The 113,808-nt window shown below is 65.2% G+C and carries 92 protein-coding genes and 34 pseudogenes (2 of these 126 only partly in view); 65 read left to right on the top strand and 61 right to left on the bottom strand.

The window, feature by feature from the left end:
• Window positions 1–967: pseudogene (locus AC3IYI_RS40865) on the bottom strand (IS701 family transposase) (it extends 397 nt beyond the left edge of the window).
• On the opposite strand from AC3IYI_RS40865, the gene AC3IYI_RS40860 reads away from it, so the two are divergent.
• Window positions 901–2,115, top strand: a complete 1,215-nt coding sequence (locus AC3IYI_RS40860) for an IS110 family RNA-guided transposase (protein ID WP_489412110.1) — start codon at window positions 901–903, stop codon at window positions 2,113–2,115. The pseudogene AC3IYI_RS40865 and the gene AC3IYI_RS40860 sit on opposite strands and share 67 nt — an antisense overlap.
• Window positions 2,116–2,561: 446 nt before the next feature.
• Here AC3IYI_RS40860 and AC3IYI_RS40855 read toward each other — a convergent pair whose 3' ends face one another.
• Complete coding sequence (locus tag AC3IYI_RS40855) at window positions 2,562–2,960, bottom strand: subtilase-type protease inhibitor (RefSeq protein ID WP_489412109.1); 399 nt, start codon at window positions 2,958–2,960, stop codon at window positions 2,562–2,564.
• A 552-nt stretch (window positions 2,961–3,512) separates the two neighbouring features.
• Between AC3IYI_RS40855 and AC3IYI_RS40850 the strand changes: the two genes are divergently transcribed.
• Window positions 3,513–3,842 (top strand): STAS domain-containing protein, encoded by a 330-nt coding sequence (locus AC3IYI_RS40850; RefSeq protein WP_489412108.1) that lies wholly within the window; start codon window positions 3,513–3,515, stop codon window positions 3,840–3,842.
• Between the two features lie 114 nt (window positions 3,843–3,956).
• Here AC3IYI_RS40850 and AC3IYI_RS40845 read toward each other — a convergent pair whose 3' ends face one another.
• On the bottom strand, window positions 3,957–5,228 hold the full coding sequence (locus tag AC3IYI_RS40845; RefSeq protein WP_489411967.1) for an IS256 family transposase: 1,272 nt from the start codon (window positions 5,226–5,228) through the stop codon (window positions 3,957–3,959).
• A gap of 147 nt (window positions 5,229–5,375) precedes the next feature.
• On the opposite strand from AC3IYI_RS40845, the pseudogene AC3IYI_RS40840 reads away from it, so the two are divergent.
• A pseudogene (locus tag AC3IYI_RS40840) lies at window positions 5,376–6,437 on the top strand (transposase); the annotation flags it as partial.
• A 174-nt stretch (window positions 6,438–6,611) separates the two neighbouring features.
• Here AC3IYI_RS40840 and AC3IYI_RS40835 read toward each other — a convergent pair.
• The 3 genes and pseudogenes from AC3IYI_RS40835 to AC3IYI_RS40825 all read right to left on the bottom strand — a co-directional run bounded on the left by AC3IYI_RS40835 (window position 6,612) and on the right by AC3IYI_RS40825 (window position 7,962).
• Entirely contained in the window at window positions 6,612–7,166 is a 555-nt protein-coding gene (locus AC3IYI_RS40835; RefSeq protein ID WP_489412107.1) for a transposase, read from the bottom strand.
• Window positions 7,167–7,264: 98 nt separating this feature from the next.
• Window positions 7,265–7,489 (bottom strand): annotated as a pseudogene (locus AC3IYI_RS40830) (IS3 family transposase); the annotation flags it as partial.
• Window positions 7,490–7,560: 71 nt separating this feature from the next.
• A complete protein-coding gene (locus tag AC3IYI_RS40825; RefSeq protein WP_489412106.1) occupies window positions 7,561–7,962 on the bottom strand; it encodes a transposase in 402 nt (133 codons plus the stop codon).
• Here AC3IYI_RS40825 and AC3IYI_RS40820 point away from each other — a divergent pair.
• Window positions 7,952–8,305: a transposase gene (locus AC3IYI_RS40820; protein ID WP_489412105.1), complete on the top strand. Its 354-nt coding sequence runs from the start codon at window positions 7,952–7,954 to the stop codon at window positions 8,303–8,305. The genes AC3IYI_RS40825 and AC3IYI_RS40820 overlap by 11 nt on opposite strands.
• Here AC3IYI_RS40820 and AC3IYI_RS40815 read toward each other — a convergent pair.
• Window positions 8,280–8,756 carry a hypothetical protein gene (locus AC3IYI_RS40815; RefSeq protein WP_489412252.1) on the bottom strand — a complete coding sequence of 159 codons (477 nt, stop codon included), beginning with the start codon at window positions 8,754–8,756 and terminating at the stop codon, window positions 8,280–8,282. The two genes, AC3IYI_RS40820 and AC3IYI_RS40815, sit on opposite strands and share 26 nt — an antisense overlap.
• A 271-nt stretch (window positions 8,757–9,027) precedes the next feature.
• Here AC3IYI_RS40815 and AC3IYI_RS40810 point away from each other — a divergent pair, with 271 nt between their 5' ends.
• A complete protein-coding gene (locus AC3IYI_RS40810; RefSeq protein ID WP_489412104.1) occupies window positions 9,028–9,231 on the top strand; it encodes a helix-turn-helix domain-containing protein in 204 nt (67 codons plus the stop codon).
• Window positions 9,232–9,309: 78 nt separating this feature from the next.
• Entirely contained in the window at window positions 9,310–9,606 is a 297-nt protein-coding gene (locus tag AC3IYI_RS40805) for a hypothetical protein (protein WP_489412103.1), read from the top strand.
• A 40-nt stretch (window positions 9,607–9,646) separates the two neighbouring features.
• On the opposite strand, the gene AC3IYI_RS40800 is transcribed toward AC3IYI_RS40805, so the two are convergent.
• Both AC3IYI_RS40800 and AC3IYI_RS40795 read right to left on the bottom strand, forming a co-directional pair.
• Entirely contained in the window at window positions 9,647–10,204 is a 558-nt protein-coding gene (locus AC3IYI_RS40800) for a hypothetical protein (protein ID WP_489412102.1), read from the bottom strand.
• A gap of 279 nt (window positions 10,205–10,483) precedes the next feature.
• The gene (locus AC3IYI_RS40795; protein WP_489412101.1) at window positions 10,484–10,933 is read right to left on the bottom strand and encodes a DUF6233 domain-containing protein; all 450 of its coding nucleotides are present in this window, start codon (window positions 10,931–10,933) and stop codon (window positions 10,484–10,486) included.
• A gap of 58 nt (window positions 10,934–10,991) precedes the next feature.
• On the opposite strand from AC3IYI_RS40795, the gene AC3IYI_RS40790 reads away from it, so the two are divergent.
• Entirely contained in the window at window positions 10,992–12,344 is a 1,353-nt protein-coding gene (locus tag AC3IYI_RS40790) for an endonuclease domain-containing protein (protein WP_489412100.1), read from the top strand.
• Window positions 12,345–12,552: 208 nt separating this feature from the next.
• Here the strand turns inward: AC3IYI_RS40790 and AC3IYI_RS40785 are convergent.
• From AC3IYI_RS40785 to AC3IYI_RS40765, 5 genes and pseudogenes are all read right to left on the bottom strand, one after another.
• Window positions 12,553–12,690 (bottom strand): annotated as a pseudogene (locus AC3IYI_RS40785) (IS3 family transposase); the annotation flags it as partial.
• A gap of 75 nt (window positions 12,691–12,765) precedes the next feature.
• Window positions 12,766–14,126: pseudogene (locus tag AC3IYI_RS40780) on the bottom strand (IS30 family transposase).
• A 4-nt stretch (window positions 14,127–14,130) separates the two neighbouring features.
• A pseudogene (locus AC3IYI_RS40775) lies at window positions 14,131–14,718 on the bottom strand (IS3 family transposase); the annotation flags it as partial.
• Between the two features lie 19 nt (window positions 14,719–14,737).
• Complete coding sequence (locus tag AC3IYI_RS40770; protein WP_489412099.1) at window positions 14,738–15,067, bottom strand: transposase; 330 nt, start codon at window positions 15,065–15,067, stop codon at window positions 14,738–14,740.
• Window positions 15,068–15,076: 9 nt separating this feature from the next.
• The gene (locus AC3IYI_RS40765; RefSeq protein ID WP_489412098.1) at window positions 15,077–15,826 is read right to left on the bottom strand and encodes a transposase; all 750 of its coding nucleotides are present in this window, start codon (window positions 15,824–15,826) and stop codon (window positions 15,077–15,079) included.
• 132 nt (window positions 15,827–15,958) lie between these two features.
• Between AC3IYI_RS40765 and AC3IYI_RS40760 the strand changes: the two are divergent.
• Both AC3IYI_RS40760 and AC3IYI_RS40755 read left to right on the top strand, forming a co-directional pair.
• A pseudogene (locus tag AC3IYI_RS40760) lies at window positions 15,959–16,210 on the top strand (IS701 family transposase); the annotation flags it as partial.
• A 168-nt stretch (window positions 16,211–16,378) separates the two neighbouring features.
• Entirely contained in the window at window positions 16,379–17,908 is a 1,530-nt protein-coding gene (locus AC3IYI_RS40755) for a multicopper oxidase family protein (protein ID WP_489412097.1), read from the top strand.
• A 161-nt stretch (window positions 17,909–18,069) separates the two neighbouring features.
• On the opposite strand, the pseudogene AC3IYI_RS40750 reads toward AC3IYI_RS40755, so the two are convergent.
• Window positions 18,070–19,136: pseudogene (locus tag AC3IYI_RS40750) on the bottom strand (transposase).
• 238 nt (window positions 19,137–19,374) lie between these two features.
• Between AC3IYI_RS40750 and AC3IYI_RS40745 the strand changes: the two are divergent.
• The 6 genes and pseudogenes from AC3IYI_RS40745 to AC3IYI_RS40720 all read left to right on the top strand — a co-directional run.
• Window positions 19,375–19,707, top strand: a pseudogene (locus AC3IYI_RS40745) (DUF4158 domain-containing protein); the annotation flags it as partial.
• A pseudogene (locus tag AC3IYI_RS40740) lies at window positions 19,611–19,928 on the top strand (DUF4158 domain-containing protein); the annotation flags it as partial. The pseudogenes AC3IYI_RS40745 and AC3IYI_RS40740, both read left to right, overlap by 97 nt.
• Window positions 19,929–20,158: 230 nt before the next feature.
• Window positions 20,159–21,031: a hypothetical protein gene (locus AC3IYI_RS40735; RefSeq protein WP_489412096.1), complete on the top strand. Its 873-nt coding sequence runs from the start codon at window positions 20,159–20,161 to the stop codon at window positions 21,029–21,031.
• On the top strand, window positions 20,995–22,539 hold the full coding sequence (locus AC3IYI_RS40730) for a transposase (RefSeq protein WP_489412095.1): 1,545 nt from the start codon (window positions 20,995–20,997) through the stop codon (window positions 22,537–22,539). The genes AC3IYI_RS40735 and AC3IYI_RS40730 overlap by 37 nt, the downstream gene beginning before the upstream one ends.
• A gap of 1,429 nt (window positions 22,540–23,968) precedes the next feature.
• Window positions 23,969–24,982 carry an adenosine deaminase gene (locus AC3IYI_RS40725; RefSeq protein WP_489412094.1) on the top strand — a complete coding sequence of 338 codons (1,014 nt, stop codon included), beginning with the start codon at window positions 23,969–23,971 and terminating at the stop codon, window positions 24,980–24,982.
• Between the two features lie 523 nt (window positions 24,983–25,505).
• Window positions 25,506–26,945, top strand: coding sequence for an amino acid permease (locus tag AC3IYI_RS40720; protein WP_489412093.1), 1,440 nt, complete (start codon window positions 25,506–25,508; stop codon window positions 26,943–26,945).
• A gap of 9 nt (window positions 26,946–26,954) precedes the next feature.
• On the opposite strand, the gene AC3IYI_RS40715 is transcribed toward AC3IYI_RS40720, so the two are convergent.
• A protein-coding gene (locus AC3IYI_RS40715; RefSeq protein WP_489412092.1) for an IS5 family transposase occupies window positions 26,955–27,763 on the bottom strand; the annotation gives its coding sequence in 2 pieces (ribosomal slippage) (window positions 26,955–27,415 and window positions 27,415–27,763; 810 coding nt in all).
• A 131-nt stretch (window positions 27,764–27,894) separates the two neighbouring features.
• Window positions 27,895–28,047, bottom strand: a pseudogene (locus AC3IYI_RS40710) (IS630 family transposase); the annotation flags it as partial.
• A gap of 140 nt (window positions 28,048–28,187) precedes the next feature.
• Between AC3IYI_RS40710 and AC3IYI_RS40705 the strand changes: the two are divergent.
• The 4 genes and pseudogenes from AC3IYI_RS40705 to AC3IYI_RS40690 all read left to right on the top strand — a co-directional run.
• Complete coding sequence (locus AC3IYI_RS40705; protein ID WP_489412091.1) at window positions 28,188–29,624, top strand: amino acid permease; 1,437 nt, start codon at window positions 28,188–28,190, stop codon at window positions 29,622–29,624.
• A 206-nt stretch (window positions 29,625–29,830) separates the two neighbouring features.
• Entirely contained in the window at window positions 29,831–30,580 is a 750-nt protein-coding gene (locus AC3IYI_RS40700) for a transposase (protein ID WP_489412090.1), read from the top strand.
• Between the two features lie 227 nt (window positions 30,581–30,807).
• Window positions 30,808–30,903, top strand: a pseudogene (locus AC3IYI_RS40695) (MarR family winged helix-turn-helix transcriptional regulator); the annotation flags it as partial.
• Between the two features lie 207 nt (window positions 30,904–31,110).
• Window positions 31,111–31,339, top strand: a pseudogene (locus AC3IYI_RS40690) (IS701 family transposase); the annotation flags it as partial.
• A gap of 94 nt (window positions 31,340–31,433) precedes the next feature.
• Here AC3IYI_RS40690 and AC3IYI_RS40685 read toward each other — a convergent pair.
• Window positions 31,434–32,306, bottom strand: a complete 873-nt coding sequence (locus AC3IYI_RS40685; protein ID WP_489412021.1) for an IS3 family transposase — start codon at window positions 32,304–32,306, stop codon at window positions 31,434–31,436.
• Complete coding sequence (locus tag AC3IYI_RS40680; RefSeq protein ID WP_489412022.1) at window positions 32,303–32,602, bottom strand: transposase; 300 nt, start codon at window positions 32,600–32,602, stop codon at window positions 32,303–32,305. The genes AC3IYI_RS40685 and AC3IYI_RS40680 overlap by 4 nt, the downstream gene beginning before the upstream one ends.
• On the opposite strand from AC3IYI_RS40680, the gene AC3IYI_RS40675 reads away from it, so the two are divergent.
• Complete coding sequence (locus tag AC3IYI_RS40675; RefSeq protein ID WP_489412089.1) at window positions 32,601–33,335, top strand: IS3 family transposase; 735 nt, start codon at window positions 32,601–32,603, stop codon at window positions 33,333–33,335. The two genes, AC3IYI_RS40680 and AC3IYI_RS40675, sit on opposite strands and share 2 nt — an antisense overlap.
• 21 nt (window positions 33,336–33,356) lie before the next feature.
• Here AC3IYI_RS40675 and AC3IYI_RS40670 read toward each other — a convergent pair whose 3' ends face one another.
• From AC3IYI_RS40670 to AC3IYI_RS40660, 3 genes are all read right to left on the bottom strand, one after another.
• The gene (locus AC3IYI_RS40670) at window positions 33,357–33,524 is read right to left on the bottom strand and encodes a hypothetical protein (protein ID WP_489412282.1); all 168 of its coding nucleotides are present in this window, start codon (window positions 33,522–33,524) and stop codon (window positions 33,357–33,359) included.
• A 408-nt stretch (window positions 33,525–33,932) separates the two neighbouring features.
• Window positions 33,933–35,138, bottom strand: a complete 1,206-nt coding sequence (glyA, locus tag AC3IYI_RS40665) for a serine hydroxymethyltransferase (RefSeq protein WP_489412088.1) — start codon at window positions 35,136–35,138, stop codon at window positions 33,933–33,935.
• Window positions 35,139–35,205: 67 nt separating this feature from the next.
• Window positions 35,206–35,955: a transposase gene (locus AC3IYI_RS40660; RefSeq protein WP_489412087.1), complete on the bottom strand. Its 750-nt coding sequence runs from the start codon at window positions 35,953–35,955 to the stop codon at window positions 35,206–35,208.
• A gap of 432 nt (window positions 35,956–36,387) precedes the next feature.
• Here AC3IYI_RS40660 and AC3IYI_RS40655 point away from each other — a divergent pair, with 432 nt between their 5' ends.
• Window positions 36,388–37,167, top strand: a complete 780-nt coding sequence (locus AC3IYI_RS40655; protein WP_489412086.1) for a transposase family protein — start codon at window positions 36,388–36,390, stop codon at window positions 37,165–37,167.
• Window positions 37,168–37,703: 536 nt separating this feature from the next.
• Here AC3IYI_RS40655 and AC3IYI_RS40650 read toward each other — a convergent pair.
• Complete coding sequence (locus AC3IYI_RS40650) at window positions 37,704–38,042, bottom strand: deaminase (RefSeq protein WP_489412085.1); 339 nt, start codon at window positions 38,040–38,042, stop codon at window positions 37,704–37,706.
• A 1,208-nt stretch (window positions 38,043–39,250) separates the two neighbouring features.
• On the opposite strand from AC3IYI_RS40650, the pseudogene AC3IYI_RS40645 reads away from it, so the two are divergent.
• Window positions 39,251–40,015 (top strand): annotated as a pseudogene (locus tag AC3IYI_RS40645) (IS701 family transposase); the annotation flags it as partial.
• A gap of 243 nt (window positions 40,016–40,258) precedes the next feature.
• Window positions 40,259–40,348: pseudogene (locus tag AC3IYI_RS40640) on the top strand (IS5/IS1182 family transposase); the annotation flags it as partial.
• A 138-nt stretch (window positions 40,349–40,486) separates the two neighbouring features.
• On the opposite strand, the pseudogene AC3IYI_RS40635 reads toward AC3IYI_RS40640, so the two are convergent.
• Window positions 40,487–40,723, bottom strand: a pseudogene (locus tag AC3IYI_RS40635) (transposase); the annotation flags it as partial.
• 62 nt (window positions 40,724–40,785) lie between these two features.
• On the opposite strand from AC3IYI_RS40635, the pseudogene AC3IYI_RS40630 reads away from it, so the two are divergent.
• Window positions 40,786–41,040, top strand: a pseudogene (locus AC3IYI_RS40630) (transposase); the annotation flags it as partial.
• Window positions 41,041–41,143: 103 nt separating this feature from the next.
• Window positions 41,144–41,479, top strand: coding sequence for an IS3 family transposase (locus AC3IYI_RS40625; protein WP_489412084.1), 336 nt, complete (start codon window positions 41,144–41,146; stop codon window positions 41,477–41,479).
• Here the strand turns inward: AC3IYI_RS40625 and AC3IYI_RS40620 are convergent.
• Complete coding sequence (locus tag AC3IYI_RS40620; protein WP_489412083.1) at window positions 41,458–41,775, bottom strand: hypothetical protein; 318 nt, start codon at window positions 41,773–41,775, stop codon at window positions 41,458–41,460. The genes AC3IYI_RS40625 and AC3IYI_RS40620 overlap by 22 nt on opposite strands.
• Complete coding sequence (locus AC3IYI_RS40615; RefSeq protein WP_489412082.1) at window positions 41,775–42,866, bottom strand: IS701 family transposase; 1,092 nt, start codon at window positions 42,864–42,866, stop codon at window positions 41,775–41,777. The genes AC3IYI_RS40620 and AC3IYI_RS40615 overlap by 1 nt, the downstream gene beginning before the upstream one ends.
• Before the next feature lie 55 nt (window positions 42,867–42,921).
• On the opposite strand from AC3IYI_RS40615, the pseudogene AC3IYI_RS40610 reads away from it, so the two are divergent.
• Both AC3IYI_RS40610 and AC3IYI_RS40605 read left to right on the top strand, forming a co-directional pair.
• Window positions 42,922–43,191 (top strand): annotated as a pseudogene (locus tag AC3IYI_RS40610) (transposase); the annotation flags it as partial.
• Window positions 43,192–43,199: 8 nt separating this feature from the next.
• Window positions 43,200–43,400: an integrase core domain-containing protein gene (locus AC3IYI_RS40605; protein WP_489412081.1), complete on the top strand. Its 201-nt coding sequence runs from the start codon at window positions 43,200–43,202 to the stop codon at window positions 43,398–43,400.
• Between the two features lie 617 nt (window positions 43,401–44,017).
• On the opposite strand, the pseudogene AC3IYI_RS40600 reads toward AC3IYI_RS40605, so the two are convergent.
• From AC3IYI_RS40600 to AC3IYI_RS40580, 5 genes and pseudogenes are all read right to left on the bottom strand, one after another.
• A pseudogene (locus AC3IYI_RS40600) lies at window positions 44,018–44,378 on the bottom strand (family 65 glycosyl hydrolase); the annotation flags it as partial.
• Window positions 44,375–45,057, bottom strand: a pseudogene (locus AC3IYI_RS40595) (HAD family hydrolase). The pseudogenes AC3IYI_RS40595 and AC3IYI_RS40600, both read right to left, overlap by 4 nt.
• A gap of 4 nt (window positions 45,058–45,061) precedes the next feature.
• Window positions 45,062–46,558 (bottom strand): glucose-6-phosphate dehydrogenase, encoded by a 1,497-nt coding sequence (gene zwf, locus AC3IYI_RS40590; protein ID WP_489412080.1) that lies wholly within the window; start codon window positions 46,556–46,558, stop codon window positions 45,062–45,064.
• An 11-nt stretch (window positions 46,559–46,569) separates the two neighbouring features.
• Window positions 46,570–47,595, bottom strand: coding sequence for a phosphogluconate dehydrogenase (NAD(+)-dependent, decarboxylating) (gene gnd, locus AC3IYI_RS40585; RefSeq protein WP_489412262.1), 1,026 nt, complete (start codon window positions 47,593–47,595; stop codon window positions 46,570–46,572).
• A gap of 109 nt (window positions 47,596–47,704) precedes the next feature.
• Window positions 47,705–47,825 (bottom strand): annotated as a pseudogene (locus tag AC3IYI_RS40580) (DDE-type integrase/transposase/recombinase); the annotation flags it as partial.
• Between AC3IYI_RS40580 and AC3IYI_RS40575 the strand changes: the two are divergent.
• Window positions 47,776–48,277: pseudogene (locus AC3IYI_RS40575) on the top strand (IS110 family transposase); the annotation flags it as partial. The pseudogenes AC3IYI_RS40580 and AC3IYI_RS40575 overlap by 50 nt on opposite strands.
• A gap of 149 nt (window positions 48,278–48,426) precedes the next feature.
• Here AC3IYI_RS40575 and AC3IYI_RS40570 read toward each other — a convergent pair.
• Window positions 48,427–48,798: a hypothetical protein gene (locus tag AC3IYI_RS40570; protein ID WP_489412079.1), complete on the bottom strand. Its 372-nt coding sequence runs from the start codon at window positions 48,796–48,798 to the stop codon at window positions 48,427–48,429.
• 861 nt (window positions 48,799–49,659) lie between these two features.
• Here AC3IYI_RS40570 and AC3IYI_RS40565 point away from each other — a divergent pair.
• The 3 genes from AC3IYI_RS40565 to AC3IYI_RS40555 all read left to right on the top strand — a co-directional run bounded on the left by AC3IYI_RS40565 (window position 49,660) and on the right by AC3IYI_RS40555 (window position 52,786).
• Window positions 49,660–50,412, top strand: coding sequence for a transposase family protein (locus tag AC3IYI_RS40565; RefSeq protein WP_489412078.1), 753 nt, complete (start codon window positions 49,660–49,662; stop codon window positions 50,410–50,412).
• Between the two features lie 239 nt (window positions 50,413–50,651).
• Window positions 50,652–51,341: a recombinase family protein gene (locus AC3IYI_RS40560; protein WP_489412077.1), complete on the top strand. Its 690-nt coding sequence runs from the start codon at window positions 50,652–50,654 to the stop codon at window positions 51,339–51,341.
• Window positions 51,342–51,388: 47 nt separating this feature from the next.
• Entirely contained in the window at window positions 51,389–52,786 is a 1,398-nt protein-coding gene (locus AC3IYI_RS40555; protein WP_489412076.1) for a Tn3 family transposase, read from the top strand.
• A gap of 179 nt (window positions 52,787–52,965) precedes the next feature.
• Here the strand turns inward: AC3IYI_RS40555 and AC3IYI_RS40550 are convergent, their stop codons facing one another.
• The gene (locus AC3IYI_RS40550) at window positions 52,966–53,988 is read right to left on the bottom strand and encodes a SpaA isopeptide-forming pilin-related protein (RefSeq protein ID WP_489412075.1); all 1,023 of its coding nucleotides are present in this window, start codon (window positions 53,986–53,988) and stop codon (window positions 52,966–52,968) included.
• Window positions 53,989–54,439: 451 nt separating this feature from the next.
• On the opposite strand from AC3IYI_RS40550, the gene AC3IYI_RS40545 reads away from it, so the two are divergent.
• Window positions 54,440–54,889, top strand: coding sequence for a transposase (locus tag AC3IYI_RS40545; protein ID WP_489412074.1), 450 nt, complete (start codon window positions 54,440–54,442; stop codon window positions 54,887–54,889).
• 54 nt (window positions 54,890–54,943) lie between these two features.
• Window positions 54,944–55,513: a histidine phosphatase family protein gene (locus AC3IYI_RS40540; protein WP_489406380.1), complete on the top strand. Its 570-nt coding sequence runs from the start codon at window positions 54,944–54,946 to the stop codon at window positions 55,511–55,513.
• Between the two features lie 54 nt (window positions 55,514–55,567).
• On the opposite strand, the pseudogene AC3IYI_RS40535 reads toward AC3IYI_RS40540, so the two are convergent.
• Both AC3IYI_RS40535 and AC3IYI_RS40530 read right to left on the bottom strand, forming a co-directional pair.
• A pseudogene (locus AC3IYI_RS40535) lies at window positions 55,568–56,698 on the bottom strand (IS630 family transposase); the annotation flags it as partial.
• Between the two features lie 376 nt (window positions 56,699–57,074).
• A complete protein-coding gene (locus tag AC3IYI_RS40530; RefSeq protein ID WP_489412073.1) occupies window positions 57,075–57,854 on the bottom strand; it encodes a transposase family protein in 780 nt (259 codons plus the stop codon).
• Between the two features lie 323 nt (window positions 57,855–58,177).
• Between AC3IYI_RS40530 and AC3IYI_RS40525 the strand changes: the two genes are divergently transcribed.
• Both AC3IYI_RS40525 and AC3IYI_RS40520 read left to right on the top strand, forming a co-directional pair.
• A complete protein-coding gene (locus AC3IYI_RS40525) occupies window positions 58,178–59,179 on the top strand; it encodes a recombinase family protein (protein ID WP_489412072.1) in 1,002 nt (333 codons plus the stop codon).
• A 125-nt stretch (window positions 59,180–59,304) separates the two neighbouring features.
• Window positions 59,305–59,508, top strand: a complete 204-nt coding sequence (locus AC3IYI_RS40520; protein ID WP_489412071.1) for a helix-turn-helix domain-containing protein — start codon at window positions 59,305–59,307, stop codon at window positions 59,506–59,508.
• Between the two features lie 141 nt (window positions 59,509–59,649).
• On the opposite strand, the pseudogene AC3IYI_RS40515 reads toward AC3IYI_RS40520, so the two are convergent.
• Both AC3IYI_RS40515 and AC3IYI_RS40510 read right to left on the bottom strand, forming a co-directional pair.
• Window positions 59,650–60,015, bottom strand: a pseudogene (locus AC3IYI_RS40515) (helix-turn-helix domain-containing protein); the annotation flags it as partial.
• A 2,273-nt stretch (window positions 60,016–62,288) separates the two neighbouring features.
• Window positions 62,289–63,566, bottom strand: a complete 1,278-nt coding sequence (locus tag AC3IYI_RS40510; protein WP_489412070.1) for an ISAs1 family transposase — start codon at window positions 63,564–63,566, stop codon at window positions 62,289–62,291.
• Window positions 63,567–63,979: 413 nt separating this feature from the next.
• Between AC3IYI_RS40510 and AC3IYI_RS40505 the strand changes: the two genes are divergently transcribed.
• The 7 genes and pseudogenes from AC3IYI_RS40505 (at window position 63,980) to AC3IYI_RS40475 (ending at window position 69,676) form a co-directional block, all read left to right on the top strand.
• Window positions 63,980–64,237 carry a transposase gene (locus tag AC3IYI_RS40505; protein ID WP_489412261.1) on the top strand — a complete coding sequence of 86 codons (258 nt, stop codon included), beginning with the start codon at window positions 63,980–63,982 and terminating at the stop codon, window positions 64,235–64,237.
• 336 nt (window positions 64,238–64,573) lie between these two features.
• Window positions 64,574–65,934, top strand: a pseudogene (locus tag AC3IYI_RS40500) (IS30 family transposase).
• A complete protein-coding gene (locus AC3IYI_RS40495; protein ID WP_489412069.1) occupies window positions 65,915–66,271 on the top strand; it encodes a transposase in 357 nt (118 codons plus the stop codon). The pseudogene AC3IYI_RS40500 and the gene AC3IYI_RS40495 overlap by 20 nt, the downstream one beginning before the upstream one ends.
• Before the next feature lie 122 nt (window positions 66,272–66,393).
• The gene (locus tag AC3IYI_RS40490) at window positions 66,394–67,368 is read left to right on the top strand and encodes an ETX/MTX2 family pore-forming toxin (RefSeq protein WP_489412068.1); all 975 of its coding nucleotides are present in this window, start codon (window positions 66,394–66,396) and stop codon (window positions 67,366–67,368) included.
• An 80-nt stretch (window positions 67,369–67,448) separates the two neighbouring features.
• Window positions 67,449–68,132 (top strand): transposase, encoded by a 684-nt coding sequence (locus AC3IYI_RS40485; RefSeq protein ID WP_489412067.1) that lies wholly within the window; start codon window positions 67,449–67,451, stop codon window positions 68,130–68,132.
• 78 nt (window positions 68,133–68,210) lie between these two features.
• A complete protein-coding gene (locus tag AC3IYI_RS40480) occupies window positions 68,211–68,675 on the top strand; it encodes a transposase family protein (protein ID WP_489412066.1) in 465 nt (154 codons plus the stop codon).
• 206 nt (window positions 68,676–68,881) lie between these two features.
• Window positions 68,882–69,676, top strand: coding sequence for a transposase (locus AC3IYI_RS40475; RefSeq protein WP_489412065.1), 795 nt, complete (start codon window positions 68,882–68,884; stop codon window positions 69,674–69,676).
• On the opposite strand, the gene AC3IYI_RS40470 is transcribed toward AC3IYI_RS40475, so the two are convergent.
• Window positions 69,660–70,897 (bottom strand): IS3 family transposase gene (locus AC3IYI_RS40470; RefSeq protein WP_489412064.1). Its coding sequence is split into 2 segments (ribosomal slippage): window positions 69,660–70,567 and window positions 70,567–70,897, totalling 1,239 coding nucleotides; the frame shifts between segments, so codons are not numbered across the junction. The two genes, AC3IYI_RS40475 and AC3IYI_RS40470, sit on opposite strands and share 17 nt — an antisense overlap.
• Before the next feature lie 87 nt (window positions 70,898–70,984).
• Here AC3IYI_RS40470 and AC3IYI_RS40465 point away from each other — a divergent pair.
• Window positions 70,985–71,140, top strand: a pseudogene (locus AC3IYI_RS40465) (IS5/IS1182 family transposase); the annotation flags it as partial.
• A 136-nt stretch (window positions 71,141–71,276) separates the two neighbouring features.
• On the opposite strand, the pseudogene AC3IYI_RS40460 reads toward AC3IYI_RS40465, so the two are convergent.
• The 6 genes and pseudogenes from AC3IYI_RS40460 to istA form a co-directional block, all read right to left on the bottom strand.
• Window positions 71,277–71,639 (bottom strand): annotated as a pseudogene (locus AC3IYI_RS40460) (ATP-binding protein); the annotation flags it as partial.
• A gap of 77 nt (window positions 71,640–71,716) precedes the next feature.
• Window positions 71,717–72,166 (bottom strand): DUF6262 family protein, encoded by a 450-nt coding sequence (locus AC3IYI_RS40455; protein ID WP_489412063.1) that lies wholly within the window; start codon window positions 72,164–72,166, stop codon window positions 71,717–71,719.
• Window positions 72,163–74,319 carry a tyrosine-type recombinase/integrase gene (locus tag AC3IYI_RS40450; RefSeq protein WP_489412062.1) on the bottom strand — a complete coding sequence of 719 codons (2,157 nt, stop codon included), beginning with the start codon at window positions 74,317–74,319 and terminating at the stop codon, window positions 72,163–72,165. Before AC3IYI_RS40450 ends, AC3IYI_RS40455 begins: the two co-directional genes overlap by 4 nt.
• A complete protein-coding gene (locus AC3IYI_RS40445; protein WP_489412061.1) occupies window positions 74,309–75,490 on the bottom strand; it encodes a tyrosine-type recombinase/integrase in 1,182 nt (393 codons plus the stop codon). The genes AC3IYI_RS40450 and AC3IYI_RS40445 overlap by 11 nt, the downstream gene beginning before the upstream one ends.
• Before the next feature lie 119 nt (window positions 75,491–75,609).
• Window positions 75,610–75,969: pseudogene (locus AC3IYI_RS40440) on the bottom strand (ATP-binding protein); the annotation flags it as partial.
• A pseudogene (gene istA / locus AC3IYI_RS40435) lies at window positions 75,969–77,506 on the bottom strand (IS21 family transposase). The pseudogenes istA and AC3IYI_RS40440, both read right to left, overlap by 1 nt.
• On the opposite strand from istA, the gene AC3IYI_RS40430 reads away from it, so the two are divergent.
• The 7 genes from AC3IYI_RS40430 (at window position 77,484) to AC3IYI_RS40400 (ending at window position 82,576) form a co-directional block, all read left to right on the top strand.
• Window positions 77,484–77,975, top strand: coding sequence for a hypothetical protein (locus AC3IYI_RS40430; RefSeq protein WP_489412060.1), 492 nt, complete (start codon window positions 77,484–77,486; stop codon window positions 77,973–77,975). The pseudogene istA and the gene AC3IYI_RS40430 sit on opposite strands and share 23 nt — an antisense overlap.
• 124 nt (window positions 77,976–78,099) lie before the next feature.
• Window positions 78,100–79,248, top strand: a complete 1,149-nt coding sequence (locus AC3IYI_RS40425; RefSeq protein ID WP_489412059.1) for a DUF4158 domain-containing protein — start codon at window positions 78,100–78,102, stop codon at window positions 79,246–79,248.
• Window positions 79,249–79,984: 736 nt separating this feature from the next.
• The gene (locus AC3IYI_RS40420) at window positions 79,985–80,791 is read left to right on the top strand and encodes a 3'-5' exonuclease (protein WP_489412058.1); all 807 of its coding nucleotides are present in this window, start codon (window positions 79,985–79,987) and stop codon (window positions 80,789–80,791) included.
• A gap of 191 nt (window positions 80,792–80,982) precedes the next feature.
• Window positions 80,983–81,234, top strand: coding sequence for a helix-turn-helix domain-containing protein (locus tag AC3IYI_RS40415; RefSeq protein ID WP_489412057.1), 252 nt, complete (start codon window positions 80,983–80,985; stop codon window positions 81,232–81,234).
• Entirely contained in the window at window positions 81,140–81,415 is a 276-nt protein-coding gene (locus tag AC3IYI_RS40410) for a hypothetical protein (protein ID WP_489412281.1), read from the top strand. The genes AC3IYI_RS40415 and AC3IYI_RS40410 overlap by 95 nt, the downstream gene beginning before the upstream one ends.
• 371 nt (window positions 81,416–81,786) lie before the next feature.
• Window positions 81,787–82,413, top strand: coding sequence for a recombinase family protein (locus tag AC3IYI_RS40405; protein ID WP_489412056.1), 627 nt, complete (start codon window positions 81,787–81,789; stop codon window positions 82,411–82,413).
• 4 nt (window positions 82,414–82,417) lie between these two features.
• Complete coding sequence (locus AC3IYI_RS40400; RefSeq protein WP_489412055.1) at window positions 82,418–82,576, top strand: DUF3024 domain-containing protein; 159 nt, start codon at window positions 82,418–82,420, stop codon at window positions 82,574–82,576.
• Window positions 82,577–82,906: 330 nt separating this feature from the next.
• On the opposite strand, the pseudogene AC3IYI_RS40395 reads toward AC3IYI_RS40400, so the two are convergent.
• Together AC3IYI_RS40395 and AC3IYI_RS40390 are read right to left on the bottom strand one after the other, a co-directional pair.
• Window positions 82,907–82,999, bottom strand: a pseudogene (locus tag AC3IYI_RS40395) (single-stranded DNA-binding protein); the annotation flags it as partial.
• A gap of 298 nt (window positions 83,000–83,297) precedes the next feature.
• Window positions 83,298–84,452, bottom strand: a complete 1,155-nt coding sequence (locus AC3IYI_RS40390) for a hypothetical protein (protein WP_489412054.1) — start codon at window positions 84,450–84,452, stop codon at window positions 83,298–83,300.
• 159 nt (window positions 84,453–84,611) lie between these two features.
• On the opposite strand from AC3IYI_RS40390, the gene AC3IYI_RS40385 reads away from it, so the two are divergent.
• Window positions 84,612–84,902, top strand: a complete 291-nt coding sequence (locus AC3IYI_RS40385; protein ID WP_489412053.1) for a recombinase family protein — start codon at window positions 84,612–84,614, stop codon at window positions 84,900–84,902.
• A gap of 279 nt (window positions 84,903–85,181) precedes the next feature.
• Here AC3IYI_RS40385 and AC3IYI_RS40380 read toward each other — a convergent pair whose 3' ends face one another.
• Window positions 85,182–85,418, bottom strand: coding sequence for a transposase family protein (locus AC3IYI_RS40380; RefSeq protein ID WP_489412052.1), 237 nt, complete (start codon window positions 85,416–85,418; stop codon window positions 85,182–85,184).
• 330 nt (window positions 85,419–85,748) lie between these two features.
• Here AC3IYI_RS40380 and AC3IYI_RS40375 point away from each other — a divergent pair, with 330 nt between their 5' ends.
• A complete protein-coding gene (locus AC3IYI_RS40375) occupies window positions 85,749–86,420 on the top strand; it encodes a YoaK family protein (RefSeq protein WP_489412051.1) in 672 nt (223 codons plus the stop codon).
• Between the two features lie 433 nt (window positions 86,421–86,853).
• Here the strand turns inward: AC3IYI_RS40375 and AC3IYI_RS40370 are convergent, their stop codons facing one another.
• Complete coding sequence (locus tag AC3IYI_RS40370) at window positions 86,854–87,822, bottom strand: IS4 family transposase (protein ID WP_489412260.1); 969 nt, start codon at window positions 87,820–87,822, stop codon at window positions 86,854–86,856.
• 184 nt (window positions 87,823–88,006) lie between these two features.
• Here AC3IYI_RS40370 and AC3IYI_RS40365 point away from each other — a divergent pair, with 184 nt between their 5' ends.
• Together AC3IYI_RS40365 and AC3IYI_RS40360 are read left to right on the top strand one after the other, a co-directional pair.
• Window positions 88,007–88,516 (top strand): ATP-binding protein, encoded by a 510-nt coding sequence (locus AC3IYI_RS40365; protein WP_489412050.1) that lies wholly within the window; start codon window positions 88,007–88,009, stop codon window positions 88,514–88,516.
• A gap of 870 nt (window positions 88,517–89,386) precedes the next feature.
• Entirely contained in the window at window positions 89,387–90,166 is a 780-nt protein-coding gene (locus AC3IYI_RS40360) for a transposase family protein (RefSeq protein WP_489412049.1), read from the top strand.
• Between the two features lie 69 nt (window positions 90,167–90,235).
• Here AC3IYI_RS40360 and AC3IYI_RS40355 read toward each other — a convergent pair whose 3' ends face one another.
• The 4 genes and pseudogenes from AC3IYI_RS40355 to AC3IYI_RS40340 all read right to left on the bottom strand — a co-directional run bounded on the left by AC3IYI_RS40355 (window position 90,236) and on the right by AC3IYI_RS40340 (window position 96,978).
• A complete protein-coding gene (locus tag AC3IYI_RS40355) occupies window positions 90,236–90,628 on the bottom strand; it encodes an SsgA family sporulation/cell division regulator (protein WP_489412048.1) in 393 nt (130 codons plus the stop codon).
• Between the two features lie 1,154 nt (window positions 90,629–91,782).
• Window positions 91,783–94,068, bottom strand: coding sequence for a phosphodiester glycosidase family protein (locus AC3IYI_RS40350; protein ID WP_489412259.1), 2,286 nt, complete (start codon window positions 94,066–94,068; stop codon window positions 91,783–91,785).
• Window positions 94,069–94,998: 930 nt separating this feature from the next.
• Window positions 94,999–95,870 (bottom strand): annotated as a pseudogene (locus tag AC3IYI_RS40345) (IS5 family transposase).
• Window positions 95,768–96,978 (bottom strand): IS3 family transposase gene (locus tag AC3IYI_RS40340; protein ID WP_489412258.1). Its coding sequence is split into 2 segments (ribosomal slippage): window positions 95,768–96,684 and window positions 96,684–96,978, totalling 1,212 coding nucleotides; the frame shifts between segments, so codons are not numbered across the junction. The pseudogene AC3IYI_RS40345 and the gene AC3IYI_RS40340 overlap by 103 nt, the downstream one beginning before the upstream one ends.
• 89 nt (window positions 96,979–97,067) lie before the next feature.
• On the opposite strand from AC3IYI_RS40340, the gene AC3IYI_RS40335 reads away from it, so the two are divergent.
• Window positions 97,068–97,676, top strand: coding sequence for an IS3 family transposase (locus tag AC3IYI_RS40335; RefSeq protein WP_489412047.1), 609 nt, complete (start codon window positions 97,068–97,070; stop codon window positions 97,674–97,676).
• 328 nt (window positions 97,677–98,004) lie between these two features.
• A pseudogene (locus AC3IYI_RS40330) lies at window positions 98,005–98,487 on the top strand (transposase family protein); the annotation flags it as partial.
• A gap of 111 nt (window positions 98,488–98,598) precedes the next feature.
• Here AC3IYI_RS40330 and AC3IYI_RS40325 read toward each other — a convergent pair.
• The 4 genes from AC3IYI_RS40325 to AC3IYI_RS40310 form a co-directional block, all read right to left on the bottom strand.
• On the bottom strand, window positions 98,599–99,372 hold the full coding sequence (locus AC3IYI_RS40325) for an ExeA family protein (protein ID WP_489412046.1): 774 nt from the start codon (window positions 99,370–99,372) through the stop codon (window positions 98,599–98,601).
• A 35-nt stretch (window positions 99,373–99,407) separates the two neighbouring features.
• Window positions 99,408–99,653 (bottom strand): hypothetical protein, encoded by a 246-nt coding sequence (locus AC3IYI_RS40320; protein WP_489412045.1) that lies wholly within the window; start codon window positions 99,651–99,653, stop codon window positions 99,408–99,410.
• Window positions 99,650–101,014 carry a DDE-type integrase/transposase/recombinase gene (locus tag AC3IYI_RS40315; RefSeq protein ID WP_489412044.1) on the bottom strand — a complete coding sequence of 455 codons (1,365 nt, stop codon included), beginning with the start codon at window positions 101,012–101,014 and terminating at the stop codon, window positions 99,650–99,652. The genes AC3IYI_RS40320 and AC3IYI_RS40315 overlap by 4 nt, the downstream gene beginning before the upstream one ends.
• A 93-nt stretch (window positions 101,015–101,107) precedes the next feature.
• Window positions 101,108–101,518: a helix-turn-helix domain-containing protein gene (locus AC3IYI_RS40310; protein ID WP_489412043.1), complete on the bottom strand. Its 411-nt coding sequence runs from the start codon at window positions 101,516–101,518 to the stop codon at window positions 101,108–101,110.
• A gap of 383 nt (window positions 101,519–101,901) precedes the next feature.
• Here AC3IYI_RS40310 and AC3IYI_RS40305 point away from each other — a divergent pair.
• Window positions 101,902–102,210: pseudogene (locus AC3IYI_RS40305) on the top strand (transposase family protein); the annotation flags it as partial.
• 228 nt (window positions 102,211–102,438) lie between these two features.
• Here AC3IYI_RS40305 and AC3IYI_RS40300 read toward each other — a convergent pair.
• From AC3IYI_RS40300 to AC3IYI_RS40290, 3 genes are all read right to left on the bottom strand, one after another.
• Window positions 102,439–103,734, bottom strand: a complete 1,296-nt coding sequence (locus AC3IYI_RS40300) for an MFS transporter (RefSeq protein WP_489412042.1) — start codon at window positions 103,732–103,734, stop codon at window positions 102,439–102,441.
• A gap of 109 nt (window positions 103,735–103,843) precedes the next feature.
• Window positions 103,844–105,853, bottom strand: a complete 2,010-nt coding sequence (locus AC3IYI_RS40295) for a PEP/pyruvate-binding domain-containing protein (protein WP_489412041.1) — start codon at window positions 105,851–105,853, stop codon at window positions 103,844–103,846.
• 50 nt (window positions 105,854–105,903) lie between these two features.
• The gene (locus tag AC3IYI_RS40290; RefSeq protein ID WP_489412040.1) at window positions 105,904–107,139 is read right to left on the bottom strand and encodes an ATP-grasp domain-containing protein; all 1,236 of its coding nucleotides are present in this window, start codon (window positions 107,137–107,139) and stop codon (window positions 105,904–105,906) included.
• 578 nt (window positions 107,140–107,717) lie between these two features.
• On the opposite strand from AC3IYI_RS40290, the gene AC3IYI_RS40285 reads away from it, so the two are divergent.
• Window positions 107,718–108,467, top strand: a complete 750-nt coding sequence (locus AC3IYI_RS40285; protein WP_489412039.1) for a transposase — start codon at window positions 107,718–107,720, stop codon at window positions 108,465–108,467.
• A 119-nt stretch (window positions 108,468–108,586) separates the two neighbouring features.
• Here the strand turns inward: AC3IYI_RS40285 and AC3IYI_RS40280 are convergent, their stop codons facing one another.
• The gene (locus AC3IYI_RS40280; protein ID WP_489412038.1) at window positions 108,587–109,225 is read right to left on the bottom strand and encodes a response regulator; all 639 of its coding nucleotides are present in this window, start codon (window positions 109,223–109,225) and stop codon (window positions 108,587–108,589) included.
• A 287-nt stretch (window positions 109,226–109,512) separates the two neighbouring features.
• Here AC3IYI_RS40280 and AC3IYI_RS40275 point away from each other — a divergent pair.
• The 7 genes and pseudogenes from AC3IYI_RS40275 to AC3IYI_RS40245 form a co-directional block, all read left to right on the top strand.
• Window positions 109,513–109,699, top strand: a pseudogene (locus AC3IYI_RS40275) (transposase); the annotation flags it as partial.
• 91 nt (window positions 109,700–109,790) lie between these two features.
• Window positions 109,791–110,156 (top strand): transposase, encoded by a 366-nt coding sequence (locus AC3IYI_RS40270; RefSeq protein WP_489412037.1) that lies wholly within the window; start codon window positions 109,791–109,793, stop codon window positions 110,154–110,156.
• Between the two features lie 39 nt (window positions 110,157–110,195).
• Complete coding sequence (locus AC3IYI_RS40265; protein ID WP_489412036.1) at window positions 110,196–111,320, top strand: IS30 family transposase; 1,125 nt, start codon at window positions 110,196–110,198, stop codon at window positions 111,318–111,320.
• 108 nt (window positions 111,321–111,428) lie between these two features.
• A complete protein-coding gene (locus AC3IYI_RS40260; RefSeq protein ID WP_489412035.1) occupies window positions 111,429–111,743 on the top strand; it encodes a hypothetical protein in 315 nt (104 codons plus the stop codon).
• Between the two features lie 65 nt (window positions 111,744–111,808).
• Window positions 111,809–112,980, top strand: a protein-coding gene (locus AC3IYI_RS40255; RefSeq protein ID WP_489412034.1) for an IS3 family transposase whose coding sequence is annotated in 2 segments (ribosomal slippage) — window positions 111,809–112,061 and window positions 112,061–112,980 — 1,173 coding nt in all. Because the reading frame shifts where the segments join, the coding sequence is not laid out codon by codon here.
• A 43-nt stretch (window positions 112,981–113,023) separates the two neighbouring features.
• A complete protein-coding gene (locus tag AC3IYI_RS40250; protein WP_489412033.1) occupies window positions 113,024–113,230 on the top strand; it encodes a hypothetical protein in 207 nt (68 codons plus the stop codon).
• 184 nt (window positions 113,231–113,414) lie between these two features.
• On the top strand, window positions 113,415–113,561 hold the full coding sequence (locus AC3IYI_RS40245; RefSeq protein ID WP_489412032.1) for a hypothetical protein: 147 nt from the start codon (window positions 113,415–113,417) through the stop codon (window positions 113,559–113,561).
• Between the two features lie 72 nt (window positions 113,562–113,633).
• On the opposite strand, the gene AC3IYI_RS40240 is transcribed toward AC3IYI_RS40245, so the two are convergent.
• Window positions 113,634–113,808 carry the end of an ATP-binding protein gene (locus AC3IYI_RS40240; RefSeq protein ID WP_489412031.1) on the bottom strand. The gene runs 251 nt beyond the window's last position, so only the last 175 of its 426 coding nucleotides appear in the window; its start codon lies off the right edge, out of view; its stop codon occupies window positions 113,634–113,636.

The raw sequence follows: 113,808 nt of genomic DNA, 5'->3' as shown, positions 1-113,808 counted from the left end.
AGCGGAAATAGGACACCTCACCGGTGTAGCGATGCCGGCGCGCGACCAGCACACTCGCCCCGGCCGCGTTCTCGTTCTCGTTCTCGTTCTCGTTCTCGTCGGGAGTGTCGTCGGGGCGGACGTCGGGCCAGGCCCAGTCGTACTCGCGGGTGCCCTTGGTGCCGTGTCCGGTCTGCCGGCGCATCCACTGCCCGGGCCGCACTCTGTTGATCAGTTTGCGGGCCTCCCGGCGGTGGCCCGCCCCGTCGGTGACCTGGTACGAAGCCGGGACGGCGACCGCATAGCCGAGCCCCAGCGAGCGTATGCCCCGACGCAGTTCACGGCCGCAGTACACCTCGTCGCCCGCGAACCAGCGGGCTGCGATCCCCGTGGCGAGCGTGTTGGCGACCATGGCCAGCGCCTGCTGCGGTTTCGTCGCGAAGACGATCCGCTCCGGCACCCCGGCGGCCTCGCGGCGTTCCTCGTCTGCGGCCCAGTCCGCCGGGAGGTACAGGACCCGGTCAATGATCACCTTCGTGGTCGCGGTGACCGCCGCCAGGTGCACCGCCACCTGGCACAGACCCACACCACCGATCGCCCCCGAGTACTGCCTGCCGGCTCCCACACAGTCCGTGGACGATTTCGCATCCCCCGTCTCGTCCACCACCAACACCACTTCCTGCCCGGCAAGTTCATCGACGACCAGACCGACAATCTCCCTCCGGGCCAGGCCGTGATCGAACCGGGCCCGAGACAACAGGTGCTGCAACCGGTGAGGTCCCGGATGCCCCAGCGCCTGCCCGAGAGTCCAGCAATTGCGCGTATCCAGCTCCAGCAACAGCCCCGTGATCAGCTCCGCCGCCGTCGCACGTGCCTCACACCGTGCGAAACAGCCCGCGACCGCCTTCATCGCCCTTCCGAATGCCTCGCCCCACACCCGCTCGGTTACCATGGCCTCCATGGCCACCGCGTCTTGATACGTCGTCACAAACGTTCATGATCACGGTGGCCGCCCTCACACCCGAACCCACCCCGGCAAGCCCCCGAACAGCGAAAACAACGGAACTACAGCTGCCGTGGAAGCTCGGCACCGTGCTGGTGATCGTGGACCAGCCCGCATCGATCGGCGCCCTGCCGCTGACCGTCGCCCGTGACGCAGGCTGCGAGGTCGCCTACCTGCCCGGACTCGCGATGCGGCGGATCGCCGACCTCTACCCGGGAGAGGCGAAAACCGACGCGAAGGACGCCGCGGTGATCGCGGACGCCGCCCGCACCATGCCGCACGTCCTGCGGTCTTTGGAGCTGACCGACGAGATCACCGCCGAGCTCACGGTACTGACCGGCTTCGACCAGGACCTCGCAGCCGAAGCCACCCGCACCAGCAACCGGATACGCGGACTGCTCACCCAGTTCCACCCGTCGCTGGAGCGCGTGCTCGGGCCCCGGCTGGACCACCCGGCCGTCACCTGGCTCCTCGAACGCTACGGATCCCCGGCCACACTGCGGAAAGCCGGCCGTCGCAGACTCGTCGAACTCATCCGTCCGAAAGCCCCGCGGATGGCCGCCCGGCTGATCGACGAGGTCTTCGACGCTCTCGACGAACAGACCGTCGTGGTCCCGGGAACCGGGACCCTCGACATCGTGATCCCGTCCCTGGCCGCCTCCCTCGCGGCAGTTCACGACCAGCGCCGGGCCCTGGAAGCGCAGATCAGCACCCTGCTGGAGGCCCACCCTCTTCACCCGGTCCTGACCTCGATGCCGGGAGTCGGCGTCAGGACCGCCGCCGTCCTGCTGATCACCGTCGGCGACGGCACCAGCTTTCCCAGCGCCGCCCACCTCGCCTCCTACGCCGGCCTCGCCCCCACAACAAGATCCTCGGGGACCTCGATCCACGGCGAACACGCACCACGAGGCGGAAACCGGCAGCTCAAACGCGCCATGTTCCTCTCCGCCTTCGCCTGCATGAACGCCGACCCCGCCTCCCGCACCTACTACAACCGGCAAAGAGCCCGCGGCAAAACCCACACCCAGGCACTCCTGCGACTCGCCCGCCAACGCATCAGCGTCCTGTTCGCCATGCTCCGAGACGGCACCTTCTACGAGTCCAAAACCCCCACCATCACCCTCACCACATGACCACCCCAAACAGCCCCATACCCAGCACCACGTTCTTGACGAAAGACATAGAGACACCCCCCCCGGAATCTCCGCCAGCTCCACCCCACGCAACGACACCGAACCCCACCCCTGAACACAACGACGGCCTGCACAACCCCAGCGGAGTCGTACAGGCCGACGTCACGCAGACCCTCACCGATTTACCAGCAGGGTCCGACACCGGGCGGGGCCTCACACATGACGTGGCATCAGCGGCGCGCAGGCCCGGTGACGCACCGTCCCGGCTCGCGCCGCCGCACTCCGCCAGAACGGGTCAGGCCATGAGCCGGCGAAACGGCAGGCCTGCCCGCGCCCCGCCAGGCTGCCCGGCACCGGCGCCGGGGCAGCCCCCGGGCGCCGTGGACTGCTTCGTGGAGCTGCAAGGCCGGGAACAGGCGGTGCCGCCCGGGTGAGGGATACGGCCGTCAGAAGGAGAAGACGGCGCCGGCCGTGGAAGCCCGCATCTGGCAGGCGTTGGTGAACGTGTGCTGCCAGGAGACCCTCCTGCCCTCCCACACCCCGTCCGCGGTCACCGTGACAGGCGTCCACTCCACCGAGCACTGCTCCTGCGCGCCCGGCAGGACGAGCTGGTCGAACGCGGCTCCCGTGGCGCGCAGCTGGGAGCACGCCGCCCGCACGGCAGGATGCGTCCCTGCCGGCCGGGGCGCACACGAGAGGGTCACCGCACGGTCCACCACCGTCGTCGCGGCATCTTCCCCGGCGCCCACCGACAGGACCAGAGCAGACGGCGCGTACAGGCCGGCGGGCTGCGCCTGGGCGGTGGCACCCGCCCCGGCGATAAAGCACACAGCAGCAGCTGCCACGGCAGCAGTCAACACGACGGAACCCTTGACGGAACGGCGCACAGCAGAACTCTCCTTCACCAGCAGAGGACGGGGCGACTTGCGCCAGGAAACATTCCACAGACCCGCCCCGCCCGCACCAGCCGGGCACAACAACGAGACACCCAGGCGACCGAACGGTCATCTGGCCAGGCCAGAAGGCATCCTGCTCCGCCCCGCCACATACACCAGCCACATTGGCCTAGGCCAAAGCATGCCGCCCGCCAGCAAGAACACACCCGCCCCACACGCGCACCGGCAGACTTTCGGCCGGAAATGCAGGCCCCTCAGGCGCTGCCCGCAAAAAACTCCCGCCAGCCCACCCGTCTGCCGGAAGACTTGCGTCGCAGTACTGCCGCGAAGCGGTCCGCAGCGCTACGGTGACCGCCGTGCCGAGCCGTCACCCCCTGCACAACCGCGACACCCTCACGCCCCCTCCACCCCCAGCGCACCACCAGCCCGCCGGCCCTCCCGGACCAGCCAGACCCTGCCCACCCCCCGCGGACAGCCCGCGCCACAGACGCGGAGACCAGGATGAACGCGACCGTCCAACCGCTGCCAGACGAGAACGGCAGACGCATCATCCTGTGCTCCGGCGAATTCGACACCGATACCATCCCCGCCCTGCGAGCGGAACTCCACGCCGCAAAAACCCATCAGGCCACCCGGGTAATCATCGACGTCAGCCAGATCACCTTCGCCGACTCCACCTTCCTCAGCACCCTCATCACCGGCCACCGCACCCTCAGCCTCATCCTCGCCGGCCCCATCCCCCCACACCTCAAGAAAATCCTGGCCATCACCCGCCTCGACAGCATCCTCACCATCACACCCACCCTGCAGACAGCAGCCGACCACCCATAAGCTTGATCTTTAACCTCGCCCGTCATCCGACCTGCTGATGTCTGCCGTTTCCGGGAGCGCGCGACGCGGCCGCCCTCCAGGGTGTGTCAGCGATCTTGTGTAAGTCGTCTGGTGTTATTGGATGCTGAGCCGGTCCTCGAAGAAGAGTGAGAACTGGTTCAGTGCCTCTTTCCAGTGTGCGGCGACGTGGTTCGCGTCGCGCGCTTTCGGGTTGATCTGCTCGCGGACCGCGAGGTAGAGGACCTTTAACGCGGCCTGCTCCGAGGGGAAATGGCCTCGATTTCGAGTGGCCTTGCGGAGCCGGGCGTTCATGGATTCGACCATGTTCGTGGAGTAGACCACGGTCCTTATGGCCGGCGGGAACGCCAGGTAGGGCGTGAACTCCGGCCAGGCCGACCGCCAGGTCCGGACGATCGCGGGATAGCGTTCTCCCAGCTGAGAGGCCTCGAAAGCATCGAGGGCCTGCTCGGCCGCGGTCTCGGTCGGGGCTGTGTAGATGGCCTTCAGGGCCGGGACCAGCTTGGGGTGGTCCCGCGACGACGAAAGCCTGAGCGAGGCTCTCGTCAGGTGGATCACGCAGGTCTGGACGGTGGCTTTGGGCCAGGTCGCGGTGACCGCGTCGGGCAGGCCCTTCAACCCGTCACAGACCACGATGCAGACGTCCTCGATGCCCCGATTTCGTAGCTCGGAGAGGACCGCCATCCAGGTGGTGGCGCCTTCACCCTCGGAGCCGACCCACAAGCCCAGGACGTCTTTGCGGCCGTCCATGTCGACGCCGACGGCCAGATAGACCGGCTTCGAGGTCACCGAGCCAGAGCGGATCTTCACCCACAACGCGTCGATGTAGATGATCGGCCAGACCGCGTCCAAGGGCCGGTTCTGCCAGGTCACGAGCTCGTCGATCACGGCGTCGGTGACCTTGCTGATCAGGTCCGGGCTGACCTCGACCCCGTAGATCTGGGCGAGGTGGGAGCGGATGTCGCGCACGCTCATGCCGCGGGCGTAGAGGGAGAGGATCCGGTCGTTGAACCCCGCCAGGCGGCGGGCGTTCTTCGGTACCAGCCTCGGTTCGAAGTCGCCGTTGCGATCCCGCGGCACCGCCAAAGTGACCGCGCCGGCGTCCGTCAGCACCGTCTTGGACGAGGTCCCGTTGCGGGAGTTCCCCGACCCGTGACCTGCCAAATCTCCGCGTTCGTAGCCGAGGTGTTCGCTCATCTCGGCTTCCAGGGCCCGCTCCAGAACGGCCTTGGTGATCTCCGTCAGCAGCCCGCCCTCACCGAGCAGAGCCGCCCCCGAGGAGTCAGCCTTGTCGAGCAGCCGCTCGACCACCTCGTCAACCGTCTTGTCGTCGGCCACGGACGCGGCCGCTCCGTTTTTGTCTGCCATGACTCGTCCGATCCGCCTGGCCCACAGGCCCGAGGCCGAGCCCCGGGCCAGGCTTCCACATCACGGACTTACACGAACTTTCAGACACGCTCGCCCTCCACGCTTCGAGATGTCGAGTAACGAAGTGTCGAGGAACGGCCGCTGAGGATGAGTTTCCCTGTCGATGTTCCCGCCGTCGAGGCGTTGGGTGTCCTGTCCCGCTTTCGTGTTGGGTTCTACGAGTGCCTGTATGCCCGTGCGGATGCGCTCTTCGAGCTCACCGACGCGGTGCTGTGCACGGAGGGGCCAGTCAGGTCGCTGGTCGAGCTGACGCTGACGGCCGAGCACCGGCGCGGGCATGGTGCGATGTACGACGCGGTCAACCACGGCTGGCTGGAGCCGCGCCGCCTGCGCAGACTGCTGGCCTCGACGCTGCTGCCGAGGGCGGCCGACGGGCGGATCGTCCTCGCAGTCGACGTGAGCAACTGGCTGCGGCCCGACTCGCCCACCAGCCCGGACCTGCTGTTCTGCCACGTATACGGGCGAGGGCGCAGTGCTGACCAGATGATCCCCGGCTGGCCCTATTCCTTCGTCGCCGCCCTGGAAACAGGACGCACCTCATGGACCGCCGTGCTCGACGCGATCCGCCTGGGCCCGGCCGACGACGCCACCGCGGTAACCGCCGGCCAGCTCCGCGAGGTCGTCGGCCGGCTCCTGCGGGCTGGCCAGTGGAAGCCCGGCGACCCGGACATTCTCATCGTCGTGGACTCCGGCTACGACGTCACCCGCCTCGCCTACGTACTGGCGGACCTGCCCGTCGAGCTGGTCGGCCGACTGCGCTCGGACCGGGTCATGCTCCGCGACGCAGGCCCGCGACGTTCCACCTCGCGCGGTGGGCAGCCCCGCAAGCACGGCGGCGTGCTCACCTTCTCGAAGCCGGACTCCTGGCACACCCCCGACCAGGCCGCGACCTGCGACACCACCCGCTACGGCCGAGCCGAAGCCCTCGCCTGGGACCGCATGCACCCACGCCTGCAAGCCCGCGGCCCCTGGCTCGACCACTGCGGTGAACTCCCGCTGATCCACGGCACATTGATACGACTGAAGGTCGAGCGCCTGCCCGGCGACCGCGCCCCGAAACCGGTCTGGCTGTGGTCCTCCAAGACCGGGATGACCGGCGGGGACGTCGACCTGCGCTGGCAGGCGTTCCTCCGGCGTTTCGATCTCGAGCCAATGCCGTTAGGTTAAGGGCCGGGTGGGGGTGGTATGAGCGTGGGGTTGCGGGGTGGAGTGGGTGCCTGCCGGTCGTCAGGCTTCTTGATGAGGTATCGGGAGATGATGCGTTTGATGACACGAGGACTCGTCCGCGGTCGCCTGGGTGGGTTCACGTTGGCGAGGAGTTCATCAAGCATCAGGTGGGCAGGGCTGAGGTGATGAGGGGGAAAAGTCCGCCGGAGGCATCAAGGCGATGCGACGGGCGGCTCGCAGGCAGGTGGTGAAGGACAGCCGGTCGGGGTCGAGGGCATCGGCGTTGGCGCGGGCTGCTTCGAACATGTGCACGCGCAGTGCGTAGTGCACGAGCAGGTGGCCCCAGATCTGTTGGAGGATTCCGTCCACGGTCTTGCTGGCCAGGACCGTGCCCGCTCCGATCTGCTGGGTCTTGAGTTCTTTGAAGGTCGTCTCCACTTCCCACCGCTCGGTGTAGAGGGCGGCCAACTCCGCTCCGGGGTAATACTCATGGTCGAGCAGCGTGGTCAGCAGCGTGTAGGTTTCCTGACCCTCGTCGAGTTGGTAGCGCAGCGCGCGGACCTGGATACCGTGCTCCCGTCGACGGTCCTGGTACCCGTAGATCGTGGTGATCCAGGACCCGTCGGGCAGCAGCCGGTCAGGCTCGAGTTTGTAGCGTTGGCCGGCCAGCCGCAGGAGAAGATCGGCACCGGAGGCCTGCCAGGCGCGCATTTCCGACCCGGTCCGGTGGCGGTGAAGTTCCGCTGGAACAGATCAGGAACCGGTGAGGCTGAGGGGTCTGGGACGGTGGTGCGGACGCGTCTGCGCAGGCGGATGCCGGTGATGGAGAACGTCCGCATGACGCGGGCGACCCGCTTCTCGTTGACCTGCCGCCCTTTCTCCCGGAGCTCGGCGGTCACTCGCGGGGAGCCGTAGGCGCCGCCAGACTCGCCGTGGATCCTACGGATCTCCTCGGCCAGGAATCGGTCCTCCCGCTGTCGGGTGACCCGGGCCTCGGCACCGGCGAGCCACTTGTAGTAACTGGACCGGTTCACGTCCAGGACTTGGCAGAGCCGCTTCACCTCGTAGGTGTTCCGGTGGTCGTCAACGAACTGGAAGCGGCTCCTCACCAGTTCGTCTCTCCGGCGAAATACTTGGCCGCCTTGCGGAGTATGTCCCGCTCAGTGGCGAGCTTGCACTCACTTGCCTCAAGCTCGGCCACCCGGGCCTCCAGCTGCCGGACCCGCTCGTCCGGATCAGCGGACGGCACCGCCGCCTGAGGCCGGGCGTCCGGCTTCGCGACCGCGGCGGTGACCCCACGGCGTTCGCGGTCCCGCAGCACCCACTCACGCAGGGTCGCCCGGTTGACACCCAGGTCAGCGGCGATGCTCTTGTACGTCGCCCCAGGTGTGGACTCGTACAGGGCCACGGCATCGGCCTTGAACTCGTCCGAATAGTCCTTCATCGCCATCGGCGGTCTTCTCGCTTCCTCCGGATCAAGCAGATCCAGTATCAGCGTGTCCACCACTCAGGGGGAGCCCCCCCGTGCCCGCTACCGGAAGATCAGCCTGGTCTGGGCCGACGGCGGCTACACCGGCCGCCTGGTCGACTGGGCGAAGGAGACACTCCGGCTCACGCTGGAGATCGTCAAACGCAGTGACGACATGAGCGGGTTCGTGGTGCTTCCGCGCAGGTGGGTGGTGGAGAGGACGCTGAGCTGGCTGATGCGCTCGCGGCGCCTGGGCCGGGACTACGAGACCCGGCCCGAAAGCAGCGAAGCCGCCGCCCTGTGGTCGATGACCATGCTCATGGGGCGCCGCCTCGCCCGCCACCGGAGCCGAAACGTCACCCGGCCACCCGCCGCGGCGTGAACACCCCAGGACGCTCCTCGGCCAGCCAGCCCCGCTCCACCAGCCGCTTAACCTTCGACCGCACCCCCTCAACCTTCGCCGGCACCCCCTCCAGACCCAGCCGCCCGGCCAACTCCCGTGCCCGCAGCCCGGACCCGCCCGCCTCCGCCTCCAGCACGCCCACCAGCCGCTGGTAGTCCGGCGCGAGCGCCTCCACCGCCAGGCCCTCCCGCCAGTGCGGCACCACCGACCCCGCCACCGGCGCCTTCGCCACAGCCGCCTCCGCCTCCGGCGGCTGTTCGGCCTCCGGCTCCGGCGCGGCCAGGGCCTCGGCCAGCTCCACGCGGGCGATGGCCCGCCGCTCCAGCACCGCCTCCGCCTCCGCAAGCTCGGCCAGCACCCGCTCCACCTCCTCGCGAAGCTCTTCGACCCGAACCTGCGCAGCCGTCTCGCGTGCTTCCAACAAGCCCATGACCGAAGCCATCGACGACCTCCGTGTCATCCCGACAAACGTGACGGTGAGCTTGTTCCGCTTTGACGGGCACCTTTGGTGTGGTGGTCAGGCCGCGAGAGCGGTCTCGTATTCAGCGGGACTGCGGTAGCCGAGCCCAGGGGTGAACAAACCGTGAGCCAGCGGGGCGTATGAAGGTTTGTTCACCCCTGAACGAACCGGTGGTGAACCGCGTCGCGGAAGGTTTGTTCAGGGGTGCTCGGACCGTTCTCCGGGAGGGTAGGGGGTAGGTATGAGCGAGACCTCGTACGGCTTCGACGCTGCCCGGTTCCGTGCCGCCCGGACGGCCGCCGGCGCTTCGGTGGCCCGGATCGCGAGGGCGGCCAAGGTGAGTGAGCGCGCGGTGAGTCTCTGCCTGGCCGGTTCCCGTACGCCACGCCTGGCGGTGCTGGCGCTGCTGGCGAAGGCGGTACGGGTCGAGCCGGCGGAGTTGTGAGCGGTGGCGGGGGAGACTCTGGCGCACCTGCGGGTGTTCACGGGAAGTAGCCGGGCGGAGATGGGCCGGGAGCTCGGTATGGCCGAAGCGACGTACCGGGAGCCGGAGACCACCGGGCGCAGGGGCCGTCTCGCCTGCGGCCGCTACAGCTACGAAGAAGGGTGGTGGGTGGCCTGGCAGGAGTGGGCGCCGCCGAAGCAGGAGTGGGCGCCGCCGAAGTTCGGCGTCACGGCCGAGCGGCTTGCGTCCGCCGAACAGCGCACCCGTGAGGAGTACGAGGCCGAGCGGGAGCGGCGGTGGCAGCGCCTGCGCGAGGCCGACCCGGCCTCCGCCGCCAGGATCGAGGAGCTGGGGCGGGCCCTGCGGGGACGGTGACCAGGGTCCTTGCCTCTGCGCCCCCTCCGGGCAGACTCCTTCACGACGTGCCTTCGTCGCGGCGGCGGCGTGCGTCGAGGGATTGCTGGCGACGGTGGGCTTCTTGGACCGCGCGCCTGTGCTTGTCCACGGTGTCGGTGGGGTGGCCCGCGCGTGCGCGGAGGTCGGCGGCGAGGAGCTTGTTGAAGGCGCTGCTGTTGTGGCTTTCGGCGTACTCGAGCATGTGCGGGAGCGCGGTGAGCTCTCCTTCCCTCAGGTGCAGGTGGGTGAGGGGGTTGGAGGCTGCGGAGGCCACGGCTTCGTGTACGCGGTTCTCGTAGGCCAGCTTGTGGGCGTTGTCGAAGCGGACCTGGGGCTTCTTGTACAGGTAGGCGGCGGTCCCGGTGGGGAGGTAGAGCGCCATGCGCTCCAGCAGGGCGGGGAAGTCCTGGCCCTGTTGCCGGTAGTACGGCTGCTCGCTGCTGCCGGCTTCGGCGGGGTCGAGACGGAAGGAGTCGACGAATGCCGCGACCCTTCGGGGCTCGGGCAGTAGGCCGGCGCCGAGCCACCGGCGCCGGACAGGTAGTCCTCCTGGTTGGTGACGGCGTAGAAGCACCATCCCGAGGTGCCCGCCCAGTGAAGTCCGTAGTCGCCCCCGCTGTACTGGTCCTGGAATACAGCGGTGAACGAAATGCTGGCCTCGACGTCGAGGAACTCGCCGTCCGCGTCGCGCCATGGCCCGCAGCTGTGGATCCCGGTCACGGGCAGGCCGGCCTCCAGGAGGTGCTCGGCGACAGCGACGGCGTATTGGCCGGCGTATGCCACCAGCTCGGCCGACATCTTCGGAGTGGTCGGGGGAGTCAGGGGAGTTCCCTTTCGGTGTCGTGGTGCAGGTGGTTCAGCCGGCTGATGGTAGTGAGGTGGCGGCTTTGCATTGGTGGCAGGGGACGGTGCGGGGTTGCTGGAGGGCGTCGAGGGCTTGGTCGAGATCGATGGGAACGCCGGGCTGGCAGCCGATGATGTGGATGAGGCGGGCTCCGGGGTGGCCGGGGCGGTGGGGCAGGTTCTGTATCGTCCACGCCTGACGGGCAACTCCGCGTCCTGCAGCGGCTGGTGGGCGGGTCGGTACGGTGCTGTAGTCGCCGCCTTCGATGGGGCGGACGTGGCTGGCGTCCAGCCATACGGCGTGTTCCACGGGTTCTGGGCGGCCGTTGCTTGCGGCTTGCCAGAGGGTGATGGCGACGCGGTACTGCCAGCCGTCGGGTGCGCGCCGCCGTTCATACAGGGTGGCGCGAAGTTCCTGGCCGTCGGGCAGGACCACGATCACACGGGCATTGGCTGCGGGCATCGGCTCCTCCTCACCCCTGGCCTGCATTCTATTCGGGGCCGGCCGTTAGCCTGTTGGTATGTCGGAGCTTGCCATCGACGGCCGCACGGGCGGCCTGATCACTCTGGGCGCCGCAGACGCTCTGTGGGCTGACTTGACGACTGGCAGCGCCGTGCCGACGGCCCCTGCAGCGTTCACCGCTTTCCCTGCCGATGTCCGGGTGGGGTATGTCCTGCTCGGTGGCTGTGTAGTGGCGACGGTGGAGACCGACGGCCGGTGGGGTGTTCCGGAGATCGAGGTGCGCCGGGCGGGGGCAGAACTGAACGCGGTGGAGATGGACCGCCAGGACCTGGTTCGCATCGGCCCGTTCCGGCCCGTGCCGCGCCAGGAACAGAACGAGGGAACACCGCTGCGTTGGCGCCGGCGCATCACCCAAGAACTGCAGGGGCTGGGCGATCTTGAGCGGGCGGCACGGCGCGACGGGGGCCGGCCGTGTCATCTGGCGGGGATCGACTGGCGGCGGATCCTCGTGGAGCAGGCCCGCGACCGCACTGTGCGGACGTGGTGGCTGCCGCGTGCCGTGGTCAGGCTGCTCGACGGAGCCGAGCACAGCGAAAGGTGGTGGCTGCAAGCCCAAGCCGCGCAGGCCCGCCGGGCAAGCGAAGCCGTCCCCGAGCCGGCCTCCCCCCGCCGGCAGGCACGGGCCACCGACAACCGGCGGACGACGGGCCCCGACTGCCCGCCTGCCCCACTGCGTCCGTACACCGGGGAGTTGGAAGGGCACCTGTACTCGGTGCTCAGCAGGAAGCCCGGCATCTCCGGCAAGGTGGCCGCGTGGACGTGTGCTGTCTGCGGCACCGTGCCCGCCGCTGTACTCGACCACTGCCACGAACACGGCTACGTCCGCGCCCCGGTATGCCAGTCCTGCAACACCCAAGAACGCCCCGACCACCTGTACAGCAACGACATCCGCGTCGCTGACCGCTACACACGCCTCCTCGACACTGACACCGTCGACTGGCTGCACCACTGGCACCGCTGCCCCGGCTGCCGCGCCCGCACCACCCTGCCACTGCCCCACCTCGCCGCATGGACCGCACACACCGCCTGCCGACCACTGCGCCCCACCCACCACACCCACGGCTCCCGAGGGCGCACACCCTGCGGCGTGCTGCGCGTGTCCTGGACGGGCAGCCAGAACACTCCCCGTTCCTGCCTGCTCACCGTTACCGTCGACTTCTGCCCCTCCGGCGAGCACCGTGTCCTGGCACAAGTCCCCTACCGCGAAGCCGTCGAGCGGTTTGGTACTTGGCTGGCTGAGACCGCCCCTGCCGTGGCCGCCGCGGCCGGTCCCGACCGCCTCGACGGCCTGCCCGCCCGGTCCCGGCCAGTGATCGCGGACACCAGCGGCGAGGGCCTGGCGCTGTTCTGAGTGGGATTTCCCGGTCTCATGAATGTGGCGGGATTTGTCCGGGTCTGGGATAGGTGAGCCTTCCACAGTGGGTCGGGAGTGTCCATCCGCCGGTCGGGGCCCGGGCTCGTGAAGCGCTCGCGCCGTTTCCGGCTGGCGCTGGCCGGTGTCCTTGTCATGGGGGCGGTGCTGGTTCTGAAGTTTCCCCGTGATCGTGGACACTCGGTGTCTACGCTGCGAGGGTGTGCTGGTGTCGCTGCTTGGTCTCGGCCGGGGTGAGGTAGCCGAGGGTCTTGTGTTTGCGCAGGCGGCGGCGGTTGTAGAAGGTCTCGATGAAGTTGAAGACGTCGGCGCGGGCTCTGGCCCGGTCGGGCCAGATGCGGGTGCCGATCTCTTCTCGACTATCTTGTTGCGGAGTTCGGCTGATGTGTATTCGGCGAGTTCAACCGATCGATGCAACACCAGGTTTTTGAAGTGAGCGTAGTTGCTCTTCGAAGACTTCGGCGGGTGTCTTCCACCCGAGGATCTTGCGGGGCCGGCTATTGAGTGCGTATGCGACGGCTTCGAGGTCTTCGGCGGACCACCGAGACAGGTCCGTGCCTTTCGGGAAGTACTGTCGCAGGAGCCCGTTGGTATTCTCGTTCGTCGGTCGCTGCCAGGGCGAGTGGGGGTCAGCAAAGAACACCCGCGTCCCGCTCTCCATGGCGAACTGGGCGTGACCGGAGAGCTCCTTCCCGCGGTCCCAGGTGAGGGTCTTGCGTAGCTGCTCGGGCAACTTGGTCATCGACTCCGTCAGTGCCGCGTTCATCGCGACGGCCCCGTATCCGCCGAGCGATGGCCCGTTCTTCACATACGGTTCCTCGCCCCAGCCATCCAGCCGTGGCAAATGGACCAAGAGCGTGGACCTGCTGCTGCGCTCGACGAGCGTGCCGATCGCGGACCTACCCGTCCCAATGATCAGGTCGCCCTCCCAATGGCCAGGGACAGCACGATCGTCGGCCTCGGCCGGGCGCTCACTCAAAACGACATCAGCGGTGACGTGGCCCTGCCGCTTGTTTCGGGACCGCGTCCTTGGCTCCCGCAGCGCACGGCCCGTGCGCAGACACGTGACCAGCTCGCGCTTGAGCGCGCCCCGGCCCTCGATGAACAGCGACTGGTAGATCGCCTCGTGGCTGATGCGCATGGACTCATCATCAGGGAAGTCGACCCGCAGCCGGCGCGCGATCTGCTCCGGGCTCCATGCCGTCGACCACCGCCTGTCCTGGCGGCGGGGCTTGTTCAGTCCCTTCCACGGTGCCGTCGCAGGACCTGAAACGATCGTGCCGTCGGGCCGACGGATGTCACCGGCGAGCCGGTCCTGCACATACTCACGCAAACGGTCGTTGTCCACGAGCTTCGCCGTCTTTGGGCGCTTCGCGGCCTGCTGCGCCTTCCACTGGGCTACCACAGCGCGGTAGACCGGCTTGCCGCTCCTGGTCGCGGCGTTGCGACGCAGTTCGCGAGAGATCGTTCCCGGAGCTCGCCCGATCGTGCGGGCGATCTCACGCACGCTCTTGTCCTGAGCTTTGAGCACTGCAATCTCCTCACGCTCGGCGAACGACAGGTACCGGCCCGAGGGCTCGTCCAGACTCAGCGGCGCCATCCCGCCAGCGTGTCGGAACCATCGGATCCCGACCGTGCCGACACCCCGACCTCCTCGGCAGCCTGGACAGAAGTGATCCCCGAGGCGATCAGGCGCCAGAAGTCTCGTTGCACAGCGCGCGATGGCTCAGGCCGGCCCGGTGAGCGCATCGGCGGCCGCATCGCCCTATCCGCAGCCCAATGCCGACGCAGACCTGCTGGCGGCTGCGACCCTTGCTTCCTCGGCAGACCCATTACACACCTCCATGATCACGAGGTGTTGCGACGACCAGTTGAATCCACCTTCGCTGCCGCGGTCGCTGTGTATGACGCATCCGGGGCGGAGTCCGGCGCGGCCGTGGGCCATCTTCAGGGCGTCGGTGACGAGGGAGGCCCGGTGGTGGTCGGCCATGGCGTAGCCGACGATCTCGCGGGTGGCCAGGTCCAGCCAGCAGGCGAGGTAGAGCCAGCCCTCGGTGGTGGGGAGGTAGGTGATGTCGCCGACCAGCTTGGTGCCGGGGATCTCGGCGTGGAAGTCGCGGCCGATCAGGTCCGGGGCCGGCCGGGCCTTCTTGTCCGCTCGGGTCAGCGAGCGCCGCTTGCGGCGGGTGACGCCCTGGGTGCCGGCCTGGCGCATGATCCGGGCGACGCGCTTGTGGTTCACCCGCCGGCCCCCACGCCGCAGCTCGGCGTGGATCCGCGGGACACCGTAGGTCTTGCGGGACGCGATGTGGAGCACGGTGATCTCGTGCGCGAGCGCCTCGTCGGCCGCCTGGCGGGCCTGGCGGGCGGCTTCACCTTCGCACCAGGCGTAGTAGGAGGAGCGAGCGACCTTTCACCGCCCGGCACAGCAGGGTCACCGGATAGCAGGCCTTCTCCGCGTGGATGAACCGGTACAACTCGCTCACCGGTCGCTCTCCTTCACGAAGAAGGCCGTCGCTTTTTTCAGGATCTCGATCGTCTGCTGCTGCTCTCGGGTTCTGCCTGCGCAGGCGCTTGAGTTCCTCGCGTTGGGCACTGGTCAGCTCGCCCGGGGCCCCCTCGCCACGGTCGGCCTGCTCGCGCCGGACCCAGTTGCGCAGACTCTCCGGACTGACCCCGAGCTCCCGGGCGACCTCCGGCACTGAACCTTTTCAGCGGTGCCCCTCCAGGGTGAGGATGGCTTTGGTGATTGACGTGAGTTTGTTCGGGCTGGTTCGGGTTTTGCGGAGGATGCGCCAGGTCTTGATCCGGGCGATGGCTCTCTCGACGGGCCACCGGAGTCGGGAGTGTGCCCGGTTGACGGACTTCTGTTTGACGGTGAGGTCTTTGCCGGGTCGCCGGCGGTGTGGGACGGCGACGATGTCGCCGGCTCCCTGGTAGGCCTTGTCCGCCAGGACGGGGATGCCGAGGCGGATGCATGTGGCGATGATCCGGTGCCGACGGGCCGCGGTGAGATCGTGGATCCGGCCCGCGAGAGCGGGTGAGATCCAGACCAGGGCTCCGTCTGGCACGGTGATGACCTGCATGTTTACCCCGTGGCGGCGGTGTTTGCCCGAGTAGTCGGCGCGGCCGTCACCAACCCGGTCGCACTCGGCGAGGGTCCCGTCCAGCAGGACATACCGGGCGTCCGCCGTTCTCAAAGCCGCGGTCAGGCCCGGCGCCCGGCCTGCCAGGAGCGCCACAACGCCGTGAACGTAGGCGTGGGTGGTACCCACGCTGATCCCGAAACCCGCCGCGATCTGAGTCAGGGTGTCGTTCTTCTTCAGGTACACCAGTGCGGCCAGGGCCCGCTCGGAGGGCGGCAGCTTGCACCGGCGGTCACCCTCCCGGGTGACGATCAGCATCGTCACCCACTCCACGAGGGCATGCGGAACATCGAGTACGGCACGACAGGGAACCAACAGAGCCCCCAGGCTGAAGAGTTGAGCATCGATACCTTGCTCAACAGCCCGGGGGCTCTGCCCGTTTCACCACCACCTCGTCACCCGATCAGTGGCCAAGTTGAAAATGCTCAGTGGCCAAGTTGAAAATGCTCACTGTTCTCCCTGATCGCCGCCGCCGTCCTCGCCCTCACGGCCGCAGCCGTCCATGAAGACTCCGAGCCGCAGCCTGGACTTGTCCCGCTGACCTGTCCCGAGCTCATCCGTCTCCTGCGGGCCCTCGTGCTACCCCCGCCAGCCCGCGACCGTGACCACGTCCTGCACTGGATCGCTTTCAGACGCCATCACCAGGCCGTCGCAACCGCCTGCCACCAGCAACGACACCACCGTCACGACCAGCCATGATCACGAACTACAGCTGCCGTGTCAGCGCCTTCTCGTCTCTCCACCCTGCCCCCGCCCTCCTGGTCCAAAAAATCATCTTGAAACCTGGTGGCGCCTTTCTGTGCTCCCGCTAAATTCTGAAAGAATTGAACTTCGTGCCCCCTGGAAGAGAATGCGATGGAGCAGCCCGTGACCATTAACAGAAGATCCTTTATGGCCGCCGGAATCAGCGTCGCCGGCGTCACTTTTTTGGGTGGATGTCAGGCAGAAAATAAGAGTGTAGAGAAATCAGCTTCAACTCCTCCCGGGGTTGAACTGGTAAACCCCGATGGGCCTCAGGTCAACGAGGTCGACAAGAAGCGCAGACGGAATGGCCAAATCTACGAGTTCCCAATCTCAGCCACGGTCGGCCCGGTCGACTTGGGCGGACTGATCGTTTCCGCATGGAGCTACGAAGGGAAAGTCCCCGGACGAGAAATGCGGCTGAAGACAGGTGATACGGTTCGCGCTCGAATCGCAAATAACCTTCCGCAGCCGACCACAATCCACTGGCATGGTCTCGCAATTCGGAACAATATGGATGGAGTGCCGGATGTAACTCAGAAGGCCATCCCGGCTGGCAGTTCTTTCTCTTATGATTACGTGACTGAGGTGCCGGGGACTTACTACTACCACCCTCATGTGGGTCTGCAGTTTGCGCATGGACTATATGGCCCTCTCGTCGTTGAGGATCCGCAAGAGCCGCTGTCGTACGACGACGAATGGGTCGTGGTTCTGGACGACTGGCTTGAAGGTGTGCAAGGACTTACCCTCGAGAAAGTATTCTCGGCGCTTAAGAATGGGGATCGCAGCGACCCCTCAGGCTCACCCGTTGAGCAGGTAATCATGCCAAAGGGGGCGGCGAGTCGCCTTCTGGGAGGGGACCCTGGAGATGTCAAATATCCCTATTACCTAATTAACGGAAGGATTCCTTCAAGCCCAGCAACTTTCACATCCAAGCCTGGCATCAAGGTTAGGCTAAGGATCATTAACGCTGGCGCCGACACTGCCTTTCGTGTCGCGCTGGGTGGCCACAGGATGACTGTTACACATACCGATGGAAACCCTATTGAGCACGTCGAAACAGATTCGGTACTGATGGGCATGGGGGAGCGGTATGACGCACTTGTCACTCTGAAGGACGGCGTATTTCCACTCGTTGCGATTGCAGAAGGAAAGAATGCCTCTGCCTTTGCTCTCATCCGTACAGGGGGTGGATCCTCGCCCTCACCGTCTGTGCGCCCGGCAGAACTCTCCGGAGAGGTTGTGGGCGGTTCGCGAACGAATATTCTGCGGGCAGCAGGCAATATCAGCCTCGAATCTCGGAAAATTGATCAAGACATCCCGATCTCTCTAACAGGAGCGATGGGTACATACACCTGGGGACTTGATGGAAAGATTTACGACCCCAGTGTTCCGCTATCAGTGATGACCGAGGGCCAGCGGGTGAGGATTTCCTACACCAATAAGACCATGATGTGGCATCCTATGCATTTCCATGGTCATTCCTTTTCGGTAGGAGGTCCCGGTGGCCCCCTGAAGGATACGGTTATGGTTCTCCCGGGGCAGACGGTGAAATGTGAATTCGATACCGACAACCCTGGACGGTGGGTGACTCACTGCCACAATGCGTATCATGAGGATGCGGGAATGATTGGTGTCCTCGCTTATCGCGCTTAGCCTCGATCTTTCGTGACGGTCCGTCGGTTCTCCCGGCGGGCCGTTTCCGTATCGAATGATGGTTGCGGGCAGGCTGGTGGCCCGGCTGTCGCGTCGGGTGGGCGCCGGGTTCCACGGCTCCGGTCGGGGTGGTGATGCTCGCAGGGGCGGGAACGCGCTGGTCAGCCGGGGTTCGGGAGGGCTTCGAGCCTTGCCAGGGCATCGGTGATCACGTCGGTCCAGGGCCAGTGGCGTGCGAACCGCAGGTGCCGGCGGCGGGCGGTCGTGACGATCTGGGCTGCGGCGGAGAACAGCCGGAGCCGGAGGCGACGGGGCTCCCACCTGCGGGTTTTGCCGGTGAGAGCGAGCATGGGCATCCAGGCCAGCAGGTCGAGGGCGGTCTGGACGATCTCCAACCAGATCTGGTTCTGCGCGGTGTCGTGCAGTGGCAGGTTGCGCAGGCCGGTCGCGCGGGCGTTTCGGATGCGGTCCTCGGCGCGTGCCCGCTGGCGGTGCCGCAGTTCGAGTGCGGCGATCGGAACGCCAGTGGTGTTGGTGACGAACGAATCAGCGTCTGGCGTCCACGCCGGTACTTCTTCGGCAGCTGGGCCAGGGCGAGTTGGGTCGTGGTGATGTGGTCGGCAGCGGTGTTGCTGCCCGCGTTGCCCGGCCTGAGCAGGCCGGCCACCGGCTCCCCGCTCCCACCGCTTCCGTGATCGACGAAGGCCATCAGAGGATGGTGTCCGAAGGTCTTCTTCCAGGTCGCGGTGGCGTCCTGCTTCTCGGAGTGCGCCAGCACGAGCACCCCGTCCAGGTCCACGATCACCTGCCCTGAGGCATCCGGGGCCGCGTTCTTGGCCACGTTCCAGACGCGTTCGCGCGCTTCGGCCCGCGCGGCCCGTATCGCGTGAAGGGCCTTCGGCCCAGCCGTGGCGGGGGTGTTGATGAGGCGGGAGACCGTCGGGTCGGAGGCCACCGGCCCGAACACGCCGGGCTCGGCCCGCAGCATCCCGACATCCGCGAGGCAGTCCCCGCCCAGCGCGACCGCGAGAGCCACGTCCAGCAGGATCTTGCCCGGATCGTGCACCGCCCGCAGACGTCGCCACGGCGCAAGCGCCGTCGATACCGACTGGTCCAGCCCGGCCTTCCGGACGGTCTCGACCAGCAGCACCGCCCCAGCCTGGGACACCACCCCGTGGCCACCGCCCTCGATGCGGACGCGTGGATAGGACCCGATACGCTTCTTCACCTGGGAAGTGCCTCCGACGGCGGCAGGAACAAGGACCTCGACAATCCTCATTCTTGCTGGTCAGAGGCACTTTTCGCTTACCTGACCACCCGCCGGACAGCCCGCTTCATGAAAGCGCGAGGCTAGGCCACGCCTTGGTCGACCGCGAGCTCTACCTGGGGGCTGGAGGAGATACGTACGAGACCCGCCACTTGTTAACTGAGGGTTACGGGCAATCACGGTTCGTGCCGGGTGTGCTGTGGCGGTCCGTAATGATGGAGATGTCGCGTTGCGGGTAGTGTGTGTTGCTGATCATGTGATTGGCGGTGTGGTTGTGGCGTCGGTTGAGCGGACGGCGTATCCGAGGTTCAAGCGGATCATCTCCGAACGTGAACTGGCGCAGTTCTTCACTCCGGATGAGGCCGAGGTGGCTTGGGCGAGGGGGCGCACGCATGAGCGTCCGGAGCGCATGCTCATGCTCCTCGTGTTGCTGAAGTGCTGTGCGCGGCTGGGCTATTTCCCCGGCCTGACGGATATTCCGGGGACTGTTGTCGACAGGGTCCGCGAGACGGTCGAGGTCCCGCCGGTACGTCTGTGGGCTTCCCGGCGGGCAGGTCGGCCGAGCGCTATCGCTCCTGGATCCGGGAGTACCTGGGGCTGGCGCATGATCCGGTCCGGGCTCGGGAGATCGCCATGGCCGCGATGGAGGAGGCCGCGCCGGTTCGCGCTTCGGGGGTGGACCTGGTCAACGTCGCGTTGGAGGAGCTGGTCCGCGCGGGGCTGGAGCTGCCGGGGTTCTCCACCCTGGACCGGATGGCGGGCTCGGTCCGGACACGGGTGGAGAGCGAGATCTGTGCCCGTATTGCTCAGCGGGTGGGCCCTGCCCGGTCCCGGCTGGCGGGGTTGTTGGTGGTGCAGGACGGTGAGCGTCGCAGCCCCTTCGATGTGGTCAAGGAGCCGGGCGGCGGGCGACGTGGTCGAGGTTCCGGCAGCACGGTGAGCGCGTTGACCTGGTCGACGGTTTCGGTGATGCCGGGGGCTGGGTGGAGGATGTCGTTGCTGCCAAGGTCAGTGCGTTCGCGGAGCAGGCCCGGGTGCTGTCGGTCGGCGAGATGCTGGATGTGGCCGAGCCGCGCAGGACCGCGCTGCTCGCGTGCGTGGTGGCGAAGGCCAGGGCTCGGGTGCGTGATGAGTTCGTGGTGATGCTGTCGAAGCGGATGGCGCGGCATGCCAAGCGGGCTCAGGAGGAGCTGGCAGACCTGGAGCAGCGTCACAAAGCGTCCACCGAGCAGCTGCTGGTCGCCTACAAAGACGTGCTGACGGTACTGAAGGAACATGCTCCCGGCGAGCGCGCCGGACAGAACGGGCAGGGGAGCCTGGACGAGGCACTCGCTGTGAAGCGTGTCCGTGAGGTGGTGGAGGGCAGCGGCGGGTTCGATGCCCAGCTCGCGGAGATCGAGGCCCTATCCGCCTACCGGGGCGGGAACTGGACGCCGCTGGTGGAACGGTTCTTCCGTCCGGACCGGCCGACGATGTTCAAACTCGCCCAGAGCCTGACCTTCGTGCCCACCTCCCGGGACCGCAGTGTGCTGGACGCCGTGGAGCACGCGGTTGCCCACCGGCACCTGACCCGTGACCTCATCCCCGACACACCCCTGGCCCCCACGGCGGAGACAGACGACGGGGATCCCGCGCCGCAGCAGGTCCTGGACCTGTCGTTCGCCTCGCAGCAGTGGCGCACGACGGTGTATGCGAAGGACCGGCGGGGGATGCTGGTGCGCCGGCATTTCGAGGCCATGGTCTTCACCTACCTCGTCGAGGAACTGCGCTGCGGTGACATCGCAGTGGCCGGGGCCGAGGACTCGGCGACTGGACCACGATGCTGCTGCCCTGGGACCAGGTGGAGCCCCGGGTAGCGGAGTTCTGCGAGCAGACAGGCATCCCGAGTACCGCCGACGGGTTCGTGGACAATCTCAAGCAGCGGCTCACACAGGTCGCCGAGGAGGTGGACGCCGGCTACCCAGACAACGCCGACCTGACGATCGACCCAGCAACGGGGGTGCCCTCTCTCAAGCAGCGCACCGGCCGCGAGCGCACCGCCTCCGCGGCCGCGCTGGAGGCCGAACTGGACCAGCGGCTGCCGGTACGCGGCATCCTGGACCACCTGGCCCGGGCGGCGCACTGGACCGGCTGGTGGCACCGCCTCGGACCCCTCTCCGGGTCGGACCCTAAACTGAAGAATCCGCTGGCCCGCTACGTGGTCACCGCGTTCACCTACGGCTCCGGCCTCGGCGCCACCCAGGCCGCCCGGCATATGAACACGGTCACCGCGCACGAGCTGGCCGCGATCGCCAAACGCCACTGCAGCGCCAAGGGCCTGGCCCGGGCGGGCGCCGACATCGTCGATGCCCACCTCGACCTGGACCTGGTACGGGCATGGGGCGACGGCTCGGTGGCGGCCGTGGACGGCACGATGATGGACGCCGCGGTCGACAACCTCCTCGCCGAGACCTCGATCCGCTACGGCGGATACGGAGGAATCGCCCACCATCTGGTCGCCGACACCTACGTCGCGCTCTTCTCCAGATTCGTGCCCTGCGGCGTCTGGGAAGCTGTCTACCTTATCGACTCCCTCCTGCAGACCCCCTCGGCGGCCAAGCCGGAGCAGGTCCACGCCGATACGCAAGGCCAGTCGTTCCCGGTCTTCGGACTCGCACATTTGCTGGGAATCGATCTTCTGCCCAGGATCCGCAACTTCCAGGACCTCACGTTCCACCGCCCCGACCCCACCGTCCGTTACCGCCACATCGACCAGTTGTTCTCCACCGACCCCCGAACCGCCATCGACTGGGACCTCATACACCGTCACTGGCCCGACCTCATGCAGGTCGCGCTCTCCGTCAAACGGGGCACCGTCTCCTCCGTGACGCTCCTGCGACGTCTGAACAACCGGTCGAGGAAGAACCAGATCTACCAGGCCTTCCGCGAGGTCGGCCGCGCCGTCCGCACGATGGTGCTGCTGCGCTACCTGTCCGACCCGGCACTGCGGGAGCAGATCCAGAAGGCGACGAACAAGGCCGAGGCCTACAACGGCTTCACCAAGTGGCTCCACTTCGGCAACGCCGGCTGGCTGACCAGCCGCGACCCGGAACTGCAGGACAAGGCGGTCAAGTTCCTCGACCTCCTCGCCTCCAGCGTCATCTTCTCCACCACCATCGACATGACCAGCGCCCTCAGCCAGATGGCCCACGAAGGCTGGACCCTGAAGACGGGCGACCTCGCGGTGCTCAGCCCCTACAGGCGCGAGAACGTCCTGCGCTTCGGCGACTACACAACCGACCAGCTCCACATACCCCCGCACACCTACAACCCGGCTCTCCCCGCCGCCCTCGTGACAGAGACGACGGGAGACACCCGAGTTTGAGAGACCCACACATCAAGACGCTCTGCAGAGGATCACAACCTTGAGATACACCTTGCGCGAGTACAGCCCCGCTGACGAACCCTCCTGGCTGCGGTGCCGGGTGATGTCGTTCCTGGGCACCGCCTACTTCGACGACGTTGCCCGCTCCAAACCCGCCGTCGCACCACCAGGGCTGGAACTGGTTGCTGTCGACAGGACCGACACTGTCGTCGGGATCATCGACGTAAGCGTCGAGAACGGCCTGGGGACCGCGTTCTCCGTCCGCAGTCGGACCAGCTCCTACCCTCCGCGCATACTGCTGCCGCGGCCCTCGGACACGGCCTGCGTCTCGTGCCTGCGACCCACGTCCGCAGCGACTCCGAGGCGATACCGAGATCGGCGGTCACCGCCCGGTAGGTCCGCTTCCCGGCTGCGCCGCGGTGGAGCGCGACCACGTCCTTCCCACACTCCTCCGGATACGCAGACTTGCCTCCCACCTGGACACCCCTCCCTGGACCATCAAGATCCTTTGTCAGGGTGTCCACTTCAAAGGATCAGCCTCACAGGCCAGCCCCCTCCTGCGTTTGCCGAGGTAGGGAGATCAGAGGTGTTGTAGGAATTCTATAAATGTAGGGATTTCAGTTGCGCCTGGACCAACCGCTCTTGCGGTTATTCCTCAAGGGGTTCATCTTGGCTATATAGCCAAGCAATTGGAGTCAAGCTCACTGATCACAAAATATACCATGGCTAAGGATGACATATCAGGACTCCGAGGTGCCAGCTCAGAGCCTGCGGGCAGAAAGGCGGAATGCGGATTCACTGAATCGATATATAATCGCTAGTCTATAATCGTCGATGACATCGCTCCGATAACACCCGAGCTTATAACCAACATGTTTCGCCGCGGGCCCCGGCGCATGCCGTATGCGGAAGCGACAGCGTTCTGCACCAATTTTCGTTGCGTGGTCGATACCCGGATCAGCATCAGCCCATCGCGCGTGGCCGAGGCGAAGGTAGGCGAGCATAGCCAGCGGCGATCGATCCTGTTGCTTTGACGTCCACGCCCGCTGCCCGTCTCCACGATGCCAGTGCGGCACGCTGCCACTCGTGCCGCAACGCTCCGACCTTGGAGGCGAGTTCAGCAAAGTCAGACCCGCGATCCGATGGCTTTGGATGATCACTACTCGTACACGGTTCTCCACCACCAGGTCCTGATAACGATCACGTCCGACGTTCCACAGCTACCCACGCACGAGCTCGGTGAGGTCATGACAAAGCCGCATGCCTCGGAGCCAGGTGGGTCACCCGCAGTTGCATGGTGCGCAACTGGGCTACCTAATCGCTAAAACTTGAAGTTCACTCCTGCCCCAAGGTTGCGAGGTCGACCGTCGCCACCCAGTCACCATCTGCCTTTCTCGGTAGCTTATTCTCCAAGGACACGGATCTCAGTATGTTTGATTTCATCGCGGAGCTGCCGAAGGCCGAACTGCACGTTCACCACGTCGGCTCGGCCTCGCCCCGCGTCGTGGCCGAACTCGCCTCCCGGCACCCCGACTCCAAGGTCCCCACGGACCCCGAGGCCCTCGCCGACTACTTCACCTTCACCGACTTCGCGCACTTCATCGAGGTCTACCTCTCGGTCGTCGACCTGGTCCGCACCCCCGACGACGTGCGCGACCTCACCTTCGAGATCGCCCGCGACATGGCCCGGCAGAACATCCGCTACGCCGAGCTCACCATCACCCCGTACTCCTCCACCCGCCGCGGGATCGACGAGAAGGCCTTCATGGAGGCCATCGAGGACGCCCGCAAGGCCGCCGAGGCCGAGCTCGGCGTGATCCTGCGCTGGTGCTTCGACATCCCCGGTGAGGCCGGCGAGGAAGCCGCCTCGGAGACCGCCCGCCTCGCCCTGGACCTGCGCCCCGAGGGCCTGGTCTCCTTCGGCCTCGGCGGCCCGGAGGTCGGGGTGCCGCGCCCGCAGTTCAAGCCGTACTTCGACGCCGCCCGCGCCGCCGGACTGCACAGCGTGCCGCACGCCGGCGAGACCACCGGTCCCGAGACCATCTGGGACGCGATCCGCGAGCTGGGCGCCGAGCGCATCGGCCACGGCACCAGCGCCACCCGGGACCCGGAGCTGCTCGCCTACCTCGCCGAGCACCGCATCGCGCTGGAGGTCTGCCCCACCTCCAACATCGCCACCCGCGCCGTCGCCACCCTCGACGAGCACCCCCTCAAGGAGATGGTGGCGGCCGGCGTGCTCGTCACCATCAACAGCGACGACCCGCCGATGTTCGGCTCCGACCTCAACAACGAGTACGCGGTGGCCGCGCGGCTGCTCGACCTCGACGAGCGCGGACTCGCCCGGCTCGCGAAGAACGCCGTCGAGGCCTCCTTCCTCGACCCGGCCGGCAAGGCGAAGCTCACCGCCGAGATCGGCACGTACACCTCCGCCTGGCTCGCATGAGCGTCAACTGGCCGAGGGCGACCAAGCCGTGGGATCCGCGAGCTGGAGGAAGACGTGACATTCTCCGCAGGGCGGCCCGGCCTTTCGCCATGGAGACGGACTGGTGAACCTCTGCTAGTTCGCTGACGATCCTCAGCGCCAGTTCGGCGTCACGCGGTTGTGCTCGCTGCTGGGTATCGCCTGGTTGCCTTCGCCCCCGAAGCAACCCACCACCTGACCACAGGGGTGCCCGGGATTGGCCGAGAGCAGGATCGTCAGGTTCGGACCTCCTCATTGATCCGTGACCGCAAGATCTCCATGCTCATGACCAAGGTGTTCGCTCACCTCTGCTTCCAGAGCCCGTCCAGCACGGCCTGGCTCTGTCAGCAGTCCACAGTCACCGGCCGGGGCCGCCCCGGGCATCGACGCTGTCGAGCAGTCGCTCGGCTCGTGGCCGTTGTTCTTGAGCCAGTCCATCGTCCGGGACTTTGAGCCCTTGCCGAGGCTCGAAACCCAAGCGCCCCGACAACCTAAGGATCCGTTCATGAGCTCCACGACGACCCTTCAGAAGGAAGGCAGCCCCACCGGCAACCCCGGTGACGGCCAGCCCTCCGACGGCCTGAAGGCCGGTCTCAAGAACCGCCACCTGTCCATGATCGCCATCGGCGGTGTCATCGGCGCCGGGCTCTTCGTCGGCTCCGGCGGCGGTATCGCCAAGGCCGGTCCCGCCATCCTGATCTCCTACGCGCTGGTCGGCGCGATGGTCGTCTTCGTCATGCGGATGCTGGGCGAGATGGCCGCCGCCAGCCCGAACTCCGGCTCCTTCTCGGCCTACGCCGACCGGGCGCTCGGCCGCTGGGCCGGTTTCTCCATCGGCTGGCTGTACTGGTTCTTCTGGGTCGTCGTGCTCGCGGTGGAGGCCACCGCCGGCGCGGTGATCCTCGAAGGCTGGGTGCCGGCCGTCCCGCAGTGGGCCTGGGCGCTGATCGTGATGGCGGTGCTGACGGTCACCAACCTCGGCTCGGTCGCCTCGTACGGCGAGTTCGAGTTCTGGTTCGCCGGCATCAAGGTGGTCGCCATCGGCGGCTTCGTGATCGTCGGCATGCTGGCCGTCTTCGGCGTGCTGCCGGGCTCGGACAACCCGGGTGCGGGCTTCGCCCACCTCACCGATACGGGCGGCTTCATGCCGAACGGCTGGGGCTCGGTCCTCACTGGTGTGCTGATGGTCGTCTTCTCCTTCATGGGCAGCGAGATCGTCACGCTGGCCGCCGGCGAGTCCGAGGACCCGCGGCGCGCGGTCACCAAGGCCACCAACTCGGTGATCTGGCGGATCGGCGTCTTCTACTTGGGCTCGATCTTCATCGTGCTGACCCTGCTGCCGTGGAACGACGCGTCGATCGTGGAGAAGGGCTCGTACGTCGCCGCCCTGGACTCGATCGGCATCGCGCACGCCGGCCAGATCATGAACGTGATCGTCCTGACGGCCGTGCTGTCCTGCCTGAACTCGGGCCTGTACACCGCCTCCCGCATGGCCTTCTCGCTGGGCGAGCGCGGTGACGCGCCCAAGGCCCTCGCCAAGGTGAACAAGAGGGGCGTGCCGATGGCCGCCATCCTCGGCTCGGTCGTCTTCGGCTTCGCCGCCGTCTACTTCAACTACGCCTTCAAGGACACGGTCTTCAGCTTCCTGCTGAACGCCTCGGGTGCGATCGCGCTGTTCGTGTGGCTGGTCATCTGCCTGACCCAGCTGCGGATGCGCGGGATCCTCATGCGCGAGGCCCCGGAGAAGGTGACGGTGAAGATGTGGTTCTTCCCGTACCTGACCTGGGCCACCGCCGCGATGATCACCTTCGTCCTCGGTTACATGGTCTACGACAAGGACAACCGCGAGACCGTGCTGCTCTCGCTGCTGGTCGCAGCCGTGGTGCTGGCGATCGGCGTGGTCCGCGACATGCGCCGCAAGGCCGCCGCACGCGTCTCCGCATAAGACGTCATCTCATTTGGCCAGTCGGCGGTAGCAGATGAGGGTGCAGGCAAGGCTGGTGAAGGCGAGGAAGTGCTCGGCCTTGCGTTCGTAGCGGCGGTGGAGTCGTCGGCAGCCGGCGAGCCAGGACATGGTCCTTTCGATGACCCATCGGTGGCGGCCGAGCCGTTGTGAGGACTCGATGCCTCTGCGGGCGATGCGGTGTTTGATGCCGCGTCCGCGTAACCATCGTCGCAGGTGGGCGTAGTCGTAGCCCTTGTCCGCGTGGAGCTTGCCGGGCTTGCGTCGTCGGCGTCCGCGGCGTGAGCGGATGGGCGGTATGCCGCGGACGAGGGGCTCGAGGGCCTGGCTGTCGTGCAGGTTGGCGCCCGAGATTGCGACGGACAGGGGCAGACCGGTCCGCTCGGTGATCAAGTGGATCTTCGAGCCATACTTGCCCCGATCGACAGGATTCGGACCTGTCAGATCCCCCTTTTCAAGGCCCTCATGTTCACCGAGTCGATCGCGCAGCGGGACCAGTCGAGCTCGCCGCGGGCGCCGAGTTCGTCGAGGACCAGGCGGTGGAGCTTAGCCCACACGCGGGCCTTGCTCCACTCGGAGAACCGTCGGTGGGCTGTCGCCCCCGAAGGGCCGAACGATGCCGTGGGCAGCTGCTGCCAGGTGCAACCCGACGTCGCGACGAACACGATCGCGGCCAGTACTTCACGGTCACCGTGCCGGCGCCGTCCACCGCCTTGGGGCCGCGACGGCGCCTCCGGCACCACCCGCTGGAACAGCACCCACAACTCGTCCGGCACCAGCCGCTCAACGATCCCCACCATGAACGAGAGCCTACCCCGCGAGGACCAAATGAGATGGCTTCTAAGTGAGGTTCCCCTCCGGAAATCTCAGAGTTAAGTCTGTGGTTGGTTGTTGGTGTCGGGTGGGGTGATTTCGGTGAGGGACTTGAGGTCTCGTCAGCGGTCTTCGTCCAGGTGAAGGGTCTCGGGTTTTCGTTCCAGGCCCGGATGTCGTCTTCGAGGGCCTGGACGGAGGTGTGGACGCCGCGGCGGATGAGCTTATCGGTCAGCAGGCCGAACCACCGCTCGACCTGGTTGATCCCCGAGATGCTCTCCACCAGGTACCTGTGACCCCGATACGACGGTGGTACGGACGACTACACGAGCGCGCCCCCTCCCACACGGGCGACTAAAGTTCATCCCACCCGGACCGATAGAGGTCCACCCCACGAAGGCGAAGTCGTACATGACCGACCGCACCCTGACCGAGGCTCCGGCTGAGCCGTCCCCCCGTCACGTCGACGCCGGTGACGAGGGCTACAGCAAGGACCTCAAGTCACGCCACATCAACATGATCGCGATCGGCGGTGCGATAGGAACCGGCCTGTTCCTCGGGGCGGGCGGCCGCCTCGCCGGGGCAGGCCCCTCCCTCGCGATCGCGTACGCGGTGTGCGGTGTCTTCGCCTTCTTCGTCGTGCGGGCCCTGGGCGAGCTCGTGCTCTACCGCCCGTCCTCCGGGGCCTTCGTCTCCTACGCTCGCGAGTTCATGGGGGAGAAGGGGGCCTACACGGCCGGCTGGCTCTACTTCCTCAACTGGTCGACGACCACCGTCGCTGACATCACCGCCGCCGCGACCTACGTCCACTTCTGGTCGCTGTTCACCGACGTCCCCCAGTGGCTCCTCGCCTTCATCGCCCTCGCCGTCGTCCTCACCGCGAACCTGATCTCGGTGAAGTACTTCGGCGAGATGGAGTTCTGGTTCTCCCTAGTCAAGGTCGCCGCCCTGGTGATCTTCCTGATCGTCGGTATCTGGCTCGTCGCCACCAGCCACGAGATCGGTGGCCGCACCCCGGGCCTCTCCACGATCACCGAAAACGGCGGGATCTTCCCCGCCGGCGTGCTCCCGATGCTCCTGGTCATCCAGGGCGTGGTCTTCGCGTACGCCTCCGTCGAGCTGTGCGGAGTCGCCGCCGGCGAGACCGATAACCCCGAGAAGATCATGCCGAAGGCCATCAACTCGATTATGTGGCGCGTGGGCCTCTTCTACGTCGGCTCCGTGGTCCTGCTCGCGCTGCTGCTCCCGTACACGGAGTACTCCTCAGACCAGAGCCCCTTCGTCACCGTCTTCGACAAGCTCGGAGTCCCCGGCGCCGCCGGCATCATGAACCTGGTCGTCCTGACCGCCGCCCTCTCCTCGCTGAACTCCGGCCTCTACTCCACCGGCCGCATCCTGCGCTCGATGTCCCTGGCCGGCTCCGCCCCGAAGTTCACCGGCGTCATGAATAAGGGCAAGGTCCCCTACGGCGGCGTCCTCTTCACCGCCGCCTTCGGCATCGCGGGCGTCGGCCTGAACTACTTCATGGCGGAGGACGCCTTCGAGATCGTCCTCAACTTCGCCTCCCTCGGCATCCTCGGCACCTGGGCCGTGGTCATGCTCTGCTCCCTCCACTTCTGGCGCCGGGCACAGCAGGGCCGCGTCGAACGCCCCGCCTACCGGCTGCCCTGGGCCCCCTACACCCAGCTCCTCACGCTGGCCTTCCTCGTCACGGTCCTGATCCTGATGTGGTGCGACGGAGGCGTGGGCCGCACCACCGTCCTCTTCGTCCCCGTCATCGCCGCAGCCCTGGTCGGCGGCTGGTACTTGGTCCGCCGCAGGGTCGCCGAAGTCGCCGCGGCCCGGTGACGGGCCTGGTAAGAGGACTTCTGGTTCATGTAGTTCGTGGAGATTGTGAAGCGTTCCGACTTTCCTGCCGGTGGTTTGCTGGCCTGTGATCAGTGAGCATTTTCAACTTGGCCACTGCTCGGGTGACGAGGTGGTGGTGAAACGGGCAGAGCCCCCGGGCTGTTGAGCAAGGTATCGATGCTCAACTCTTCAGCCTGGGGGCTCTGTTGGTTCCCTATCGTGCCGTACTCGATGTTCCGCATGCCCTCGTGGAGTGGGTGACGATGCTGATCGTCACCCGGGAGGGTGACCGCCGGTGCAAGCTGCCGCCCTCCGAGCGGGCCCTGGCCGCACTGGTGTACCTGAAGAAGAACGACACCCTGACTCAGATCGCGGCGGGTTTCGGGATCAGCGTGGGTACCACCCACGCCTACGTTCACGGCGTTGTGGCGCTCCTGGCAGGCCGGGCGCCGGGCCTGACCGCGGCTTTGAGAACGGCGGACGCCCGGTATGTCCTGCTGGACGGGACCCTCGCCGAGTGCGACCGGGTTGGTGACGGCCGCGCCGACTACTCGGGCAAACACCGCCGCCACGGGGTAAACATGCAGGTCATCACCGCGCCGGACGGAGCCCTGGTCTGGATCTCACCCGCTCTCGCGGGCCGGATCCACGATCTCACCGCGGCCCGTCGGCACCGGATCATCGCCACATGCATCCGCCTCGGCATCCCCGTCCTGGCGGACAAGGCCTACCAGGGAGCCGGCGACATCGTCGCCGTCCCACACCGCCGGCGACCCGGCAAAGACCTCACCGTCAAACAGAAGTCCGTCAACCGGGCACACTCCCGACTCCGGTGGCCCGTCGAGAGAGCCATCGCCCGGATCAAGACCTGGCGCATCCTCCGCAAAGCCCGAACCAGCCCGAACAAACTCACGTCAATCACCAAAGCCATCCTCACCCTGGAGGGGCACCGCTGAAAAGGTTCAGTGAGCTTCTTCGAGTTGGCCACCGGATCGGATGATGGCACGGGCGGACGTTTTGGACGCTCTGGAGAAGGCCTCCGCCGGGGCGGAGGCGGCCCGTCAGAAGGGGGCGGGACAGCGGAACAGGACGGGCACAGCGACGTCGGTGATCCCGGCCGGGCCGAACGGCGGCGCGTCCATCGACGGCGCAAGCTCCGCTTGAGAGCAGCTCTTCTCGGGCGCTCACGAGGCGGACAGACCAGCAAGGCACCGTGATGACCTACCTGATCGACGAGCTCGTGGCGGCCGGGCTGGTCGAGCGCCGGCTCGACCCCGCCGACCGGCGCCGACGCAAGATCGTCGCGACCAGTCACGGCATCGACACCGTCCGGGAGCTGCAACGACGGGTACGAGAGGCGGAGGGCGGTCTCCTCTCCGCGATCGACGAGGACGACCGTGAGCTGTTCCGGGCCCTGCTACGACGAGTCGCTCGCAGCCTCGGCGACCCCGAGCCCTGCGACGCCGACACCGACCGCTGCGACGACGCCGTCCTCGCCCTCACGGCCGCAGCCGTCCATGAAGACTCCGAGCCGCAGCCTGGACTTGTCCCGCTGACCTGTCCCGAGCTCATCCGTCTCCTGCGGGCCCTCGTGCTACCCCCGCCAGCCCGCGACCGTGACCACGTCCTGCACTGGATCGCTTTCAGACGCCATCACCAGGCCGTCGCAACCGGCCTGCCACCAGCAACGACACCACCGTCACGACCAGCCATGATCACGAACTACAGCTGCCGTGTCAGATGTCCGTCAAAGCGGATCAAGCCCACAGTGAGCTTGTTCCGCTTTGACGGGCACCTTTGGTGTGGTGGTCAGGCCGCGAGAGCGGTCTCGTATTCAGCGGGACTGCGGTAGCCGAGGCTGCTGTGAAGCCGGTGCAAGTTGTACCAGCTCTCGATCCACTCGAATATCGCCGTGCGGGCAGCAGCCCGGCTCGGCCAGGGGTCGGTGTCGCCCAGCTCGTTCTTCAGGGTCGAGAAGAACGATTCCGCGAGCGCGTTGTCCCAGCATTGCCCAGTCCGTCCGACCGACAGGCGGATGCCGAACTCATCTGCCAGGACGGCGAGTTCACGGCTGGTGTATTGACAGCCTCGGTCGGAGTGGAAGATCACCGGACCGGATGGACGGCGAGTTCGGCAGGCGGTCCGCAGCGCGTCGGCGACGAGCTCGGTTCGCAGATGGTCGGCTGTCGCCCAGCCGACGACGCGGCGTGAGGCGATGTCGATCACGGTGGCCAGATAGAGCCAGCCCTCGCTCGTGGCGATATAGGTGATGTCCCCGCACCAGCGGGTGTCGAGGGCCGACAAATCGGGCTGGAAGTCACGAAGTACCAGGTCAGGCCGGGTGGACGCGTGTGGGTCGGGAATGGTGGTGCGGTGCCGGCGTCGTCGGTGCCTGCCGGTCAGACCGGCCTGTCGCATCAGGCGGGCCACCCGGCGGCGCCCGCAGCCGGCGCCTTCACGCTTCAGGACGGCGTGAACGCGCGGGGCCCCGTAGGTGCCGCGGGAACGCTGGTGAACAGCGGTGATCTGTTCGGTCAGCTCGGCGTCCCGCACCGCACGCGGGCCACGGGAGGCAATGCGTCGGGCGTAATAGGCGGTCCGGGAGACCTTGAGGAGTTCACACGTCCTTTTGACGTTGTGACCTGCGGTTTTCTCCGCCTCGATGAACGGGTGCACGTTCACCGGGTCTCCGTCGCGAAGAAAGCCGTCGCACGCTTGAGGATGTCGACGTCCTCGCGCAGCCGGCGGTTCTCCCGCCGCAGCGCGGCCAGTTCCTCACGTTCGCCGCTGGTCAGGCCGTCCCGTTCGCCGGCGTCGACCTCGGCCTGCCTCACCCAGCTCCGCACCGCGGTCTCGGTCAGCTCGAAATCCCTGGCGACCTGACCAACCGAGCGCGCGCCCCGCCGGCACAGCTCGACGATCTCCGCCTTGAACTCCGGCGTGAACGAGCGGCGAGGGCGCGGCTTCCTCTTCCCCATGCTCTCCATGATGAACATCATCCTTCCGGGGCCCAAGCCCCTGATCTCAGATGTCCGTCAAAGCGGATCAAGCCCACAGGTCAACGAGAAGCGGGTCGCCCGCGTCATGCGGACGTTCTCCATCACCGGCATCCGCCTGCGCAGACGCGTCCGCACCACCGTCCCAGACCCCTCAGCCTCACCGGTTCCTGATCTGTTCCAGCGGAACTTCACCGCCACCGGACCGGGTCGGAAATACATGGGCGACATCACCTATCTGCCGCTCGCGGGCGGGCAGTTCCTCTACCTCGCCACCGTGCTGGACTGCTTCAGCCGCAAAGTCGTCGGCTGGTCCATCGCCGGCCACATGCGCACCAGCCTGGTCACCGACGCACTGCAGATGGCCGCCTCGACCCGCGGCGGCCTGGATGGCGCCGTGTTCCACTCCGACCACGGGGCCCAATACGGTTCCCGGGCCTTCGCCGACCTCTGCGAACAGCTCGGGGTCACCCAATCCATGGGCGCGGTCGGCACCAGCGCCGACAGCGCGGCCTGCGAGAGCTTCCACGCGTCCCTGAAACGCGAGACCCTCCAAGACACCCGCGACTACGGCAACGCCGACGCCTGCCGCAGAACCGTCTTCGCCTGGCTGACCCGCTACAACACCCGCCGCCGGCACTCCGCCAACGGCTACCTCAGCCCCAACGAATACGAACGCCGACACCACGCCGCTAAACTCACGCTCGCCGCGTGATCAATAACCGCGTGCCCACCATCACGGGGGAAGGCCCACCGTCCGGGCGAGGTCGTGTTCGCGGCGGACGACCTCGTAGCCGCCTTCGTCCAGGACCGTGATCGAGGTGAACCAGGCCGGGTCGTCCTCGTCGGGCTGGATGACGGCGAGGTTTGTCCGAGTCGTTGTCGGCGTCGCGTCGATCCTCATCGCCCTGAAGACCGCAGGGCTGAAGATCGCGGCACGAACCTTGCGGCCTGGTGCGCCCCGGCAGTGGGCGTGAGCGGCCCCGCGGTCCGGACCGTGAGCGACGCCCTAGTTGAGGACGCCGTCCGCCAGCTGGCCTTCGCCACCAACGCCGCCGGGAAGCGTGTGCTGGCTTCCGAACGGTTCACTATGGCCGACGCAAGATGCTGGCCCTCCGCCACACCCGCGTTCCCGAGGCCGGGTCGGGGCCGTCGACCCACACCGAGGCCCTGTTTTACCTCTGGGTCGTCTCGCTCGAGTGCCACCAGAGCTTGGCGGCTTCCCAGATGTCGCACTATCGGTCGAGGTTCCAAACTGAGCCACAACATGGAATCCGCTCAGCTGCGGTCCCTCCTCTGGGATGCAGCACGGTCAAGCAGGATGACTTAGCAGGGCAGCAGTTACTTCCGCAGCCGCCTCGGCAGTAATACGCCGCGAGATGACATCGCAGATTAGATCGCCAATTTCTCGGAATTTATCGCCACCGAACCCCAATGCTGTAAGAAATGAAACACCCATGCGAATCCCGGAAGATTCGGTAATTTCGTATGGAATTCGGCAGCTGTCAAGGACAATTGCAGCCTCACTGCACCTGCTGCGGACCTGGGCGCCGGTAAGACCGAGAGGAGCTGTGTCCACAACCAGTTGATGCGTGTCCGTTCCTCCCGTGAAAACCTGGAGCCCTCTGCTTGAAATCGCTTCTGCAAGAATACTGCTATTTTCTACCAATTTATGCGCATAAATGGAAAAATCGCTAGAGGCCGCCTGCGAGAATGCGTAGGCTTTGGCCGCCACACTGTTCATGTGAGGTCCGCCCTGAATGAAAGGATAAACCGCCTGGTCGATACTTTGGGAGAGCCAACCCTTCGCGAGAATCAGGCCGCCACGTGGTCCGCGAAGACTTTTATGGGTGACGGCGCAAACAATATCCGCATAATATACAGGGTTTTCGGCTGCCTTTCCAGCAACAAGTCCGATAGTTTGGGATGCATCGACGACGAGATGCGATCCGACCTCATCGCAAATCTCACGAAAAACTCTGTAGTCGATCGATCTAGGATACGTTGTAGACCCACATACGATTGCTTGGGGCCTGTGTTTGTGTGCGAGATCGCGGACATTATCATAATCAATCATTCCTGTGCTGCGATCCACACCGTAATGGAAGAACTCGAAATAGCGCCCAGAGACGTTACCTGGATAACCGTGCGAGAAATGACCTCCGGCCGATAGAGACATAGCCAGTACAGTGTCTCCCGGATTTAGCAGGGAGGAATAAGATGCTAGCATTGCAGTCGTTCCCGAGTATGGTTGGACATTCGCATATTCGGCACCGAACAATTCCTTTGCGCGCAGGATAGCTAGTTCCTCAATTTGGTCGACGTATTCGCAGCCGTTGTGCATGCGCGCGCCGGGATAACCCTCTGCGTACTTGTTAACAAGCTGGCTGCCCAGCAGCTCTAGCACCCCCGGGTAGGTAAGGCTCTCCCCAGCCATAAGCTGGACCTTTTCTCGTTGGCGGACTTCCTCTGCCTGAACCAAAGGCCACAACTCAGTGTCTTGCGAAAGAATGGTCATGTCGTAAGTTTACCTCGTAGAGGGCGGCCGCGTCCGTCTACACGCTCATTAAAAACATTGAACCTTTTCAGCGGTGCCCCTCCAGGGTGAGGATGGCTTTGGTGATTGACGTGAGTTTGTTCGGGCTGGTTCGGGTTTTGCGGAGGATGCGCCAGGTCTTGATCCGGGCGATGGCTCTCTCGACGGGCCACCGGAGTCGGGAGTGTGCCCGGTTGACGGACTTCTGTTTGACGGTGAGGTCTTTGCCGGGTCGCCGGCGGTGTGGGACGGCGACGATGTCGCCGGCTCCCTGGTAGGCCTTGTCCGCCAGGACGGGGATGCCGAGGCGGATGCATGTGGCGATGATCCGGTGCCGACGGGCCGCGGTGAGATCGTGGATCCGGCCCGCGAGAGCGGGTGAGATCCAGACCAGGGCTCCGTCCGGCCTGGTGATGACCTGCATGTTTACCCCGTGGCGGCGGTGTTTGCCCGAGTAGTCGGCGCGGCCGTCACCAACCCGGTCGCACTCGGCGAGGGTCCCGTCCAGCAGGACATACCGGGCGTCCGCCGTTCTCAAAGCCGCGGTCAGGCCCGGCGCCCGGCCTGCCAGGAGCGCCACAACGCCGTGAACGTAGGCGTGGGTGGTACCCACGCTGATCCCGAAACCCGCCGCGATCTGAGTCAGGGTGTCGTTCTTCTTCAGGTACACCAGTGCGGCCAGGGCCCGCTCGGAGGGCGGCAGCTTGCACCGGCGGTCACCCTCCCGGGTGACGATCAGCATCGTCACCCACTCCACGAGGGCATGCGGAACATCGAGTACGGCACGATAGGGAACCAACAGAGCCCCCAGGCTGAAGAGTTGAGCGTCGATACCTTGCTCAACAGCCCGGGGGCTCTGCCCGTTTCACCACCACCTCGTCACCCGATCAGTGGCCAAGTTGAAAATGCTCAATCGAACGATAGTGCACGCGCGACTCATCCGTGGCGTGACGGCGTGCCCTGACCAGCCTCAGCGTCCATCTTTGCAGCGCATGGAGACGGAGATATCACTATGCGTAGACCGGTTCCTACTCTGGTAGAGCTACTTCTCGTTTCGGTGGACGTCGCCCGAACGTCGACGACGGGTAGCCCGGCCTGCTCGAACGTTGCCCGCCGTACCCCTGGAGGCTTATTCACGGGGGTTCGTAGCCCGATTTCCTTGATCGTGAAGAGTGCCTGCTCCGTAGCCTGATGTTTGCGAAGACGTCAGATCATTACCGGGGCAGGGCCGTTGAGCTGGGACGTTACGACAGGGCTGGACAAGGATCAACTGGGCGGGCTGGTGGAACAGGTCCACCGGGCGTTGGTGGAGGATCCGGACCGGACGGTGACGCCGGGGCGGATGTGGGTGCTGGGGCTGTACAAGTCGGTGGTACTGGTGCTGTTCCTGCTGCGGCAGAACCCCGTCCAGGAGGCGGCCGCGGAGCTGTTCGGGATCTCCCAGGCCACTGTCTCCAGGCGGTGGACGACGCTACTGCCGGTGGTGGAGAAGGTCCTGGCCGGACACGTCCCGGACCCCACGGAGATCTCAGCCGGCCGCATCGTCCTGATCGACGGCACCCTGGTGACCACCTGGGACGGGGCAAGCGAGGGCACAACAATGTTCTCCGGCAAGCACAGGGACACCGGCTTCAACCTGCAGGTCGCGGCCACTTTGTCAGGGGATCTGCTCGCGGTCCCGGCGCCCGTCCCGGGCTCACGGCACGGCATGCATGCCTGGCGGCAGTCCCACTTTCCCGGGACGTTCGCCAACCGGGAGGACATCGGTGACCTGGGCTACCTCGGCTCCGGGATGCTGACCGCGAGACGCAAGCCCCCAGGCCGGGAACGGCCCGCCGGAGACAAGGTCTACAACCAGAGCATCGGCAAACTCCGCGCCGCGGTCGAGCGGGCGATCGCGCACCTGAAGGACTGGAAGATCCTCGCCACCCGCTACCGCGGCGCCCTCCAAACCTTCCCCCTCATCACCAGGACCATCACCGCCCTCGCCTTCTACAAGAAGGGCTGGTGAACCCCGTGAATAGGCCTCCTGTTACCTGCGGTCCACGTGCCGAGGGTTGACGACGAGGGGCAGAGACATCGGAGATCCGAGGCTTCGCTCCCAGAAAAACGATGTTCATCATGGGAACATCGGGGGAGAAGTGGACGTCCTCGCCGCTCGCTTAAGGCAGAACTCAAGAGCCGACCATCACGTTAAGTCCGGCGCGCTGACTCTGCGGCAGGTGGTCGAGGACTTCGACCTGACGCGATTTCGGCGAGGGACTGCGTGAAGGGGGCAAATCAATGCCGTCGAACAAGGAGGATTGACCAACGGCGAACGCGATGAACTAGCCGTGCTCCCAACGGGAATTGTAGGCGAAGGGAGAACGTGAAGGTCCTCAAGCGCGAGAAGACTTCCTTGGAGGTGGATATCTCAGTGAGCGTGCACTCGCTCTTCGAGAAACCGTAGTTCCAAACATTGAAGCCCCACTCAAGTCGTCGACCCGCAGACTCGTACGCCGGGCACAAGAGGCACGGTGCCACAGCGTTCCTGAGCAGGTTTCAAGCTCATAGCGTCATAGAGCATACGGTCATATATTCACCTGTGTAGAACACTTTCCGGATCCCTCTCGCAAGAAGGAGACTATGGCATCGTGGGCAAGGCTTAGCCAGAGCCGGCTGACCCGTGGAGTAGACGCGCGCGACATAAATATCGGCCTTCGGTGAAACTCTAGCCCTTCGGAGTACAACTTCCTCAGCATGGAAAGTTGCATGGGATGGGGCGACGAAGGGAGAATTCCTTCGTACGTTTGAGGCAATAGCCTGAATGCGACTGCCGCTGATAAGAACCGCCCCGACCCGCGTACGGCAATCAGACCGAAGAGCTTGTCGGATAGCCAGGTTCATGATGGAATTTACGCGGTGTGGAAGATTTGTGGCACGGCAAACGAGATCCATAATTCTTCATCACTTTCGGTCTTGAGATGGGTTAGCGAAGAAAGTTCAGGCGAACGTCACAGAGACTGGGTAAATTAACCGCTTGCGAGGTCTGCGGAGTCCTGCAAATGAACTTAGCTGCAAGTATCGACGGTTTACTCCACCGCCCAGAAAGCCACACCAGCTCACTCTGTGTCCATCCACAACGCCTCACGCGTGCGATTATCGTTGCTCAATCTAACGCTCTGGAATTTCCTGCGCAAAAGCGAACATAAAATGTCGAGGTGTCGGAATTAAGAACCGTCAATAGCAATGCCTGTTGTGACTTAAAAAGTCACATGCTGAGAAGTGGGCCCACGCCTGTGGAAAATCACACTAAAGAACCCGAACACGAAGTGCCGAAATCTATTGCCACATTTGCTGAAACTCCTATCTTTGCCTCACTGGCGGCAAAATGGGCAGTGTCCGGGAAATGCGTTCCGGGGCGATGTGACGCCGAGTGGAGCAGGTTGGTCAGGATTCCTGCAAGATGGTTCGACTAGCTGACCTTAATGTTCCCTGCCCTTACCGTGAAGACTTTGCTTTGGCTGGGGTGAGGCGTGCATGCAGCAGTGGATGCTGCTGAATGGCATGCCCATGGCAGCGTTTGCACCTAGAGGAAAGACAGGTTTCAGAAGCATGCCCTGCGCACACCGTGACGATACAATAGCGTCAAGTCAACACGTGCTTGCCGTAGATTACCGTGCGCAATCCTCGAGTGCGACTGGAATCCCGCCAGAAGCAACTTACTTTCTCCAGATCCAAAGCGCCCCTGCGCACAAGGCTTTCCGATTGCAACGAGGAGCCGTCTTCTTCGCAGGTGTATCCGCCACTGACGGCCCACCGCCCGACTGATCACACCCGCTTCTCTATATAAGACCTGAGGGGATGAGTCGTTTGTAGCAGCGGGGGCGGCGGTGAGGCCGAGGAATGCCAGGTCGTTGCGGGGGTGGCGTTCGTCACGGCAGCTGTAGTTCGTGAGGCATTGGACGTCGTCGCTGGTCAGCGTGGCGGGTGGGTGCCTGCGGGCAGAGGTGCGGCCACCTGCATCGTGATCGTTTGTGAAGACGAATCAAGAGGCGGTGGCCGCGCAGGCCACGGTAGTACACGCCCTGTGGGGCGAGTCCTTCGAGGCCTTGATGGGCCGGGTCGCGGGCTGTTTCCCACGCCGGGAGACGCGGCTGACCTGCCGGAACATGGTTCAGGGGCTACTGATGGTCAAGGACTCGGCGAACTGCTGGTCGCTGGCCGAGGCCATCGGCCACACCGGTCCGCACGTTCTGCAGCATTTCCTCTCCCGTGCCCGCTTCGACACCGAGGCGATACGTCGGTCGGCCGCGGCATGGACGGTGGAGCAACTCGGCTCCATGGACGTGATGCTTGTGGTGGACGAGACGGGCGACGAGAAGTCCTCCTCCGACGCGGTCGGTGCGGCCCGGCAGTACTCCGGCGCGCTGGGAGGGATCGGGTTGTGTCAGGTCGCGGTGCATCTGTCCTACGTGAGCGCCGACGGACACGCGCTGATCGGCCACCGTCTCTACCTCGGCGAGGCATGGGCTGGCGACGACGAGCGCCGTGAACTTACCGGGGTGCCCGACGAGACGGTGTTCGCCACCAAGCCGCAGCTGGCCGGCGACATGCTCAAGGACGCGTATGCCTCGGGCGTGCGCACCGCGTGGGTGGCCGCCGACGAGGTCTATGGCGGACGCGAGTTGCGCGAGGGGATCCGTAGCCTGGGCTACGGCTACGCGATCGCTGTGCCCACGAGCCACCGAGTCACCACACCGGGCGGGAAAGCCAAGGTCACCGACCTGCTGGAGCGGGTCCCCAAGAAGGCCTGGATGCGGTTGAAGACCGGCAACGGCACAAAGGGTGAGCGGCTCTACGACTGGGCGGTGATCGACGTGAACGCCGACGACACCCGCCCGGCCAGGCCGCCGGACACAGCCACGTCCTGGTCCGCCGCCACCGCCGCACCGGCACCCTCTCCTTCTACCGCACCTGGCACCCCGACCCGCAGCCGACATCCGTGCTGGTCAGCGCGGTCTGCCGCCGCTGGCGCGTCGAGGAGGACTTCCAGGGAGCCAAGGGCCTGGCCCACCTCGACACCGGCCAGGTCACCTCCTGGACCTCCTGGCATCGCTGGAGCTTGGCGACTCCCGCGGAAGCTCCGCTGCAGCACCACCCGAATCACCGCAGTCGTCCGAGCCGTCGTCGCCCTCGAACTCGCCAACTGATCAAGATGGAAAAGGCTCAGTCATCGCCCTTGCCCGACGACGCGTCAACGTTCTGTGGGCCCTTCTCCGTGACGGACGGTGCTACGAGCATGGACTCTCCGCTGCATCTGCGGTTTGACATCGTCATTACTGAGGTTTTCAGGGTGGGGTCGGTGGGTCGATGGTCAGGTCTGTGGCGGTGAGGCAGCCGTCGATCAGGTGGGGCCGGAGCTGGATTCTGCGTAACTCGCGGCGGAGTGTGCGGTCGAGGTCGTCGGGTGTGTCGAAAGCGGTGTTGGCCATCGCTCTGCGCACGAGTGACCAGACGGCCTCGACGGGATTCAGGTCGGGTGCATAGGGCGGGAGCCGGACGGTAGTGAGCCAGTCGTGCTCGGCCTCATACTGGGCTTGATCCGCTTTGACGGACATCTGAGATCAGGGGCTTGGGCCCCGGAAGGATGATGTTCATCATGGAGAGCATGGGGAAGAATAAGCCGCGTCCTCGCCGCTCGTTCACGCCGGAGTTCAAGGCCGAGATCGTCGAGCTGTGCCGGCGGGGCGCGCGCTCGGTTGGTCAGGTCGCCAGGGATTTCGAGCTGACCGAGACCGCGGCGCGGAGCTGGGTGAGGCAGGCCGAGGTCGACGCCGGCGAACGGGACGGCCTGACCAGCAGCGAACGTGAGGAACTGGCCGCGCTGCGGCGGGAGAACCGCCGGCTGCGCGAGGACGTCGACATCCTCAAGCGTGCGACGGCTTTCTTCGCGACGGAGACCCGCCTACTACGCCCGCCGCACTGGCACCCCTGGCCTCCGGGCGGTGCGGGACGCCGGGCTGACCGAACAGATCACGGCTGTTCACCAGCAGTCCCGCGGCACCTACGGTGCCCCGCGCGTTCACGCCCTCAAGCGCGAGGGCGCCGGCTGCGGACGCCGCCGGGTCGCACGGCTGATGAAGCAGGCCGGCCTGACCGGCAGGCACCGACGACGCCGGCACCGCACCACCATTCCCGACCCACATGCGTCCACCCGACCTGACCTGGTTCTCCGTGACTTCCAGCCCGATTTCTCGGCCCTCGACACCCGCTGGTGCGGGGACATCACCTATATCACCACGAGCGAGGACTGGCTCTATCACGGCAGCTGTAGTTCGTGACGGGTGAGGTTCCTGGTCATGTGGTGGCTGGTGCGGTGATGTCGTTCCAGCGGCGGTGGCAGGCTGTTGCGCGATGCTGGTGATGGACGGCTCCGTCGCGACCAGTGCAGGGCGTGGGCGGGGTCGGTGTCCTGGCGGGGTCGGGGCAGGGCGAAGGCCCGGAGCAAGGCGAGGAGTTCACGCGGGCTGACGGGCCCCATCGCCCTGTCGGCATCAGTCTCGTCGGTCTCGGGGTTGGCCCGTTGCCTCTCGTGGAGGGCGCCGATGGCCAGGAGGGCGTAGGCGAGGACGCTCATCAGGCTCCAGCGATGCCAGGAGGTCCAGGAGGTGACCTGGCCGGTGTCGAGGTGGGCCAGGCCCTTGGCTCCCTGGAAGTCCTCCTCGACGCGCCAGCGGCGGCAGACCGCGCTGACCAGCACGGATGTCGGCTGCGGGTCGGGGTGCCAGGTGCGGTAGAAGGAGAGGGTGCCGGTGCGGCGGTGGCGGCGGACCAGGACGTGGCTGTGTCCGGCGGCCTGGCCGGGCGGGTGTCGTCGGCGTTCACGTCGATCACCGCCCAGTCGTAGAGCCGCTCACCCTTTGTGCCGTTGCCGGTCTTCAACCGCATCCAGGCCTTCTTGGGGACCCGCTCCAGCAGGTCGGTGACCTTGGCTTTCCCGCCCGGTGTGGTGACTCGGTGGCTCGTGGGCACAGCGATCGCGTAGCCGTAGCCCAGGCTACGGATCCCCTCGCGCAACTCGCGTCCGCCATAGACCTCGTCGGCGGCCACCCACGCGGTGCGCACGCCCGAGGCATACGCGTCCTTGAGCATGTCGCCGGCCAGCTGCGGCTTGGTGGCGAACACCGTCTCGTCGGGCACCCCGGTAAGTTCACGGCGCTCGTCGTCGCCAGCCCATGCCTCGCCGAGGTAGAGACGGTGGCCGATCAGCGCGTGTCCGTCGGCGCTCACGTAGGACAGATGCACCGCGACCTGACACAACCCGATCCCTCCCAGCGCGCCGGAGTACTGCCGGGCCGCACCGACCGCGTCGGAGGAGGACTTCTCGTCGCCCGTCTCGTCCACCACAAGCATCACGTCCATGGAGCCGAGTTGCTCCACCGTCCATGCCGCGGCCGACCGACGTATCGCCTCGGTGTCGAAGCGGGCACGGGAGAGGAAATGCTGCAGAACGTGCGGACCGGTGTGGCCGATGGCCTCGGCCAGCGACCAGCAGTTCGCCGAGTCCTTGACCATCAGTAGCCCCTGAACCATGTTCCGGCAGGTCAGCCGCGTCTCCCGGCGTGGGAAACAGCCCGCGACCCGGCCCATCAAGGCCTCGAAGGACTCGCCCCACAGGGCGTGTACTACCGTGGCCTGCGCGGCCACCGCCTCTTGATTCGTCTTCACAAACGATCACGATGCAGGTGGCCGCACCTCTGCCCGCAGGCACCCACCCGCCACGCTGACCAGCGACGACGTCCAATGCCTCACGAACTACAGCTGCCGTGTCTATCTGGCCACCGTGATCGACATCGCCTCACGCCACGTCGTCGGCTGGGCGACAGCCGACCACCTGCGAACCGAGCTCGTCGCCAACGCACTGCGGACCGCCTGCCGAACCCGTCGGCCGACCGGTCCAGTGATCTTCCACTCCGACCGCGGCTGTCAATACACCAGCCGTGAACTCGCCGTCCTGGCACATGAGTTCGGCATCCGCCTGTCGGTCGGACGCACAGGGCAATGCTGGGACAACGCGCTCGCGGAATCGTTCTTCTCGACCCTGAAGAACGAGCTGGGGGTGACACCAACCCCTGGCCGAGCCGGGCTGCCGCACGCATCGCGATATTCGAGTGGATCGAGAGCTGGTACAACTTGCACCGGCTCCACAGCAGCCTCGGCTACCGCAGTCCCGCCGAATACGAGACCGACCTCGCCGCCTGACCACCACACCAAAGGTGTCCGTCAAAGCGGAACAAGCTCACAAGAGCCACCCCTTGGCCTTGAAACGGACCGGCTCGCAACAGTCGCGGCGGAGGCGTACCCATGGGGATCCAGCCGGGCCGCCAAGCGACTGCCCCGGGTCGCCGGGGTGACCAGCCCCACCCGGCACAGGTCCCTGACTGCGGCCAAGACGTGGCCCCCCTGCGTACTGAGCAGCGGATCCTGGATCGGTGGCCGATCTCGTTCCGGCGCCGCGAGGTGCCGGATATGGCGGTTTCGGTGAAAGTGCTTCAGAATGCCATAACGCCCACCTACTGTAAAAGTGGCAGGTCAGCAAGCCTGCTCCCCGCACCCGCGGGGGATAACCAAGCGTCGTGGACGCGGGTCGCGGCCTGCCACAACTGCTCCCCGCACCTGTTCACCGATGTGGTGGACACCATCGCCGGCATGGTTCCAGTGCAAGGCACCTCGCGGGCTCGAGGTTGGCCGGCTCGATGTCCTACTCGGTCGCGAGGAAGACATATGGGCTGATCAGCAGAGGTGCTCCCGAAGGGGGGTGTGGCGGCCCCCGCCCGGCACAGGGAGGTGGAGTGCCGGGTCGGGCCGGGTCTCAGGCTCAGGACGCCGGTATGGAAGTCCAAGACGCGCTCGTGGGCGTGCAGCTGCCCGTAGCGTAGGCCGAAGGGGTGGTCGTCGACGAGCAGCCTGATGATCTTGCCGTCGGTGACGTTGATGGTCGTCTGTCCCGACTCCGGGTACCCGTAGCCGCCCCCGGCGTAGCGGAGCAGGTGGGGCGTGGGCGCCGTTCAGGTAGCTGCCCGGCAGGCCGTGCGGCTCGCCCTCGTCGAGGTTGCATCGCCAGCCGAGGTGGCCGTTCGGCAGGGCGAACACGGATTCGCTCTGGGCTAGGACCTCCAGGTCGAGGAGGGTCTCCCGGAGCTGCCACGGCCCGGTGGCGAAGGACGAGTGCGGGATCATCGGCGGTCCAAGAGTTCGCAGTGGTCGGTGACGGCGACGTCGGCCCCGTGCTCGCGCAACGCGTCCGCCTGCCCGGAGCAGTCCACGCCGACGACGAAGCCGCCCGTCCGCCCGGCGGCCGCGCCGGCCAGGACGCCCTCGAACACGGCCTCGCTCCACAGGCCGGTACCGAAGGCGGGCGTCCAGGTACCTGTCAGGGGCGGACCTGCCGGAAAGCCCCTGCTCGGCGAGGGCCAGCCCGTCTACCAGCACGTCGCGGCAGTTGGCGCTGGACGACACCAATACCCGACGCAGGCCCGCGTCCCGGGCGGCTCGGACGTACGCCACGGATCCGTCGTACGCCTCGACGCCCTGCTCCATGCGCAGCACCAGCGTGCTCTTGCGGGTGCCCAGTCCGTTCGTCGTCTCCTGGTCGGCGTCGTCGTCCGGGGTGCCCTCGGGCAGCGTAATGCCCCGGCAGGCCAGGAAGGTGCGTACGCCGTCCTGGCCGACGTCCACGTACTCGTCGTAGTCCCGTACGGTCGAACGGGACGAACGGGACGAACGCCGAGTCGTCGCGCTCCCGCAGGTAGTCGTCGTACATCTGCTTCCAGACGGCCGCGTGGACCTTCGCGGTCCGGGTGAGCACGCCGTCGAGGTCGAACAGGCAGGTGCTGACGTGGCCCGGGAGCCCCAGCATTCCGTCACGGCCCTTCGTGTCTGTTCCGTATTTCGGGCAGGTACCAGCGGTGCGGTGCCACAAGCGTGTCGATGCCGTTGGGGCCCCAGCTCCCCCGGGTGTACGGCCGAACCGGCGGCGGCGCTTCCAACAGCGGTGCGGACAGCTCCCACAGGCGCTCGATGCCGTCCGACCGGGTGAAGAGGGACTGGTTGCCGTACATGGCCTCGAGGATGAGGTGCTCGTACCCCTCCAGGGAGTTCTCAGCGGCGAAGGAGGTGCCGTAGCCGAAGACCATCTCCGCCTCCGCCAGCCGCATCGCGACGCCCGGCTCCTTGACGAGGATGCGGGTGGTGAGGGTGCCCGGGTCGGCGAAGTCGATGACGAGGGCGTTGCCCCGCCCGTCGGCCGACGCCCTTGCGTCGAGGGGGAACATCCGCAGCACCGGCTCGCGCAGGCCGAGGGTGACCTGGTGCCGGCCCTCGGCCAGCGCCTTGCCGGTGCGCAGCTCGAACGGGACCCCGGACCAGCGCCAGTTGTCGATGCCGACGCGCAGTGCGACGAACGTCTCGGTGTCCGAGGCCGGGTCGACCCCGGGCTCGTCCCGGTAGCCGGTGTACTGGCCGCGGACAACGTCCGCCGGGTCCAGCGGCCGCATACTGCGGAAGACCTTCACCTGCTCGTCGCGCAGTGCCTGCGCTTCCAGGGCCACCGGCGGTTCCATGGCGACGAAGCCCAGGAGTTGGAAGAGGTGGGTGACGACCATGTCCCGAAAGGTGCCGGTGCCCTCAAAGAACTGGGCGCGGCCCTGAATGTCGATCTTCTCGGGCACGTCGATTTGTACGTGGCTGATGTGCTCGCGGTTCCAGATGGGCTCGAAGAGACCGTTGGCGAACCGCAGCGCGAGGATGTTGTCCACAGCCTCCTTGCCGAGGAAGTGGTCGATGCGGAACACCCGGGACTCGTCGAAGACCGCGTGGATGGTCGCGTTGAGCGCCCGCGCGGACGCCAGGTTGGTGCCGAAGGGCTTCTCGACGATGACCCGCGCGTCCCGGGCGAGGCCCGTGGCGCCGAGCATGCCGACGACGGAGGGGAACGCGACGGGTGGGACGGCGAGGTGGAAGAGTCGGCACGGCGTGCCGCCGAGGGCTTGCTCAGCCGCCCGCACCGCCTCCACCAGCGGCTCCGGTGCCTCCGGGTCCGCCGCGCCGAAGGACAGGGCGCCCGCGAACTCCTGCCACTCCGGCCCCTCGGGCGTCGTACGCCCGAACTCCGCCACGGCCTGTCGAGCGTGCGCGCGGAACTCTTCGTCGCTCAGCGCCGCGGAGGCCGGCGTGGTGCCGACAACACGGAAGCGGGACGGCATCAGCCCCGTCTTGGCGAGGTGGAACAGGCCCGGCAGCAGCTTGCGCCTGGCTAGGTCGCCGGTGGCGCCGACCAACACGAAGACGTGGTCGTCGGGGCGGGCAGGGCGGGCAGGCGCATCGTCGGACGTGTTCTCGGCAGCACCGGACGTGTTCATAGCGCGGGCCCTCACCGCTCCGTGGCCGGCTGCTTCTCAGCGTGGCCACCGAACTCGCTGCGCATCGCGGACAGCACCTTCGCTGTGAACTCGCCCAGCCCGCGGGATTCGTAGCGCTGGTAGAGGGAGGCGCTGATCACCGGAGCCGGCACGCTCTCCTCGATCGCCGCCAGTACGGTCCAGCGCCCCTCGCCGGAATCTGACACCCGGCCTGCGAAGTCGTCCAGCTTCGGGGAACGGGCCAGCGCGTCCGCGGTGAGGTCGACCAGCCAAGAGCCGACGACCGAGCCGCGCCGCCACACCTCGGCGACCTCGGCCACGTCGATCTCGTACCTGTAGGCCTCCGGGTCGGACAGCGGCGCGGTCTCGGCGTCGGCGGAACGGGCGTGCAGGCCCGCGTCGGCATGCGCGATGATGCCGAGCCCCTCGGCGATGGCGGCCATCATCCCGTACTCCACGCCGTTGTGGACCATCTTTACGAAGTGTCCGGCCCCGCTCGGCCCGCAGTGGAGGTAGCCGTGCGGCGCGGTCCCGTCGGTGCGGGTGCGGCCAGGGGTGGGCTCGGTTGTGCCGGTGCCGGGCGAGATGGTCCGGAAGACCGGGTCGAGCCTGCGCACCACGTCCGGCTCGCCACCGATCATGAGGCAGTAGCCGCGGTCGAGGCCCCAGACCCCGCCAGAGGTCCCGCAGTCGACGTAGTGGATGCCGCGCGCGGCCAGGTCCCGGGCCCGGCTGATGTCGTCACGGTAGTAAGAGTTGCCGCCGTCGATCACCGTGTCGTCCCGGTCCAGCAGTCCGGCCAGTTCGTCGAGGGTCGGCTGGACGACGCCGGCCGGGAGCATCAGCCAGATGGCACGGGGTGGTTCGAGCCGCGCAACCAGCTCCTGGAGGGAGTACGCGGGGGTCGCCCCCTCCTTTTCGAGGGCGCGTACGGCGTCGGAGGACACGTCATTGACGACGAGGCGGTGCCCGTCACGCACTAGGCGGCGCACGAGGTTGGCGCCCATCCGTCCCAGTCCGACCATGCCGAGTTGCATCGGGGCGTCAGGCACCATCGTCTTCCCCTTTCTGGCCGCCTGTGCGACAGCGCTTCGGTCATCCCACTTCCACCCACTGTGCACGCAGCCTGGGGATCCGGCATTCGGGGGAGCGGAGCTTGTCGGTGACGATCACTCTGGCACTGCCCGGTGGTGGTGAGGAGCCGGCGGAAGAACCTGCTGGCCGCAGCCTTGTCACCCCGGTTCTGGACCAGGAGGTCGAGCACGTTGCATCACGCGGCCGTGACCGGCTCCGTTGGCCGGCACCAGGCCGACCGGGAGTTCCCCGCCACCATCCGTGGCTACCGGGACCTGCCCGACTGGAGGCGCTCGCACGGTGAACTCGTAGCGGCCGGTGTGGAGGGCACCGGCGCCTACGGGGCAGAGCTGGCCAGGTTGCTCACCGCGGCCGGGGTCATGGTCATCGACGTCGGCCGCCCAGACCGCAAGACGAGGCGGATGAAGGGAAAGTCCGACCCGATCGACGCCTGCGCCGCTGCGACGGCGGTCTTGTCCGGGCGGGTGAGGTGCCCCCAAGAGCCGGGATGGCGTGGTCGAAGCAGTACGCGTGCTGCGGATCGCCCGCCGCAGCGCAATCAAGGCCCGCACCCAGGCGATGAACCAGGTCCGCAACGTGCTCGTCTCCGCGCCCGCGATGCCAGATCGACCTGGGCGAGGGATCGCCAGGGTCGTTGCGGCTTGATCACCTCGGTTTTGAAGAGGCCGATCGTGGACTCCATCAGCGCGTTGTCGTATGCGTCTCCGATCGAGGCGGCGATGCCGGCCTTCTCCAGGTGCTCGGCCAGGGTGAAGGACGTATATTGGGCGAGTTCAACCCGTCGTTGCAACACCAGGCTGTTGCAGTGAGCGTAGCTGTTCCTCGAAGACCGGCCAGCCCTGAGGAATCGGCCGACGAGCGTACGGCTGTGTGAACCGTTCAGCCCCATCAGTGGCCGACTGGTGATGCGGACTGGGAGTCTGTAGTTCGGCACGCCGGATCGCCGGGACGAAGATGCCGAGCGATGCGGCGAGCAGGCAGATCGCGCCGCAACCGATGAAGAACACCTCCGCTTCCCACAGGGCCACCGTGATGCCGACGGCCGGGAAGAGCACGGGCGCGAGGCCCCGCGTGCACAGAGTCGTGACCGAGGCGACCCGTCCGAGGTAACGGTCAGTCTCGGTCTGGACCAGGGCACCGCTCACCACAGCTACTGCGTCTTAGTCAGAAAGAAATACACGTTATTGAAACCGTCATTACTGTGAGTGCAGCTGTACCCTGCGGCAATTGCCCCCGCCGCGAGGATGCAGTTCTCGGAAAGCTGCCCGGCGGCCGACCTAGGTGCGGCAAATTCGATCATGGCAGAGCTGTCGCCCGCAGGGGCGAGGTACTGCACATCTCCCCCAATACTACCTACCTGATAAGTCCAGGATCCGTTAACCGGAACATTGAAATTGCAAGTGCTGGAGGCCTGCCCGCTAATCTGACTCGGAGGCTGAGTCACGAACCCCGTCGTATCCGAGGAGCTAAACGTTAGAGTCTGATCAGTGCAATTAAGAATCCAGACATAGAGCGGATAAGAGATGGGCGAAGTAGCCGGTGCCGGTGCCGTGGTGTGGCCAGTTCCTGCAGTGTGACCGCTACCCACCAGGTTGTCTCGGCCTCCCGCGTTGTTCCCGTTCCCAATGTTGGTGACGTTACCGGCGCCATTGTTGAAGACCACGGCGCCGGGCGGGTCCTGAAGACTCACGGCGTCCGCCAGAGCGGGCGAAGACAGCATGGTGACCGCAGTCAGGGCGCTTGCCGTCGCCAGAACCGAAAAGCGTCGCATAGATAGTCTCCGTGACTTTAAGGAAAACTCGAACCGGGTTATGGAAGAATATGCAGAAACCGCCAGCCAGCCAGCAACCATGTGGCACGCCACCAAAAATCACTCAGACGGGCCAGAGCTACTGAACCTCTTCCAACCTGACGGGTGGTTGGATCGGGGTTCCCGGTGGTGGGCATGAAGAAAGCTCCTGGTAGACGGGTTCACGACCAAGATCACCAGTCCGCCAGGAGCTCTCGTGCTTGTCTGCCCGTCCGCCATCGATCTGTCCAGCCGCACCCTGCAGCACCTCTCCGGTCTTCTCGCAGGTCACCGCCGCCGCATTGGTTCCCGCTGGCGGTGCCTCACTTGTAGCCGGCAGGCCCTGCTCGTCCTCGCTCACCTGCGCTGCGGCGACACCTACGCCCGCCTCGCGGCGGGTTTTCGGGTTGGGATCGCGACGGTCTACCGGTACATACGCGAGGCCGTCGACCTCCTGGCCGCCCTCGCGCCCACGCTCGAACAGGCCATGCAGACCGTGCGGAAGAAGGCGTACGTGATCCTCGACGGCACCGTGCTGCCGATCGACCGCATCGCCGCCGACCGGCCGTACTACTCGGGGAAGAAGAAGCATCACGGCATGAACGTGCAGGTCATCGCCGATCCGGCCGGGCGTTTGATCTGGGCATCGGACGCGCTGCCGGGGGCCACTCACGACCTGACCGCGGCCCGGACCCATGGCATTCCCGCCGCTCTCGCCACCGACGGCGTCAAGTGCTGGGCGGACAAGGCCTACCAAGGTGCGGGTCCTGCCGTCCGCGTCCCGTTCCGGGGCAAGAACCTTCGCGGCTGGCGCCGACGTCACAACCGGGACCACGCCAAGATCCGCAGCCTCGGCGAACGCGCCATGGCGACCCTCAAGTGCTGGCGACTCCTGCGGAAGCTCCGCTGCAGCACCACCCGAATCACCGCAGTCGTCCGAGCCGTCGTCGCCCTCGAACTCGCCAACTGATCAAGATGGAAAAGGCTCACTGAACTGCCTGGGCATGTCCGTCAACTGGCGCCGAGGAGTCCGCCACCACGGTGGCGGGCTCCTTCGCGTTCGACGTCAAAAAACCACCGATTGATGAGCAACATCGGTAAGCGGCTGTACACGGCCGGATCGGCTGCCCGATCATGCCCATAAAACGGTGTCAGAAAGTCGATGTGCTCAGGAACTTGAGGCGCACCGTTTTCTGAACGATCTGGCGGGTGCAGCGACCCCAGGACGACGACACCTCCGATCTCCTCGCCCCCGTTCCGGCCGCACGGACCGGCGACCTCGTGGGATACGCCCGTGTGTCCACCAAGGGACAGTTGCTCGACCGGCAGATCCACGCTCTCACGGAAGCGGGGTGCATCCGGATCTTCGCCGACAAGAAGTCCGGCAAGAACGCCGAACGTGAGGAACTGTGGAAGGCCCTCGACTTCCTGCGCGAGGGCGACACGCTCGTCGTCCCGTCGCTGGACCGGCTCGGCCGCTCCCTCCAGGACCTCATTGCGATCGTGTCCGGCCTGCGTAAGCGTGGCGTCGGCTTCACCTCGCTGCACGAGGCGCTCGACACGACCACGCCCGGAGGGCGCCTGGTCTTCCACGTGTTCGCGGCCCTCGCCGAGTTCATCCGCGAACTCATCGTGCAGGGCACCAATGAGGGTTTGGACGCCGCCCGCGCCCGAGGTGCCCGGCTCGGCCGTCCGCCGGCAATGACCGAGGAACAGGTACGTCACGCCCGCGATCTGCTCGCCCGTCCGGAGAACACGGTTACCTCGATCGCAAAGCTCCTCGGTGTCTCCCGCAACACCATCTACAACTACCTACCCGAACTGAAGGGCGGCCGCCTCGCACTCGCCGAGACGACCGGTACGGCGGCACTGCCCCGACCCTCCAGGTCAGAGGACTGATCACCATCGTTTGCGGCTGGTGACAGGGTTCTTACCGGCACCCCGAGATGTACGCGCATGTCGCCGAGGGCCTGCCCCACAACGCGGCGGTGGACATCGTGGACGGGAAGATCCGCCTGGACCGTCTGGAGGCGGAGCCCGAGCCTGCCGGATTCAAGCCGGTGCACGACGCGGTGCAGGCGATGCTGCCGAGGATCGACTATCCGGAGCTGCTGCTGGAAGTCCACGCCCGTACAGGCATGTTCGACCCTTTCGAGCACATCGGCGGGAAGGTCTCCCGGCCGCAGGATCTTGACCTCACGCTCACCGCGCTCCTGGTCAGCAAGTCCACGAACATCGGGTTCGAGCCGGTGATCAAGCCCGGTGAGAAGGCGCTGACCCGCTCGCGGCTGACGGCAGCGGACTGGGGCTACTGGAACCTGCCCGGCGTGAGTGCAGCCTCCAGTCTGCTGGTCGCCCGGCAGAGCGACATTGGCCTCGCCTCCGACTGGGGTGGCGGGCACGTTGCCTCCGCCGACGGGATGCGCTTCACCGTCCCCCTCAGATCAACACATACCAGGCCGAATCGGAAGTATTTTTCGACAGGTCGCGGGGCGACCTGGCTCAACGTCGTCTCGGACCGGGTGATGGGCCTGGGCGGCATCGTGATGCCGGGCACGCTGCGTGATTCGCTCGGCATCCTGGACGCGATGTTCAATCTCGACGGCCCGGTCCGCCCGGAGATTGTCATCACCGATACCGGTTCGTACAGTGACCTCGTCTTCGGGCTCTTCGCGATCTGCGGCTACCAGTTCTCCCCGAGGATCGCCGATATCTCCGACGCGCGGCTGTGGCGGCTGGACATGTCCAAGGATTACGGGCCGCTTCAGCCGGTCTCCCGCCAGCGCGTGCAGGTGGAGCGGATCCGGCAGAACTGGGAGGACATGCTCCGCGTCGCCGGCTCGCTCACGACCGGCAAGGTGCGGGCGTACGACCTGCTGCGGATGATGACCAGCGGCGACCGCATGACGGGCCTCGGCGACGCGTTCGCGCACTACGGCCGGATCTTCAAGACCCTCCACCTGCTCCAGTTCATCGACTCCGAGGCGTACCGGCGCATGATCGGTGTCCAGCTGAATATCGGCGAGGGCCGCCACGCACTGGCCCGGAGCATCTTCTTCGGACGGCTCGGCGAGCTCAGGCACGCCTACCGGGAGGGGATGGAGGATCAGCTGGGGGCGCTGGGCATGGCGCTGAACGCGGTGGTCTGGTGGAACACCCTCTACATGGACGCTGCCGTCAAGGAGCTGGAGGCTGGCGGGCTGACCATCTCACCGGAGATCCGCTCCCGGCTCTCTCCGCTGGTCCATGAACATATTAATTTCCATGGCCGGTACCCGATCGTCCGCTCCCACGGCGACGGCTCACTGCGCCCGCTGCGCGACCCGGCCGCCTCCGAGGAATAGGCGCCGGGCGGCAGCCTGCCCCGGCTGTGCCCCACGCAGGGAAGGGCGGCGTCCATGGCCGATGGGCGTGGGCGGATCGAGCTGGTTTCACCAGCTCGATCCGCCCGCGTGGCTCATCAGTGCCCACTTATCTGACGGTCGCGTCCGGTCAGCTGCTCACCGGGCAGACGCGATCCAGGTCACGGGTCGATGTGGAGGAGGCAGTTGTAGTCACCCGGCGGCAGGTCGTTGATGTTGAGCTGGACCGGGTCCGAGGGGCCGGCGCTGTTGCCGTTGCACGTGATGGTGGAGCTGATCTCGCCCGACTCCTGGCCGTCCACGCGCACCAGGACGTCAGCGAGCGGGTCGTTGGTGAACGTGGCGGTGGCGGCAGCGGCGGGCGGACGGTTACCGCAGTCCGTCCCGGCGACGACCTGCACGGTCACGTCCGTCTGGCTGGCGTCGCCGTATCCCGGGGGAGGCGTCGTCTCGTTGACGGTGTACGTGCCGGGCTGAAGCCCGGATACGCAGACCTCGCCGATGGTCGGGTCCTCATCTGGGGCCGCCATGGTCGTGTCGTCGGTCACGCTGGCGCTGTACTCTCCGGGACCGGTAATCGAGAACACCGCGCCGGCCTGGCTGACCAGGGGGTTGCCCGCCTTGGTGCTCTTCTTCAGGATCTTGAGTGCACCGGGACGCGGGGCCTCGCCGATGCAGAACGAGATGTGGCTGAGGCCGTAGAAGCGGTTGTTTTGCGGGTTGACCGGGGCGTGCAGGTTGGTGTCGTCCGTGTTGCCGCTGGGCTGGTAGTCGTAGAAGTTGGCGTTCGGGCCGCCCTTGACGATCACACCGAAGGCGGTGAAGTCGCCGTCGAAGTTGTAGTCGAAGACCTGCCCGCTCGAGGTGTTCCTGACGTCGACATCGAGCGTGCCGGTCAGCCCGTTGAAGGACAGCGGGATGTTGTTCGCGTCCACGGGGGGATCCTGTCGGAACTCGAACAGGAACGCGCCCGGCATGAGGTCGTCGCAGTCAGGGTTGCCGGTCCGCTGCACAGGCTGCTTGCCGTCCCCGCTCGGGGCCCCGGCCACGGCCTGCTGGGCAGTCGCGAAACCGGCGAACGGGACGGCGAGTGCCGTGACCATGCCGACGCAGAGGAGCGAAGCCCTGAGCGTCGCCCGCCTCGGCTGCTTCTTGCCCCGAGATACTCCAGCGGTTACTGCCATGAAGTTTGCTCCACCTTTCGCGCACGAGACCCCCGGCCGTTTCTCTGGCCGATCAGGTATCGAGTCACGGCAGAGTCTGGCCAGAAGTCGAGCTCGCGCGGCCGCGCCACTCACTTCCATACACCGACCGAACGCGTATCAGGGGCCATTCGGAGCAGCCGAGGCCTCACCGTCGTCAAGATCCCCTACGAGCCGACCAATGGGCAGCTCCTCGCTGACCCGCCCGGCCCAGGACCGGCGGGCGGCGCCGTCCTCTGTGGCGGGTGCAGACCACCGGCGAGGCCCACCGCGAACTCGCCGACGCGGTCCGCGCGCTGCGGCGTCCGACCCTCTCCGTCAAAGTGCATGGGACCTCTCGGACTGCGGCGACGTGCCTTCCCCCGCTAACGGAACGGGCCGGGAGGGACAGGGGGGCGGACGGTCGCTGGCCGCCGCGGGGTCCCGCAAGGTCGTGGCCTGGGAAACCTCCGCCCGCGCGGACGCCGACCTGGTCCTGACCACCCTCGAGTACGCCCTCGCCTCCCGCGAGCCCGTCGCTGGCGAGCTCATTCACCATGCGGACCACGGCTGCCAATACACTTCCCTGAAACTCACAACACGCCTGGTCAGAACAGGTATCCAGGCATCCATGGGCTCGGTCGGCGACTCGTACGACAACGCCCTCGCCGAGAATTTGTGGATGCTGGTCAAGACCGAGTGCGTCCGCGGCCGCGTCTTCGCCACACGTGCCGAGGCGAACCTCGCACTCTTCAACTACATCGACGGTTTCTACAACCCCCGCCGCATCCAGGCACGACTCGGCTACCTCAGCCCCATCGAGTACGAGGAGAAGCACTACGCCGACCAGGCAGCGACCGAACCAGTGAACCTGAAACCACGTCAACCCGCCCTGACCAGCTAGTGCCGTATCAGGCAACGTTCGCCCTGTGTTCGAGGTGAGATATGGTCCTCAGCCATGGGCGAATTGGTGTTGATCAGGCACGGCGAGACCGCATGGAGCCGGACCGGCCAGCATGCTGGCCGCACCGACCTGCCGCTGACCGAGGCCGGGGAGGACGCGGCGCGTGCGCTCGCACCTCGGCTGGCCGAACGGGAGTTCGCCGCCGTCTACAGCAGCCTGCTGACTCGCGCCGTGCGGACCGCCGAACTGGCCGGGCTGAGCGGCGCGGAGCCCGACACCGACCTGATCGAGTGGGACTACGGCCGCTACGAGGGGCTGACCGCCGAGCAAATCCAGGAACTCAAGCCCGGCTGGGAGCTGTGGCGCGACGGCGTCGACGCCGGCGAAGACCTCGGGCACGTGACGGTGCGGGTCGACGCTTTCCTCGGCCGGGTCCGGCCGCTGCTGGACAAGGGCGACGTGGCCGTCGTTGCGCACGGCCACCTGTCACGCATACTCACCGCGCGCTGGCTCGGGCTCGACGCGTCGGCCGCGCGGCAGTTCGGGCACCCGCATCCGGGGACGATCAACACGCTGGGTTACGAGCACAAGCTGCCCGTCGTGCTCGGGTGGAACGTGCCGTAATGGCGGCTGTCCATATCCCGTCCAAGGTGTAGCTACTGCCGTGCCATTACAGTAGGCGACGTTGGCGCTGTCGACGACGGAGCGTAGGCGCCGGTCGTCGGCGTGGCGATTTCGCCAGATGATGTAGCGGCGGATCATGCTGCCCTGCTCCTTGTGGCAGGCGTGGTCGGTGCCATCGAGGGTGAAGTAGCGCAGGGCGGTGAACTGGGCTTCTATGCGGTTGAGCCAGGAGCTGTTTGTAGGGGTGTAGGCGATCTCGACGTTGTTCGCCGCGGCCCAGGTGCCGACCCGCTGGCACCTCTTCGTGGTCAGGTGCGGGGAGAAGTTGTCACAGACGATCGCGATACGGACCTCGGGCGGGTAGAGGGTTCGCAGGTAGCGGCAGAACTCCAGGAACTGGGTGCGCTTCTTGACCGGCTTGATGTGGCCGTAGAGCTTGTCCTTGGCCAGGTCCAGGGCGGCGAACAGGTGCCGTACTCCGCCGTAGCGGTTGTAGGTCGCCCGCCGCCTGCGGCGGGGTTCGCGGTCGGGGTCCTTGTGTTTGCCGGAGCGTTCGGCCCACTGCCGGCCCGGGTGGGGCATCAGGTTGAGCGGCCCGAACTCGTCCATACATAAGACGACTTCGGGCTCGCCCTCCTCGGGTATGACCTCGCCGTCGGCGATCGCGTAGAGGTGTTCGACGCGGGCCTTCTTGGCCGCGTAGTCGGGGTCGCGGGAGGTCTTCCAGGTCTTCAGGCGTTGAAAGGAGACGCCTTCCTCGCGGAGCAGGATGCGCAGGCCCTCGTGGCTGATGTCGTCGACCACCCCCTCGGCGACCAGAAAGTCCGCCAGCTTGGTCAGGCTCCAGGTCGAAAAGGGCAGGTCGTGTTCGGTCGGCTTGGACTTCGCGATCTTCTTGATCTCGCGCCGCTCGGGCAGGGTGAACGTCCTGGGCCGGCCGCCCTTGTACTTCGGATACAGGGAGACGAAGCTGTCGGCGTTGAAGTTGTGGATCACATCCCGGACCCGGTCCGCGCTGGTGAACGTCACCCCGGCAATCTTCGCCACCGGCATGCCCTGGGCGGACAGCAGGACCATCTGGGCCCGCCGCCAGGTCACTACCGACCCGGTTCCCCGGCGGATGATCCGAAGCAGCCGTCTGCCTTCGTCATCGTCGATCTCGCGTACACGTACTCGTTCTGCCACCCGGACAGGGTGACGGCCACGCGTCGCCCGGCACAGCACCGGGACGGCGCGTCACATCACAACAGGGCAAACGTTGCCTGTTAAGGCACTAGTCAGCACCACCGCACAGCGGGGGAACCTCAGTCAGTCACACGAGTGGCGATCGATTGATCCGGTCCCGCCCGGCAGGTGCCGCCTGCCAAGACACGTGCCTGCCGGGCGGGGGTGGGTGTCCCGTCTCATTCGATCTCGCCGCCTGGCGACGCGCTGACCTTGTCGGCCAGGCGCGCTTCCAAGAGTCACGGCCGCCGGACGGCGGCGCGCCGACCTGGACGGTCTCGCTGACCTTGTCCCCAGAATGCGAACTGAACAAGGTCAGGAGGCCTATTCACGGGGTTCACCAGCCCTTCTTGTAGAAGGCGAGGGCGGTGATGGTCCTGGTGATGAGGGGGAAGGTTTGGAGGGCGCCGCGGTAGCGGGTGGCGAGGATCTTCCAGTCCTTCAGGTGCGCGATCGCCCGCTCGACCGCGGCGCGGAGTTTGCCGATGCTCTGGTTGTAGACCTTGTCTCCGGCGGGCCGTTCCCGGCCTGGGGGCTTGCGTCTCGCGGTCAGCATCCCGGAGCCGAGGTAGCCCAGGTCACCGATGTCCTCCCGGTTGGCGAACGTCCCGGGAAAGTGGGACTGCCGCCAGGCATGCATGTCGTGCCGTGAGCCCGGGACGGGCGCCGGGACCGCGAGCAGATCCCCTGACAAAGTGGCCGCGACCTGCAGGTTGAAGCCGGTGTCCCTGTGCTTGCCGGAGAACATTGTTGTGCCCTCGCTTGCCCCGTCCCAGGTGGTCACCAGGGTGCCGTCGATCAGGACGAGGCGGCCGGCTGAGATCTCCGTGGGGTCCGGGACGTGTCCGGCCAGGACCTTCTCCACCACCGGCAGTAGCGTCGTCCACCGCCTGGAGACAGTGGCCTGGGAGATCCCGAACAGCTCCGCGGCCGCCTCCTGGACGGGGTTCTGCCGCAGCAGGAACAGCACCAGTACCACCGACTTGTACAGCCCCAGCACCCACATCCGCCCCGGCGTCACCGTCCGGTCCGGATCCTCCACCAACGCCCGGTGGACCTGTTCCACCAGCCCGCCCAGTTGATCCTTGTCCAGCCCTGTCGTAACGTCCCAGCTCAACGGCCCTGCCCCGGTAATGATCTGACGTCTTCGCAAACATCAGGCTACGGAGCAGGGCCCTCTTCACGATCAAGGAAATCGGGCTACGAACCCCCGTGAATAAGCCTCCAGGCGAGGCAGAGGCAAGGTCTCGTGAGACGGGGCAATCGCGGTACGAGGCAGCGAGCGGCCGCCATACTCTCACAAACGTTCCTTTCCCAGAGCAAGATCATTCGACGGCGGAAGAGACAGCTCGAACTCCGGATTACTTCGCATAACCCGCTCTCACTCAAAGGTGGGTCGGACCCCCTTCTGAGAACTACGTTGTGCGAGAGTCGGGGTCCATGACGGACCCTCACGAGACTTCCCCGACCGACGCGGACGACGTCGAGCGCCACCCCTGCCCGCGGTGCGCGGCCGAGCCGGGCTCACCGTGCCGCTCGCGCGGTGGCGCAGTCGCAGGGACGTATCACACTGGCAGGTTCGCGAAGGTGCCCCGGCTCGCAAAGCTCCTGCGGATCCAGACCCCCGCCGACCGCGGCCCCGGCCAGCCGTGGCGGCCCGGCACCCCGCCCCCGGCACCGGTCGACCCGGACACCCCCAGCGCCGACATCCGCATCGGGTACGCCCGCTGCTCGACCCTCGGCCAGGAACTCCAGTCACAGCTCGACGCTCTCGCCGGACACGGCATCCCCAGAGACAAGATCTTCTCCGAGAAGATCAGCACCCGGGTGAAGGTGAGGCCCGCATTCGAGGCCGCGCTCGCCACCGCCCGCGAGATCAAGGCCCACGCCCCTCACTGCCGGGTCATCCTCACCGTGTACGAGATGAAACGACTGGGCCGCGACGCCGCAGAGCTGACCGCGCTCGCCGACCACCTCACCGCGCACGGCCTGGCGCTGGAGATGCTCGCCGGACCGCTGCCGGGGATATATGACCCGAGCGGGCCCGGGAGGCTGCTGTTCGCGTTCTTCGCGGCGATGGCGGAGACCGAGCGGGAAAACATCCGCGAGTCGACGCTGGAAGGACTAGACACCGCGGCCCGCAAGGGCAAGCACGGAGGCCGTCCACCGGTCATCACCGACGACATGCTCCACACCGTGCTCCGCCGCCGGGCGAACGGCGAGTCCGTCGAGACGATCCAGCCCGATCTGATCATCCCCACCGGCAAACGCAAGGGACAGAGCCCTTCCATCGCCAGCATCTACCGGGCACTCGCCGAGCACGCCAAACGGGAGGCGTACCCCGAAGCCGTCGAGCAAGCCCACACTGACTTCGCCACCCTGACAGCCGCCAACGACATCCCCCAACCCCGCCACCAAGTCTCCGCGGCCCAGGCCGTATAGAGCGGCCCAGCCACCCTCCCCGAGAACCGCGCCAGGACCCGAAACCGCCGATCCGCTGCCTGCCTCCCACCGAGTGCGCGATGATCATCGTCCGAGCTGGCGCAAACGCAGGAGAGACGACGACCATGGACAAGGGCAAGAAAATCACCGGCACCGCGCGCGAGACGCTCGCCGCCCAACTCAAGACCGCCTACGAAGCCGGAGCCTCCATCCGCACCCTCGCTGCAGCCCACGCACGCAGCTACGGCTTCGTTCACCGTATCCTCACCGAAACCGGCGTCGCCCTGCGCGGACGCGGCGGATCCACCCGCCCCAAGCTCGACGCGTAACCGGGGCTACAGGCCCTCCATACGCGCGATCGCGGCGGGCGCGACGACCAGCCCACTCAAGGCGCCCAAGTGATCACCGAGACCCTCCCAGATCATGATCATTCCTTAGCGTTCAATCCAGCAGCATTCCCGGCGGAACCCCTTCCCCGAGTAATACGGCCGGTCGGCGGCGATGCGGTCGATCGGCAGCAGGGTGCCGTCGAGGATCACGTACGCCTTCTTCCGCACGGTCTGCATGGCCTGTTCGAGCGTGGGCGCGAGGGCGGCCAGGAGGTCGACGGCCTCGCGTATGTACCGGTAGACCGTCGCGATCCCAACCCGAAAACCCGCCGCGAGGCGGGCGTAGGTGTCGCCGCAGCGCAGGTGAGCGAGGACGAGCAGGGCCTGCCGGCTACAAGTGAGGCGCCGCCAGCGGGAACCAATGCGGCGGCGGTGACCTGCGAGAAGACCGGAGAGGTGCTGCAGGGTGCGGCTGGACAGATCGATGGCGGACGGGCAGACAAGCACGAGAGCTCCTGGCGGACTGGTGATCTTGGTCGTGAACCCGTCTACCAGGAGCTTTCTTCATGCCCACCACCGGGAACCCCGATCCAACCACCCGTCAGGTTGGAAGAGGTTCAGTATGACCAGGTGAGCTGGATGGAGCCGTCGTTTGGAATGTCTGCTGTGGTCACAGCAACGTCCTCGGCGGAAGGCGCATGATATGAAGCTCCGCTCCCTCCTCCGCCGCCGCCGAAGCCATTCTGGCCGCCGCCGCCTCCGCCAGGGTAGGCACCTGCGCTTGAGTTTTGATAGCCCCCACCCCCTCCTCCACCCGTGACCCCGCCTGCCTGGCCATACTGACTAGTGCTGGCTTGCGTTCCCCCTGCGGCCCCGCCGGCTCCGCCCCCGATGCCGAGGCCTTGTCCGCCTGCACCCGCTGTTGCCCCACCTGAGCCGCCTGCCCCACCTATGCCACCATATTGCTGGCTACCACCCCCACCGCCTCCGCCAGCTGCAACCACAAGCGGCGAATACACAGCGCTGCTGAGAGCGACCCCGCTTGCGCCCCCTCCGTTACCTCCTTGGCCGCTCGCGCCGCTGCTGGCTCCGCCAGCGCCGCCGCCTGCATAGCCGTAACTACTGTTCCGCGAGCATCCAGGCATGACAAGGAGTTTCTGTGAGGGGTCTACGATCCCACCAGAGGAAACCTTGAACGTGGCATGAACATAGGCGCCCATGCCCCCCGGACTCTTATACGGATATCCCGACCGCGGAGCACCTCCGATTTGGCCTTGAGCACCGTATGCGTCAACGGTTAGCTGCTTGGCCCCAGGGGGAATATCTATTTCTTTGTAAGATCCTGTGCAGGCATACGAGGCGGGATTTTCCACGGTCGCACTAAACGAGAGGTGTGGTGGAGCTAGTGCTGCGATAACCGCACCTGATGCAATGTACACCGCAAGAGTATAGCGCAGGCTAACAGTCACGACTTCCTCCTCTGGTAGATCTTCGAATAGGAGATTAGGATCTCATCCGGCGCCCCGTACCGCCACGCGACAGTCCGTGGATCCCCTTCATATCTACCGATGGGTATACGGAGAATTGTCGCGATGCAGAACGGTTTCTGCCATTTGAGTGGTTTCGGGTTCGTCGGAGGCGTGAACACGCGTACTGTGTCCAGCCCATTCCGCTGCAGACGAATCCCCACATCCACGTCCGCCGCGGGCTCTCGGCACAACTTCAGCGGCTGTTCACCGACCGCGGTTGCGGCGCTGACGCGCATTCGAACGCGCTCGGCGCATCCAGCGACATCACAAAAGATGCCGCTGGACTGGGTGGAGCTTTGTGGAACGTTGAGCGCCGCCCGTCCAGACTCACCGGCGGTCGGAAGCCCGAGAGGCGACCCAATGTGCCACCCATCGGGGGAAATGCCCGGTCGCATCAATGGTTTTCTGGCAAAGGGTCTACTCCGGGAACCAGAGGTAAGAGGCAAGAGGTAAGGGAACATCCTTGACCGCTTTCTTCATCAGAGCACGAGGTTGACGAAAGTCCGCTCAGCGAGGTGGTGGCGTCATCGGATCCGCTTGCTTCTGTGCATTACCCGTGGTGAGAGGGACCTGTAGCCACCGGGCCTGGTCAGTCAGCTTGCTCTGAACTAGGAAGCTGGAACCATCATCGCTTGCCGTGAGGAAGCGCGACTCTCCGGTTGCTGTATTGACAATGAAGACGGCCCCGTCGACCGGAACAAACTTCCATCGCTGCGCCGCGTCTGCGGAGTTGCACTTCTTCAACCGAACGCTATTGTCAGATCCGGAGGGGGTCAAGCAAAGCGCCGCCGACCGGTTCACCATTTCCCCATTTTCTGTCAGTCAAGGTTGCCTCGTATCGTTAGGGGCGCAAGATTTCAGGCGTGCAGGATCCGCCTCGGCCGCCAGGCGCTTTCCTGCATACCAACCCATGAAAAAGGTAGTTTGGTGTTGCAGCGACGGCTTCCCCGCCAAAGCCGACAGAAGGTCGAAGGGGGCGAGCATGTCAATGATAATGCAATTCGTGAAGATTCGAGATTTTCCCATTTCCCGCCTCCGTCTACGAGAATCAAAAATTTGCTACCCCTTAGTGGGACGTGCATTTGAAATCTCTAGTGGGCAGAAGGGCCTTGACCTCGGATTTTGGACACCGGAGACACTTGGATCTTGATGGTCCAGGAGAACGGAGTCCCCGTGGGGATGATTCCTAATATCGTTTGTCAAGCCTCCTGGCCCCAGGGCCCCGGAGTGTTCCGGGAGTGTCCGGTTTGATCATGTGATGCCGTGGAGTTGGAGGATGGTGGCGGGGTTGGTGTGGGCGCGTCTGGCGCTTGCGGTGTTGACCCAGCCGGCCGCGCGGAGTGTGCTGCGGACGAGGTCGCCGAGGGTGGCCATGATGGCTGGGGTGTTGCGGGTGCGGATGGTGCGGGCGTCCTCGCCGAAGACGACGTCCCGGACCCAGTGGACGCTGTTCTCGATTGTCCAGTGGTCGCGGGCCCAGGCCGCGATCTCGTCGGCGCTCGCCTGCTCGGCGGGCAGGTCGGTGACCGCGTAGACGATCTCCTCCGTCCACTTCTTCGTGCCGAGTGGGCGGCGTCGGCGGCGGGTGCGGACGACCTGGCGGGCGTGCGGGAACAGCAGCCCGTTGACGCTGGCGACCTGAACCCCGCGGATCTCCTCGCGCCCGTGGCCGCGTTCGCTGGTGCGGTGCAGGACCGGGATCTGTTTCCAGGGAAGCGCCTTGAGCTGCCGGGCGAGGTTCTTCTGGTTGCCCTTCACGCTGAGCAGGTAGTGTGCGCCGCGTTCCTCAACGAGGTAGCGGGCGTGCTCGCGCTGGGCGTGCAGGGCGTCGAGGGTGACCACGGCATCCTCCAGTTCCTCGTCGGGGATCTGTTCCATCAGGGGCTGGATCTCGGGTATCTCGTTGGTCTTGGCGCCGACCTCGCGGGCGGCGACAGTCAGCGCGTCCTGGTGGCGCACCGCGGAGAAGACGTAGACCTTGGAGCCGTCTGGGCGCTTCGCCCCGCGCAGGCACTTGCCGTCGGCCGCGAGAGCCCGTCGCCGCGGGCGGGGCCGGGGTTCGCCGCCGGCGGAGCGGTGGGCACGGCACGGTTCGCGTTCGGCCAGTCCCTCTGGATTCTGCACGCTCGGTTCCTGGGCCGCTGTCTGCTGGGCCAGGACGGCCAGTCGTGCGTAGCCGGCCCGGGTCAGCTCAGCCGGGTCGACCCTGCCGTAGGCGTCGCGCAGGGTCTTCTCGTCGGGGCGCCGCACCCGCCCGCCGATCGGGTCGAAGGGACAGCCGAGGACGGCCAGGACCTGCTGGTCGCAGCGGCTCACCCACTCGCCGATCGCCACAAGGGAGTTGTGGCCGGCACTGGTCATCGCGCACACCCCGATCGCCAGCAGCGTCGCCAGCCGGTAGCGCACCCCACGCGGATCACGTGGATCAGGCACCTGGGCCAAGGCCTGCAGCAGGCCGTCCGGGACGGGCGGCTCCGACTCGGTCGGCGACCGCGCCAGCAGGGGCGCGCACACGGGCGCGACGGCCATACGGGAAGATGAAGCGACGAGCACGGCACCCCTGCAGATCGTGAAGCCTAGAGAACTCCATGATCCACAGGTGCCGTGCTCGCTTCATGCCCAGGACCAGCCGCCGCCCATGTGATCAAACCGGACATTCCCGGAACACTCCGGGGCCCTGCTCCTGGCCCAGGGCTGATTCATAGTCGTGTTGATCATCTTGCGTATCAGGTCAGTCCCCCTATCGCCTGACGGCGGCGACTCGCGGCCGTGAAGACATGGGTGCGGTGCCTGCCCGCCGATGCCGGTGTTCTCTTGGGATGTGAGATTCCCCCGGGGTGCGGAAGTGGCTGGTGGAGTGTCAGATGGGGATCGTGAAAGGGAGATGTCACGATGTCCGCACCGATGAAGTACCCGCTGGAGTTGCGTGAGCGGCGGTGGCCATGTATCGGGCCGCTGATCCGGAGCCGGTGATCCGTCACATGGCGAGGGATCTGGGCGTGCACCACGAGGCCCTGCGCAACTGGATCCGCCAGGACGAGGCCGACCGCGGTGAGCGCGGGGATCGGCTGACCAGCGAGGAGAACAGCGAGCTGGTGGCTCTGCGGAAGGAGGTCCGGGACCTGCGCCGGGCGAACGAGGTCCTGCGCACTGCCTCGGCGTTTTTCGCGGCCCAGCTCGACCCGACCCGGCCCAGGTGACCGCGCTCATCGACGAGCACCCCCACCTGGGAATCGAGCTGGTACTCCGGGAGACGAACACCCTGCCCTCCACCTACTACCGTCGGCGCCGCAGGCAGAAGAACCCGTGCCGCGAGCGGACACCGACCTGGTCCTCGCGTCACTCGAGTACGCCCTCGCCTCCCGCAGCCCCGAGCACGGACGGCTGGTCCATCACGCCGATCACGGCTGTCAAGGCGGATTCAATCGGTCGTCGCAACACCTTGATCATGGAGGTGCGCGATGGGACGAGACGAGAAGCAGAAGGTGCCGGAGGTGCCGGCGGGAGTGCGACGGCAGTGGGCGGCGGATCGGGCGATGCGACCGCCGATGCGTTCACCGGGCCGGCCGGAGCCCTCTCGTGCGGTGCAGCGCCACTTCTGGCGGCGGATCGCGTCGGGAGTGACGTCGGCAGAGGCCGCGCTGGCCGTGGGTGTTTCATGTCCGGTCGGAACACGGTGGTTCCGTCACGCTGGCGGTATGCCACCGATAAGCCTGGACGAGCCCACCGGCCGCTACCTGTCGTTCGCTGAGCGTGAGGAGATCGCGCTGCTGCGCGCCCAGGGGATCGGCGTGCGCGAGATCGCCCACAGGATCGGACGCGACCCGGGCACAGTCTCACGCGAGCTGCGCCGCAACGCCGCGACCCGGAGTGGCAAGCCGGTCTACCGAGCCCTGGTGGCGCAGTGGAAGGCGCAGCAGGCCACGAAGCGCCCGAAGACCGCGAAGCTCGCAGCCGGCGACAGGTTGCGTGAATACGTGCAGGAACGGCTCGCCGGCAGCGTCCGCCGCCGCGACGGTAGACCGTCACCGGACCCAGGACGCCCGCGTGGAAAGGGCTGAACAAGCCGCATCGGCAGGACAGGCGGTGGGGGACGGCCTGGAGCCCGGAGCAGATCTCGCACCGGCTCCGTGCCGGCTTCCCCGATGATGAGTCCATGCGCATCAGCCACAAAGCGATCTACCAGGCGCTGTTCATCGAAGGCCGTGGCGCCCTCAAGCGCGAACTGGTCACGTGTCTGCGCACTCGCCGGGCGCTGCGGACTCCGCGTGCACGGTCGCAGAACAAGCCGCAGGGGCATGTCACCGCGGACGTCGTCCTCAGCGAACGCCCCGCCGAGGCCGCGGACCACGCGGTCCCCGGACACTGGGAAGGCGATTTGATCATCGGGACGGGCCGCTCCGCGATCGGCACGCTTGTCGAGCGCAGCAGCCGCTCCACGCTCCTGGTGCACCTGCCCCGGATCGAGGGCTGGGGCGAGAGTCCGCTCGTGAAGAACGGCCCCTCGCTCAGGGGCTACGGCGCGATCGCGATGAACACAGCGCTCACCACGTCGATGACCCAGCTGCCCGAACAGCTACGCAAGACCCTCACCTGGGACCGCGGGAAGGAACTCTCCGGCCACGCCCAGTTCGCCCTCGATACCGGAACGAAGGTGTTCTTCGCCGACCCGCACTCGCCCTGGCAGCGACCGACAAACGAGAACACGAACGGCCTGCTGCGGCAGTACTTCCCGAAGGGCACCGATCTCTCCCGCTGGTCGTCCACGGACCTGGAAGCCGTAGCCCTGGCGATCAACAACCGGCCCCGCAAGATCCTCGGCTGGCGGACACCCGCCGAGGTCTTCGAGGAACAGCTACGCTCACTGCAACAGCCTGGTGTTGCAACGACGGGTTGAACTCGCCCAATACACGAGCATCAAGCTCACAACTCGCCTGCTCAGAGCGGGGATCGCGGCTTCGATGGGATCGGTGGGCGACTCGTACGACAACGCCCTCGCCGAGAACCTGTGGACCCTCATCAAGAGCGAAGGGATCCGCGGCCGCGTCTTCGCCACCCGGGCCCAGGCCAACCAGGCCCTGTTCGAGTACATCGACGGCTTCTACAACACCACCCGCATCCAAAAACGCCTCGGCTACCTCAGCCCCATCGAAAACGAGGAGAAGTTCTACGCCGAACAGGCAGCGGCCGAACGAGCGAACCTGAATACCCATCAACCCATCATGGCCAGCTGATCAGCACCTCCAGCTCACCGGGGGAACCTCACAGCGCCTCACGGCGCAACCAAGATCCCCGACAGAGTCAAAGCACCCGTCAGAGGGTCTGTGTTCAACCGTCGCCGACAGCGAACGCAAGTATGTTCCCAATCTGCCCACTGAAGATTTTAGGGCCAGCGCGCCAGGGAAGGAAATCGGAATACGCAAAGAAAGAAATTGGTGCCGAAATGAATGAAAAATACTCTGCAGATCCGGCCCATGCAGACGAGGGTGAACTCGTAGACCTTGATTCGACTATTGCCGCGCAGGTGCCCTCCTGGGTGCACTGGTCGGGCTACTTTGAGGTGTTGAACGTCAGTAGTCGTGGCATCACCTTTCAGAACGCTGAGGCCATCCCCATTGGAAGTTCGGTGATTTCTTACACGGACACCTGGTACATCGGCTCGACGACCCTGGTCAACAGCAGCGACGTGGAGCAGACACTGTCCACCCAGTCGTTCAGCCAGGCCATCAACGAAACTCTGAGCACTGCCGTGACCCGGGGCCTGAGCACCACCGCCACTGTGGGCGCCTCATACACGTACTCCGGGTTCGCGGTCAACACCACGCTCAGCACGACCATCGACTTCACGAAAACCGAAACCAAGACCTCCTCGGTCACCCAGACGTACACAGCGCCGTCCCAAGGCATCAAGGTCCCGGCCCACAGCAAGGCCGCCGTCACCGTCGTCCTGCAGCAGGCCAAAGTCACCGGCCAGCTCGCCCTGAACACCAACCTCGGCGGCAACGCGACTTTCGTTGTTATGTGCCCCTCGTACCACCACTTCGACGTCCCGATTTATGGAATCCTAGGACCGGTGGCGCGCGACGGAACCAAGAAGGTCAACCCACCTCCCTTGCCTACAGGGATCACGTTGGACGGCGCCACACAGACCGTCAAGTTCGATGGTGCCGCCAGTTACACCGCCAACTATGGCACTACCATGTCCGTACAAGTCACCATCACCCCCTACGGCGCCGACCTCGCGTCTGCTCCGTCTCAGGCCCCTTCTGCCTACCAATACAAGATCTTTCCCAAGGTAGACAGTGAGCGGGTAAATCCGATGGAAACCTAGCCGCCGATGGGGGACTGTCCGGAAGTTGGCCCTGTCTCATTTTCGGTGGTGACGGATAGTTCACCGGCCATCACGCGTTCATGGTCAGGCATTACCTGGACGAGATCGACCGCTGGAAGAGCGTCATCACCGCCTTCGACACCAGCATCGAAGCCTTGCTGACGACGCGGGCGAGCGATCTGGCGAATCTGGTCACGATTCCCGGCCTCGGCCGTCTCGCCGCGGAGATCGTCATCGCCGAGACCGGCGGTGACATGACCCAGTTCGCCTCAGCCCACCGCCTCGCGTCCTGGATCGGGGTCTGCCCAGGACAGAACGAGTCGGCCGGGGTGAACCGCTCCGGCCGAACCCGCCCCGGGAACAAAAACCTCAAACGCTTGCTCGGGATCGCCGCGATGGTCGCCATCCGGAAGAAGGACTCCTACCTCGGTGTCTTCTTCCGGCGGATCGCTGCCAGACGCGGTGGCAAGCGAGCCCTCGTCGCGGTGATGCACGAACTCGCCATCGCTATCTGGCACGTCCTGCACGACCACGCGCCCTACCACGACCTTGGCACCGACCACTTCACCCGCCGCGATCCCGAACGCGCCATGCGCCGCATGATCAAGGAAGCCAACAGCCTCGGAATGACCGTCCGCTTCGAACCGAATCGCGGCCTGAGTCACCCAACCACGGAGGTCATTTTCGTGTCAGACCAACCCTATTGGGTCATCGTCCGGAAACTTCGGGGCCCCTCAGTGTACCTACGTAAGAACGACACCTGAGACGGCTCGCCGCGGGATTCAGCATCAGCCTGGGGACCGCACACCCATGTCCACGCCGTCCTTGCCCAACTGGCGGGCATGACGCCGAGGCTGACCACGCCCCTGAGATCAGCTGGCGCCCGGTATGTCCTGCTGGACGGGACCTGCGCCGAATGCGACCGGACCGGCGACGGGCGAGCGGACTACTCAGGCAAGCACCGGCAGCACGCGGTGAACCTGCAGGTCATCACCGCGCCTGACGGCACACTGGTCTGGATCTCGCCCGCCCTGCCCGGCCGGACCCACGACCTGACCGCCGCCCGCCGGCACCGGATCCTCGCCACCTGTATCCGCCTCGGCATCCCCCTCGTCGCGGACCGCGGCTACCAGCGTGTCGGCGACCGGCGACATCGCCGCCGTTCCCCACCGACGCAAGCCGAGAAAGGACCTCACGCTCAAACAGAAGTGCGTCAAGCGGCCCACTCCCTCCGAAAAGCCCGCTGCTACCCCGCCAGACTCAAATCAATCACCAAAGCCATCCTCACCCTCGAAACCCACCGCTGAACAAGTCACTGGATCCTGACGATCTCAGAACGGACAGGACAGCCCTTAACCGCACCCCTTACGTCGCCTCAGGGGCGCGCGGGATGCACACAGTGAGCATTTTCAACTTGGCCACTGATCGGGTGACGAGGTGGTGGTGAAACGGGCAGAGCCCCCGGGCTGTTGAGCAAGGTATCGATGCTCAACTCTTCAGCCTGGGGGCTCTGTTGGTTCCCTGTCGTGCCGTACTCGATGTTGCGCATGCCCTCGTGGAGTGGGTGACGATGCTGATCGTCACCCGGGAGGGTGACCGCCGGTGCAAGCTGCCGCCCTCCGAGCGGGCCCTGGCCGCACTGGTGTACCTGAAGAAGAACGACACCCTGACTCAGATCGCGGCGGGTTTCGGGATCAGCGTGGGTACCACCCACGCCTACGTTCACGGCGTTGTGGCGCTCCTGGCAGGCCGGGCGCCGGGCCTGACCGCGGCTTTGAGAACGGCGGACGCCCGGTATGTCCTGCTGGACGGGACCCTCGCCGAGTGCGACCGGGTTGGTGACGGCCGCGCCGACTGCTCGGGCAAACACCGCCGCCACGGGGTAAACATGCAGGTCATCACCGCGCCGGACGGAGCCCTGGTCTGGATCTCACCCGCTCTCGCGGGCCGGATCCACGATCTCACCGCGGCCCGTCGGCACCGGATCATCGCCACATGCATCCGCCTCGGCATCCCCGTCCTGGCGGACAAGGCCTACCAGGGAGCCGGCGACATCGTCGCCGTCCCACACCGCCGGCGACCCGGCAAAGACCTCACCGTCAAACAGAAGTCCGTCAACCGGGCACACTCCCGACTCCGGTGGCCCGTCGAGAGAGCCATCGCCCGGATCAAGACCTGGCGCATCCTCCGCAAAGCCCGAACCAGCCCGAACAAACTCACGTCAATCACCAAAGCCATCCTCACCCTGGAGGGGGGGCCTTCCCCCGTGATGGTGGGCACGCGGTTATTGATCACGCGGCGAGCGTGAGTTTAGCGGCGTGGTGTCGGCGTTCGTATTCGTTGGGGCTGAGGTAGCCGTTGGCGGAGTGCCGGCGGCGGGTGTTGTAGCGGGTCAGCCAGGCGAAGACGGTTCTGCGGCAGGCGTCGGCGTTGCCGTAGTCGCGGGTGTCTTGGAGGGTCTCGCGTTTCAGGGACGCGTGGAAGCTCTCGCAGGCCGCGTTGTCGGCGCTGGTGCCGACCGCGCCCATGGATTGGGTGACCCCGAGCTGTTCGCAGAGGTCGGCGAAGGCCCGGGAACCGTATTGGGCCCCGTGGTCGGAGTGGAACACGGCGCCATCCAGGCCGCCGCGGGTCGAGGCGGCCATCTGCAGTGCGTCGGTGACCAGGCTGGTGCGCATGTGGCCGGCGATGGACCAGCCGACGACTTTGCGGCTGAAGCAGTCCAGCACGGTGGCGAGGTAGAGGAACTGCCCGCCCGCGAGCGGCAGATAGGTGATGTCGCCCATGTATTTCCGACCCGGTCCGGTGGCGGTGAAGTTCCGCTGGAACAGATCAGGAACCGGTGAGGCTGAGGGGTCTGGGACGGTGGTGCGGACGCGTCTGCGCAGGCGGATGCCGGTGATGGAGAACGTCCGCATGACGCGGGCGACCCGCTTCTCGTTGACCTGCCGCCCTTTCTCCCGGAGCTCGGCGGTCACTCGCGGGGAGCCGTAGGCGCCGCCAGACTCGCCGTGGATCCTACGGATCTCCTCGGCCAGGAATCGGTCCTCCCGCTGTCGGGTGACCCGGGCCTCGGCACCGGCGAGCCACTTGTAGTAACTGGACCGGTTCACGTCCAGGACTTGGCAGAGCCGCTTCACCTCGTAGGTGTTCCGGTGGTCGTCAACGAACTGGAAGCGGCTCCTCACCAGTTCGTCTCTCCGGCGAAATACTTGGCCGCCTTGCGGAGTATGTCCCGCTCAGTGGCGAGCTTGCACTCACTTGCCTCAAGCTCGGCCACCCGGGCCTCCAGCTGCCGGACCCGCTCGTCCGGATCAGCGGACGGCACCGCCGCCTGAGGCCGGGCGTCCGGCTTCGCGACCGCGGCGGTGACCCCACGGCGTTCGCGGTCCCGCAGCACCCACTCACGCAGGGTCGCCCGGTTGACACCCAGGTCAGCGGCGATGCTCTTGTACGTCGCCCCAGGTGTGGACTCGTACAGGGCCACGGCATCGGCCTTGAACTCGTCCGAATAGTCCTTCATCGCCATCGGCGGTCTTCTCGCTTCCTCCGGATCAAGCAGATCCAGTATCAGCGTGTCCACCACTCAGGGGGAGCCCCCGGGCACCGCTGAAAAGGTTCATTGATGCTGCACCGACGTCTGGCCCGTGAGTACGACCACCGGCCCGACACCTCCGCCTCGCGCGTCTACTGGGCCTCCACCGCGAACATGGCCCGCCGCCTGACCACGCCCGCCCAGGCATGGCACGACGCCATCGGGCTGGCCGCGTGAACATCACCGAACTCCTGGTGGACTGTCAATGGCCTCTCGATCGTCCCCGCTGGCGGCCTCGAGACATCCCCGCTGGTGGCAGGCATGATCGCCCCACTCGCGGCCAGATATTCTCCCCACCTTGGGTCGGTGTGGATCAGCTGAAGGGCTTCACTCCCTTTCCGGTGGTGGCCTCGGTGAACCTGAACGAGTCACCCTGAGTGACGGTGACGTGGGCATGGTGGAGTAGGCGGTCGACGGTCGCGGTGGCCAGGGTCTTGGGCATGATCTCGTCGAATCCGGACGGGTGGAGGTTGCTGGAGACGGGCAGGAGTCCGATGTCGTCGACGATGATCAGGTCCGAGCGGACGATCTTCGCGAGGGCTCGGGCGATCGAGTCGTCCGCGCGGTGGCGGCGGACCAGGGCTCCAAGGTCCTCGATGGTGAGCCAGGCGACGGTCAGGCCGGCCTCGACCGCGTTCTGCCCGAGGGCCTCGGTGAAGTGCGACTTTCCCGTGCCGCCCGTTATCGCCGGTTTGTTCGCGATCTGAGCGTGTTGTTGCAGCTCGTGTCGGTTCTTCGATCGATGTGACGTGGTCAGCAGGGGCCGATGGTTCGAGCCCGTGGGACGGGGGTGTCGCCGCCTCGGCGGGCGAGTTCGCGCCGCAGGTCGAGGTTCTCGCCGTGGGCTTGCTCGAGTGCCTCGCGCAGGGCCTGTACTTCTTCGCGGTGTTGCTTCTTCAGGCGGGTGATCTGGCCGGTCAGCGCGAGGACAAGGGTGCTCTGTTCGTCGGCCGGAGGCGTGGGTGCGGGAACCGGCCGGGTCTGAGCCCGGAGCCGCTCGATGCGTCCTCGCAGGTCGGGGTGGTTATAGAGGAAAGCGTGAGAGACGCCGGCCTCGCGCTGGACGGCCTGGAAGGTGATCGACTCGCCGCGTTTGACCAGGGTGCGGATCGCCTTCTCCGCCGTAGTGGTCTTGGCCTGGGACTTGGCCTTCGCGGCGGTGGCGAGGGTCTGGGTGCGCTTGGCTCGGGCGTCGTCGTTCATGGCCGGGTCCTTCGATGACGATCGAGGTCGAGGGTGAGCGGGACGGGCCCGGTGGGGGCGGCGCCGCAGCCGGCTCCCTGGACTGCGCGGCCGGGCTTGGAGCGGAGAGTGTCCAGGAGCTTGGTGAGGGCCGCGTGTTCGGCTCGCCGCTGCAGCAGCCAGACGTTGTCCTCGGGCATCGGGCGGCCGTGCCGCTCCTGGAAGGCGGTGGTGCTGCGGTTGATCAGGGCCTCGGTCTCCTCCAGCTGCCGTTCCAGAGCACCTTGGTGGGAGGCGTCGGTGACGAAGACCGAGCAGGTCAGACAGGCATTTCCCTTGTCGCAGGTCTGCAGGGGCGGCAGCATGCACCAGCCGTGGGGCAGGAACCGGTCGGCCCGGTTGAACAGGTGGAGGCTGTCGTGGTCGTCGTGGGAGAAGGCGACGTGAGTGCCGTCCGCGCGGAGTTTCGCGGTGGCCAGGAATGCCTGCTCGGCGTGTTCTTGGCGGGCGGCGACGTAGTGCATCGTCATCGACGGGGTCGCGTGTCCGGCATAGCGCATCAACACATGGACGGGCAGGCCCAGTTCGGCGAGTCGGGTCATCTTGGTGTGACGGAAGCGGTGGGTGTGGCTGAGCCCGACGGGCTTGCCCTTGCTATCGGTGATCTTCACGGTCTTGCTGAACTCGCGGAGCATCCAGCTGTAGGTGCCCGAGGGGTAGGGCTTGTCGCCCTGCCGGTTCCCGGTCCGCTGCAGGAACAGGTGGCGCGGGGTGATGCCGGGGAAGTGCTCGCGGACCCACCGTCGCTGTTCCTCGACGACCGCGACGACCTCGGCGTCGACGAGGATGTTGTCCGGCGCGATGTCGATCTTGCTCTGTGCGTAGTGGAAGCGGGCGATCTGTTCGCCTTCAGCGGCGTCGACGGCCCGGTCGGGGACCGCGGAGAGGCAGTCGAAGCGGCTGGTGCGGATCTCGCTGGCCCGTCGTCCGGTGAGGATCTGCAGCAGGATCATGCGCATGGCCTGCGGGTCGTCGAAGCCGCGGGCGGTGACCTGCTGCCCGTCGCCGCGGGTGAGGGCCATCTCTTCGCTGCGGGCGAGCCCGAGCAGGGGCAGTGCGGCGGGGATCTGTGCGAGTGCGTGGTCGTCAACGTAGTGCTCGTCGTTGAGTTCGCGCTGGTGCGGAATGCGGGAGACCTGCCGGAACCAGCCGGCTGCGTGCGCGTCGGTGACCCGCGACCACGGGTTCGGCCCGAGGACCTGGCGGGCCTCGATGGGGTTGGCGGCGACGAACCCGAAGAGTTCAGCGACGGCCCGCAGGTCGTCGTTGACCAGGCGGGGATGGACGGGCTGCCCGGCGAACCGTTGCTCATTCTGCCGCAGTAGCCGGTTGGCGGGATCGGTGTCCCAGCGGCGGAAGGCGGCGGCAAGCTGGACCGCGTGGGCCGGGTCGCCCAGAACGTCGAGGGGGTCGGTGAAGGTCTGCAGCCACCGGTCGAAGCGGGCGAAGCACCGCATCCTCTCCTGGCTCACGGTCGACCAGCGCAGGGTGCCGGCCTCCAGCTGTGTGCCCAGGCACCACTTCACGGCCTCCCGCAGCCACGGCTGAGTGATCCGTGAGGGAGAACAGCCGTAGTGGGCCTGGGGTTCGTGCTCGGCCAGCGGGATCCGCGGATCGCAGCGCGGGTGCCACTCGTCCAGAGACCACCAGGGCCCGTCCGAGCAGCGTGCGAGGAGGGCGAGTCGACTGAAGCGGAAGATCACCCGCAGTCGGGCGACGCTGCCGTGAGGAATGAGGCGGCCCCAGCGGGTGGCATAGAACCACCGCTGCAGGGCGTCCGCAGTCTCCCAGTCCATGGCCCGGATCGAGGCCGGGAACGGATGGTTGTCGCGGATCGCGCGGCGCAGGATGTTCGCGAACTGGTTGGTGCCGAGCACCGAGGAGCGAGTCCCGTCCATCGCCTGCCAGTGCGCCATCCAGGCCAGCTCGGCGGCGATCAGGTCGGGCAGACCGGTCAGGTCGATGCTTCGGTCACCGTTCTCTGTGATCTTCTCCCAGTCGTCGATGCGGTCCCTGATCACCGGACCCTTCCAGGGTTCGGGCAGCTCGGTCCAGAGCCGCCAGAACGGATCCTCGCCGCCGGCCGCATGGAGATGACGCTGTTCACCGGCCATCGTCGACCTGCCAGGCGGAGATGTACGACTTCCAGTTCGCCGCGGCCCGCAGGGCCTCGTCCTCGCGGACCCAGCCATAGAGGTCGAGCGTGGTCTGGACGTGTGCGTGACCGAGTCGGCGGGAGACCACCCACTCCGGCGTCCCGGCCAGCAACAGCGCGGTCGCGTGGCTGTGCCGGAACCAGTGCGGCGTCCAGGAGGCGGGGCCGATGCCCTTCTTGCGCAGGGCGGACACCTTGTCCCGCACCGTGCCCTCGCGCAGGGCGGCCAGCAGCGGCGGCCGCTCCAGGTTGACCAACAGCGGCGAGCCAGCATCGATCTCGATGCCGACCTCGGCGGCCCGGCAGGCGAGGTGGGTGAGGTAGTCAGCGAACAGTCGCTCCAGGTCGCAGCCGACATAGACCCGCCGGGGGCGCATCATCTTCACCCTGGCCCCGTTCGTGTTGTCCTCGCGCGGCACGATCTCGACATAGGGAGTGGAGCCGCGGCCCATGACGAAGTCGCAGATCCGCAGGCCGAGGGCCTCTCCCAGGCGCATGCCGGTCTCCGCGAGCAGGGCGAACAGCAACCGGTCGCGCAGGTTTCCCCTCCAGTCGCCGACCGTGACGTCCGGCATCGCGCAGCCGTCCAGGATCGCCTGGATCTCGCTCGGCAGCAGCAGTGGCGGGCGCCCATGATGCCGCTGGCGCCGAACCCTGACCAGCGAGGACGGCGCGGGGGCGGTGCGGGCGTCCAGGTGCGCGAGCAGGCCCCGGGCCGGGGCCCGGCGCGGTGCCCCGCACATGAGCCGGCCCGCGACCGGGATCGAGAAGACTGCCTCCTGCCAGCGATAGAAGGAGATCAGCGCGGCCAGTCTTGCCTCCAACGTCCCAGCGTCTGGGGCCTGTTCGGGCTCGACCAGGGTGTGCTCGACCGTGCGGCCATTGCGCAACCAGGACAGGAACCCCGCGACCGCCGGGACCCCGAGATCGCCCCACCTTCCGGTCTCGTCGCGCTGTTCGAGGAACGTCCACCACTGGGCCAGCGAGGTCGCATAGCCGCGGTTCGGCGACCACAGCTGCCGATGGGCCTCCAGCCAGTCCTCGACCGGTGCGACGGTCCGGTACTTCTCATCGATCACGGTCCATGTCCGCCGCCCGTTCGCGGGCCGGACCGCCAAGCTGTGTGCCACTGATGCCGTTCCGTCTCGTTGAAGAACTCCCGTTGATAGCAATGCATCAACGACACAGAACGCTCACGGTGACGCTCGTCGCAGACAGAGAATCGAGGGGCTCACGCCCCGCTGATAACCGAGGGTCCACAAATGCAAAAATTCTCCCGGCGACCGACCCATTCCAGGCTCTTGAGGGCGTCCTGGGTGGCTCTGGGTATGGAGGGCTTGAACTCGTGCCAGTCGCCGAAGGTCTTCCCGGTGGGGAAGCCGGCCCGCTTGCGGCGGGTGTGGAGGTTGGCGCGGTCGCGTCCGGCGGCTTCCTCGGCCAGCAAGACGCGGACGACCTCGGCGGGGTCCCAGCGTTGGGCCTTCGCGGTGGGGATAATGTCGGTCAGCGACCTGCGGATGTGCGGGAGTTTGAGGCGTTTGGTGAGCTTGATGGCCTCGGCGAGCGGGTCGCCGTTCGTGCCGGGAACGGTGCGGAGAGGTGTGGCCATCAGAGGTGGTCGCTTTCGTCGTACTCGGAGAGATCAGGAGCTTGCGGGGCAGGGCCGCCGAGGGCGGACCAGGCGGAGGTGCCGGGCTGCAGGGAGTGGGCCTCGCTGCGGCGGACGGGCTCGGCCAGGCCGTGGGCGGCCTGGTAGTCGAGGATCGACATGAGGTCCTTGTCCGCGAAGCGGGCGGTGACTGCGGCGGTGCCGAGCGCGCGGTCAACTTCCGCTATCGAGTAGAGCTTTGAGAGGGCGACGGCTTCGGCCATCTTCGCCTTGATGCGGTGGACCCCGGCCGCGCCGGCCTCAATGAGCCAGCTGGCAGCACCCGGTCCGAGCTGGAGGAACGGGGCCTCCTCTGCGGAGGTGGCCCGCGGGGTGCGATCGGCTTCTTTGTCCTCGCGTGGCGGGTAGTGCGCGTCGTCCAGGACCGGCGAGCCGGGCTCGCCGCGGTGGTGGCGGGCGACCTCGTGGGCCGAGCCGTGCTCGTCGACGGCGGTGACGATCAGCTCGTCGCCGTGGAATCGGGCCCGGACGCGGGTGTCGATCAGCTCGTGCGGGACCGAGTAGCGGACCGCGTCGACGGAGATCGTCGATTCCCAGGTGACCCGGCGGGTGGTGCCGAACGAGGCGGTGAAGGGCCGCCTCGGCAGCGGGTGCAGCCGTTGCTGTTCCTCCGCGAGTCGTTCGGCGGGCCTGCGTCGAGTTGCCTTGTGAGTAGGGGAGTTGACCTCCTCGCAGAAGCTGCGGCAGGCGGCTTCGAGCTCGCCGAACGTCTTGTATTGTTCGCGCAGGTTCACGTCCCTGGGCACCAGGTCGGCCTTCGCGATCTTCACCGTGGACTCGCTGCCACCCTTGGTTTCCGGATCGGCCGGCAAGCACGTGCGTATGGTCGTGCCGTAGTGCCGGGCGACCTCGACGATCTCCGGGTTGCGGACCGCGATCCCGGCAACGTGGTCGGTGGTGACCGTCTTTTCGTTGTCCGTGAGCACGTAGGCCGGGATGCCGCCGATCCGGCGGAACGTGGCGTCCAGACAGGCGGTGACCGTTGGCAGCGTCTTGTCCCAGATCGGGATGACGACGCGGAAACGCGACCAGGCCAGCCATGCGCAGAACAGCCTGGTCTTGCGGCCCTTGATCACCGGACCGTCGCCGAAATCGTACTGAAGCCAGAGCCCCGGCTCAGTCACCCACGGCCGATAGACCCGGCGCCGACCGGCCCTGAACTGGGCTTTTGCCTCGGCGACCGTGCGGCGGGTGGTGCGTTCCCCGCCAGTGAAGCCCATCGCGGCGATCCGCTTGTGGACCACGTCCGCCCGGATCTTGCCCTGCGAGCGGACCACCAGCTCTTCGATCTTCGGCAGATAGTCGTCGATCGCAGGGCCCGGTGACGGCGCTGGTCTGGATGCTGGCCGGCGGCCCGCATCTTCACATAACGGGCCACCGTGTGGTGGTCGCACCCGGCCAGCTCGGCCGCGGCACGGTAACTGCCTGTGAGATCGTATGCCTCAAGGATCTCCATGATCTCCCTGCTGTTCTTCACCCGCTCCAGCTTCGCCGAGCGGGACTACTCGGGGCGAGCGGGGAGAAAACTGGCCGTACCCGGGGAAACCCGTGGCCATGAATTGCGCCGTATATGGCCGCCACCGGGGAGCTTACGGAGGCCGCCGTCAGTGGGCCTTCACATCCAGGAGAACGAGGCCACGGCCCGGGCGGACGAAATCCGCAATCAGATCGCGCACCTCACTGCCGCCCTCACCGAAACCGAAGCGCGTCTTGCGGACCTGGCCACCACCCGCAAGATCATCGCTGAACTCGCACCGACCGGAATCGAACTCGATCCGCCTGAGTCGAGCACCACCTACCAGGCAATCGTGAGCGCCTTCAACCAGCACCCCGATCAGGTATTCCGGGCCCGCGACCTGCACGAACTCCTCGGCATGCCCACCGACGAAGCATCCGTCAACATCACCCGCAGCCGCCTCGGACGACTCGGCCCAGTTCTCGTATAGCTGCCGCCAAGTGGCGAGTAGCACTGAGTAACCCTTTGGCAACGGATTGGATCTATCCGCTTCGCTTCTACCGGCAGGTCGCCACGCTGTGGTGATCATCTGATTCGGGGCGAGGAGCACACGAGTGCGGCAGGACTGGGAGCCGGCGGACCCCATCGAGGTCTGGACGCTGCTCGAAGACGACATGAAGCGGCTGCGGAACAAGTCCGGGGCGAACCGCCTGGGCTTCGCGATGTTGCTGAAGTTCTTCGAGGTGGAGGCCCGCTTCCCGGAAACCGACACGGAAGTCCCGGCCGCCGCGGTGGGTTACGTGGCCCAGCAGGTGAAGGTGTCGGCTGATCAGTGGGCGGCGTACGACTGGCAGGGCGACCGGATCAAGCGCCACCGCAGGGAGATCCGTAAAGCCTTCGGGTTCCGGGCGGGTACAGAGGAGGACCAGGAGCGGCTGGCCGAGTGGCTGACGGCCGAGCTGTGCGGCGTGGAACTGTCGCGTGACCGGCTGGCGGAGGCGGTCGTGGCCCGCTGCCGCAACGACTTCGTCGAGCCGCCGGCCCCGGCCAAGGTCCGGCGCCTGGTGGGCAAGGCGGTCCGGGACTTCGATACGCGGTTCTGCCGTACCACCGTGGACCGGCTGTCCCACGCGACCCGCTCGCGGCTGGAGGACCTGGTCGCGGGCAGCGAGGACGGCGATGAGACGGCTGGGGACCAGGCGGTGGCCGGGGGCGGCCGGTCGTTCTGCACCGAGCTCAAGGCCGACCCGGGAGCCCCGGGGCTGGAGAGCTTGTTCGCGGAGGTGGACAAGCTCCAGCGGGTGCGGAAGCTGGATCTTCCGGCCGACCTGTTCGCGGACGTGTCGGAGAAGCAGGTGGATGCCTGGCGGGCGCGGGCGGCGAAGGAGTACCCGGCGAACCTGGAGCGGATGAAGCCGCCGATGCGCCTGACGCTGCTGGCCGCGCTGTGCCATGTGCGGCACACCGAGATCACCGACTCGCTGGTGGAGCTGTTCATCCAACTGGTACTGAAGATCAACACGCGGGCGGAGAAGAAGGTCGACAAGGAGTTGACCGGCGAGCTGAAGAAGGTGCGGGGCAAGGAGGCGATGATGCTGCGGGTCGCCGAGGCGGCCTTGTCCGAGCCGGCCAGCACGGTCCGCAAGGTGATCTACCCCGTCGTCGGCGGGGAGAAGACGTTGAAGGCCCTCGCGGCGGAGGCCGCGGCGAGCATCGTCCAGGGCCCCAAGGGACCCCAGGCCGAGCAGGTCCACCGCCGGTAACCCCCAGCGGGAAGATCCCGAAGGCGACGCCTGTCATCGTCCGGCCGGGTCACGGCGATGCCGGCCATGGCGTCCCCGTGTGGCCGTCGGCTACGGGGCGCGTCGAGATCCGGCCCAGCGTCGGCGGATGAAGGGTGTTCCGCCGTCAGGGAGGCTGAGGCGTGTCCTGGTTGTGAGTGTTGTCCGTTGGCGGGTTGCCGGGGCGTGGCTGGCAGCGCGGGCAGAGTGTCAGGCCGTGGCCGCCTGGGCCGGTGAGTGTTCCCCAGCCGTCGCAGAGTCCGCAGTCGCGGGCGAGAACGGGGTCTGGCCTCGGTGTCTCGGGCTGGGGCGGGGCATGCTGGTCCATGGGGGCAGCGTGGCATCGTGGGCGTGGCGGGGACCACTGCGGCGACCGTCCGGGGTGAGAGGCCGGGGCAGAGGAGGGAAGGCGCATTTCCTTCGCTGTGAACGAGAAGCAGCCGAAATGGTTGTGTGTGCGGGCGTGGTTCTCCGCGTGGTGCCCGACCGGCACAGTTGCCCCATCGGCCCGGACGATGGCGAACAACTGGGCGGGCAATGCTGAGCCGAACGCGTGACGGCCTGGCCGCCCCGGGGCGGCGGTCGCCCCTCATCCCGTGTCTGCCTCTCTGATTTGTCGTGCTCCCGGCGGTGTAGGCGAGGATGGACGAATCGGCGGCGGGGCAACAGCATTAAGGAAGCGAGAAGCCGGGGTGAGTCAGAGGGAAGGGGAGTGCTGGTGAGCGTCGAGGATGCTGGTGTGTGGGAGGACTTGTTCGACCGTGAGGTCGACGAACGGTCCGTGCAGTTCGTGCGGCCCGCCGACACCGACCGCCCCACCTGGGCCGTCTACGAAGGCGGGAGCTATCTGGGCACCGTGAACGCGCAGCTGGCTGACGACGCGGTCATGTGGCGGTCGCAGACCACCCGTGAGTCCCACCGTCGGCTCGACGATGCCATCAGGGCGCTGCGGCGCCCGCCTTCCTGGCCCCGGGAACGCGAGCAGGTCAGTCAGTGGGCCCGCCGCCTTCTCGACGACGATTCTCTGATCGCTCTTGATGTGGAGACCACAGGTCTGCAGAACGCGTTCGCGGTGCAGATCGCCGCCGTGGCCCCAGGTGACACCGTGGTGTTCGACGAGTACGTCAACCCGGACGCGGACGTCGAACCCGGCGCCGTCGCCGTACACGGGATCACACCGGAACGTCTTGCCTCGGCCCCGGCCTTCGGTGAGCTGCTGCCCGCCCTCACCGATGTTCTCCACGGCCGGACCGTTCTCGCCTACAACATGCTCTTCGACCGCGGCGTCCTCGAACGTGAACTCGTCCGTCACCAGGGCCCCGTGGCAGCCGGGCGATGGCTCGCCCGCTGCCGGTGGGAGGACGCGATGGAACCGTACGCGGTATGGAAGGGACTGTGGTCCGTCAAGCGCGGCGCCTACCGCAGCCAGCGACTCGGAGGCTCCCACAATGCTGTCGCCGACTGCCGCGCCCTGCTCGCGAAAACCGAACAGATGGCCGCACCCGCACACCCCAGCCACTGGTGAACGCCGAGCGGGAGACGGGGACCAGTAAGCGGAGTGAAGCGTGCCGCCATGAAGAACGAGACAGCCGCCGATTTTCTGCCACCGCAGGTCCTGGCCCATGCCGCGCGGCCGGCTGCTGCCACACCCCTGTGCAGCCAGGCTTCCACGAGTTCAGCCGAACCGGTGGCCGTCGGAGGCCGTCTGCCGTGATCATGGCGGGACTGCCATTCGTACGAGGAGGTATTCCGCTCATGTCCCCCGAGTCCCCGGTCCGTCGGCTACTGTCAGGCCCGGACCGCGACCGGGTTGCCACGGACCTCAAGGCCCAGTACGAAGCGGGGGCTTCGATCCGCTCCCTCGCTCAGTCCAGTGGCCGCTCCTACGGAGCGGTGCACCGCCTCCTCACCGACGCTGGAGCAGACTTCCACTCACGCGGCGTCCGGCGGCAGCCTCCTACCCAGTGACCGGCCCCGGGCCGGCTGGCTCACCGAGTACCTCATCCCCAGCCGGATCTTCTGCGGCGGTACCGTCCTCCTCCATGGAGTCACCGAGCGCGCGGAGTTCGGCCAGGACCGCGCGGGCACGGCCGGGCTGCCCCTCCACAGCAGGCGGCAAGGCCACCACCTCGGCGATGACGCCCGATGATGCGTAGGCAGGCCGCCCCTCTTCGACAGAGGCAGGCCGCCGAAGCGCTTGAGCGGCAACGAACCGGGCGACGCCCCCCACCGACACGCGGATGTCCATACTCAGCTCAACGAGCATGGCCTTCCCCGCGCAATCGCCCGACCGAGGACCTATCCCACCGGCTCCTTCGCCCCGTGTGAGGGGCAGCCGAGATGGGGCTGGAAGGGCATGTGTGTGTGGCTTCTTGCGGCCGTTGGGGTGTCCGTAAGGGGAACCCCCAACGAACAATCATGATCTTGCCCGGCCGGAATGATCGACCTGCGCTGACAGCGTCTCTTTTAGGGTGTCCGGTGATCTGTACGGTGAGCGGGGGCTATCCGTACGCTTCGGGCATGAGCGAAGTCATCGGGTACGCAAGGTGCAGGCTGGACGAGCAGGACCTCACCGCCCAGCGCGGCATCCTTGCCGGGCTCGGGGTGGCCGAGGAGCGGATCTATCTCGATCACGGTCTCACCGGCACCAACCGGGAGCGCCCTGGGCTCAAGCAGGCGCTCGCCGCGGTCCGGGCCGGGGACACCCTGGTCGTCCCGAAGCTGGACCGGCTCGCGCGCTCGGTGCCTGATGCCCGTGACATCGGCGACCGGCTCACCGGCCGCGGGGTGAAGCTGTTGCTGGGCGGCTCGCTGTACGACCCGGGCGACCCGATGGGGAAGATGTTCTTCAATATCCTGGCCACCTTCGCCGAGTTCGAGGTGGATCTTCTGCGGATGAGGACCCGCGAGGGCATGGCTGTCGCCCGGGCCAAGGGGAAGCTGCGGGGCAAGCAGCCCAAACTCTCCGCCCGGCAGCAGGCCCACCTGGTCGAGCAGCACCGGGGCGGCGAGCACACCATCGCCGACCTCGCCGAGATCTTCTCGGTGTCCCGGGCGACGGTGTACCGGGTCCTGGAGCGCGCCCAGAACGCGGACCGGCAGGAAGCCGGCGGGAACACTTGCGCTGGCGTCGGGTACGTAGCGTAGGGGTGTGAAGATCTCCGAGACGGACCGGGCCCGGCTGAAGAAATGGGCCGGGCAGCAGGTTCCCGAACACGCACGAGCCGAGGTCCCTGTGGGCTGCGTGGTGCGCGGCAGTACTGCCGTAATCACCGAGGAGCGGGCTCCGTGGGACGGTGTCGGTGAATAGACCTCTCGCCGCGTCGCCCGGCTCCGGTCCACCGACCGACGCTGGCTGGCTGGTGGACGGGGCGGACCGCAACGGCCGCTGGTACCCCTGCGACCACCTGCCGGCTGTCCCGTCACTAGGCGAGGCCCTGGCTGTGCTGGACGATCCGCGCCACGCCTTCTGGGGCTGAGACGGGTAGGTCTCGGCGGGCGCCGTGGGCTGGGCCTGCTGCGCAGGCCCGGGAGACTGGCTTGGCATGGGTGCCGGTCCTGGGGAAACCGCGCCGGGGCGGCAGGTCTTGGTGACGGTCGCCGTCACGTAGGCCAGGGACGGGGCGATCTCCTCGGCCTCGATCTCCACGGTGGTACGGCGCTGGCCTTCCTTGTCGTCGAAGGTGCGCTGCTTGAGCCGCCCGGTCACAATGACCCGCATGCCCTTGGCCAGAGACTGGGCGGCGTTCTCCGCAGCCGCCCGCCACAGCGAGCACCGCAGGAACAGCGGCCCTCGGCTGGCACGATGGCCGGCATGACGGACGAGGACAACACGCTGGAGGCGGCGACCGCGGCACTGGCCGCCGCGCTACGAGGGGAACCTCACCCGCCACCCCGGCACAGTGGGAAGCCCGCGACCTGTGCCTTCCGCCGACGAGGTCTCCCACGCCCGGGAGGCGACGTGGTGCCCGCAAACCAGAGGCCGGGTGCATCCCAACCTTGGATGCACCCGGCCCGACTTCACTGCTGGGCTAATTGACGTTCACCTTGCTGGGGTCCTTGAGGACGTCGAGCTTGCCCTTGAACCTGTTGAGCGTCGGCGGGCCGTTGTCGCCTTGGGCCGGGGGGTTCACCGTCGCCCAGTTGGTGCCGCAGGAGAGGATGAACCCGATGCCGGGGCGAGTGTCCTGATCGATCGCGCAGTTGATCTCCGAGACCAGGCCTGAGGTGGTCAGCACCTGGATAGAGACGCCCCCTTCCGAGTTCGTCTGGGCGGCGACGGAGATGGCACAAGCTCCCTCCGGGAAGCTGGTCTCGGTGTCCGTCAGATCGTACCAGAAGAAGGGCGTCGGGCTCGGCGTGAGGTCCCGGATACCGGCGTACGCGCGGCCTCCGGTGAGGACGGCCTTGACCTCGTTGGCGTTGCTGGGCGTGTAAGCGTCGACGTCGCTGCACGTGGCCGGACCAGCGGGACCCGAGGCACCCGACGGACCCTGCGGACCGGCCGGACCCGAGGCACCCGACGGACCCTGCGGACCCGAAGCACCCGACGGACCCTGCGGACCAGCCGGACCTGTGTCACCGCCACCGGGGCCGGTCGGACCCTGCGGGCCGGCCGGACCCTGCGGACCGGCCGGACCCGAAGCACCCGACGGACCCTGCGGACCAGCCGGACCCGACGGACCCTGCGGACCCTGCGGACCAGCCGGACCTGTGTCACCGCCACCGGGGCCGGCCGGACCCTGCGGACCGGCCGGACCCGAAGCACCCGACGGACCCTGCGGACCAGCCGGACCCGAAGCACCGGTGTCACCCTTCGGGCCCTGCGGGCCCGTGGGACCCGGGGCGCCGTCCGGCGGCGGGCACTTGTCGTGCCGGCCGCCGTGGTCGCCCCGCCCGTCGTCGCCGTCTCCGTGCAGGTACTGGTCCAGCAGCACCCGGGCCCACGGCTTGCCGTGCGGCGGGGGACCGCCGGGACCGTCGTGCGGCTCGCACTCGTGGCCACCGCCAGCCGCCGTCGCTGCGGTCATGTCCACGGCCGGGGCGCCCGGCTTGGCCGCCGCGAGAGCGGGGCCGGCCATGCCCACCAGCACGAGCGAGAGGGAGACCAGGGCACCCCCAGTCGTCCAGGCCCGACTGCGAGGGACGGGACCCAGCGGTGACTTGGCCCTGTGCTCACGACTCATTGAATCGATCCTCCGGAACGAAAGGCCGGAGGAGGAGAAATCCCCGCCCCAACCACGGTTTACGAACGTCTTTGGGGAAACGGACGATAGCTCCGGCGTCTTGAGCACACGGAGGCCGACGTCAACACAATGGCCTACATAACCCCCACGATCGGATGCATGGACGGCATCGACACCTCCACCGCCGTCGGCCGCATGTTCTTCCAGATCCTCGGCGCAGTCGCCGAATTCGAGCACGCCCTCATGTCCGAGCGCACCATGGACGGCCTGGAAGCCGCCCGCGCGCGGGGTCGTATCGGCGGACAGAAGCCCAAGCTGGGACCCCGGCAAGTACATCTGGCGCGGGAGATGTACGACTCCGGCGAGCTGACCGTCCAGCAGATCGCCGACGAGTTCGGCGTCACCCGCCCCACCATCTACCGCCACCTCGGCAAGACCACAACACCATGATCAATCCTTAACGCGCAATCCTGGAGCGATATCGGCGTCACCCCAATGACCCGCGCGTACCCCGAGGCCGTCGAGGCGGCGCACGATGGCTTCGCCGCTCTTCAGCAGCGCGACCGCAGCCCCGTGTAGTTACTTAGTGTTACTCGCCACTTGGCAGCAGCTATACGAGAACTGGGCCGACTCACCCGCCAAGGCTTCCTCACCCAACCCGGACGAGGCCGCTACCAGAAACGGACTTAGAACTCGCGTAGATAGGCGGTGGGCTGTTACAGTAAGGCACTAGTCAGCACCTCCCGCACAGCGGGGGAACCTCAACTGGCCGATGGCCAGGCAGGAGCGGGCGCCGGCCAGGACCGCACAGGCGGCGGTCAGCAGGACCGAGGTGAGGGTGTGCCGACGTCCGCGCCGGTCGCGTGGGCCGGGCAGGACGGCCAGCAGGGCAGCGGTGCCGGGGAGTTCGCGTTGCTGACGCGAGGGCGACCTGGCCAGGCAGACGGTGGCATTCTGGCGGCACATCGGAGCTCCGGGTGTCAGGGCCACTTGCGAGGTCACCCCGTCAACCAGAGCTTCGCTGCGTTCGTGACGGCCATATGGAGAAGCGTCACACAGCAGTGACCAGCAGCATGACCACCTGGACTTTGAATCAGCCCTGGCTCAAGACCGGCCGTCCTCTACCGCATAGATGTAGGTACGTGAAGACCGGTGATTCGGGTGGTTTGAGCCTCCCGGCCAACCGCGCCTGGACCGTTCGGGTGACGCGCGAGTGTAGCACCGGCGTGCATGCTCATAAACTCTCCAAGAGTCCACAATATTGGTGGGATGCCCTCGTCCGCACCTTCCGATCCGTTGCCGAAGCTCCTCGTCGTGATGACCGCTATTACTGGGATCGTTGACGCAGTTGCTTTCCTGGGGCTCGGACAGGTCTTTACCGCCTTCATGACCGGCAATCTGATCTTCCTTGGATTCACTTTGGGTGGTATTACGGGCCTTAGCCCAGTGGGATCATGTACAGCGGTAGTTTCTTTTACAGTCGGTGTAGTGGCCGGCAGTCGACTGGGCGTCGCCTTAGCCGACTTTCGCTATCGTCGCTGGCTTTTCACCTCAGCCTCTATGGCTTCACTCTTGTTATTTGGGGCTGCGATCAGCGCGATCGGGATGGAACCCGTCAGGGATCACGCTTCGGGATTGAGGAATTATTCAGTAATCGCTCTTACGGCGTCCGCAATGGGTGTGCGTAGCGCGACCATGTGGCGGCTTAAAGCAGTAGTCAACACCACCTTGGTAACTGGCACCCTCGTGACGCTAATTAGGCACTCCGCTCTGGGGCGCGGCACGGGTGATGACGCCCAGCGCTTCCGCTTGGATGCACTGGCTGCAGTGCCGGTCGGAGCACTAATCGGCACATTATTGCTCCGGGTCAGTATGGCGGTAGCTCTACTTACTGCCGCCTTCGGTGTACTGGCGTGTATTGGCGCATACGTGGTGCACCCGGCATCCCGCATAGTAGAAGGTAAATGATTCCTCGCGCATTCTCGGATGCCCTAAATGTCCAAGAATGGAAGATGGGCCGCGCGCCCCAGGAGGGAGGCTTATCCATGGGGGCGCAGGTAGCTCTCTCTTGATCGTTAAGGTGCCTCTGTCCCGGATAACTTGATGGTTTCGATGATATCGGGGCGCTTACCGGGCGGGCCGTGAGCTCAGGGGCGTTTCAAAGCAATGCCGCGAAATTATGGCTGGGGTGGCGCCGTCAAGGGGTTTGTTGAAGTTGCTCCCTCAGGACAGGGCTCCTGCTAGTGCTGTGGCCGGAAAGGTTTGCCGGGTCGCGGTGTTCGGTGCGGTGCCTCGCAAGGCGGAGGGCCGTGCCTCGTACTGGACGTACTTGCGCGGTCCGACAACGCGGCGAGGTGCCGTGCCGGGCGCCGCGACACGGTGAACCTTTCCGGTCACAGCACTAGGAGAGGAAGTCGACCAAGATGACTCTCCCTGTGCAGGAGCCCCAGGCCGCGGTGAGGCGGTCAGGGGAAAAAGCCGCCTGGGCCGGGACCTGGCGGCGAACAACACGCAGGGAACGGGGGAAGGAGAGCCGGTCGGGATCGGTCCCGGCGGTCACAGCGGCTTGGTGCATGACCTGGCGGACGGCGTGGTGGACGAGGAGAAAGTCGTAGACCTCCTGCTCGACACCGTCGGGATGCCGGTGGCGCAGGACCACGTCCGGGCCGCGCTGGGGAACCTTGATCTCGCACAGCACCCCTTCCACCTCCCACCTCTCGTGATACAAGGCCGCGAGCTCGTCGGCCGATGCCTGGTCCGGATCGAAGATCGTGGTGATCAGCCGGACCGGTCCGGCGTCCTCGCGGCCGGCGATGGTGTACTCCACCACCCGCACCCGCTGCCCATGCACGCGGCGCTTGTCCCGCGCCACGTAGATCTCCGACAGGTACGAGCCGTCGGCGTACTGCTCGCGCATCACTGGCACCACGTTGGACGCCACCCGCCACAGTAGGTCCGCACCCGTCGCCGCGGCGGTCCTCCACCGGTCGCAACCGGGAAAGCCCCGATCGGCCAGCAACAGCATCCCCGGCTGCAGGTGCGACAGCAGGGTGTCGGCGAGCACCGTCTCGGCCATCGTGCACGGCCCAGTGGCCGCGGCGAAAACCGCGTGCGTGCCGCACTCGGCCAGCACAACCAGCCGCACCTGCGGAAACGCACCCTTCCTCTCCCCGTGCCCGGACCCCGGGCGCCCGAAGAACGCGTCGTTGTCCTCAGTGTCCGCCGCATCCAGCGTGGTGCCGTCCACCGCCACCACCCGACGTCCCCGGTACCAGGCGCCGATGGTCTCCGCGGTCGCCACAGGACGGCACACCCGCGCAAACAGGACCCGCAGCGGCTCCGCACCCAGCCGGGCACGTGCCCGGGAGATCGCCCCAGTCTAGGGATCCACCGCTAGCCATGTTGCAGCGGTCGACGAACCTACCTGGGTGACGAGACTGCAACGGAACGGACCTGCCCGAGTTTGAGGTGGTCTCCGCGACGGGGGCGACCTGTGGGACAGCGACCTCCCACAGAGAGGGTTGCAACCCGGACAACAGCCATTGAAAGATCATATGACCGTTTATATCGTGGTTCACACCATCAGGAACCATCAGAGGCGGAGGATCGGCATGGCGAGTGGGCCTGCAGGGATCTCAGTCGAGTGCACTGAAATGTGGCTCGCCGGAGATGAATTGTCAGTTCCGATAGCTCGAAGTGCTTCCCGGGAATTCGTCAAGACTCTTGGGGACACATGGGCTGACAGCCTCGACGACGTGGCACTGGTTGTAACCGAACTCGTGGCCAATGCATGTAGACACACGCGCGGCCCATGCCACATGCGCATCGAACGTCTGGCTGACAGGCTCGTTGTCCAAATCTGGGACGTTGACCCGTCTATGCCCGACTTCTCCGAACGACGGATAAGCGCCCATCTGGATTACGATTCTGTTGCCTGCGGAGGCTATGGCCTCACTATCGTAGCTTGTCTCAGCCAAGAATTTTTTGGGCGGGCCGACTCTGGCGGCAAGACGATGCAAGCAGTGATTCCCCAATCACCGCTTGCCCATTTCGACAGGGTTTGAGCAAATCAGCCCGCCTAAGTGCCGCCTTGGTATCCCGCGGTAATCGCCGCCCATCATCGAGAATGCGATTGATTCTGGCAGGAGTTTCAGGCGCTTCATATTTTTTCGTTGGCAACCCGAGAGTTTCTCGGTTCAACTGGAGAGTTTCTCGGTTCAAGGGGAGGCGCGTGTGCAATGCGAGCGGCAATCTACTCGCTTTACGGCCCTCCTGAAGGCACGGTAGATACCCGGATTCCTGGTAGCCTAAGACTACTTCCGCATTCGTGCCGATCCTAGTCGCGGCATATTTGGGCCGGATCCTTTCACGACTGACTTTCGATTAGAAACCTGGCGAGGCACAGGCGGCAATTAAAGTAGGACCCGATCAAAGGCCTTATCGACTTCGCTGCTATTGCGCGATGTTAGATATTCGAGCAGCCAGGTGTGATTACTTGCAACTCCCAGCCCCCTAGATTAACCTCGCGCCGACAAGCGGCAACTTGGCCTGCTTGCTGGGCAGTTCTCGCTAAGGCGATGTTGGCCTACTCAAGACGAGCTCACCTCTGATTCCGAAGACCGGGCGTCTTTCCTCCGTAGCCTGCGTGCGCCATTTTCGTGAAATTATCAAGTCCATGACTTCATTGAAATTATCACTCTTGAGTTAATCCTAGTTGCGTCAGATGGCCCGATATTTCGTCTTTGAATATTTCTCAGAAGCGAAGTTGCGTGCGTAGGCGAAAGTCCACTTAGTAATCAAGTTGAGAGAAGAAGTGCCAATGCACCGAGGCTTATTCACGGGGGTTCGTAGCCCGATTTCCTTGATCGTGAAGAGGGCCCTGCTCCGTAGCCTGATGTTTGCGAAGACGTCAGATCATTACCGGGGCAGGGCCGTTGAGCTGGGACGTTACGACAGGGCTGGACAAGGATCAACTGGGCGGGCTGGTGGAACAGGTCCACCGGGCGTTGGTGGAGGATCCGGACCGGACGGTGACGCCGGGGCGGATGTGGGTGCTGGGGCTGTACAAGTCGGTGGTACTGGTGCTGTTCCTGCTGCGGCAGAACCCCGTCCAGGAGGCGGCCGCGGAGCTGTTCGGGATCTCCCAGGCCACTGTCTCCAGGCGGTGGACGACGCTACTGCCGGTGGTGGAGAAGGTCCTGGCCGGACACGTCCCGGACCCCACGGAGATCTCAGCCGGCCGCCTCGTCCTGATCGACGGCACCCTGGTGACCACCTGGGACGGGGCAAGCGAGGGCACAACAATGTTCTCCGGCAAGCACAGGGACACCGGCTTCAACCTGCAGGTCGCGGCCACTTTGTCAGGGGATCTGCTCGCGGTCCCGGCGCCCGTCCCGGGCTCACGGCACGGCATGCATGCCTGGCGGCAGTCCCACTTTCCCGGGACGTTCGCCAACCGGGAGGACATCGGTGACCTGGGCTACCTCGGCTCCGGGATGCTGACCGCGAGACGCAAGCCCCCAGGCCGGGAACGGCCCGCCGGAGACAAGGTCTACAACCAGAGCATCGGCAAACTCCGCGCCGCGGTCGAGCGGGCGATCGCGCACCTGAAGGACTGGAAGATCCTCGCCACCCGCTACCGTGGCGCCCTCCAAACCTTCCCCCTCATCACCAGGACCATCACCGCCCTCGCCTTCTACAAGAAGGGCTGGTGAACCCCGTGAATAGGCCTCATGAGCTCGTTAGGTTAGCAATCAAAATGGAACAAAGGCGGGTGCGCTAGTTCAGAATGCCGTGCCACCTGGCGTGAAGAATCTAGACAACTCGGCGCCGACATCAACATATTTTGACTCTAGACCTATGGGAACGATGCGCTCTGTTCTGCCTATCCATGAGGACAAAGCGTAGAAATCTATAGACAAGAGGATCGAGTCCCCTCTATTTCTCCAGCACATGAATATTTCATTTTCGTCCAGATGATTCGGCCATACGACTACGTCACCTTCCCCAGTAACCTTCAGCAACCCGCCATACAAAAGTTCGCGGGCGAACACCCAGGATGACCCTCCAGAATATTCGGCAGCTACCGTTACCTCAACTTCGTAGGGCCTTTGCTCGTTAAAACCAAACATCGCCCACATCGGAACTGGCAGGTCGTCCCCGACATGCAGATTCAACGGTATCCTCTGGTTAGCGTGACGCATAGCACTCCCACTCGGTACCGGACATATGGATCTTAGCCTCATCCGCCATTCAGGCCGGCTGTAAAATCTTCACCTTAGAGGATCCTCGCCATCATTCAACTCTTTGAGTTTTTTTAGTATTCTCGCAAGAGCATCTTCGGAGAGTTCAGGAAAATACAGGATCCCTCGATCCCGAAATGAGTAGATTTCCGCAATTACTTCATCTGAAGCTCGATCAAAAGGCATGTAATCGTACCCCGCTTTCACATTTTCGCTTTTGATTATAGCGCCCATAGTGCCGCCTCGCGTTACCTTCGGCGTAGTGAAGCGCCTTCTTTTTTTACGGCCGCTTCACATCCGTTGAATATTGCAGGACGTGCAGCAGCAGATTGCCTGCGGGCTGGCGTGGGACCGTGCGCCTCGAATTTGCCTGTAGAGGAAGACACAGCGAGTAGTGCCCGCCTGCCGAGACTCCTCACCCGTCACTGTGATCCCGTCGAAGGGCGACCACTACCCGCCTGGTCGCTACGGTCGACCTGCCCAACGACGATATGAGGGGAGGAGTCCGCGAGTCCGCCGCAAGCCAGACCGTTACCCCGAGGCCGTCGTCTACCCGGGCGCCGGACGGGCGATGTCACACCGCCGCGGCGAGCCAGGTCCGCAGCCAGCTGGGCCGGCACACCAATCGCGGCGAAGTCCCACCGGTGACGGAATGTGTCGGCGATGGCATAGGTGTGACGGGCATCGGTTTTGGCCCAGTACCGGGAAGTTTTAGGTTCGCCATGGTCGTGTTCGGTCGGTGGCTGTGGTGATGGTGAGGGTGATCTCCGTGTTGGGGGTCGGGGTGTTCTTCCTGGTCGGTCTGTAGGCGAAGGTCGAGATCGGGCGTTTGACGTGGCGGGGCTGGATCCTGGTTGGGCGGTGCAGCGGAGCCAGCTCGCGGGGGTGAAGGATGGCGCGGTGGATCACGGGAGTGAGCCGGCACCCCTGACGTCTTATGGTTCCAGTTGCGGTGAGCACTGTGTTGCGGGCGGTCCCGGATGGTCCCGGCCTGCAGTGTCGACAGCGATCTGTCGCGCGGCCTGGTAGACGACGAGCAGAGCGAACAGTTCCTGCTGGGCATCGTCGGTGTGGTGCGAGTGTGGCAACTATTCCAAATTCAAATTGCCGGTTTCGCCCGCTGCCAACTTGGCGGCAGTACCTGCCTCAGCAGTAATAATCCAGTTGGCTGAGGCATCGGCTGCCAGGGAAAGAGTGTCTACACCAGCCAGTAGTGAACTGCCCTTACTCAGGGTTTGGTATTGCACCCCGTCAGACCGGGTTGCACGTGTTTTCGGTGCATCCATGATAACCACCGCAACACCTTTTCCAGTCCGTCGACGAAATGCGGATAGATCCGCAGCCTGCACTGATCTCTCCTTGCTGTCTACGTGGTCGGGCGGTACATATTTTTGCACAACGATGAATGCCAGAGTTTCGGAGCTCCTTGATGCTTCAGACAGTTCGGACCGTAGTTGCCTAAGGCGGCTTACTCCACCCCCTTTTAGTGTGGCGCGCCCTGTGTCAAGGTATGTGAACTTAACCCCGCGATGCATGAATGAGCCCAGTGTTGAAATGTCACGGAGTTTACTTCCTGGAGATTTAGACATGTCAATATGTTTCTGCGCCGCTGGGTGATCTGAGAGGAGGAAGTCCACATCTTCGATATCGCGTGAGAGTAGTTTCTGAAATAGAGATACTTTTGTTGTTGGCGAGATCGCGAAGTGCCAGGATTTTTCGCTAATCTGCTTCAAGGAAACAGTTCCGTATCCCTCTAGTGAACTACTCAGGGCCCCCTGGGAATACCCGTCTTCTGCGGTCAGTGTGTCTACTACCAGCTGTCCGTCTGTGCTCAAGCCCTTCAGCGTCAGCGGACCCGAAGTGGGGCCTTCCAGAGGAAAATAGACCCGATGCCATTGTGTACCTCTCACTACAGGACCACTTGCCACTACCTCTTTCCCGGTCTCTGACATCAATCGGATCTGCAGCTCCGTATCAGGGCCGGTTCCGCGTACCCACAAACCCAGGGCACGAAGACCGGATGCAAATTTGATCACTTGTCGCGGGCTAACCGTGCCAGAATTTAGTCGCAAGCCCGAGCCTTCGTGACCATCCCTAGCGGCAGCCTCTGCACCGACCCACTGACCAGCATCGTTAAAGCTTACCGTTGGCCTTGGAACTCCTACGCTAATTGGAATTTCTGTCCGGATTCCGAGAGCTGGCACGATGGCCAGCAGTGTTCCTGAGGATTTAGCAACGAGGGAATTAACCGTGAATCCACCCTGGCCGTTACTCTCAACCCGCCAGAGAGAATGATCGTATTCCCACCGCACATCGCGTGCTTCGATGAGGGCTGATTGATTTCGAGCGTCATACCCAAAAAGCCGAACGGTATTTCCGTCCTTCCGATCCGTTAGCCGGATAGGCCCAGAATCACAATCAATTCGCACCATGGGGTCAAGGACATCGAACTGCACCGAGCCAGCCGGGGGCGAAGGTTTGCCGCCCACCAGGGAAGTAATCGGATTCATGAGAGGAGCGATCCGACGCAAAATATTTACGGCTTCGCGGTCCAGCATTCCGCGATCCGACTCAACATGCACTGTTGCACTTCCGGGGCGGATTCCACGAAAAACCCCATTCGTATGGATTGAGCCCATACCTGGGGTGGCCACTCGCCAACGGATCTCACCCGGGGAGGCAGGGGCCAATCGGTCATCATAGGCAGTTGCAGTGAACGTGCGCGAAAGGCCGGGAAAAACACGGGAAGCGCCCCAGGCTGCCTCAACCAGATAGCCAGCAGCCCTCCCTGTGCCGCTGGGGACTGAGATTAGCAATCCATTGGGTACCTGCCGTTCTTTGCCGTCGGACGGAGAGTTCTCGAGACGCAGTCTTGAATCGCCGGCCTGGGCCGCAAGAAGTGTCGCTGACCCACCGCCATCGAGGTTCAGAGCGTTATGTGATCCCCGGTCGCGCATGAGGCGGCCCAAGGCGGTGAGGGTGATTCCGGCGCTGTCGCGTTGCCTCCCATCAATCACCACAATCCGCATCACTTTCCCATTTTTGGAAAAGCCAACGGCCGTTCTAGGAGCGGCTGTGTTGTTTTTGATCCCATCGTGATTCTGGGAGATTCCACCGATTACCAACTGCTCCCGGCCACCTACTGCAGACGACGGAAGGAGACCGTTATTAGCTTCGGCCTGAATCTCCATTTTCACCCGATCCCCCTCTCGGAGTGCTGCCAACTCCCCAGCGGATGTTCCGAACCCAGCCAACCGTGTGACGCCCGATGGCGGAGCGCTCGGGTTGTCATGATGATGTACCGCAATCACCCTATCGTTGCGTACGTCAACTTCGGTGACGACGCCTTGTGGTAGGTGAGAGTATCGACCCATCCAGGCATAGGTATACGCCATAATTCCGTCCATCGGAGGCCTTGCACTGTTGTAACCAGTTAGCTGCCTGACCTTTCCGCTCGGCAGTGTGACTGTTGATCGGAGAGCGATCTGCAGTACACGCCCCAGAGCACCAGGACCAAATCCGACAGCATATTCTGAGCCTGGTACCGGAGAATGAAGCAGGCGCCCTTGGTCGATTCCCGGGCCCAAAGGGGCCCCGGTCTTGCGGATATCAAAGAAGTCTCCGTTGAACGCAGCTACAGGCCGCCTGCCGGGTTCTGCTTGGCGATGGTTTACAGCATCTGTCACAGTACCTGGGCCTCCGAGGTAATCTACGCGCAAGCCCGGTGAAGCAAGATCGACGGTAAGTTCGTCAACTCGCAACCAGTGGTCGTCTTCTAGTCGATCAAACGACTCAAGACGGACACCAGGTGCGATGGATCTCGTCGTCTGCTCAGTCACGATTCCTTCCGTGGCCACGGCATCAGATGGAGGGAGGACCAAAGCCAATAGAGCGAGAAACGGCAGCGATCGCGCCGTAGTGCGGGAATCGAAGAAGGCAGGCATCTGCCTAGCATCCACAGTGCAGCGAAAATGATCAGATAGACACACGACTCTGCCATCCGGTTCACTCTTCTGGCGCGGCCTCTCTATCACCGCGGATCGTGAAACTGTGAGCCCTACGGCGAAGGCGCAGGGCACGGGCGGGCGCTCCTGTTCTGGGACACTGAGCAGCAAGGCTGAAATCGCACCACCTACTCGACCTGGCCATCTGCGTAGTCTGCGGCGCGGCCGTCGATTCCTAGGAGTCAAGGAACAGGTCGGCCACCCGAAACAAGAGCAGCAGGCCTGGCCGGAGGGAGTCGGCCAGCCGTTCAGGCCCGGAGTCGGCCAGCCGAAGTCCTGTCCTGAGAGCTCGTAACACGATCATGAGTCGGGCCAGTTGAGACGTCGCCAGCAGATGAGGGCGCAGGCGAGGGAGACGGAGGCGTCGTGGAGTTCGGTGCGGCGTTCCCACCGGACGGCGAGGCGTTTGAACTGGTGGAGCAGGGCGGAGGTCTGCTCCACGACGTAGCGGAGCTTGCCCATGCCCTTGATGTTCGGGGCTCCTTTGCGGGAGATGACGGGCAGGATCCGGCGTTTGCGCAGCTCTTCGCGGTTGGGGGTTGGAGTCGTAGCCCTTGTCGCCGAGCAGGGCTTCCGGACGCCTTCGGGGTCGGCCGGGGCGGCCGGCGACAGGTGGGATGCCGTCGACCAGGGCGAGGGTCTGGGTGACGTCGTTGACGTTGGCCGCGGTCGTGATGACTTTCACCGCGGCCGTCGCAGATCAGGTGGTGTTTGCTGCCTGTCTTCCACCGGTCGACCGGCGACGGACCGGTGTCGGCGCCCCCCCTTTTCGCCCGGATGTGGGAGCCATCCACGCAGGCCCTGGACCAGTCGAGGCGGCCGGCCGCGTTCAACTCGGCGAGGAGAGTGCGGTGCAGCTGGTCGAAGACCCCCGCCTGCAGCCACCGTTCCAGCCGCCGCCAGCAGGTCTGCCCTGAGCCGAACCCCAGCTCCATCGGCAGGAGTTGCCAGGCGACGTCGTTGTAGAGGACGTAGAGGATGCCCTGCAGGCATAGCCGGTCCGACACGGCAGCTGTAGTTCGTGACGGGTGAGGTTCCTGGGGGCCTTGACCCCGGATTTTGAACACGTCTATGCGGCTTGGTCCAGGGTAGTTGCTGCTGCTTGGAAGCCGTTCTCGTAGGCGATCGGGGAGCGCTGACCGAGGTAGGAGTGCCGTCGGCGGGTGTTGTATCGGGTCAGCCAGCGGAAGGCGTCGAGCCTGGCCTCGCGCTCGCTCGACCAAGCCTTCCGGCCTTTGAGGGTCTCCCTCTTGAAGGCGGCGTTGAAGCTTTCCGCGGCGGCGTTGTCCGCGCTGGACCCGATCGCGCCCATACTCTGCCGGACCCCTGTTGACCTGCAGGTTTCAGCGAAGGCCCTACTCGTATATTGCGAGCCGTGGTCGGTGTGCATGATCGCTCCGTTCAGGTTCCCACGGGTCCGTTCGGCGGCCGTCAGGGCGTCGATGACGAGCTCGGCGCGCATGTGATCTGCGATCGCCCACCCGGCCAGCCGGCGTGAGGCGAGGTCGATGACGGTCGCTAGATAGAGCGGCTTCGAGCCGCTGACCGGCAAGTATGTGATGTCGCCTACGTATTTCGTGTTCAACACGGCTGCGGTGAAGTCTCGTCCGATCAGATCGGGGGCCTTCGCCGCGGCCTGGTCCGCGACGGTGGTGCGGTGCCGGCGGCGCAGGCGGACTCCCTCGAGTCCGATGGTCCGCATGATCCTGGCGACGCGCTTGTGGTTGATCACGGGGCCGCCTTCGTCACGGAGTTCGGCGGTGATCCTCGGTGCTCCGTAGGTGCCGTCGGAGTCCTGGTGGGCCTTGCATATCCGGGCCGTGATCCCGGCCTCGACGGCCTGCCGGGCCGCCCTTGCAGCCGCGGTGCGGCGCCAGTAGTAGAAGCTCGAGCGGGCCAGGCCCAGGATGTCGCAGAGCCGCTTCACGCCGTGACGGCGCTGGTGATCCTCAACGAACTGGCAGCGGTTCACCAGCGCGTCTCCGTCGCGAAATACCGGGCCGCCTTGCGAAGAATGTCGCGCTCTTCCTCCAGCTCACGGATCCTCTTGCGTGCCGCGGCCAGCTCCGCCTGAACGTCGTCACCGCCGGTCCGGGCAGCGGCCGGCGGTGCGGAATGGGTGCCGGGGCGGTGTCCGTCGGCGGCCTTGATCCAGTTCCGCAGCGTCTCGGTGTTCACCCCGAGATCGCCGGCGACCGACTTGATCGTCGCTCCCGGCCTCGACCGGTACAACGCGACCGCGTCCGCCTTGAACTCGGCGGGGTAATGCTTCATCCCCACGGGGACTCCGTTCTCCTGGACCATCAAGATCCAAGTCTCTCCGGTGTCCAAAATCCAGGGTCAAGGCCCGCCGCCGGGTGGCCCGCCTGATGCGACAGGCCGGTCTGACCGGCAGGCACCGACGACGCCGGCACCGCACCACCATTCCCGACCCACACGCGTCCACCCGGCCTGACCTGGTACTTCGTGACTTCCAGCCCGATTTGTCGGCCCTCGACACCCGCTGGTGCGGGGACATCACCTATATCGCCACGAGCGAGGGCTGGCTCTATCTGGCCACCGTGATCGACATCGCCTCACGCCGCGTCGTCGGCTGGGCGACAGCCGACCATCTGCGAACCGAGCTCGTCGCCGACGCGCTGCGGACCGCCTGCCGAACTCGCCGTCCATCCGGTCCGGTGATCTTCCACTCCGACCGAGGCTGTCAATACACCAGCCGTGAACTCGCCGTCCTGGCAGATGAGTTCGGCATCCGCCTGTCGGTCGGACGGACTGGGCAATGCTGGGACAACGCGCTCGCGGAATCGTTCTTCTCGACCCTGAAGAACGAGCTGGGCGACACCGACCCCTGGCCGAGCCGGGCTGCTGCCCGCACGGCGATATTCGAGTGGATCGAGAGCTGGTACAACTTGCACCGGCTTCACAGCAGCCTCGGCTACCGCAGTCCCGCTGAATACGAGACCGCTCTCGCGGCCTGACCACCACACCAAAGGTGCCCGTCAAAGCGGAACAAGCTCAGTCAAACCCGGAGCGGTTCAATGTCGAGGATGCCCGCTCCAAGGGGTTGGCCACCGGATTCGGGCACACGTGGGGGCGACTGGTCCACTTGGCCAGCTCCTCCTCGGACCACGAACAAGCCTGTGCCCCAGGTTGGACGACATGAGGTGCTGGATAACGTGGCCTAAATCATCAGTGAACCTCTTCCAACCTGACGGGTGGTTGGATCGGGGTTCCCGGTGGTGGGCATGAAGAAAGCTCCTGGTAGACGGGTTCACGACCAAGATCACCAGTCCGCCAGGAGCTCTCGTGCTTGTCTGCCCGTCCGCCATCGATCTGTCCAGCCGCACCCTGCAGCACCTCTCCGGTCTTCTCGCAGGTCACCGCCGCCGCATTGGTTCCCGCTGGCGGTGCCTCACTTGTAGCCGGCAGGCCCTGCTCGTCCTCGCTCACCTGCGCTGCGGCGACACCTACGCCCGCCTCGCGGCGGGTTTTCGGGTTGGGATCGCGACGGTCTACCGGTACATACGCGAGGCCGTCGACCTCCTGGCCGCCCTCGCGCCCACGCTCGAACAGGCCATGCAGACCGTGCGGAAGAAGGCGTACGTGATCCTCGACGGCACCGTGCTGCCGATCGACCGCATCGCCGCCGACCGGCCGTACTACTCGGGGAAGAAGAAGCATCACGGCATGAACGTGCAGGTCATCGCCGATCCGGCCGGGCGTTTGATCTGGGCATCGGACGCGCTGCCGGGGGTGTTGCTTGCCGTTCAAGATGAGCATGGGGTTGTCACTCAGGATGAGCATGTGCGGCGATGAGAATGCCCTGCCGGACTCCGTCCGGCAGGGCATTTGATGCTCACGGTGTCACTGGGATGCTCATTGTGCCGTTCGCGAGGGTGGTCATTCCTCTGTGACTTCGGCGACGGCGGCGCGGGCGGAGGACTCGTCGACGATGGACTTGTTGTCGGCGTAGGCGGAGAGCAGGGCCTGAACGGCGAGGTTGTTGACGGCGCGGGGGTAGCCGCGGGCGGTGTCGTGGATCAGGGTGATCGCGTCGTCGGAGAACAGGGTGTCGCTGCGGCCGGCGAGTGTGAGGTGGTGGGCGAGGTAGCTGGTGGTTTCCTCGCCGGTCATGGGCGGCATGTTGTATCGGATCGCGATCCGCTGGTCGAGGGCGGCCAGCATGCCGAGTTTGATGTTCCGTCGCAGGGTGGGCTGCCCGACGAGGAGGCAGGCCAGCGGGCTGGTGGAGTCCATGTCGTGGTTCGTGAGCATCCTCACGGCCTCGAGCTGTTCGTGGTCGAGTAGGTGGGCTTCGTCGATGACAAGGACGGGGACGAGTCCTCGCTCTGCGTGTTCGGTGGCGAGTGCGTCGGCGGCCTGCGGGATGAGGGTGGAGCGGTGGGGTTTGGGGACGCCGCCGAGGCGGGTGACGATGGCCTGGTGGATGCCGGCGACCCCGACCGCGGGGTTGGGGATGTAGATGACGGTATGTCTGGGGTGGTCGAGTGCGTCGAGGGCGGCCCGGACCGCTACTGTCTTCCCGGCGCCGACCTCGCCGGTGATCACGCCGAGGCAGCGTTCGCCGATGCACCAGGTGATGCGGGCCGCAGCCTGGGCATGTGAGGAGTGCCGGTGCAGCATCCCGGGGGCCAGGTCTTTGCCGAATGGCATGGCCGTAAAACCGTAGTAGCCCTGGATTTTGTCTATCAACTCGCGTTTCTTTCCAGGTAGTTTGTGAAGTCGTCGAGTTCTCGGGCGGCCTGTTCGGCTCGGTGGTGCAGGGCCAGGGCGAGGAAGACCGCCCGTTCGGCCAGCGCGGGCCGTGGCTGGCCGGGCCAGCGGGCAGTTTGACGAAGTGCCAGGTCAAGGGCCTTGTCTCGCAGTTGTCGGGCGGCCGTCTCGACGTTTTCCAGGTGGCAGATACGGTCCTGGACTGGGTTTCCGCTGGTCACCGGTCCTCGCCCTGCGGATCGGGCGTCTCGCCCAGCAGTGCGGCGTAGTTGATCTTCTGCCCGAGTTCGGTGGTGCGGGCGGTGTCGACCAGGCGGAGGTAGTCGATACCGGTCGGCGGCGCCGGCGGTGTCGCCTCTGGGATCTCGGGCTTGGCCTTGGGGTGCGCGTGGCGCGAGATGCGGTGCGGGATGGCCAGGCCGAAGGGCCGGTTGTTGAAGCGGACTTCGATCTCGGTCATGCCGAACGGGTCGAAGACCAGCTCGACCTTGCGGCCGACGAGGGCAGGGTCGACGTTGTAGGTGTTGGAGTGCAGCGAGACGGTCGCGGTCTTGGCGACGGTGCGGTGCTCCGACCAGCGGAAAGCCTCCCGCAGCTGGGCCGGGGTCGGCTGCGGGAACGGGGAGCCGGCGAGCCAGCGTTCCATCGGCGTCTGCCCGGTCTCGGAGTGCACCGCCCGGTGATAAGCGTGCTCGGTCCAGGCCGTGAACAGACGATTGAGCTCAGCGAGATCGGTGATCTTCTCGTTGCCGACCTCGACGAGGAACTGGTCCCGCACTGTTCGAAAGAAGCGCTCGATTTTGCCGCGTCCCTCTGGGCGGCCCGGGGTGGAGTGGATCAGCTTGATACCGAGCCTCGCGCAGGCTCTGAGCAGGGCTTTGTCCACGAAAGCGGAGCCGTTGTCAACATAGACGCCTTCCGGGACGCCCCTCGCAGCCAGGGCCGGGCGGAGGGCCGCGGCGAGGCGGACGCTGTCCTCGGCGCCGCCCCACCGGTGCCCAACCACCGCCCGCGAATGATCGTCCACGAAAGCGAACAGATAGGTCTTGTGGCCTGCGATTTTCGGCCCGTGCAAGGCGTCGCCGACCCAGAGTTCGTTGGGGCGGTCGGCCTCGAACCGGCCGAAGGCGGGCGGCGGCATCCCGTCCGGGCGGGTCAGCAGCTCGAGGCGGCCCAGATGACGGTGGACGGTTCGATAGGACGGGCCCCAGCCCAGGTGCTGGGTCAAGATCCGTACCACCTGCGCGGCCGTGCGCGAGGGATTCTCCCTCTTCAACGCGGCCGCGAGGTCCAGGACCTCCTCCGGGGTCCGGGGCGTGACCTGCCTCGTCGGCGGCAGCAGGGCGTCGAAGCCGCCCTCACGCCAGTTGCGGAGCCACCGGTCCAGGGTGCCGCGGGCGACCGTGATCTGCCGGCCGAACGGGTCCGTATGCGTCGTCGCCGCCAGCCGGCGCACCATCGCGCCTCGCTGGCCCGGGCTCAGGGCAGGACCGGCCGCCTCACGTATCAACTGGTAGCGGAACAGCGCGACCTGGTGGGCCCGCTCGGCCCGCCGGCGTTCCTCCTCATCGGCCAAAGCCATCAGCACGACCTCCAAAAGGCTGCGGACATGTCAACGAGTCACCCTGGACCCGTGCCACCGCAGCCCGTCAGGGCCAACTCGTGTTGATCGATTTCACCCGGCCGACCACTGCCGGCCAGGAGCCAGCAGGCCGCCCTGGCTGACCGCTGAGGCCACCTGCCAAATCGGCGCGGTGACCATGGGGAACCGTGACCGGACCGCCCTCCAGCAGGCGATCACCGCCGCGACCGCGTCCGCGAACACCGTCGGCGCGGGCGCCGGCAGCACCCCGGCCGGGTCCTCCGCGAGAGCGACCAGATGAGCGGTGAACACCCCCGCGACCAGCCCGGCCCGGGCTGCGAACCGGCGCAGCCACCCCCGCACCGTCGTGACCGGCCGTCCCAGCCGGCCCGCGATCGTGCGATGCCCGGCGCCGATCGCCTTCATCTCCAGCGCGGCCCCGATCACCTCGACCACGTCCGCCCGCCGCGACAAGCCGCTGACCGGCAACAACACATGTGTCATCCCGCAAGCCGAACACCGTGAACGGCGCGGCCGTACCTCGAGCCGACCCATCTCCGGCCCTCGTAGTCCCCGCGGCCGGGCCCACCCCCACGGCGTCAGCATCCCGCCACACCCCAGGCACTCCAACTCACCCGCCACCAACCGCCGTTCGACATCAACGACGTTCGCCTCTACCGTGATCAAAGCGCCTCCGGGCGCACCCGAACGGCCCTCCCGGCTTCGCGACCAACGACAACGGGAGGGCCGTTTGCCGATCAAGACATGGTCACCGTGCCCCTCGGCACCCCGGAGATCAACCCACCTGCACCAATCACACCGCCATACTCATCCGGAACGGCACACTCCGGCCCCCACCATCACCATCCAGAGCGGCAATCAACACGGGGGCCACTCACGACCTGACCGCGGCCCGGACCCATGGCATTCCCGCCGCTCTCGCCACCGACGGCGTCAAGTGCTGGGCGGACAAGGCCTACCAAGGTGCGGGTGCTGCCGTCCGCGTCCCGTTCCGGGGCAAGAACCTTCGCGGCTGGCGCCGACGTCACAACCGGGACCACGCCAAGATCCGCAGCCTCGGCGAACGCGCCATGGCGACCCTCAAGTGCTGGCGACTCCTGCGGAAGCTCCGCTGCAGCACCACCCGAATCACCGCAGTCGTCCGAGCCGTCGTCGCCCTCGAACTCGCCAACTGATCAAGATGGAAAAGGCTCACTGGCAAATAAAACGACAACCCGTGCTGAGTCGTCGGCCAAACTGGTTTTTCACAGCCTTCGACGGTTGCGAAGCAGTATCCTGGACAGATATTGCCCTCGGGCACGTTATCGCCGCGCATCGACAAGTCACTCGCCACCACGAAGCATGCTGTTCGTTTTCCTGCCCAACGAGAAGGAGCAGAGCTCGAAGCCATCAGACACATCAACCTAGCGATCGCTCTCACAAGGCACTATCGGAACTCTGGTGACAGGCTCGATGGGCCCAGACAGCTTCCGAGCAGTCCACAAAATTACGCCCGCTCCGAGAACCAAAAGACATGCCGCGACAGAAATGTACAGAAGGAAAGAGTTAAGGCGGCCCGCCGAAAGGTAAGCCCCCGCAGAAACAGCAACGAATGCACACACTACCCGATCGATAAGCGACTCAACTGAAAGCAACATAACACGGCTACTATCTGGGGGTATGGCATCATTTACAATGCTGCGCTGTATGGGGTAAGCGAGCCCTCCAGTAACCGCAAAGAGACATAGCAATATCACGACACCAGAATCGCCCGAAACCACAATTACAGAGAGGCATCCAGCCATTGCGAGACTCAAGAAAAACACTGCAGTGGCACCTCGAAGATGGCGCAGAAGAATTCCGGGGCGTGCAGAGCCGATAGCTTCAGAAATCGCCATGGCCGACAGAACTAGACCATGGCGAGAGAGAGGAACATCTTTGGCTAGCAGAATCGGCTGGAATAGGTCAGACTGGCATATTCGTACAAGCGTAAAAACAGCTACACCTTGCAACATCAAGGGAAGTAGCTCTCGAGAAGTCCGAAATGCTTCAGGGAGGCGATTCAATTGCGAAAGGATCGGTATGGATTCGCGTCGGCTATTCACAGAATGATGAACATGCAGAGCAGGCAGAGCCAAAGCACACGCAAAAGCAGCCAACGATGAGAACGAACTGAGCCAGTAGGGAGCCGAATAAACTACTTCCATGAGTACGCCTGCTAGAGGCCAGCAGGCGACCTTTGCCAACAGTCCAAGTGATCTCGCAGTTCCTTCAGCTTGCGCGTAGTGCCCCACTGCCCCATGGGAAGCAAGAGCTTCATACAAATAGGTGCTCGCCGCTCCAGATACGAAAGAGCGGGCGGCTGCAATCATGACGAAGTGTGCAAGGAAGCCCAAATAATTCGGGCTGGCCACAGGAACTATGTTTGCCAGTGCCATGAGCAACGAACCTAGCAACAAAGAGCGCCGTGGCCCCAGGCGGTCGGCGACTGCGGCTGTTGGCATCTCCATAAGAAAGAACACCACGTAGTAAATGCTCTGAATACCAAAAATCTCAGCATCCGTAAGCCCTGCCTGGCTTTGGTAGATGTAGAAAATTGGCATCCACCAATGGAGGTTGAAAAGTACTTGAAAACCATTATTTAGTGCAACAATGCGACGCGCAGATGCTGATTCAATCGTATCGCCTCGAAAAGGGAGCCTTGGGATATTCCACTGCATTTCAAACTCTCTAGGGGATTAATGCAGGACGCAGCTGACGTGACGGGCCAGTAACGAACCGGCCCGTCACGTCTACACCTATAAAAAGGGCTCCGCCCCGTCTAATACTTCATATACTGTAAGGGCGGATTTGCAGAACCTGTAGAATTCCTGAAGCCGAGAGCAGCCATTCAATATCAAGGGCTGAAATATCTTGCTTTCCGCTAGAGAAGTGAGACTGAAGGAGTCGACCCGCGAGGGCTAGGGAGCCTAGCTTCTCCTTCGTTGAGGTATCGAGATCCTCCGTGGCAGAACCAAACGAGAGGGTTCGCCCTCCGCCCTCAACGGTGTTGTAGAGATACTGTATAGGTATAACTGTTCCATCAACTACCGCAGAAACCGAGTTCTCTGTGCAGTTTATGTAGACATTGCGGAAATCGTCGGGGCGCGCAGGGTCGCACGTAACCATAACACCACCCAGAGCGGCTGGTGTGTATTCTTGGATTATGACACCCATGTATGCATCTTGAAGAGCGATACCGGCCTGGTGTCGGAGACTGACGCTTCTCTGGGAGAAGAGAGAAGCCCAAACCTGTCGTATCGCCGAAGATAGACCTGAGAAGTCAGAGACACCGCCGACTGATTCGTAAATGCCTGCTGCTGAAAACCCTTCAAGGTCTTCTGCGTTCGAAGAAGAGCGCACTACTAGTGTGCTAGAAATGGTCAGATTCAGCGCCACTTTTGATTCGATTTCTGCGGAAATGGCAGCCGGAATATCCGTCGATCTAATATTCTCTTGAATCTCCCGGCAAAGTCCATCCAAAACTGAGAGTTCACCCTCTCTGAGGGCTTTTCTAAGTTCATCAATAGATCGAATAATCGCCGGATTTGAATTCAGGAAGCACTGCTGCATCCAGAACGGCAACGCGAGGCCAGACGGTGCACTGAGCGTCTTACCTATAAACGTTGAAGCATCTGTGAGAGTTTCTGCTTCCGATGGCGATTGAAGACGGTCGGCCAAATAAGGAAGAAGGTTCTTCCTCGGGTGCCGTGGAGTGGTATAAAAGGAAGTCAAGTTCCGGCTTCCGTTTAGCAGAAGATGGTGAAGTTCACCTATGTTTGCGGCCTTGGTGCCATATCGATGCCGGTCCGTTACGCGAAGCTGGCTGAGCAGAGAAATGGATGATATTCCCAAGTCAGGAGGGCACAATTTAATCTGCGCACTATTCCAATTAGGTTCTTCGAGATTCTGTGGTGCAGGGGATTTCTCTATCATAAGACCCTTGCTGGTTACTTCATATCTGACCCAGGAACCGTCCAGATCGTCCTCGTGGACTCGGACTTCAATATCTCGAATTATGGAGTTTGGTATTCCCCAGCCCGCAGCAAGTACGTTGGTATGCGACAAGGGGCTGACAGGTTCGCCGTTGATTATTCCAGCGACCCGAGGGATGTTATCTGGAACTACTGGCATGGCGACAATATCGTGCCACATAAGGGTATCTCGTTCCTCTTGGTACGCTTTAGCTGAGGAAAAATATCTGAGACGCCCCAGATTGAAAGCTATGTTGAGAACCATATAGTTTGAGCGGGCAAAGATATCGTGGCTACTGATCCGCGGGACCAGATTCGGGGGAACTGACTCCAGCTCTATCTCCTGTGCATGGGTAGCCGGCATGAGTACCAATTTTATGTCCCTGTCGAGGTTTTCTCGAACGAACGTGTAGAAATCGGTGAGCAGCGATGCGCCCATCGTGTCGCCATCTGTAGTCTCCAGGACCATGAAGCTCTCTTCGTGGGTCCCGATATCTACGACTGCTTTTCCTGAACGCGGTGACAATGTTCGCACTGACAGAATTCCCAGCATAAACCTGCGATTAGGGTCAGTGTAAACGCTAGCGTTGAAATAATCCAGGTCGTCTTCCAGCTGCTGCAATGTAATACCATTAATTTTCGTAGCAATATACTGTGCGTGAAACGTATGGACTTTAGTATCAAGAACATGCCATGTACGTTGGATGCGATCAATCACGATTTTTACATAAGGATATCCTGCCAACTCTCCGGCTAGCTCATCGAACAGAGTCCGATCGAGTCGGCATCCGATCATGGTCAAGTCATCGGTTACTGTTTCGTACATTTGGTGGAAACCTCCAAGCTTAGATTTCTCTTACCGGTTATTCAGTACGCCTAGATTTGCGATGTATACAATCCTCTAGATTCCATCGATCGGAGAAGGTTGTAATCGGAAATGACCTGGCTCTTCGTTTCGGACGCGAGGTATACATACCCCGGCGAGCTAACTAGGTCAGTAGTTGGCTTGATAATTGATCCTGATGCAGGCGAAAAGTTGATTGAAACGGCGCTGTTAATTCCCCTTATGGCATCGAGTGCGCCAGGGTTAACGCGCCCGGAGTAAGAGTTAATCAGTGCCACGTTCCGAATGCTTCCATTCGGCGAGAAACCTCTGTAGTCCGAAGGGAAAGACTCCGGGTTGACTAGAGAAGACGCGAAGAGACCTGTCTGAGATACTCCGCAGTGCTTCTCAACGATGTCAGGGTCAGTCGCCCCACCAAGCCTGGCCCCTGTCTCGATCAAAACAGGTCCACGTGGCGTAATAATTACTTCCGTGTGAGCCGGCGTAGAGGTAATCCCAAGTGCATTCAAGACGTCGAAAGTAAAGGAACTCAGCATCTGCGCAACACCACTACTCAGATCGACTGGTTCTTCATAATCATATATCGGAGTCTCAGAACTACCTACTCTCTTCGTGTAGCCCCATATCTCTGCGATGTGATGCCGACCATCTACCGATACGGTATTAATGTAATATTCGCTCCCTATCAATCTCTCTTGAATTAGGACTGAATGATTAACGTGGCCAAACACGTTAGTGGAAGTTAGAATTTCAAGGCAGGCCGCCTCCACGTCTGATGCGGTTCGGCAAAATCGGACACCATCTGAAGCGGCACTCGCAAGAGGCTTCACAACTACATCCATAGGCTGCATGGAATCAAACCATTGCAATCCGGCAGCGGAAGATTCGACCACAATACTTAGCGGTGTTGCCAACCCCGCTGCGCTAACAACCCTTGCCATCAACTCCTTGTTTCGTCGTGCTCTCGTGCCACCAGCCGTGTTAGTGGGGAGATTGAGTGTGAGAGCAAGATGTTCTGCGAGGGTTACTCCTGACTCAGAGCCTGCCACTACTCTCGATACCCCAAGATTCGCAAGCTGGCCCGCCAGCGAAAGGATTTCTGGGAAATGTCCGAAGTTCATACTATAGTTGCGTTCCTGGAAGGTTCGCAGGAGGTAGTCCGTGGTTTCGGGATGACTCTGTATATGGACACATTCCACCCCTGCGCTCTGGAGCCTAGCCGCCAGTGCAGATCCAGTAGAGTACCCATCCACAATTGCGATCTTCATAGGAGTCCCTTATCGAAATTAAAAAATTTTTGCAGGCTCTGCCTGAATATGGGAGTCTACTCTGCTAAGTGGCTCTGTCCAGCCATATCAAATTTAAGGCTCATGCATCGTCCCGCTTCGATGGCGCGCCGTCGACTTCAGTTGGGCAGTAAATGTCATGGAACAACGAGCCGCAAATTTTGCGACCCGGAGTTTCCGGTAACGTAAAGATTTCTGCACTTTTTTGACAGGAGGGACTCTTGGGGTGGTCCACTCCACGCGCGCAACAACGGTTGTCCCTTGAGGGATCCGTAGTTTATGCTCCCTGCCCTGCTCTACGGACTGTCAGATTCACGCCACAAGCCATAGAGCTCGTAACAGGATCTTGGTGAGATCCCCTGGTCGGGCGTAACTGGTGCGATGATTCGGCCGTTCGTGAGTGCGTGAGCACTCGGCCATGGATCGTGGACGACGACTTGTGGTCACTGAGCATTTTCAACTTGGCCACTGATCGGGTGACGAGGTGGTGGTGAAACGGGCAGAGCCCCCGGGCTGTTGAGCAAGGTATCGATGCTCAACTCTTCAGCCTGGGGGCTCTGTTGGTTCCCTGTCGTGCCGTACTCGATGTTGCGCATGCCCTCGTGGAGTGGGTGACGATGCTGATCGTCACCCGGGAGGGTGACCGCCGGTGCAAGCTGCCGCCCTCCGAGCGGGCCCTGGCCGCACTGGTGTACCTGAAGAAGAACGACACCCTGACTCAGATCGCGGCGGGTTTCGGGATCAGCGTGGGTACCACCCACGCCTACGTTCACGGCGTTGTGGCGCTCCTGGCAGGCCGGGCGCCGGGCCTGACCGCGGCTTTGAGAACGGCGGACGCCCGGTATGTCCTGCTGGACGGGACCCTCGCCGAGTGCGACCGGGTTGGTGACGGCCGCGCCGACTACTCGGGCAAACACCGCCGCCACGGGGTAAACATGCAGGTCATCACCGCGCCGGACGGAGCCCTGGTCTGGATCTCACCCGCTCTCGCGGGCCGGATCCACGATCTCACCGCGGCCCGTCGGCACCGGATCATCGCCACATGCATCCGCCTCGGCATCCCCGTCCTGGCGGACAAGGCCTACCAGGGAGCCGGCGACATCGTCGCCGTCCCACACCGCCGGCGACCCGGCAAAGACCTCACCGTCAAACAGAAGTCCGTCAACCGGGCACACTCCCGACTCCGGTGGCCCGTCGAGAGAGCCATCGCCCGGATCAAGACCTGGCGCATCCTCCGCAAAGCCCGAACCAGCCCGAACAAACTCACGTCAATCACCAAAGCCATCCTCACCCTGGAGGGGCACCGCTGAAAAGGTTCAGTGATCGGGTGACGAATGAGAGCGCGTAACGGACAAGGGAGGGCAGCCTCGTGTCGCGTCTGCGCCATCGGGCTCGCCGCATCCGGCCGCCGGACTCGGGGTCGCCTCCTCTACGTCAACAGGCCCCGGCGCATGCCCTCTGCGACCGCTGCCGCCCGGTCGGATACCCCCAGCTTCTCGTAGAGGTGCTGGGCATGTGTCTTGACCGTACTCGGTGCAAGGAAGAGCTCGTGGGCAACCTGGGGAATGCTGAGACCATCAGCGAAGAATGTCAGCACTTCCAGCTCCCGAACGCTGAAGGCAGGACCGGCGGTCTGCGCTCGGATGCGGATCTCTTCGGCCACACCGCCCGCCAGCCCGGTCGGAATAACGGTTTCGCCACTCGCTACACGGCGCACGGCGTCGATAATGTCCGCTCTCTTTGCATCTTTCAGTAGATAGCCGGCCGCACCGTTCTCCAGAGCGCGGAAGACGAATTCGCTGTTGTTGTAGGCGCTCAGTATCAGTATCCGTGTCGGTATCTGGTCGCGGACGACCGCGTGGGTCAACTCGATTCCGTCGACGCCCGGCATCTTGTGGTCGACCAGGGCGACGTCAGGAGTCAGTTCCTTTATCATCGCGAGGGCTTCGCGCCCGTCCCCAGCCTCACCGACGACTTCGATGGAGTCGCTCCATGCCAGGGCACGAGCGACTCCTTCCCGATACAGCGGATGATCGTCTGCGATGATCACCCGGATTTGCTTCAGCATTGGCGCATCACCTCAGACTGGGCACGCAAGAGTATGTCGAGCTGTCGCACCCAGAATAATCGCGGTCAGGGCTGTCGGCCCGGCGGCAGGCGAACGTCGCGGCGGCGCCCTGGACAGCGACGGCCTTGGATGGTGTCCTGCTGAGTGGTGTAGCTGGTCTTGGCTGGGATGTGCGCCCCTGCTGATGCTCCCGCGTGCATCGGCTGCTGGTGAATGCTCCCTGAAACGGGGCGGGCCACCGTGCAGATGTCCTTGGTGAACGGGCAGTTCAATCCAAGGAGTGCACGGTGGCCTTGTCCCAGCATGACCTACTTCGCCTGCTCGAGTCACTACGTTCGACAGACGGTCTTGAACTCGTCCGGGAGGTCGCCCAGCGACTGCTGTAGGAGCTGATCGAGGCCGAGGACAGCCCGGATCGGCGCCGAGCGGGGTAAACAGGCCGACACTCGCACGGCCTATCGCAACGGGCACCGGTACTACAGCCGTGAGTGTCTGTTGGGTGTGTGTCGCGTTGTTCTGTTCGTGGAGACGGAGCGTGCGGTGCGGGTGTGGTCGGGGTGGTTCGATGAGTTTTTCGCTTCGCTGGCAGGGGTGTTGGGTGGACCGGCGGCGGCTGGCGATGGCATATCTGAAGGCGTTGATCGGGCCGGTGGAGCGGAAGAACGGCTGGCAGATCGCGGAGTATGCCGGGCATGCGTCGCCGGAGCGGGTGCAGTGGTTCCTGGCCCATTCCACCTGGCTCGCCGATCGGCTGCGCGATGGTGTGCGCGCGTTCGTGGTGCAGCATCTGGGCGGGTCTGATGGGGTGCTGGTGCTGGACGAGACGGCGTTCATCAAGACGGGACGGATGTCGGCGGGTGTGGCACGGCAGAACGGGGATCACTGTCAATGCTCCCGCAGAATTGAGCACGCTCTGCTCCTTGGGTTCTAGCGCTTGTCGCAACACTCCTTGATCATGATGGGTGTGTTGATGGCGAGAGTGGGTCGTAAGCGCAGGCTCGAGGTTGAGGCGGAGTACTGGCGCCTTCTGCAATCTGGGGTGGGCACGGTCGAGGCATGCAGGCAGCTCGGGATCGGCAGGAAGACCGGCTACCGGTGGCGGTCGGAAAATGGCGGCCTGCCGCCGGAACGCGTGTCCGAGACCATGCATTCGGGCCGCTACCTGTCGCTGCTGGAACGCAAACGCATCGCCACCCTGCGCGAACACGGTCTGGGCATACGCGAGATCGCTGCACGGCTTGCCCGCTCACCCTCGACCATCAGCCGCGAGATACGCCGCAACATGCTCGAACACGACAAGTGCGTCTACGACGCCGACCTCGCCCACCACCGCTCCAGACAGCGGGGCGAACGGCCCCGAAGACCGAAGCTGCGACTCGACACCGAGCTCCGAGCCGAGGTCCAGGCCAGGCTCGACCTGGAGTGGAGCCCCGAACAGATCGCCGCCCACCTGCGCGCTCTGTGGCCGGACCGGCCCGAGCGACACCTGTGCCACGAGAGCATCTACCGGGCGCTCTACCAGGGTGCGAAAGGCGTCCTGAGCAGAACACTCACCAAGAAGCTGCGGACCGGCCGGCCGCTGCGCAAGCAGCGCCGCAAGGCCGACCAGCGCGCTCCGCGGTTCGCCGTGCCGGCGACACTCATCGACGAACGCCCGTCCGTCGTCGAGCTCCGCGAACGCACCGGCGACTGGGAGGGCGATCTCATCACCGGGCGGAGCAACCGCACCGCCATCGCCACACTCGTCGACCGCCGCACCCGTTACGTCCGCCTCACCGACGCCCTTCAGGACCTTCCCGATTTCGCACGTATGACGCTCACCTGGGACCAGGGCGCCGAGATGGCCTGCCACGACCGCCTCGCACCGCTGTTCCGCGACGGCGTCTTCGTCGCCCACCGCGGCAGCCCCTGGCAACGCGGCACCAACGAGAACACGAACGGCCTGCTCCGCCAGTACCTGCCGAAGGGCAGCGACCTCTCAGTCCACACCGCCGACGACCTCCAAGCCATCGAGGACCGCCTCAACAACCGACCCCGAAAGACACTGGGATGGCAGACCCCCGCCGAGCTCTTCGCAGGCGCTCTGACAGCATGACACCAGCAACGTTGCGACGATCATGCGAATCCACCTTAGAACCCAAGGAGCACCTGGGGGTCATTCTTACGGGAGCAACGACACCGCTACGACTGGGCCCTGGCCGAGGTGACCTGGCCCGGTGGCGCCGAGGACGGCCCCCGCCGCGGCTACACACACCTGCTCCTGGTCCGACGCCCGGTCACCGACCCTGCGAAGGTCGCCTACTTCGCCGTCCACGCCCGGGCCGGCACTCCCATCGGCGAGATCATCCGCGTGATGGGCCTGCGCTGGTCGGTGGAGGACTGCTTCGGGACCGCGAAATCCGACTGCGGCCTGGATCACTACGAAGTCCGCACCCGGGACGCCTGGCACCGCCACATCACCCTGGCGCGAACACACGAAATGGCTGGTGGAGGCGGAGAACGCCCACTACCTGATTGAGGTGCCCCGAAGTTCGCGGACTCCCGCCATGCAAGAGATACTTACCTTGACCAAAGGATAGGTAAGTGGCAAAGCGCACGACCCCGTACTCGGCAGAACTCAAAGAGCGAGTAGTGCGGGAAGTACTCGACAAATCACGCCCCCACGCGGATGTCGCCAAGGAGTTCGGTGTCACCGAGAGCTCGTTGAGTCGTTGGGTCGCCCAGTACCGGAAGCGGCACCTCGCAGGCGAACCGATGGCAGATTCCATCGCCGCGGACGAGCGTGTCCGCGAGTTGGAGAAGAAATTGCAGGAGGTCACCACCGAACGGGACTTCCTAAAAAAAGCGGCAGCCTTCTTTGCCTGCGACCATCGGTGACCGAGAAGTATGAGTTCATCGACGGCGAGAAGGACAATTTCCCGATCACGGGCATGTGCACCTGGCTTGACGTTTCCACCTCTGGTTTCTACTCCTGGAAAATGCGACCGGCTTCGCCCACTTTTGAGCGGCGTGAAAAACTGAAGCTCATCATTCGTCATGTCTTCGACGAATCCGATGGCACCTACGGATACCGCCGAGTTCACGCCGCCCTCGGCCGCAAGGGCGTCGAGGCAGGGCCCGAGCTGGTGCGTCTCCTGATGCGGGACCTGGACCTGGTCCCCTGCCAGCCAAGGCCCTGGCGGATCACGACCGTGTCAGACAATGATCAGCCGGCACTCCGGGACTTCCTCGGACGCGACTTCACGGCCGCCGCTCCCGGACAGAAACTGGTGGGAGACATCACATACATCCACACCTGGGACGGCTTCCTCTACCTGGCGACGGTGATTGACTGCCACACCAAGGCCGTTGTCGGCTGGTCCATGGCGAACCACATGAAGACATCCCTCATCTCGGACGCCGTCGACATGGCAGCGGGCAATATCAAGCTCGCTGATGGATGCATATTTCACTCTGACAGAGGAAGCCAGTACACTTCACAAGAGTTCCGAACGAAACTTCAAAGGATGCAAATGCGGCCCTCAGTCGGCAAGACCGGAGTCTGCTGGGACAACGCCATGGCCGAGTCTTTTTTCGGAGCCCTGAAGAACGAACTCGTGTATCGCACTACCTTCCCGTCCCGGGAACACGCACGCAAGGCGATAGTGCGGTACATAGAAGTCTTCTACAACCGTAGACGCCTGCACTCGGGACTTGGGTACAAGACCCCGCAAGAGGTTCACCGCGAATACGAGAAGATACAGCTCGCAGCGTAAGTTTCTCGCGCAAGCACAGTCCGTTTTCTTCGGTGCCCCTCAGATGATCGTCAAGGGCAACCAGCCCAACCTCCACGCGGCGATCAAGGCCCTGCCATGGAAAGAGGTGGCCGCCCGCCGCTACGACCGTGCGGCCGGGCACGGACGACGCGAGACCCGCTCGGTGCGCACGCTCACCGTCACGAGCCTCGGCCTGAACTTCCCCCACGTCGTCCAGGCGGTGAAATCCTGCGGCACCGCACCAATCTGAAGACCGGCAAGGTCACCCGCCAGACCGTCCACGCCATCACCGACATGACATCGTCACAGGCATCACCACAGCTCATCGGCCATATCGCAGAGCGCAATGGGGCATCGAGGCCGTCCACCACGTCCGGGACACCACGCTCGCGGAGGACGCCTCCCAGATCCGTACCGGACACGGACCGGCCAACATGGCCACCCTGCGTAACCTCGCCATCAACACCCTGCGGGACGCCGGCCACCACAACATCGCCGCCGGACTCCGAGAGACCTCCCACACGCCCTTCGTTCGCCCGCTCGACCTACTCGGACTGCCCCTGACCTGCGACGCAGCATGATCAACACGACTATGAATTAGCCCTGCATGACAGAGTGCCTCAGGAACTGCGCGGCCGAAGACTGCCAGTTGATCAGGGGGCGAAGCGGAAGCGCGCGTACACCGTCTTGCCTTCAGGCACCGTCTCGGATTCGCAAACGCCCCAGCTATCGGCAAGTGCCTCGACCAGCTGGCAGCCGAATCCTCCGGCCTCGCCCTTTTGCGAGTCGGCGGGTTCGCGCGGCAGCTGCGACGAACCGTCCTCGACC

It is taken from the genome of Streptomyces sp. GL_148 (assembly GCF_057834205.1).
The sequence above is the reverse complement of the archived record's forward strand: the minus strand, read 5'-3'. Positions and strand labels throughout refer to the sequence as shown.

Excerpts from the sequence above, each read along its gene's own strand:
- AC3IYI_RS40670 (WP_489412282.1), bottom strand. The coding sequence starts at position 33,524 with ATGAGGATCGACGCGACGCCGACAACGACTCGGACAAACCTCGCCGTC.
- AC3IYI_RS40245 (WP_489412032.1), top strand. The coding sequence starts at position 113,415 with ATGGCCACCCTGCGTAACCTCGCCATCAACACCCTGCGGGACGCCGGC.
- AC3IYI_RS40295 (WP_489412041.1), bottom strand. The coding sequence starts at position 105,853 with ATGTACGAAACAGTAACCGATGACTTGACCATGATCGGATGCCGACTC.
- AC3IYI_RS40850 (WP_489412108.1), top strand. The coding sequence starts at position 3,513 with ATGAACGCGACCGTCCAACCGCTGCCAGACGAGAACGGCAGACGCATC.
- AC3IYI_RS40815 (WP_489412252.1), bottom strand. The coding sequence starts at position 8,756 with ATGGGCTTGTTGGAAGCACGCGAGACGGCTGCGCAGGTTCGGGTCGAA.
- AC3IYI_RS40805 (WP_489412103.1), top strand. The coding sequence starts at position 9,310 with ATGGCCGAAGCGACGTACCGGGAGCCGGAGACCACCGGGCGCAGGGGC.
- AC3IYI_RS40485 (WP_489412067.1), top strand. The coding sequence starts at position 67,449 with ATGGTCAGGCATTACCTGGACGAGATCGACCGCTGGAAGAGCGTCATC.
- AC3IYI_RS40800 (WP_489412102.1), bottom strand. The coding sequence starts at position 10,204 with ATGGTGCTTCTACGCCGTCACCAACCAGGAGGACTACCTGTCCGGCGC.
- glyA (WP_489412088.1), bottom strand. The coding sequence starts at position 35,138 with ATGACCATTCTTTCGCAAGACACTGAGTTGTGGCCTTTGGTTCAGGCA.
- AC3IYI_RS40270 (WP_489412037.1), top strand. The coding sequence starts at position 109,791 with ATGAGTTTTTCGCTTCGCTGGCAGGGGTGTTGGGTGGACCGGCGGCGG.
- AC3IYI_RS40325 (WP_489412046.1), bottom strand. The coding sequence starts at position 99,372 with ATGCCATTCGGCAAAGACCTGGCCCCCGGGATGCTGCACCGGCACTCC.
- AC3IYI_RS40490 (WP_489412068.1), top strand. The coding sequence starts at position 66,394 with ATGTTCCCAATCTGCCCACTGAAGATTTTAGGGCCAGCGCGCCAGGGA.
- AC3IYI_RS40430 (WP_489412060.1), top strand. The coding sequence starts at position 77,484 with ATGATCTCCCTGCTGTTCTTCACCCGCTCCAGCTTCGCCGAGCGGGAC.
- AC3IYI_RS40335 (WP_489412047.1), top strand. The coding sequence starts at position 97,068 with ATGCGACAGGCCGGTCTGACCGGCAGGCACCGACGACGCCGGCACCGC.
- gnd (WP_489412262.1), bottom strand. The coding sequence starts at position 47,595 with ATGCAACTCGGCATGGTCGGACTGGGACGGATGGGCGCCAACCTCGTG.
- AC3IYI_RS40455 (WP_489412063.1), bottom strand. The coding sequence starts at position 72,166 with ATGAACGACGACGCCCGAGCCAAGCGCACCCAGACCCTCGCCACCGCC.
- AC3IYI_RS40550 (WP_489412075.1), bottom strand. The coding sequence starts at position 53,988 with ATGGCAGTAACCGCTGGAGTATCTCGGGGCAAGAAGCAGCCGAGGCGG.
- AC3IYI_RS40705 (WP_489412091.1), top strand. The coding sequence starts at position 28,188 with ATGACCGACCGCACCCTGACCGAGGCTCCGGCTGAGCCGTCCCCCCGT.
- AC3IYI_RS40290 (WP_489412040.1), bottom strand. The coding sequence starts at position 107,139 with ATGAAGATCGCAATTGTGGATGGGTACTCTACTGGATCTGCACTGGCG.
- AC3IYI_RS40525 (WP_489412072.1), top strand. The coding sequence starts at position 58,178 with ATGACGGACCCTCACGAGACTTCCCCGACCGACGCGGACGACGTCGAG.
- AC3IYI_RS40415 (WP_489412057.1), top strand. The coding sequence starts at position 80,983 with ATGGCGGGACTGCCATTCGTACGAGGAGGTATTCCGCTCATGTCCCCC.
- AC3IYI_RS40350 (WP_489412259.1), bottom strand. The coding sequence starts at position 94,068 with ATGGGTCGATACTCTCACCTACCACAAGGCGTCGTCACCGAAGTTGAC.
- AC3IYI_RS40310 (WP_489412043.1), bottom strand. The coding sequence starts at position 101,518 with ATGACACATGTGTTGTTGCCGGTCAGCGGCTTGTCGCGGCGGGCGGAC.
- AC3IYI_RS40540 (WP_489406380.1), top strand. The coding sequence starts at position 54,944 with ATGGGCGAATTGGTGTTGATCAGGCACGGCGAGACCGCATGGAGCCGG.
- AC3IYI_RS40510 (WP_489412070.1), bottom strand. The coding sequence starts at position 63,566 with ATGGCCGTCGCGCCCGTGTGCGCGCCCCTGCTGGCGCGGTCGCCGACC.
- AC3IYI_RS40860 (WP_489412110.1), top strand. The coding sequence starts at position 901 with ATGCCTCGCCCCACACCCGCTCGGTTACCATGGCCTCCATGGCCACCG.
- AC3IYI_RS40810 (WP_489412104.1), top strand. The coding sequence starts at position 9,028 with ATGAGCGAGACCTCGTACGGCTTCGACGCTGCCCGGTTCCGTGCCGCC.
- AC3IYI_RS40835 (WP_489412107.1), bottom strand. The coding sequence starts at position 7,166 with ATGCGCGCCTGGCAGGCCTCCGGTGCCGATCTTCTCCTGCGGCTGGCC.
- AC3IYI_RS40405 (WP_489412056.1), top strand. The coding sequence starts at position 81,787 with ATGAGCGAAGTCATCGGGTACGCAAGGTGCAGGCTGGACGAGCAGGAC.
- AC3IYI_RS40605 (WP_489412081.1), top strand. The coding sequence starts at position 43,200 with ATGCTGGGACAACGCGCTCGCGGAATCGTTCTTCTCGACCCTGAAGAA.
- AC3IYI_RS40380 (WP_489412052.1), bottom strand. The coding sequence starts at position 85,418 with ATGTGCCGCCAGAATGCCACCGTCTGCCTGGCCAGGTCGCCCTCGCGT.
- AC3IYI_RS40675 (WP_489412089.1), top strand. The coding sequence starts at position 32,601 with ATGCTCTCCATGATGAACATCATCCTTCCGGGGCCCAAGCCCCTGATC.
- AC3IYI_RS40265 (WP_489412036.1), top strand. The coding sequence starts at position 110,196 with ATGGCGAGAGTGGGTCGTAAGCGCAGGCTCGAGGTTGAGGCGGAGTAC.
- AC3IYI_RS40385 (WP_489412053.1), top strand. The coding sequence starts at position 84,612 with ATGGACGGCATCGACACCTCCACCGCCGTCGGCCGCATGTTCTTCCAG.
- AC3IYI_RS40300 (WP_489412042.1), bottom strand. The coding sequence starts at position 103,734 with ATGCAGTGGAATATCCCAAGGCTCCCTTTTCGAGGCGATACGATTGAA.
- AC3IYI_RS40365 (WP_489412050.1), top strand. The coding sequence starts at position 88,007 with ATGACCGTTTATATCGTGGTTCACACCATCAGGAACCATCAGAGGCGG.
- AC3IYI_RS40720 (WP_489412093.1), top strand. The coding sequence starts at position 25,506 with ATGAGCTCCACGACGACCCTTCAGAAGGAAGGCAGCCCCACCGGCAAC.
- AC3IYI_RS40680 (WP_489412022.1), bottom strand. The coding sequence starts at position 32,602 with ATGGGGAAGAGGAAGCCGCGCCCTCGCCGCTCGTTCACGCCGGAGTTC.
- AC3IYI_RS40555 (WP_489412076.1), top strand. The coding sequence starts at position 51,389 with ATGTACGCGCATGTCGCCGAGGGCCTGCCCCACAACGCGGCGGTGGAC.
- AC3IYI_RS40250 (WP_489412033.1), top strand. The coding sequence starts at position 113,024 with ATGATCGTCAAGGGCAACCAGCCCAACCTCCACGCGGCGATCAAGGCC.
- AC3IYI_RS40650 (WP_489412085.1), bottom strand. The coding sequence starts at position 38,042 with ATGAACCTGGCTATCCGACAAGCTCTTCGGTCTGATTGCCGTACGCGG.
- AC3IYI_RS40280 (WP_489412038.1), bottom strand. The coding sequence starts at position 109,225 with ATGCTGAAGCAAATCCGGGTGATCATCGCAGACGATCATCCGCTGTAT.
- AC3IYI_RS40505 (WP_489412261.1), top strand. The coding sequence starts at position 63,980 with ATGTATCGGGCCGCTGATCCGGAGCCGGTGATCCGTCACATGGCGAGG.
- AC3IYI_RS40845 (WP_489411967.1), bottom strand. The coding sequence starts at position 5,228 with ATGGCAGACAAAAACGGAGCGGCCGCGTCCGTGGCCGACGACAAGACG.
- AC3IYI_RS40520 (WP_489412071.1), top strand. The coding sequence starts at position 59,305 with ATGGACAAGGGCAAGAAAATCACCGGCACCGCGCGCGAGACGCTCGCC.
- AC3IYI_RS40730 (WP_489412095.1), top strand. The coding sequence starts at position 20,995 with ATGCTGCTGCCCTGGGACCAGGTGGAGCCCCGGGTAGCGGAGTTCTGC.
- AC3IYI_RS40450 (WP_489412062.1), bottom strand. The coding sequence starts at position 74,319 with ATGGCCGGTGAACAGCGTCATCTCCATGCGGCCGGCGGCGAGGATCCG.
- AC3IYI_RS40315 (WP_489412044.1), bottom strand. The coding sequence starts at position 101,014 with ATGGCTTTGGCCGATGAGGAGGAACGCCGGCGGGCCGAGCGGGCCCAC.
- AC3IYI_RS40390 (WP_489412054.1), bottom strand. The coding sequence starts at position 84,452 with ATGAGTCGTGAGCACAGGGCCAAGTCACCGCTGGGTCCCGTCCCTCGC.
- zwf (WP_489412080.1), bottom strand. The coding sequence starts at position 46,558 with ATGAACACGTCCGGTGCTGCCGAGAACACGTCCGACGATGCGCCTGCC.
- AC3IYI_RS40480 (WP_489412066.1), top strand. The coding sequence starts at position 68,211 with ATGACGCCGAGGCTGACCACGCCCCTGAGATCAGCTGGCGCCCGGTAT.
- AC3IYI_RS40620 (WP_489412083.1), bottom strand. The coding sequence starts at position 41,775 with ATGAGCGTCCTCGCCTACGCCCTCCTGGCCATCGGCGCCCTCCACGAG.
- AC3IYI_RS40790 (WP_489412100.1), top strand. The coding sequence starts at position 10,992 with ATGTCGGAGCTTGCCATCGACGGCCGCACGGGCGGCCTGATCACTCTG.
- AC3IYI_RS40795 (WP_489412101.1), bottom strand. The coding sequence starts at position 10,933 with ATGCCCGCAGCCAATGCCCGTGTGATCGTGGTCCTGCCCGACGGCCAG.
- AC3IYI_RS40725 (WP_489412094.1), top strand. The coding sequence starts at position 23,969 with ATGTTTGATTTCATCGCGGAGCTGCCGAAGGCCGAACTGCACGTTCAC.